A 115,343-nucleotide genomic window follows, 5' to 3' on the forward strand; every position below is an offset into this window, starting at 1 on the left:
GCTTGGTGGAAATACACTCTTCATTATGCCGGGGCAGGAACATGGACCGGGACAAAGCTCTTCAACGACTAAATCATTTTCTCTCAAAGATATGGAAGTCCTCAAAGATTCTATTTTTATGATCAAAGCCATCTCTCCACAGGCAGGTGCGACAGTCACTGCCCTCTATTTGGATCAAAGCTACCAAACAAGTATCAGAGGGATTAACAATGATTACCTGACTATCCAAAACAGAACCCTGGCAAAAGGTGATAAATTTTCAAAAGAGGAACTCAATAGTGGTAAAAATGTTTGTATAGTAGGACAAACGATTGTTGATGAACTCTCATTGGATAGAGATAATCTCATTGGAACCAAAATACGTCTAGAAAAGTTTTCTTGCAAAGTCGTAGGTCTGTTAGAAAAAAAAGGGTCTGATACCTTTGGACAGGATCAGGATGATACGATTTTGGTACCTATAAAAATGCTTCAAAGGCGAATCAGTGGGAACAATGATGTAAATGCAATTCTGATTTCTATTAAAGAGAACTTTTCACTGGAAGATGCAAAAATGCAGATAGAACAATTACTTCGTGAAATACGGCATATTAAGGCTGGAGATGAAGATAATTTTTCAGTACGAAGTATGACATCATTCATTGATACTTTGAAGCAAATTACAAATATGTTAACGATTATGCTAGGTGCTGTGGCGGCTATTTCATTGGTTGTTGGAGGAATAGGTATTATGAATATTATGCTTGTCTCTGTAACAGAAAGAACAAGGGAAATCGGTATACGTATGGCTATTGGGGCAATGGCAAAAGATATTTTGACACAGTTTTTAATTGAATCAACCGTACTTTCTGCAGTGGGAGGTCTCTTAGGTGTTATTTTTGGTCTTCTCATTACTTTTGCTGTATCATTTGTACTTGATATTATTTTAGTAATCAACCCGACTATCATTGCAGTTGCCCTATTATTTTCAATGCTTATTGGAATTATTTTTGGTCTTATCCCAGCACGGAAAGCAGCAAACATGAATCCAATTGATGCATTAAGATATGAGTAAAGTTTAATTTTAGTATTTTAGACCTGATGTTCGTTTCTAAAACCTTATAAATATATCACTTTATGAGGTTTTTCTCTCGTTCCAAACTTAGGTGGAAGCATTTCCTCGTCTCCTAAGCCGGAGCTTGGGGATGAGAGGAACTTAGCACTGAAAACTACTCCGTATCATGTTGTTTTGCAAAAACCCTGCTTACCTTTTTGCCTCGGGAGTCTTCCATCCATACCTTTGACTCTGTTTCGGAAATAGCTCCTTTAACAGTATAGTGTTCTCCTGGCTTTGGCGTAAACTGGAATTCCCCTTCGACTGCCAGATCGTCTCCAAAAAGCAGTTGCGCATCTGTAGGGAAAAATATCATACCCTTAATTGTCAATAGCTGTGGCGTAGCGCGTAGCGGTCGACCAATGATGCTTGGCGTGAACATGGTCCCCTGCCCATAGTTGTTAATTCTCGTTTGTCCCCAACTGGTCTCTATCGGTTTCTGATCGACCCTATCTAGGATAAAATAGTGTGCCTGTGTGGCTTCCTTGTTGCTAAACGAATCCGATACTATTGCTGTCGGACCGGTATAACCTTTTGGTACAGGGTTATACATTGATACACAACCTGTAAAAAAGAGTGAAAGCGCAATAAAAGCTATAGTTCTCATCTGTTAGTCTCCTCTATATTATGTTATTTCAGTCAATTTTCGTTCAAATATGACTACTTTGTTCCGGCACTTTTCAACATAGCCGCAACCGCTTTATTCCCTTTACTTTCTGCCAATGCAAGGGCTGTTTGCCCGGCGTAATTTTTTATATTCAGATTTGCACCGTTATCAATAAGAAACTTAACCCTGTCGGCTTTATCCAATTTTGCGGACCACATCAGTTCTGTAAACCCATTTTTTGTCTGCTGATGGTCAATGTCGGCACCATGTTTGAGAAGTAGTTTCGCAACCTCAAAATGTTCCTCATAGACGGCATACATAAATGCTGTGGTACCCCAACCATAGGTCTGTGCCTTTACATCAGCACCCTTTGCAAGCAATAGTTTGACAATATCCCTATGCCCCAGTATACTCGCTATCATCAATGCTGTTTCCTGTTCAGCATTTTTCACATTGACATCGGCACCTCTTTCAATCAGTTGACGAACAACGGCTATCTCTTCATCTTTGATCGCGTACATTAATGCCGTATTTCCGTTGGAATCTTTTATATTGACATTTGCATTTGGATCATTCACTACTTTGGCCGCATTGATCTGACCGGCACAACCGCTTAATAGCAGCACTGTTAACATGACCGTAAAAAATTTGATTTTTGATTGCATGATATTTCCCCTTTTTATATTTAAATGATATCCGATATACCCCTAATATCCCTCGTACCTACTCTCTGTGAGAAAAGACTTTTTATACTACTTCTCCTCACTAAACCTTACTTGCTGTTGAAATAGATCATTGACATAAAGCGCGTCACTTTCAGGTTTGTAATCATAAAAGAAAGTATAGACTTCACCCTCGATAAACGTTCCCTCACTCCGATAACTGCTCGCCCCCTCAAGTGTGATCTTATCTTCCCAACTATGGATACGCAGCTCCTCTTTCAATGCATCTGTAACTTTGAAAGTAGTTGTATACCCTATCACTTCGGGCTCCTCAGGCACATCAAAGTACTCCAGTATACAATCCTCTTCGCGCTTGATACACACCCCCACTCTCTCAGGATAGTTTTCACCAAACTCGACGGTAAATGTACACAGCCCATCTGTACATCGACTTGAAGTATTATAGCTATTCGGCTTTTTACACCGACTATCCTCTTTTACTGTACCCGGATAAAAAATAGGACAACTCTCAACATTGTGTAGTGTCATACCATAATTTTTTTCGAGTTTTAAGTGTTGCAAAGATGTAGAGCTTTGAGTTAAATGAGGTTCTGTTTCTGAAGCTTCGGCATAAAAATGTGTCAATAGGCGATCAAAATTCAAATCAAATAGCCCACTCACTGTACTGCCATAAGTTTTTAAAACAACAATAGCCAGTATCAGACCCCAAAAATAAATCAGATTTTTTAATAATTTTTCAAACATGATTTCCCCTCTTCCTTTTCCTTAGTCAAGTGTATCGAAAACTCACTTAACTGAATAAAACATCAAATAATTATTCAAACAATACGATATGTCTCCCTGCTTCAAGTCTCAATCCATTTTGATATTTTTTAGGCACGGTGACTTTCACCGTGTTCTGATCGACAAGAGAGACCTTCAGTCCATGCGTTGCACGAAATCCCTTTAAGAGATCATGAGGAGAAGCGGGTACAAAATAGAGAATGAGTGTACTCCCGGGCTCGACATTCAACCGTGTCTTTTTTTCCGTGATGCGGTAAAGTTTATCTCTGAAACTTTTGGTAGTAAACTCCCATGATCTCTGATAAAGCTCTCCGTCTACTACTGCTTCAAACTCTGCTCTGTAGGTCGTTGCATATTCCAAGCGTCTGATAGGCATGAAGACAAACTCTGTTTTTTTTAAGTGATGATGGGGATCGTTTGCATAGCTGAGAACTCTCTTTGGAGATATCTCCTGATTCTCCTCATTAAAGAGGCGGAATGTTTTGAGTTCAATCGTATGAAAGTGCAGATCATTGAACTGCACAGAGACAGGGTAACCGCTCACGTCATAATCAGGCAAAGGGTCAGGCTCTTCGTTGTAAAAGGCCGTTATTACCTCTTTTTGTCCGGGGTAAGGGTGCAGTACGATTTTTGCATTTCTCGATTTGATCTGTTGTTGTTCTTTTTCATAAAGGCTCTGAGGGATCAGCGTATCTCGGTTCTTACATACCTCTTTGAGATAGAGAGTACCGAAGGAAGGGACAAATGCCTTATGACATAATGCATTCAGCTTCGAAGAACCAAGATTATAGACGTATGCATTTTTGATAGACTGTAACCTCCCTGTCGAAGCGCTCCCTATACCTATCTGATCCTTGTCAAAACTCAAAAAAACAAACCGGTGATAGATCGCCGAAAGCAGATCATCTACGGATGCGGTCTCACTTTTCGTATTGACAGCGATATTTTCCATGACATCTTTGGAGAAGTATCCGTGATATACTACACGGTCTGCAGGGGTTCTACCTGTATAATTTTTATGCCCTTGATCTTCAAGGTGTCCCAGTTTCTGGTGTTCTATAAGGTAATGGGCATGCGATGCAGCTGCCTTGTTCAGCGTATTATTCTCTTGTAGCGGTATCAGTCCGCTGTGTTGACGGACTTGATTGAGGTAGTCTAATACCCTACGCTCTTCCCCGGCCTTCAAAAGAACAGAAAGAAGCAGGATCAGGAAGAGTGCATTAGATCGCATCTGCCGCTTGTATAAAATCTTCGGCTATCACCTGTGGGTCTTCCAGACCGATAGAGACCCGTATCAGTCCCTCATGCACTCCCAGAAACTTTCGTGCTTCTTCGTCAAAGTCACTGAAGATGGTACTCGTCATGTGCAGTGCAAGCGTTCTGTTGTCACCGATATTCGCTGTTTGGATCACCATCTTAAGTGCATCCAGCAGTCTGAATGCTCTCTCTTTGGTACCGCAATCCAGGGTCAAAAGCGGTCCGCACCCCTCTGCAAAATCCGACTTGTATCTCTCATGGTCGGGACTGCCGGGAAGTGAAGGGTGGTTCACACTGACACCGTCAGGAAGTCTCTCCTCCAGTATCGCTGCCACCTTCTCCACATTCTGGTTGATCCGTTCGATTCTCAGGGGGAGCGTCTCCAGTCCTATCATGGTCATAAATGATCCAAAGGCATTGGCCGTCATCCCCATATCTCTGATCCCACGTTTTTTAAAGAGAGGCATAAATGCCTTTTTGCCCATCTTTTTAACAAACTTATGGAGATCGGCATACTTCGGATGAAGCAATTTATCATCCGCAGGGTTTACTTCTCTAAACACGGCAACCCCACCGAGTGCAGCAGAGTGGCCCGAGATATTTTTCGTTGAAGAGTGTACCACGATATCTGCACCCATCTCAATCGGTCTCAACAAGATCGGTGTTGCTGTATTGTCAATCAGCAGTATCGTCTCGTATGCATTACAGAGATCGATAATCCTTTGAAGATCAGGAAGTCTGAGACTTGGATTGCCCACACTCTCCATCATCACCATCTTGATACCGCTCTTGAGTTTCGACTCGATATGGTCAAAGTCATCGACTTCACAGAAACTGTTGGTGATACCGAAACGTGCCAGGGTCTCATTGACCAGGGAGTAGGTTCCCCCGAAAAATCCACCGATACAGAGGACCTCATCTCCGCTGTTCAGGATCGCCATACTGACCATTGACATCGCTCCCATGCCTGAAGCGGTCGCAATGGCCCCGATACCGCCTTCCATCTTCGCGACAATAGATTCCAACTTACCATTCGTAGGATTTCCTACACGGGCATAAAGCGGCTTTGCTACACTCCCGTCAAAGATCCCTTCAGCCTCTTCGGCACTCTCATACCCAAAGGCCGCAGAAGGGGCCATCACCGGTGCGATGGGACCTACCCTGTTTCCCACACTGTGGACCATCATTGTATTGTAATGTTCGAAATCTACTGTTTTATCCATGGAGTTTTCCTGGTTATATTGAATAGTTCAGTGCCTGATTCGCTTTAAGCTGATAATTTTTCAGTTCGGAAAGCGGTATATCAAACACTTCGCCTACTTTTTCTGTGATATCTGACCAAAAGAGTTTCAATGTCGGATTATCTGTTCTGCAGACATCAGAAAATGCATCGGACTCCAAGGTCTCCATCACCTCTTTAAGTGTGACATCCTTCAGTGCTTTGGCAAGTTTATATCCCCCGTGTGCACCTTTGATACTGCTTAGTATCCCCTCTTTGCGTAATTCAAGCAGGATCTGTTCCAAAAAATTTTGAGGGATTGAAGCGTTAGCCGCAATCTCTTTGATCTTGAGTACCTTCCCCGCTTCTATTGACCCTAATTCATGTAATGCAGCGACTGCATATACTGTCTTAGTAGAAATCCCTATCATGACTACCTTTCACTTTCACACTACTCTACCCTCATTTCTACTACGTTAGAAGGTAAAATTATTTGTGATAAATGCCTTTGATTAATTGAATGGCGTAGTATAGCTTACATCCGATACAAAAATCAAATACCGTCTCAAGCAACGCAGCAATAAGCAGTAGGACAGCTACTGCCGAGGCAATACTGTAGAAACCCGTCAGATAGAGAACGACAAGTAAAAATGAAGTAAAAAATCCCATACCGAGTGCAAAACGTTTAGGGGATTCATCACACAGTTTCGGTGTGAGTTTACACCTGCTGACCATCTCTTTTGCAACCAGATGAAAAAGACTCAGGTCAGGCCTTCTTGACATCCTTACGGTAAAGTCAAACAGCAGTAACAATGCTAAAAAAGCATTACCGGTAATAACCAGAGCCAATGTAATCAAGGCCACTTGGGAAGAGATGATCCGTACCATATTTGCATCTACTCTTTTGGTAGATATAGGACAACTCGGCGCCATGTTAACTCCTTATAGTTAAGGCATCTCTAAATACCCTAGATTCACACTGTATATCGATCTTTCTTCACTGTTTCAGAATAGGACTGATGGGAGACAACATGATTAGGAAAGATCGCTATACCCTTGTCCACTGTGTTTATCTAGGGTATTTAGAAATGCCTGTTTTCTCTTTATAGAGTGAAGTATAACAAAGATTTTTTTTAATGTCAAGTAAATCTATTGATTTTATTATAAAATGTTTTTATCCATGGCCTAACCCCTCTACACACGCGTTACACACCCCCTACGATATATTTCTAAAAATCTCAATAAGGTTACAAATGGACAAAATGATTTATTTTGGTGAAAAGGTTGAAGGATATGATATCCCTGTACTGAATGAGAGGGAAGCCAGAGCAGGTGCAGGGATACTTTTTTTATTTGCTATGATCTCATTTCTCAATGCATATCTTACTCATCGGTTTGCATTTACTCAAATCTTTGTCACCCTGTTTATGGTTGACTTTTTTATACGCATCTTTATCAACCCAAAGTTTTCCCCTTCACTCATACTTGGGCGGTTATTTATTCAACACCAGCGCCCAGAATATGTCGGTGCTGCGCAAAAACGTTTTGCATGGAGTATCGGATTTATACTCTCTGTGATCATGTTTTTTATTGTTGTGATCTTTGAGTATATGACTCCCGTCAAGATCGCCATCTGTATACTCTGTCTGGCTTTTCTGTTTAGTGAAAGTGCATTTGGTGTCTGTTTAGGGTGTACGCTTTACCACTGGGTATATCATACATCTCCGCACTATTGTCCCGGTGATGTCTGTGAAGTCAGAGCTAAAGAAGAGATACAAAAGGTCTCTAAAGCACAACTCGCGATCGTGACGATTACGCTATTGCTTATGAGTGGAGTGACATATATTTCAATGACTCAGCCCCAAAGTGTTGTACCTTTTGAAATGAAATGCCAGGCCGGGAAATGCGGAAATGAAAAATGTATAGGAGGCTAACTGCTAAAGTATTGCAAAACAGATAGTATCAATAATAAATAAAGGGGAAATTACAGTATGAAGATAAAAAATAATAAAAAGTATTTCAAAAGCCCAAAAGGCTTTTGAAAGAAGCGTGATTACAGTCCAGCGATGTGGTCTGCTACAGCTTGGATATCAGCGTCGCTCAATGCAGCAACTTGACCTTTCATAAGACCACCCATACCGTATTGGTTAAGTGTACCTGCTTTGTAACCGTTAAGTTGTTCAACAGTTTTAGCAGCATCTTGCCCTTGAATTACTGCAGATTTGTTAAGTGCAGATTTTTCACCGTTTGCACCGTGACATCCAACACATTTAGCGTAAATAGCAGCACCGTCTGCCATTAGAGAAGTAGCACCAGCTAGTAACATTGCGATTGCTAGTTTTTTCATATTAATTCCTTTTATAATTTTTATTTTGAAGAGTGAATTATATCACGTCTATTTTTAAAATAGACACCCTCAAAAGAGTGCCTAGTAAAATTGACGCTCTCAGATTAGCAAGATGGAACGTTACCTGAGTCAGATGCATACTCGTATGCGAAGTCATAAATATGAGGAACCCAGCTATCTTTTAGTTTTACACCCGGACAGATATTTGCAGCTTCTTCAGCGAATTTACCTGCACCATTGATCTCTTCCCACTCATCTTGAGTATGTTTTTGAGCAAACTTAGCTCCAGAGAATCCACATGCAGCTTTCATTTTTTTCATATAAAGCTTTTGACCTTTTTTTACATCAGCAGATGCAGTTGTAGAAAGTACCGCTACACCAAGAAGTGCTGCAGTAGCAAGTTTCATTACATTTTTCATTGTTTTTCCTTTTCTATTTAAGATGAATCGATATTATCAGTTAATTGTGAAAAGATTGTGAAGGAAAAGTGCTAAAAAATGAGTGATATAGCAAAACTGTTTCTTCACGTTACACTTGTCTAGCACTTAGGAATGTGACCGTCACTTGCATATTCGTATGAGAAATCATATACATGCTCCCACCAAGACTCTTTGATCTTCTCCAGATCCAATCTAGGGCATATCTTCTTTGCTTCGTCTTTAAATTTTCCCTGATCCCAGATCTCTTCCCATTCACCTTGGGTATGATGTCGGGCAAATTTCACACCGGAAAATCTACATTTTTTACGAAATTTCTTTTTAAAGATCTTCTGTCCCACTTTTGCATCTGCAGAGGCTACTGCAGTTGTACTTACCATTGCAAACATTACAGCAAACAGGATCACCATTACTTTTTTCATTCTTGACCTTCCTCATATTAATATCATAACTAAGTATAGTAACATGAAATACTTAAAACTTATTAGATCTATAGATATTGTTAATTTAGTTTTCCAAATACTTTGTATGTCTCCCAGTAGATATCGATCGCCTCCTGCAACTCTTTATCACTGATATACAACCTCTCTTTGACTCCATACGTGTCTATAAACAGGTCTGACATCACTGAGATGTGTTTGGAGGGATAGCGCATATAGTGGCGCAGTGCTGCTTTCACTGTCTGTTCACCGCTGTATACCAGCAGATAGTTTTTGAACATCCCCTGCAGCGTTGTCGGCAGATCTCTATGACAGGGAATACAGTGGCGTTCATAGGCATTTTGGGCAAACAGCCCGACACTTAAGAGTATATAGAGCAAGAGCTTTTTTACCATGTTAACACCATCCTCGTTCCTTTATCTTTTTCCGATATTACCTCAATCTCTATGCCATATTCATCCAGTATCTTTTTAACAATATTCAGTCCGATACCAAATCCCCCTTCACTCTCGTTAAACCTTCTATAGCGATCAAACATGAGGATCCTCTCCCCATCTGAGATACCGACTCCGGTATCCCATATCTCCAATCTGCCTTCATGCAACACAATCCCTACTGTTCCCTTCCTTTTATTGTATTTGATCGCATTGGAGAGAAGGTTGTCTATCACCCGGGTAAGTTTTCGCCGATCCATCACGATCTCTGCATGGTCTATATCCATTTCACAGATCAGTTCTTTCGATTGTGCCAAGATCATAAAATACTCTGCCCTGTTATAAAGCAGTTCAGCAACATCGATCCGCTCATCTTCATTCTCTCTCTCCTGCTCCAGAGTCAAGTAGGTAAGGTCTTTATAGAGTATGGAGACTGTCTTTGCAGCGATATTGATACGGTTGAGTTTTTTTCTGTTTTTCTCTACCATAACATCGGTATCCATCATCTCGATATTTGCCAGGATCGCTGAAAGCGGTGTATTGAGTTCATGGGTGGTATCTTTGATAAAACGGTCCAGCAGCATCATCGAGTCTCTCATCGGCTTGACAAAAAGCTTTGCAAGAAAGTATCCAAAAAAGATAAAGAGCAGAAATGCCATAAGTCCATACCCCAATATCCTGTTGATCAAATGCTCATGCCATACCCCATCATCATCGATTTCAATGATCAGATACTTTGCCCCCAGATAGAAAATATCCAAACTTTTGACAAAGTGGAATACCCCATCTTCAAAATAGATTTCCTGATTAAAATCTACATTTTTGTTGTTCAGCAATGAAAAGATCTCTTTATACTCGATGTCATAGATCGCAGAGCGGAAGCGGGGATCCCGGGGGTAGTTTGTACGTTCATCAAAGAAGTGATGGAGGACTTTGAGACGCTTCGTCTCAATGTAGGCATACTTTGCCATATCGGCACGGTGTTCCGAGAGGACCAGCTCTTTTTGCGCTTGATAATAGAGTACCGCCAGTGTTGAGATCACCATCATTACCAAAAATACATAAAGTGAAAGAAACCTTCGTAGTGTTTTCTTCTCACTTCTCAGTAATGAACTTGTAGCCCTGCTTTTTAATGCTGACAATTCTATCTTTTCCTATCAATTTACGTAAATTTTTGATGTAGGTACGCAGTGCAGAGTCACTGGGCTCTTCATCATAGCTCCAAAGGTGATCGAAAATACGCTCATGCGCAAGCACCTCACCTTCATTTTTCACAAACAGCTTTAGCAGTGTTGCTTCCTTATGTCCTAACGAGACCGCTTTATCATCGATCATCAGTTCATTGTTGTTAATATCATACTCGATACCTTTTCCAACCGGGATACGCTCTTTCTCCTGATGATAAAAACCGCGCTTCAACAGTGTATCCATGCGTATTTTCAACTCCTTGAGGGCAAAAGGCTTACGGATATAATCATCACAACCGCTTTTGAATCCCTCTTCCAGATCCTCTACACTGTCCATCGAAGTGATGTAGATCGCCGGTGCTGAGACTCCCTGTGCCCTGCTCTCTTTCAGCAGTTCAAGGCCGTCGATCCCTGGTACATTGATATCAAGAAGCAGCAGGTCATACCTGCTTTCATAGAGCTTCTCCTGTGCCTCTTCGCCATTATAGACCGAGACAACCTCGTACCCCTCATCCTCAAGAAACTCAGTCACCGTTTCATTGAGATTTGTATCATCTTCCATTAGCAATATCCTGCTCATTGTTCTCCTAAACTCATCTATCTCAATCCCATACCTTTAGATATGTCATTGTTTCTATGTATAATTCAATCCTCATCCCCTGGGCTTTAGCACCAAAGAACTCAGAAACTATAGAAACTGACTGACCCAGTTTTGCAATCTTCCCGCACTGAGTGCACCACTGACACGGTCAACCTCATTGCCGCCTCTGAAGACGATCAGTGTCGGGATACTCTGAATGCCATACTGTGCCGCAAGCTGCTGGTTCTCTTCTGTATTGACCTTCAAAAACTGTGCCTTAAGCGGCATAGAGAGCGCTGCCTCTTCAAAAGCCGGTGCCATTTGACGGCATGGACCGCACCAGGGTGCCCAAAAGTCTACCACGACAGGGATATCCGAATTGACCACAAAGGTACTGAACTTCGCGGCATCTACCTCCACCGGTTTGCTCTCAAGCAGCGAGTTTTTACAGGCTCCGCAGTTAGCCTTACTATAGCTATCTTTTTTGGGAATACGATTCACTTTGAGACAATGAGGACAAACAACATTTACATTCATAATAAATATCCTTTAAAAAGATTGATTTTAGATTTAGTATGTATTATAGCAGATATAGTAAATATAGATTAAATCAATACATGATATAAGAAATATCTCTCGACAATTGTCGTAGCTTTTACGAGAAATCATTTAGTGATTTCCTTGTATCACGCTTTAACGTTAGAAGTGAGATGAATTGGAACGGAGCTTTGCTCTGTTTCAAGAAGAAAGGATGAAATATGATCAGAGAACTTGTTGTAGGCGGCGGATGTTTTTGGTGTACGGAGGCGGTATTTGAACTTCTTAGAGGTGTACATGATGTGGAGAGCGGTTATGCCAACGGCCATCTCCCCAACCCTACCTACAGAGAGGTATGCACAGGAGATACCGGCTATGCCGAGGTGATCAAGATCACCTATGATGACAGCGTGATCACAGTAGATACGCTTCTGGATGTCTTCTTCGCCACACACAACCCTACGACACTGAACCAGCAGGGGGCAGACCGCGGTACACAGTACCGCTCCACCGTCCTCTACACCGATGAAGAGACCAAAGAGGCTGCGGAAGCTGCGATGGAAGCCGCACAAGAAGAGTGGAACGACCCGATCGTCACCACCATCGAACCGCTGGAGAACTACTACAAAGCCGAAACCTATCACCAGGACTACTACCAGCAAAACCCTATGCAAGGCTACTGCATGGCAGTCATCCCGCCAAAGCTCGCGAAACTCAAAGCGAAATTCGGGAAAGAGGTGAAATGAGAACCGTTAGCGTTTCATTAAAGAACAGGGATAGATAATGATGGAGTTTCTCTCTTTTAAAAGATTTATCAGTACTGAGGTATTGATACTGTTTTATTATATCGGTGCAGTGATCATGCCTCTAGGGATAGTTCTCTTTGGCAAACGGCTACTGTATAAGTTTCATCTGTTTGATACGGCCTATAAAACAGGGAAGGAGATCGTCTGGAATACGTTGTCCGGCAATCAAAAAATAAAAGCTCTCATAGCACTCACAGCCTGTTTCATCTTCATGGAACTCTTTTGGCGTATGATGTTTGAGTTCCTCATAGCCTATATGCAGATACATGATGCCATAGTCCATTCGCAGTGACAGAAGTATAGGAAGTATAGAGTATAGAGAGTATAGGGGTCAGGTGATAATGATAACTTATTTCTTACTCCTCTTTGCCACCCCATATACTGCAGGCTGTGATATACCAAGTACTTTAGCAATCATATGCTGTGAATAGCCTTTCTCTATAGCTATGAGTATCTGCCTGTTCCGTTCTTTTATATCTACAATACCTTCAAAAAGCTCTTGAAGCTTCTCTTCTTTTGGTTTGTTATCAACATTGAGAGCTTCTACAAGTGAGGATGCTCTTTTGAGTTCTTGCAGTTGTCCTGTATCTACTGGGTTGGTTAAAAAGGCTTCTATAGCTTCTTTATCCTCTTTATACTTTTCTACTATCCAGGCATTTTCTAAACATTCAGGTATCTCTTTGTAGTTTAGAAAATAGTGATAAGAGCTATAGCTATAGGGATACTCTTTTAACTCACTAACCATATTGGCTTTCAATGGGTTTTGTTCTATATAGCACATAAGGGTATAGAGGTATGCTTCATCTGTTACATACCAGGATTTAAATCTTCCTTGCCATAGGTGTCCTGAGCGTTTATACTTTTTATTGAAGTAGATGGAGTAGTTCATATTTAGCTGTCACATAAATTTAGAAAGGTTCTCCTGGGTGATCTCTACTAGTAGGTGATAGTGGTTACTCATCAGACAATAGTTATGGATAGTGATACCATAGCTTTTTGCATAAAAGCACATAAGTTCTTCGAAGTACTCATAGTCTTTGGATTCTTTAAAAACAACTCTTTGTTCTACACCTCTGTTGATGATATGATAGTAACCTGCTATCTCTATACGTGGTTTTCTTGGCATAGTTACTCCTTGACATCAGTATAACACGTAAAAAATTAAGTTATCGTTATCACCTGACCCCTTTACTTAAAAAGAGGTGTAGAGACCTTTGATAAACCACCTGTATCTGCTGAGATGGATGGTAGTTGTGGCGTGGTGATGTCTATGGAGTCAAAGAGTATAGCGGTAGCTTGTTTTTGGTTGCTATTGTCAATTGTTGCAAAAGAGAGGTTGTTGTTTTCAGTTGTTGCAGTATTGCTACTATTTCCTCCACTGCAGGCTGTTATTACTGCACTTACTACTAGAGTTGCAACTATCCCCAGTATTCTTTTCGTTTTTTGGTTCATTTTTTCTTTTTCCTTGTTAATTTGGATATTTGTCATCACTGTGAATGACTAATCAAATACATTTTTTTAATCTCTCAGCAGGGTAAGCCTGCTGAATAAAATTATCTATTTTTGCTAAATAGTTATCTATTCTTTTATATGACATAGTCATATCTTCTAAGTCTGGCAAGTCATGTATTTTTATTTCTGATTCTATGATACCCTTCGCTTCTGCATTAAGAAGATTTATTATTTCATCTTCCCATTCATCAATATCCCCATAATTAAAACATTGAGTATACCGATTCAACATCTGCTTTGCTTCTCCTAAAGAAGTACTGTAAAATTCTTTATCTCCTGAATAAGAACCAATTGTAAAGATATCTTTTAATAAATGTGGCAAGTAAGGTTTTGTAGTGTTATAGGTTTTGTTATATATCTTTTCAATATGATCAAAAAACAATTCAAAGGTTATGGGTTCATCTAGTCCGTTGACTTGTTCTTTAAAGCGTAAAACATCTGTTTCTTTAAAATCAGCATATTTTAAACTTTGAGGCATACCTTTATGTTGCTGTAATTTAACATTATATGATAAGGAAATTGTAGAAAAAGGCACTAATAAATTGTGCATAAAAAATGTTGGTAAATATTTTGTTTTATCACTTGTCCTATCTAAACAAATTCCAGTCAACAATCCCCCATTTAACTGGAGCAACCATTGGTCTTTCCATAGAGTTAGATGAGGGAAATACTCATTCCATGCATTTAGTATTTTTAGTTTTTCTTTTTTTGTAGCCATATACTTCTTCCCTTGTTAATCTTTGACTGGGTTAATCTCAATTTGGTCCATGACATCTGGAACATTATTGAGATTTTTACTCTGTTGTGCAGATGATATACCATTCCCCGGTTCTTTTACAAATTTATAATCATACACTATGCCAGCATCTTCGTCAAATACATCAGGTCTTGCACTTCCTTTATCACCATAGAAAGTTGGTTTTTTATCTTTAAAAGACTGTTCTAACTTCAAATTCTCTCTGTTACCAGACATGTTTTGATACCGTTCAGTAAGTTTTTTAGCATAAGTGTGTTTTTTTGTTCCAGCTACACGTCCAGCATCTCCAATCTTTTTTTCAGCTCTCGTCGCAATCTCTGTCAAAAATTCTTTATCAGATAGTTCAGAAATAACTTTAGTAGATTTACTCGTTTTATTTGCTGCCTTGTATGCATCATATGCTTTAGTTGCAACTTTTCCAGCACCACCTGTAGCAACAGTAATCAATGCATCTTTAGCAAGTCCATCGGCAACAGCTTCCCAACCACCTTCTTGATAATTACTATAAGCATCATATGCTGCAATGGCTGCACCGACAGCAAACCAAAAGAATTCGCCATCTGGATCAACCATATTCACTGGGTTATTCGATGTATAAGTATAAAGTGCTAAATTTTGAGGGTTAAATACACCGTGATTGGGATTTCCATCTATGTACTTACTAAGTATCGGATCAGGGCTCTGCCACACAGAGGTGCGAGGGTCATAATACCTAGCCCCATATCATGAAAAAGAACACGCTGAAACCCAGCAGTTTATCGAATTATTAGCACTGGGGATGCATTCCCATCGAGACGATGGAAACGAGTTAAAAGAACACGCTGAAATTCAGCAATTTATTGATCTATTTTATTGTAGGTGGATTTGGATTTGCTTGTCACCTAGCGGTGGATTATGCTTTACTGTTGTTTTAAATTTAGGTATGGATTCCACATTGGAAAATGTGGAACCAGAGAAAAAACTAAAGTGTGACTACTACTTCTGTCATCCTTACAGTTCTTGGGAGAGAGGATTGAATGAAAATATCAATGGATTAATCAGGCAATATATCCCTAAAGGTAGCAGCTTTGAACATCTGACCCAAAAAGAGATCAGAAGAATTGAAAATAGACTCAATCATAGACCTAGAAAATCTCTAGGTTCGAGAACTCCTTATGAGGTATTTCATGAAAATTTGAAAGTTTCATAGGAGGTTTTAGATAGAATTTTTAGAGACGAAATTGCACTATGAATTTAAATGTGGGTGTATTTTCATTTTCTCCCCTTTTATAGTTTATATGTTGTCACCTATAAATTTAGTTTCAAAATTCACTAACAAATTTACTCAGTTTCTTTCTAAAAACTAATAATAAAAATATTTGAATAATGCTTAAAACAAACAAAATCTCATATGTTGGTACATCCTGCAACACTAAACTACCTAAATATATAGTTTTGTTATCAAAATAGTCAGAACTTATTACTGATTCTTTAAAATAATATTCAAGCAGTACTGCAAAAACTAAAGGTAATGTTATAACAAAAATGTGTTTAGCATTTAAAAATAACCAGATGAATATGAAAACTATCATTGGTTCAAGTATTTGATAAGCAATAGAAATCCATATTCCTATAAAATGACAAACTTGAGTTGAGCACTTAAAATAAAATGCTTGAGATACTATGAAAAATAATAAGAAAATATAATATAATATATAAAATATTTTATTTAATTTCATTTGTAATCTCCTTCCAGACGGAACTACTATCCATATTTACATGATCTCCAAATGCTCCATCATACCAGTTTTTATTTGGTACTTCTACTTGCATATTTTTCCCTCCTTCTTGTAATCTAGTACTATACCCAAAAGTATATCTACTTTGTAAGAAGCTTTTTAAACCATGTATACCTCCACCTAGTTGAACCATATCGCTACTATCATATACATTTAAAATATTTGCACCATCTTCAAATTGATCTTTATCAAGAAAATAATCATCTCGTTGCGGTGTTCCCATCATGATAAAATTATCAATTTTCTTTTTGCCTTCATAAAACTGAGTAAAATCTTTTCCAACGTTACCACCATGCGAATGCATCACAATATTGAGCTTTTCTCCATCTTTAAAATCATAATTTTCAACAAATTTTGCAAGTCTAAATGCTGCATTAGTACGTGCATTAGAATTATTTTCAGCCCCTTTGCTTCCTGCCATTCCATTATCACCACCCCAATTAAACTGATATACTTTTTCATTGAAAGTTTTTCCAACTGCTTTAATAAAATCAGGATCAGCATCTTTGGGACTAGAAAAAGTTCCATGAACAAAAATAGTCAGTGCACCATCAGGATCTATCGCATTGATAGGGTTATTATAAGTATAACTATAAAGCTTTAGGTTATTAGAATTAAATACTCCTTTATTTGTTTTTCCAGATATATATTCACCAAGTATAGGATCCGGAGATTGCCACACAGAGGTGCGAGGGTCATAATACCTAGCCCCATATCATGAAAAAGAACACGCTGAAATTCAGCAGTTTATCGAATTATTAGCACTGGGGATGCATTCCCATCGAGACGATGGGAACGAGTTAAAACTAAGGAGAAATAGAATGTATTTTGTAAAATGTTTCATCGTGTTTCTCCTCCTTTTTATTTATGTCACCTATCGGTGGACTATCTTTTTTAGTTATTCGCATTCGTATGGGTTATACCTGAGGGCTTGTGGAACCAGTTAGAACTCAGAAAATTTCTTATTTTATTTCTAGTTTTTTAGTTTCTTTTCCCCCACTTCCAAAGTGTAAAATAGAATCTATTTTATATACTGATTTATACTTTGACAAAAAATCTAAAAGTTTTTCATCTACATACTCGTGCTCTCTATTTACATACGGACTTGGCGCAGAAAAAATTCCAGCCCATGAACTGCCAGTTCCAATATGTACAATTTTATTCTTTCTTCCTATGTCTATACTTTCAAAGGAAGTTACATTGTACGGATCAATAGGTGGTCCATATTTTTTTAAATCATACTTACATGTTATATCAATATTAACATTATCATAAAAATAATAACCATCAATATTCTCACAAGAATAATTAATAGTTTGTGCAAATAAAGTAAAATCTTTTTTGAATGCTTTATACTCGTTTTCTGTCATTTCTTCAATAGTAGTGTGAGTAGAAGAAAAAGCATTCATTATGCAGCCACTCAAACCAAATAATAAACCGAAAGAAACAATTACTTTATATATATGTGTTCGAATTTTCATCATAATTTATTCTACCCCCAATGCTGACTTAACAGAAGACATTTTATGCATTTCAAAAGACCACCCCCCAACATCAATAGGGTTTCTACTCTTAGGTAAAGATGGAGGCACTAAAGGATGTTGTCTGCCTGAAGAGTCTGGCATCAATACACCTAGTCCAGTATAGCTGTTTTGTAAAGTAGTCAATGCTTCACCAACTACATAATAATTATCTATATTACCTATTCCATGTCCGAATATTACTGTCATTGGATGTACTCCAGCTGCATTATATGTTTTTGCTTCTATCCCTGTTGCTTCTGAAGCAGCTGCTGCAAGCCCACCACCCAAAGAGTGTCCGGTAAAAGCCGTATCCATTCCTTTAGTGGCTTTTGCAAATTTACTAGCATTTCTTTTTGCTTGTGCATACTGACTACTTGATGCAGTAATCCCTTCAACTAAATTGGCTTTCATATCTTTTCCATCATTGGTTCCCCTAAATGCCATGGTAACTTCCCCTGTATTAGTATTTTTATAGATACCAGATGCAAAACCAGTTGACTCATTAACTAGATCAGTTTGAGACACCCCATAGCGATTTAATTCTTTTTCATTGGTGACCTGTTGTATATGACCTGGTAACTTGCTTCCCATTTCCCCATAAACATGGTCGGAGATAGCAGCCCCTTCTTCTTTGGTAAGCATTCCATCAGGATCCACCAAATTCACTGGATTATTATAAGTATATGTAAACAGACTTAAGTTCTTAGGATTAAATACACCTGCATTTCCTTGCCCACTCATATACTCACCAAGTATCGGATCCGGTGATTGCCACACAGAGGTGCGAGGGTCATAATACCTAGCACCATAGTAATACAATCCTGTTACTTCATCCAACTCTTTCCCTGTAAACCTGTACGGTGTCACCTGCGTATTGGAATGCTCATGGGCGAATGTTTCCCCATAAGGGAAATACTCAAGGTGTTCATATACCTTACCTCTCTCGTCAGTTACAAAGCTTGAGCTTCCAAGATGGTCAGGATGATAGAAGTACTGCTCTTTTTCATAAATGATCTTTTGCGGTTTATTGCTTCCGCCTTTACCGTGTACGGTCTGAGACTCCTGTTTAGTCAATTTTGTTGCGATTCTCTGGCTTCCTGCAAAGAAGTGTTTGCTTGCCACTTCGCCTTCTCTGATCACAAAGTAAGGATTGACATAGAAGGTCTCTCCCTGTGCCGTACGTTTAAGCGATCTCTCACCACTTGCATCGTAGACATAGTAAGAAGTATGACCGTTATCGCTTCCGCCGTCAGTGACAGTCTTGATACGATTCTCTTCATCCCACTCGATCACTCTTGTGAGACCATTCTTGGTATTGTTCCATCCTGTCTGGTTACCGTTCAGGTCATACGTAAAGACACGGTTACCGATCTTCGTCGGAGCGTGCGGTTGTTTCGCCGTATGCTCATACGTCCAGTCATACGTCGTCGCATGCTGTTCGATCCACTTGTCACCCTCATACGGCAGTCTTTCGTGGTTTTGGTCCTATCTGACTCTATATCTTTTTGTTCTGATCCGATATAGCTTCTTATGGCACATATCGAGTAGCCAAACCGATCATCCATTTTACTTGCTCTGTATTCGGGTAGGGTTTCATCTTCTATCCTTTTTAGGATAGTAAAACACACACAACAATGCGGAGTTTTTGGTTCATTTGATCCATATACTATTTTGTTGCCATTTTGGTAACTTTTTGCTATAATACCTCATGAGAATCATTGCAAGAAAAACGCTCAAAGAGTTTTGGGAACAGCCGGAATATACAGATAGCGAACAGGCTTTAAAGGCATGGTTTGATGAAGCCAGTCAGGCAAAGTGGCAAACTCCCAATGATATCAAGGCACAGTATAAGAATGCCAGTATCTTAAAAGACAGCAGGTTTGTTTTCAATATACACGGAAACAAATACAGGCTGATCGTAAAGATAAATTATGACTTTGGTGTGATTTACATTAGATTTGTAGGAACGCATAAAGAGTATGACAAAATAGATGCAAACGAGGTATAAGATGAGAATAAAAGTATTAAAAACCGAAACTGACTATGAAAACGCGATGGAGAGAATAGAAGCTATTTTTGATGCCAAGCCTGATACTCCCAAAGGAGATGAGCTAGAACTTCTAACGCTGCTTGTAGAGAAATATGAAGAGGAGCACTATCCTATCGAGCTTCCTCATCCTATTGAGGCGATCAAGTTCAGAATGGATCAAATGGGGTTGAAACAAAAAGATATTGTCGATTGTTTTGGGGATAAATCAAAAGTTTCTGATGTATTGAATCTCAAACGAAAGTTAAATCTCAACTATATAAGAAATCTTCACCAAAAACTTCATATTCCTCTCGATGCACTGATTGGTGATTACGAAACCAAAAACACTCTTAGGGCATAAGGTTACCCATCGGGGACGATGGGAACCAGTTAAAGAGCATCATCAGCAATTTGAAATAACCTTATTTGGAGTAGAAATCTTATATACCTTCTGATCGCTTCCAACAAAACAATCTGAACGGGATCCAAAAGATTTATGGGACTGAAGTCTCCACTCTTCTATCATTTTGCTTGAAATAGCGATCCTTTTTCTGTATACTCTTACATACTAGACAGCTCCATTCAATGATAGAACTTATGTGTAAAGATAATACATTCAAAGGGGTTACACATGAACAAAGAAATTCTCATATCTATAGCAAATGCCATTGTCGCAAAACAGAAAGGTGTCCTGGCGGCAGACGAAAGTACACCCACGATCAAAAAACGTTTCGACAGGGTCAATGTCGAGTCCACCGAAGAGAGCCGCCGAAGGTACCGGGAGATACTTTTTACCAGTGAAGGGATCGAACGTTATATCGGCGGTGTCATCCTCTATGATGAAACACTGCGCCAAAGTACAAAAGACGGCACGCCTTTCGCCGAACTCCTGCTCAGCAGGGGTATCATGCCTGGGATCAAGGTGGACAAACGTGCAAAAGATCTGGCACTCTTCCCCGGTGAAAAGGTCACAGAGGGACTGGATGGTCTGCGCGACCGGCTGGTTGAGTATAAAGCGCTGGGGGCGAAGTTCGCAAAGTGGCGGGCAGTGATCGAGATCGACGAGCACGATATCCCTACGGAGTACGCGATAGAAGCCAATGCCCACGCCTTGGCACGTTATGCCGCACTCTGCCAGGAGCTCGATATCGTACCGATCGTGGAACCTGAAGTACTGATGGACGGCAGTCATACCATCGAACGCTGCGAAGAAGTAACCTCCAGGGTACTGGAATCCGTCTTCACAGAGCTGGATGCCCACCGCGTACTCTTTGAGGGGATGCTCCTCAAGCCAAATATGGTCATCCCGGGGTTGAAATGCGGGCGTCAGGAAAGCCCGGAAAGGATTGCCGAGGCAACGATCCGTTGCATGAGCCGCTATGTACCCGCGGCCGTCCCCGGACTCCTGTTTCTTTCCGGTGGGCAGAGTGCGGAGGATGCCACTGCCAACCTGAATGCCATGAACAAGATAGGCCCACATCCGTGGGAAGTCAGTTTTTCCTATGGACGTGCGCTTCAGGCTCCGGTACTAGAAGCATGGAGAGGAGAAGAGAACAATGCGGAAATAGCCCAAAAAACATTACTCAAACGCTCTAGGCTAAACGGTCAAGCCCGCGACGGAAAGTATGATCAAGGGATGGAAACAGCGGATTAAGGCGAGTCGATCTCTCCATCCAATCCTCAAGGTTTCAGAATGATAAACAATACCATACACTATAGGAGAAAGTTTTGAAAACGTTAGAAACAAACATTGAGATATCGGCATCCCCGGAAAAGGTGTGGTCAATATTGTGTGACTTTCAGAAATACCCTGAGTGGAACCCGTTTATCAAAGAGCTCGAAGGGGAAGCCAAGGTTGGCGAAAAACTCAAAGTACGTATCTCTCCGCCTCACAGTAAAGCAATGGTATTTCGGCCTACGGTAAAAAATGTGATTGAGAACAGAGAGTTTAGCTGGCTCGGTCGTTTCCTCTTTCCCGGAATCTTTGATGGTGAACATAGTTTCAACATCGAACCGACTAAATCGGGGGCTCTCTTAACGCAAAAAGAAAACTTCAGCGGTTTGCTTGTTCCACTACTTTGGAGAAGCCTCGACAGAAATACAAGAGAAGGATTCAGGCAAATGAATGAGGCACTGAAAGAAAGAGCGGAAGATACAAGCCTCTCATGAGGAATATACTTGGTATTTGCAACTGTCGTAATCTCTCCTTGCCTATGGACCTAATCACACAACTGTGCTAACTTCTCAACGGTATACCGCATAAGCTCTTCATCTTGTGCAAGCTCTTCACTGTACCAACACCGTGCCTCTGTCTCTGCATCTCTGCCAAAATCTTTTTCAAGTGCCTCAAACGACTTTTGGCACGCTTCTAAAAACTCATCTATTGTTATCATCTTTCCCCCTCTTTTTTTATTCTTTTATTAACGATTATCTTTTTAATGGATTGTCACTCCGTTTTTTTATTTTACGCTGCTGTTCTTCTGAGATATCGGGTTCGGAAAATGTCACCTGGTTGTAGATCACACACCCTTTACATCCGGGATCACACTTGTGAGAAAGCTTGATACACCACTCTTTCTCCTCTCCGTTCGTTCCCATATATTGACATGTCCATCCACTACTCATCTCTACTCCTAATAACGTATCTCAAATCCGTCTGTGTGAAACTCTGCATCATCTATGATCTGATGATCTATCTCTTCGACACTGCTAAAAGGCGACCCCTCCCGCAGTATCTGCACAAAGGTATCAAAGTCTTCATCATAGATCTCGGCCACGACTTCGACCGTCCCGTCATGCAGGTTTCTTATATAGCCCTTGAACTGCTTCTGCATCAATAATTGGGAAACCGACTTCCGATAAAAAACCCCCTGCACTCTTCCGCTGACAATAAAACGATACCATTCCATCACCCCTCCCCCCTTTTTTTTCTTTGATGAAAACTATTTATTGACTCTCTCTTTTCTACCATATTCTTCTTTAAGCATCTGTAAAAACTCTAAAATTCTCTGCTGAAATATAATATCCTCTTCATCTTTCATACAGTTATGCAGCTTTCCAAGACGCTCCAAGTCGATCTTTTCTACGTAACGGTTGACTGCCCTGCTTTCTCTCTCAACATCCTGAACCAGGTGTTCAAAATCCAGCCCGTTGTTTGTAACGATCTTCTCATGATACTCTTTTACCGTATCGATCAACAACTCTGCCCTGTCCGGATCATCCAGATAGATATGATGTGCTATCTCTTTGAGCGCTTGTTCTTCACACGCATCTATCCTTTCATTGGATGAAACCATCAGTGTCAGGATCTTTGCCCTATACTCCAATGAACTATGATGATACACCAAAAGCTCACGGAACATCTTGATAAAATTTCGTTTTAACTTTTTGATCACATGCAATCCTCTACGGTAAATTAATACAATTTTAACAAAATAATACTATAGTTTCGTTATGGAAAATATAGACCTTATCATTATCTTAACCACGGCATTTTTAGGAAGCGTGGGACACTGTATCGGAATGTGCGGAGGGATCGTTGTAGCGTACAGTTCTACCAAGATCGATCCAAAAAGTGCCTGGTGGCAGCAGACCAGTCAGCACCTGACATACAACTTCGGACGTGTTGCCACCTATGCGATCCTCGGTGCCATGTTTGGACTTCTCGGACGGGCCATCGCATTTACCCCGACAACCAAAGGGGTGCTTTTTTTACTCACGGGAGTATTGATGATCCTTGCGGGATTGTCGCTTGTGGGGAATTTCAAATTCCTCAACTCTGCAGAGTTTTCTATCTCAAAAAACGGCTGGTATCAGAACAACTTCCGTAAACTGATCACCTCCAAGAGTTACTCGAGCTTTTTTCTGCTCGGAATGCTCAACGGTATCATCCCGTGCGGTCTTGTCTACTCCTTTGCGATCTTTGCAGCCAGTACTGCCTCGCCGCTTTGGGGTGCTATCGTCATGGCAACCTTCGGACTTGCTACGGTCCCTGCACTCTTTTTTCTTGGAACGGTTACAAAGTTCCTTCAGAAAGGTTCACTGCGTGGTGTGATGATGAAGTTGGCTTCATTTTTAGTGATCATCTACGGAGTATACACGCTCTACAAAGCGTACAACTTTATCGCCCATCCGGTGGAGACACAACAGATGCTTGATGAGATGCAGTCAGGCAGTATCAAGAGTAAACTTGAGGGAAAATGCGGAGGGATGAAGTGTGCTCCTGGGAAATGCGGATAACGCCTCCCTCTCTTAGATCATTTTACTCTAAGCCCCTCTGCCATGCCAAATCGGAACGCCCTTTTTCGTAACCTACCTGGTAAAGGGCTCTCATATATCTTTTATCGAACATCTCTTCAAGCGGTGTGTCAAAACTGCCGGGCACATGGGTGATAGATACCTTGAAGTTATCACGCTTTGCGAGTGACATAATATTTTTTAGATTATCCCTTCCCTGGTACTTGATCAATGTACTGATAGAACGACTGGCAATATCACTGACACCAAGGTCAACAATTTTGTATTCGGGCGTTATTTTCGTATTGCGTATCAGCCAGAGATTCTTTTGGGGTCGGATCCCTAATGCTTTTTCATACCACTTTACGTCAAGGGCATATGGGTATACAAATATCTGTTGCGTCACACCGCCGTCCACATGAAGTTCCTGATATTTTTTCCCCTCTATCGTCACCTCGATCAATACAGGAGGGAAAACCCCCGGAACAGAAGCCGAAGCCAGCATGATCTGCTGAATAAGATACTTGGCATCGGGATGTCCGCTTTTGGCGATCTCACTGACCTCCCATATGACAGGGCGTTGAGCATCCAGATTCGTAGTACCGATCTGGAGGATACGGCCTTTTCTCGCCTCCCTCGCCAGTGCGGCAACAAACGCATCATCGATCTCCTCTTTCAGAATATCTCTAAGCGGTGCCGTATCTGCCACGGCAGAACCGCCAAACAGTGCCGTAAACGGGGTCAGTACAAAGATGTTTTTCTTGGAACTTTCGGTAAAGAGCCTTTTGAGCACAGGGTCATACTCCGCTCCCAAAAAAGCAAAAGGTGCGATCAGTGCACCCGTAGAGATCCCCGTAACCATCGTAAATTCGGGTCGGTCACCACGCTCACTCCATCCTTTTAGAAAACCTGCACCATATGCCCCGTCTTCTGCTCCACCTGAAAGGGCCAGGATATCCACCCTGTTATGCAGCTTCTTGTTTAACTTTAAACGATCCATCGTTGTATCGGCATACTCTGCCCTCCGGTCTCCCCAGTAGCGGATATGCTTGTATCCTGTAATGGCGGCTTTTGTATACTCTGCCTCCTCAGGTGCAGCAAACTGACGGGACTTTAAGGCACAGCCGGAAAGCAGCAGTGCAACCAGCATCATACCTGCAACTCTTGACATGGAAAACGATAAAACAGGTGACACCTATACTCCTTCAACTCTCTATAGCATTATACATTACTCCGTGAAATTTAACGAATCTCTCTTTTTTACAACTGTTACAAGTGATCGATTGGATATAATTTCTTTATGCAAAAAACATACGCCTATACCCACCATCCTATCAACTTTGACTTCAAACAGACAATCGAACGCTTCTTTGTAGAAGAGTTACCCCTTTACAGTTTCAGCGGTTCAGGCAACTTCCTGATCCTCAAGATCAAAAAGACCGATATGAGTACATGGAAACTCATCCATGTCCTCTCCAAGGCTACAGGTTTGGATGAACGTGACATCGGTTATGCCGGCCTCAAAGATAAAAATGCCACAACGATCCAGTACATCTCACTGCCTAAAAAGTATGAAAAAGAGCTGAATAAAAACCTCACGACTGAACGGATAGAGATTTTGGAGAGAACCTATAACAAGGCACCTATCAAGATAGGACATCTCAAGGGAAACAGCTTTTCCATTGTCCTTCACAACATTGCTTCCAAGGATGCGAAGTTCTTCCGTACCACTGCCCTGAAAATGCAAAAAGAGGGTTTCCCGAACTACTACGGCTACCAGAGATTCGGTGAAGACAGCCACTCCTATGAGCAAGGAAAAGAGATCGCACACAGCGGTAAAAAACTCAAAGGAAGTAAGGAAAAACTTCTCGTATCCGCCTACCAGAGCCACCTTTTTAATGAGTGGCTGAGTATGCGTGTCAAACTCTCATCCACTATCACCAAATATCCGGCTGAAAAAGCAGCAAAAAAACTTGACTATCCGTTAGAGCTGGTCAAGGTCCTTGCACAACAACCGCAGTTTTTCAAACTTTTTCTGGGAGACATGCTGCAGTCCTACCCCTACGGGAAGACAATCCCGCTCAAAGAGATGACAAAAAGTGCAGTCATGTTTTCACAAGCAAAACTCTCACCTACAGGTCTGCTCTGCGGAGCCAATGTAGAGCGTGCCAAAAGTGATGCGTATCACCTGGAAGCGCCTTTTGATGACAGAGAGCTCAGTTCGCTTAAGGGAGACAGAAGATATGCCTGGATCTGGCCAAGCGAGGTGGAGACCTGCTATGAGAGTGAAAGAAAAACACTTACGGTAAAGTTCTCTCTCCCAAAAGGGGCGTATGCGACGACATTTTTGGAAGAGATCGGAAAGTTTTCTTTAAAACCATAATCTTGTAGACTACCACGATAATCCAATCAAAGGAGAGAAGAGATGTTGATCTCGACAATCATCGCGATCATCGCCTTCACGCTCTCCATTCTCTTGATCCCATGGATCATTATACATATCCCATCTGACTACTTCACCCATCCCAAAAGACAAAAGTACCCCTGGCAGAACTATCCCCCTTTGATACAGGGGATAGCTATCATTATAAAAAATATTTTTGGAATTGTTTTGATCATTGCAGGTGTTGCCATGCTCTTCTTACCGGGACAGGGGATACTCACTATCATTGCGGGTCTGCTGTTTGTCAATTTCCCACATAAATACAGGATTGAGAAGTGGGTGATCAAACAGCCTATAGTTTTCAAAACACTCAATAAAGTTCGTAAAAAAGCCGGAAGAGCCCCCTTACACCTTAAGAAGTAACGCTTACGGCTTTGTTACTTCCGAGTGATAAAATGCCTGATACTCTTTTGCCTTGATCAAGAGTGCATACCTTCCTTTAAAACCTGTTTTTTCTACAATCAACGCTTGATTCACCCTCTGCATATTTTTTTGCTTGACATAAACCACGATCATCGCTTCAGGATCTTTTTCTACATAGGCATTGATCTCTTTTTCATCGTGGACAACCACCAGGGGATGATGTAGTCTCCCTGCAAACTGGTATTGGTTATGATACTTGCCATAGTGCAATACAGGAGTCTCTTTTTCTTGAAGCTGCGCGATAGAGTGTGCAAATCCGGATATATCCTGTTGCGCGAGGAAATTATGTATCGGCAGATGCGTGACAAACACTACAAGGATACTCCCGAGTGCAACCGAAGCAATCACTCTGTTTTGTGAAGTGAACTTTGTCCGGATAAAATAGATACCGGCAAGCACCATCACTACCCCGGAGATCAAAAATGCAAGGATATCAAGTTCAAACGTTATCTTGGCTTTTGTCACAGGCAGGACAAAAGGCAAAGCTGCCAATGCAATACCATAGAGAAGATAGCTGAACCCTATCAGCTTTGCAGAGAGTGTTTCTGTAGAAGTCGTGCTTCTTAAAACCCTGGTAAAGAGCAGTGAAAATGCAACAATCTCAGGCATGACATAATGCACCTGTTTACCGCTTATCAGAGAGAAGAAGAAGAGTGTAGCGAGTAACCATCCTGTCATTATTTTCAGTGATGAGTCAAATACCACTGCCTTGATAGAGGTATAGAACGGCTTGTAGAGTGACCATGGGAAAAGAAGAAGCGGCAATAACATCAGATACCACCATAACGGACGATAGTGTGCAAATGAGTTTACCATTCTGTTGGCAGTCTGTCCGAAGAAGATCGCATACCGGTATGCTTCTCCTCCAACGATACCTGCAGGTATCGCCCAGGCAAGTGCGATCATAACACCCCCTAAAAATGAGAGAGAAAGCTTGAGATACAACTCTTTAGATCGTCTCTTCTCCATAAAATAGAGGGCAAACACCATAAAGGTAAGAAGATGTACCAGGATCACAGGGCCTTTGGTAAGAACGCCCAATCCAAATGCCACGGCGATCATAATGAAGTGGTAACGTGACGGACTCTGTGTTACCTTGATAATATGATAGACCCCCAGCAATACAAAAAAGCTCAAGATCACATCAAACATGATCAGAGAGTTATAAAAAGCAAAGATCACGATGCCTGAGGCAACCAGGATAGATTGTGCCGCACCCTCCCGGTCATCCTGCCACAACGCCAGATAGAGTTTATAGATCATCGCCAATGTCCCAAGACCGAAAAGCATCGGGATAAGACGGATACTCACGTCATTGACCCCGAATATCAGCCAGTCCAGATGAAAGAGCCAAAAGAGCAGAGGAGGTTTATGGTGATAAGGCTCACCATTGATAAAAGGAACCAGAAAAGAACCCTTGTCCCACATCTCCCAGGCGACGCTTACATAGCGTGTCTCATCGATGATCATAATCGGCCGGAAATAGATACCGATGATGGTTACAAAAAGGATGATCCCAAAAGCGATCAACGCATTTTGTCTTGTAGTCTGATGCTGTTTCATTTAGACTCCTTCTTACTGATCATGATATTTCGTGCATAGATAACAGAACCAAACAGCTGCCCGAGGAAAAGTATCGGATCTTTTCTGATAATCGCATAGGTTAAGATCATCAGTGACCCTGCCAGACTCAGCAACCAAAACCCTATAGGCAGATGGGAACGCTTGATCTTTTCAGAGTAGATCCATTGATAGATAAAACGGAAGGTAAAGACAACCTGTGCAACACTTCCCCACACGATCAGCCACAACGGTATGGACTGATTAAAGAAGAGTCGTTCTATATCAGATTGACCGTTGGAGTAGGAATAGAAGAGGATCAAAACCGGGAAAGCCCATAAAAACAGGCGTAGATAGAGAGAGAGTCTCTGCCAGGTTTTTTGGATCTGCATATTGCGGATATAGATGAAGTAGGTGATCGTCTGTCCCAGCATGATCGCAAAGTCGTCACGCAGCCAACCGTAGAGAAAAAAGAGAAAAGAAGCGGCAAGGCTCAACTGCCAAAAGAGTTCCGGAGTGAGTACTTTTTTTACCTTTTCAGAGAGTATCCACTGTACCAGCAGTCTGGCAGAAAAAAGCAGCTGTGCAACAAGCCCGACGAGATAGATGATCGCATGATCGGAAAACCATTGGTGCATACTAGATATCCGCTTGTTCTATTTCATAACGGATATATCTACTGCGCATCCACCGGTAGGCAAATGCATCCTGAAGCGGTTTGATAGAGCGGTTAAAGATATTGAACTTTGACTCTCCGGCGATACGTTCAAAGTGCTGTACCTCCATCTGTCTGATCTCCCCGCCTTCAAGCTTGAGCAGTGCCGGTATGAAACGGTGCATTCCATCAAAAAATGGAAGCTTTTGCACTTTCTCGGTACGCAATACCTTCAGAGGACACCCCGTATCGATCACACCGTCATCGATCAGCTTTCGGCGAATCGCATTGGCAAAACGGGATTGAAGCTTTTTGCTGAGCGTATCCTTTCTTTTGGCACGGTACCCGATCACTGCATCACAACTGTCGATCTCACCCAGAAGCTTGTCAAAGTCAAAAGGGGTCGTTTGAAGATCGGCATCGATATAGCCGATCAGCTCGGTATCGGTATGATCCATACCGGCTTTGATCGCTGTACTCAATCCCCTGTTTTGTCTGAATTTTATAAAATGAAAATCGGGGTGTTCACATATCCTGATGATCCGGTCAAAGCTGCCGTCTGTAGAACCGTCATCTACAAAGAGTACCTGACTTTTGGTAGGGCTTTGGGCCAAATACTCTAAAAATGTCTTCTCAACACGATCAAGATTATCTATTTCATTATAAATAGGAACAATAATTGTCATTCTGTAACTGTTATTCATCTGCATTCCGAAGTATACACTATTTTCACATCAAATGACTTTACCGCTCTCCCTTTATCCAGCTATAGTCTGGGAGGATATTTTACACTGCACATTCACTGTTAATCTTTTCATATTATGATAGGTACAGTAGCAAAAAGCAATGAAGGTGAGAGGTGATGAAAAATACACTGAAACAGGATGCACTTTTGAAAACCATACGTACTTTGTTATACATACTCATAGGGTTGATCGCACTGCTCTTTTTACTCCCGCGGTTTGAAGCACTTTGGATCTCTATGCATGCAGAGCCCCGTGCAGTCACCGCAAGAGGAGCGCTCTCTGAAACAGAAAAGATGAATATCGAGATCTTCCGTCAGGCCAGCCCGGCAGTGGTTTATATCACGACATTGACAGATACGCTCAACCTCTGGACCCGAGATATCACCCGCATCCCGCGCGGGACGGGTTCAGGATTTATCTGGGATAAGCACGGACATATTATCACCAACTATCACGTGCTTCAAGGGGCTTCCGAGATCCGTATACGGCTGAGTGATCATCGTACCTTCACTGCTGTTTTGGTCGGTGCGAGTCCGGACCATGACATCGCCGTGTTGCGTATGCCTATCGCCTCAGGTATACCTGCACCGCTGCCTATCGGAACCAGCAGGGATCTACAGGTCGGACAGATGATGTATGCCATCGGAAACCCTTTCGGGCTGGACCAGACACTGACAACAGGCGTGGTCTCTGCACTCAACCGCAGTCTCTACAATGAGAATGGATCCCAGATCAAAGGACTGATCCAGACCGATGCAGCGATCAACCCCGGTAACTCCGGTGGTCCCCTGCTCGACAGTGCAGGAAGACTTGTAGGGATCAATACGGCTATCTACAGTCCATCGGGAGCCTATGCGGGTATCGGTTTTGCGGTGCCTGTCGATACCGTCAACCGTATCGTACCCCGGTTGATCGCACAAGGGCACTACCAAAGACCGCAACTCGGTATTACGATCGATGAAGAGATGAACAAAGCAGTCACGGATAAGCTCGGCATCAAAGGGGTAGCGGTCATAGGCGTCAGAGAAAGTTCTCCTGCATACCGTGCCGGACTGCGTGGTATGAAAATGCTGACACAGGACGGAGCAGCCATCGGTGATCTCATCCTGAGTATCGATGGACATAAGGTGAAGGATACCGCTGCACTGCTTGATAGACTGGAGAAGTATGACCGGGGGGACCGTGTAGAGATTAAATACTTAAGAGAGGGTGAAGAGAAGCGTACGATCATCACATTAGAGTAGGCTTCAAAGCACAGCTCACGCTGTATCTCTCTAAAAGAGAGAAGAGAGATCAGCTTCTGCAACTCCCTGCCTCTGAGCACTTCTCCTCTTTTCTCAAATTCAGATCTTCCATGCTGAGTTCGCTTATCTCTCTCTTACCCATCACTGCAAGCAGAGAACTGACCCCATTGAGCAGTGCCCGGTGATAGTTGGCAATATGGTGGGACTTTTCAATCACCAGGTATTTACTCCGCTTGGCTTCATTCATGGTAGCCAGTCCTACAGGACAGTCACGTCCGTTGGCCCCGGAACACTCTCTTGCACGGATACACCCCGCAGAGATCATAAACCCTCTGGCGATATTAACAAAATCTGCCCCATAACAGAGCAGTTCCACCACATCATCGGGTGTGAGTACCTTCTCACTGGCAATGATCTTGATATGCTCTCTGAGTCCATACTCCTCAAGAACCGCATTCACAATGAGCAATGATGCCTGGATCGACATACCGATCCGATTCATCATCTCCAGCGGTGCAGTGGCAGAACCGCCGTCTCCTCCGTCTATCGTGATAAAGTCTACGATCTTTTTCCCCTCATCCAGCCGCTTTTTCAACACTTTGGCATACGCTTCAAATGACGAACGAGAAGAGATCACGATCTTGATCCCTACAGGCTTTTGGGAGATATCCTGCAACTCTTCGACAAAGTCAAAGAGCATCTCCATATCTTTGGCATAGGGGAAACGGTTGGGGCTGAAAAGATCCTGGTGTGCTTTCACCCCGCGATAATAGGCGATATCTTCACTCACCTTGGAAGCAAGCAGTCTGCCCCCTGTCTGCTTGGCACCCTGAGCGATCTTGATCTCTGTCATACGGCAAAAACGCATCACTTTTTCATAACGGTCCGGGTCGAAGTTCCCCTCTTCATCCCGTACCCCATAGAGTCCTGAACCCATCTGAAAGACAATATCGGGTACTCCGGGAGGTATTTCATCCGGGAAATATTTGATCGGCTCTTCCCAATTGATACGAAAAAAGACAAGGTTCAACCGATCAAAGATAAATGATCCCCTGTCTTTTTGACGGACTACCATTTTTCGGTAGATACGGTGTGCGATCTCAGAGTTGGTAAAAAAGTACATGACCCGGTAGACCGTTTTGGCAAAGATCGTTCCCTCTCTTTTTTCCAGAAACTGATTACTGAGCACATCATAGCGCATCAGTGTCAGAAAATTGGAAGTTAACCCACCCTCTCCCGTATTGATAGGGAAATGCTCCCGATACGCACCTCTCGCGAACGCACGTGTCCCTTCCGGAGAGATAGAGCCGTCACTCATCGCTGAACGTCCTATGATACTGTATGACTTAAAGGGGTACCTGTGCTGTTCCCCAAATGTCACGGAGAAATCATGCTGTACCTCACTCACCTCATTGACAAAGTTCGCATGTTTGAAAAGTGTATCCTGCTTTGACTGGGGAAAAGTAGTAGAGAAGGAAAGGTAAGGGCTTTGGTGGCGAGAGACCTTGCTTATCCACTCAAGCTTCTCGAAAGAGTCATAGTAGGTCTCATCCCCGAAGTATTGGCGCATAGGATTACGCAGCAGATAAAAGAGATAACGAAGACGCCCTACCAGAGGATAGTTGATAAGGAGTTGATTTTTACGCTGGATAAAACGGTCATAGATAAAAACCGCGATCATCACTATCATCATCGCTAAAAGCAGTAGTTTGAAAAAAACACTCCAATCTGCTGCGAGGACTGTAAATTTGGCAAAAAAGTTCTCTTGATTATCCATCATCTCTCCTTTCTATGCTGATCTGGAGTAGAACAAAGTTCTACTCCACACATGCTCCTCAGAGGAGAGCCCACAGTGCCGGCACTGCATTGAAAAACCTTCTTTAACTCACTCATTATCCACTCCTTTTTCAAAGAAGAGGCGGTCCAGACTGAATTTCCCTGCCCCGAAACTGATCAGTAGCATAAAGAAGGTAAAGTAGTAGAGCGGTATCTCGACCCCGTTATTGGCAACCGAAAAACCGTTTGGCAGGTGAACAAAAAAGATGGCACCCAGCATTACCATTGAGAGGAAGACCGAAATATAACGGGTAAAAAGCCCTAGGATAAGCAGGATAATACCAAGTGACTCAATCCCTGTTACCAGATAAGTAACAAGTGCAGGGAAAGGGATGGTCAGCTCAGTAAACCAGGTCACTGTCTCATGGATATTATTCATTTTCAAGAGTGCCGGTTGTGTAAACCCATAGGCAAGCATCAAACGTATCAAGAGTAAAATAATATGGCGGGGGTAACTTACAAGTACCCTGAATTCACCGATAAAGTCCTTCATCCCTATTCCTTTTCCAACAATTTTTTCATTCCTATTATACACTATTGAAAGTATGAGTATTTATATATCTTATCTAAGTATATAATAAGTATTCAAGCGAAGACCGATAGTGCGCATCCGACAACAAAACTATAGTATACTTTGCCATGGCAATAGAACAGCATACGATCACATTATCACCGAAACAACGAGGTTTTCATCTCATCACGCATGAGATCGAACAGGCATTAGACTCTTTTAGTGCGATAGAGAATGGCATGCTGCATCTTTTCATCAAACATACCAGTGCTTCACTCAGTATCAATGAAAATGCCGATCCAACGGTACGTGAGGATATGGAGAACTTTTTTAATGATGTTGCAGATGCGAAACCCTACTATCTTCATACCTATGAAGGGGCCGATGATATGCCCGCACATATCAAAGCTTCGCTTCTTGGCAATGCCCTCACCATTCCTGTGACAGATGGCAAGATGAACCTGGGAACCTGGCAGGGGATCTATCTGGGTGAACATCGGGAGTACGGCGGAGGCCGGAAAATCGTAGTAACGCTTTACAGTTAATCAAAAATGATACGCTGACTGCTGATGCGGCTCAATTTTGGGAGCAGATCAAGAGCGAACAGCTATTTCCCCTTAAAAAGTAATTTCACTTTTGGGCTTGGCTCTTTGATGTAATATACTGCATCCCTATTTTGTTTGATGGCTGCCAATTGTACCTGCTCACTTGGGTTTTTGATATACTGTATAGCAAATCCATCTTTTTTGACGGCTTCCAATTGCATTTTCCTACTTGGATCTTTGATATATTGTATGGCACTTCCATAGCTTTTAAACGCTTCTAATGCCACCTCTTGGTCTGGGTTTTTTATAAAATTCACCAGATAACCATCAGTTTTTACCGCTTCCAATTGCATCTGTTTTGTCGGGTTTTTAATAAAATAGATCGCATTTTTATAACTTTCAAATGCTTTCAACGCCACATCCTGGCCTGGTTCCTTCATGTAATTGATCATATACCCGTCTTGCGCTACGGCTTCCAGCTTTACTTTTTGACTCGGCTCTTTGATAAAAAGCATAGCCATAGGATCTTGTTTCACTGCCATATACTGAATATTTTGACCCGGATCTTTGATAAAACGGATAGCCCCGGGATCCTTTTTAACTATAGTCATTTGTAGCTGCTTCCCAAGATGGTCTATCAATCGCAAAGATGCCGCATTTTGCTCTGCTGCTGCCAAGACAACCTTCTCACTCGGCTTTTGTATATATTGAATTGATGTTCCGTTTTGTTTTACTGCTTCCAATTGTATCTCTAGTGCCGGATTTGGTATGTACTGAATTAACCTTCCATCTTTTTTCACTGTTTCACGTTGGACTTCCCGGGTTGGGTTTTTAATATATTTAAATAACTCTTTATCAAGCTTTATTGCCGCTAGTTGTGTTTTTGGTGTTGGATTTTTTATATACTTTATAGCCGCTTTATTATGTCCAATAGCGATCAATTGCAGTTGTTCATTTGGTTCATTGATATATTTGATCGGCCACCAATCTTTTTTTACCGCCTCAAGTTTCACTTTTTGTGTCGGAAGTTTTATATACTGCAATGCTGAGGCATTTTTTCTCACTGCTTCCAGCTGCATCTCTTCACTCGGGTTTTTTATATATTTGATTGCATTACCATCTTTTTTAAACGCTTCGGATATCACTTTTTGCGTTGGATGTTTGATATATATAATGTAATGGGGGTCTTGATGGATCACTTCCAACTGCACTTTTTCAGTCGGGTATCCTATATCGTCTATTGCCATGGCTTTTTTACGGACAGCCGCCAATTGTGCTGCCTCGGTCGGATTTTTTATATATTTTATATCAAACCCATTTTCTTTCATCGCTTCGAGTTGTTCAAATTCGCTCATATTTGCGTACTTCTCCAACTCCTCTTTTTCGGAGAGAATGACTTCACCTCCGATCACTACCGAAGCATTGATGATGCTTGTAAAAAGTAAAAAAACCATCATTATTTGTTTGATCAAATGCATTTGTATTCCTGTTGTAACTATTACTCTTTTACTTTTATTTGAGTGATCAAAGTGGGGAAGTCCCAGGCTCCACCGGCAAAGCCTCTACATTGACCGGTTGAACTTGATGAACTCTCTACAAATTTTTCACCATTCCATACAAATGCCTCCATGCTCCAACAATCCCCTATCCCTCGTCCTTTATGAGCGTGTGAGATAGTGATACCGTCGACAGAGATCTCTAAATCACTGGCAGAAGTCACAAACCGGGGATCAAATGGCGGCTTTCTGTTGATCAGCCAGTAGCCATTGGCAAAATTGTATGCTGCCATCCAACATTGCTGAGAAACTAATGCCGTTTTATCATCAAGTCTATATATTTCCATAGAGGTTTTTGCTTCTTCAAAATCCATCCAGCAAACACCGTTCTCCCCTTCAGAATAGTAGTTGCTTATCAGATATTCCAATAACTTTTTATCCCTGCCTGAGAGAGTTACTTTTGGCAAGCTTTCAGCAGTTGAATAAGATCGGGGGATATAGATCACCGGGACAGGTGCAGGCTGCAGAACCTTGTCTTCATTTTTATGTCCTTTTTTGAACATTGCTCCGACAGTGCCTATGCGCTTTTGATACTCATCCATTTTAAGCATAGCTGCAAAAGAGCCTTTTTGGGAAAACTCCCATTTATAAGCATCTCCATAGGTAAAGTATATTTTTTTATCTTTTACCAAAGCACCTATCATTGCATCTGTGGTTCTTTGTGGAATTTTTTTTGAACGATCTATGATAAAACTGTTTTTACCGATAAACATTTTGAAGGTATGGGTTTTAACTCTGTTTTCATCAACATTTTCCGGATAATCCGCAAAATCTATTTTGCTTTCTATGACAGTTTTTGCACCTGCTTTTCTCTCAAAATACAAAGATATTGGAAAATATGATTGATCTAAAGTATATTCGGTGTAGCCTGCCATCCTGCAAGTATGGGTATTGTCACATACCACTTCCCAATCTTCATGACTGAAGCTTTCACTTGCAATGATCATAGAACAACCGATGATAAGTCCAATGAAAATTTTTTTCATTTTCTCCCCCCACTTTTTTTCCTCACCATATCATACCATGTACGAGTAAAACTTAAGCGTTTGACATAGGATCTTGAAGTATGGAGAAAGCTGTAAAAGTGTGATAGCGGTTGATCTGAACCGATAGTGTATGAAGAGGCGAAAAAGGTTAAAAGATTGTACGAGCCGGTATTGAGAAGAAGGCTCCCTCTCAATACTGAATAGAAGAGATTAACACTCCAGTTTTCTGTTGCGTGCAGCAAGTACGGTAAGTACAAACAAACCTGCTACCGCATAGTAGACCCACATCGGGATCGGCACCGGGTCACCCGCAGCGTACGAGTGTAGCCCTGAGAGGTAGTAGTTGACACCGAAATAGGTCATCAGTACCGTCGAGTATGACCAGAGTGCAGCAACATTATAGATAAATACCGACTTGAGTGCCGGGACGAAGCGCATATGCAGAACAGAGGCATAGATGAGGATGGTTACCGCAGCCCATGTCTCTTTCGGGTCCCAGCCCCAGTAACGACCCCAGCTTTCATTCGCCCAGACACCACCGAGGAAGTTCCCCACTGTCATCAGGATCAGACCGATGATCAATGCCATCTCGGAGAGGTTGGTCAGCTCTTTGATCGAACGGTCGATATCTGCATTCCCTTTTCCTCTGATGATAAAGAGGATCAGTACGAGAAGAGCAAGGATAGAACCAAGTCCAAGGAACCCGTCTCCCGAGATGATCGTAGCAACATGGATCATCAACCAGTAGGACTTAAGTACCGGTACCAGGTTGGTGATCTCGGGGTTGATAAAGCTCATATGTGCCACACCCATTGTGATACCTGCAAGTATCGCCGTACCTGCCAGGGCAAACGGGGATTTTCTTGCAAGAAGCAGACCCGCCAATACGGTAGAGAGTGCGATAAATACGATCGACTCGTACGCATTGGACCATGGCGCATGCCCTGAGATATACCAACGTATCCCAAGCCCGATAATATGTACGATAAAGGCTGCACTCAATATCCCAAGCGCGATACGCATTGGCCATTTCAACGAGAAACTCGGTTTCAGTATATTGACAAAGGCAAGAATCAAAACGATCAAACCAAGAAGGATATAGACCGGTACAAGCTTTCCAAAGAGTCCAAGTTCATTGTACTTGATCTCCATATCGATATGTGTTTTACTTGGTATCACCTCTTTACCGAACGTCTGCTGGAACTTGGCGATCAGAGTTAATCCCTGATCTGCTTTTCCCCAGTTACCGGATGCTGTTGCAGCCTCTACCTGCTGGAAGTAGTTTCCGATCATCAGCTGTACCATCTGCGCATCTTTAGAGGCAAACTGTTTCATCGCCTCCAGAGGAGCGAACCACTTGTTATTCTCATCTTTCGGCTTAGGGAAGATCTGCAGCAGCGAACCTGTAAAGACCATATAGGAGACATTGACACGTTCATCGATCTCGATCAGTTTTTTGTCATACTGGCTCTTCTCCAGCGGTTTTTTCTGTGATGCAACATTGATATCTTCATAGAGTTTATAGTTATTCTCTTTCTGGTCAAAAAAATCCGAGAACTTCGCAAATTTCGTATCCTCAGGGAGTCCCAATTTCACGGCGATCTTCGGGTGACCGATCTTGATTATCGGAAGTTCCTGATAGAGGGCAGGATTGATCGTCATACCAAGCAGCACCTGTGTCGCATCCAGACCGAAGATCGAAGATTTGCCTGAGATCTTTGCCACCACATCATGTGCCATGGTATCCATCGGTTTCATACGCCCCTGAACATCCTGAACAATCAACCGGCCAAACGCTTTTGCGTGTGCTTTATCGATGGCTTCTACTTTGGTCTGTGTTGCCGCATCAACCTTCGGTGCTGCCGCCTCCAGTGTCGGTGAAGTCGTCATGATACCCACTGCCAATAAAAGCGCAGCAGCACTCTGTTGAAGTTTTTTTGTCTTTTTAAGCAACTGCATAAATCTCCCGTTTTTGATAAAGAGCCCCCAGAACATACCTATCGTTAAAAGGATATAACCGATATATGTCGGCAAGGTACCGGGGTCATGGTTTACCGAAAGCACCGTACCTTTCTCGTCCGGGTCATAAGAGGACTGGAAGAAACGATACCCTCTATGGTCAAGCACATGGTTCATATAGATGGCGTAAGGTTGGTTGATCCCCTGCTCTTTATCGATCAGTGTCACATCACTTGCATAAGAAGAGGGTGTCATAGATCCGGGATAACGCTCAAGTTTGAAGTCATCCAGTTTGATAGCAAACGGTAAATTGATGATTTTGGCACCGACTCTCAGCTCTATTTTTACCCCGTTCAGTTCCAGCTGATGCAGTTTCCCCGTTTCATCTTTAAAAGGTGTCGCCGTAATGATCTTGCTTTCATCCCCTACGCTCACTTTAAACTCCATAAATTCAGGTTTACCGGACTTGTTTTTCAGATCATTCGAATCAATCACAAGGCGCGCTTTCGGATGGATCGCCTTAAGTACGACTGCGTTGTCTCCAAAACGGTAGAGCATACGTTGTTGGAACGCATTGACACCTGGTGCCAGCTCGCCTGTACTTCTGTCATTCATATTTAACGTTGTAATGATATACGGGAACTCCACGGTAAAACCACTCGCATCTTCTTTGATCAGGAGTGTCGGTTTCCCCTCTGTAGGTGCAGTCTCATACGCGATATCAAACTGATCGAACTCTTTGAGTTCTCCCTTGGCAATATAGTAGATCTCCCCTTTTCTTCCCGTAGAGATCTTCATCTCCAGGATCTTTTGACCGTTTGTATCCTCAACGATCTTTTCTTTGAAGGTAGGGAAATAACGTAAAAGTTCGATATCCACCTCTTTGTCACCCGCTTTGAGCGATTCATGAAGCGTGTTTTTGGTCATACTGGAAAGGTAGAGCTCTTTTTCCAGGTTCTCCCCCTGCTCCCCCTGGCTCGCAGCCACTTGCAACAGCTTGACATTGGAGACCATCACATTGCTCTGATGGCCCTCACGAATGTGCAGGATCCCTTCGTATCCTACATAGCGTGTGATCAATGCACCCAGTGCGATAATGAGAAAAGAAAAATGGAAGAGAAATACAGGAAATTTGCTTTTATAGGATTTAAACTTAACTATATTGTATGTCAGGATTAGAACAAAATAGACGAGAAATGCTTCAAACCATTTCGCTTTGTAGATCAGTGCCTGAGCAGTCTGTGTTCCGTAATCATTTTCTATAAAGGTTGCCACTCCTGCGGTCACCCCGAAAATAAACAGAACCAAAACGGCCATTTTCATAGATAGTAGTTGTTTTAACATACGATTTCTCTCCATTGACAAGTAATAAAGAGTGATTATATCTGATTATTTTCTAACGGAAGGTTAATGGATAGATAATGAGAAGATAAGAATTTATTATCTTCATTAAAAATAACAGAATTACACACTATCTATATTTAAGTATCTCTTTTGAAACAGCCTCTTAAATTTTTCTATCTTTAAGAGGGCTTCACCTTTGAACAGTAAATCTCTGCTCTTTTTTTATAGGACTCAAGTGTAGCGAATGCCAGATCATCACTTCTCATGTTTTGACGATATACTTCAGCTTTCTCTCTGAAGAGTTTGCATAGTCTTTGATCTTCCTGCTGTTTCATCTCTTCAGCTCTCTTCGTATCAGACTCAAAAAATCCAGCAAACAAGGAAGATACCATAAGTAATGTCGCAATAAAAATTCTCATCTGCTCTCCTTCTAACTGAAAATATTATTTCATTATAATAGAATAAACTTAAGAATTTTTTATATTAAAAATAAATAAAACTTATTTATTTCTTAACTCGAACATTGCTTCCTCTCCCAAAACCGGGTAAAAATAGCCAAAACCGAAATCTTTATCCGTTACGATCCGGCCATGGGCGACCACCTGATCTCCGGCTTTTAACTCCGTGTGAGATGCAGTAAAAACGATATCATCTGTCAGCGCAGCTTCTTCTCCGCTGCCATCTCCCAAGTGTACCCAGTCCCTTTTCATAATGTCCTTCGATACCTTATAGACCTTCGCCTTCAGTGAAACCTGCTTCCCTTCAAGGTATTTTCTGAACCGGTGTAGCTCTTCGACGGTATAAAACGGTTTTTCGATAAAATCCATCTCCAGAAGCGCCGCTTTACTCTCTACCGGTTTTTCTCTCACGGCCTCCTTGAGGCTCACGAACTTCCCCGGCTTCTCTGAGAGGTAGACCTCATTGGCAAAGACGATCTCATCAAATACCCTGTTGAGCTGTTTGCTTTTAAAATCCTTCATGACAGATCCGGTATCATAACCGATCATATCCCCTACTTTTACCGGTGCATTGGTAATCGCAACCCATCTCTCACTCCCCTTCTCATCTACCCTCAGGTAGTCATACCCCATCACATCGATCACCTCCAGAACCTTTGCATACGATATCCCTGTTTTTTTAGGATTGTCACTCTCTGCAATGCCTAGGTTCACGATCAACGCTAAAGTCAACACTATTTTTTTCATTCTTCTCTCTCACCTTACTTAAATTTGTATATATTATATATAATCATTACTAATTACTTATCCATATCATGATAAATAAGTTATATATAATCATATTTATGTAACATTCTTTTATCAATAAACCCTCTGGAGCTTCTATGTTACCTAGAATACTTTTTTACACGCTTCTCCTTCTCAGCCTTTCTTATGCAGAACGCTTTACCGAATACTTTGAGAACAGCATTATAAAATCTGAAATCGAGTACAGAGACGGTACCCGTACCGAAACAGAAGAAGGGGAAAAACATGGTCTGGAAAAGATCTATCATGAGAATGGCAAGACTGCCTACACGGTCAACAATGTCGACGGGAAAAGAGAGGGTGATCTGAACTGGTACGATAAAGAGGGACACCACATTGAAGTAATGCCTTATAAAATGGGTAAACGGCACGGGAACAATAAACTCTTCTATGATAACGGTAGAGTCAAAAGCAGCGTCAACTATATCAATGACAAAAAAGAGGGAACAGAAAAATTTTACTACAGTACGGGTGCTTTAGCCCAGGAGAGTCACTATAAAAATGACAAAAAAGAGGGGGTGGAGAAAGAGTACTATGAAAATGGTGCACTTCAAAGTACCGTTACCTATAAGAACAACTATAAAGAGGGTACAAAAAAGTGGTTTGATCAAAACGGCAAGATAACGAAAACCGAGCTTTACAAGATGGATAGACCTGTCAATGTAATGAAAAAGATACAAACTACCGATACGACTGAAATTATTGACGAATTTAATGCATTGGACTTTAATCCAAAAACCAGAAGACCGGAATAAAACTCATTTGGTCTTTCTGCTCTCATCTTAAGCAATTATCAGCCTTTCTTTTAAATAATATTTATTTTTATTATAAAATAAATATTATTTATCTATCTACATAAATCTTAACTACTATATAACATTAACTGTGATAATATTTTAACCTTAGGGTATATTTAAATAAAGAATATTTTAAATATACCCTTGATGAAATCATAAATCAAAGGGAGATAACATGATTGGGAAAATAGTACGATCCGGTTTGGTTTCTGCGCTGCTTTGCGGCACTGCGTATGCGGCTAAACCTGATTATCCTACGAACCCTCCATTTGCGTTGGACAAACTGGAAAAGGTGAAGATCAACGGGGATGTAGGTTTCCAACCGAAACAAGACTATAGCATGTTCGTAAACTACGAACTTGGTATGCACTGTGTTGGTTTTGAGATGAGTTACTGTTGTGTGATTCCACCATACAACTCGATTCAGTCTCAGGCGATCCAAATAGGGAAAAACGGAAAACTGCCTAAACTTCTTACACCGGATGATAAAGTAAAACTTTACTATAACACGAAAGACAACAGTTATAGTGAAGGTAACAAAATGAAGTACTGGTCTGTACCGAAAGATGTTGACGGGGATGGACACTTTGACAGCCCGGGTGACAACGTGGCAAACTATGTATGGAAACACCTCTTTATCTATAAAGACCTGGAGGGTACGATACCTGCTGGTATGACGGAGAAAGATAGACTGCACATCGGAAAAGAGGTCAAAGTGAAAATCGATGCGGGTCCATCCGGTAAACCGGTATCCGGCGGATATATGGACTATGTAGGGAAGCACGGCGGGAACATCGTGATGACTGATACCCTAGTACCGCCGGTTAAAGATGTCAAACTAGTTTTAACTGCTTCTCACCTTTGGGATGCATTGGGACTTCCGTTGACTGCCTTTAATGACAGTACAAGAAGAGGTACGATCCGTTCTGTTACAGAGAAAGATTTCCAACCGTTCCAGTACTCTCAGGTAGCACTACATGACAGTACAGGTAAGCCGATGATGGATAAAGAGGGTAAACCTTACCAGTACTTCGGTACCAACCCGGTAGATATCCCTAACTGTTATGCGTGTCACTCCAGAAACGGTAAGGCGGCACAGATGGCTAGAGATGAAGGATTGAAACAATCAGATGCTGAATATGACTACTGGAAATCCTACCCGGATGAGAGTGAGTATATGGCAAGACTTTCTGAGGCTTCGATCAACATTCTTTCACTTCATGATGCACACCACGGTACGACATTCCTCAATGACTACAGATCAGATGCACCGGGTAACCGTTTGGGTAAAACAGGTGAAGTAAACTGTGCCGACTGTCACGGGGATAATGTTTCAGGGAACCTGCAAGAGCCTAGACCGGGTGCAACCGGATATAAGACAGTGAAAGCAAAACCGTTGAGTGAAGCGATCCATGGATTCCACCTTGCAATGGTACCGATGCCGGATGCAGCAGGGAGATCACAATCATGTCAATCATGTCACCCTACGCACTTCCAAAACCCGAATATGAACGATGATACCAACCCGTTCCGTGTAACAGACAGATATGGCGAAGGTAGATTTGCAAAAGGTGATATCAGAAAATCGGGCGGGGGATGTTATGTAAGACGTGACGCGCACTCCAACCCGGATGCAAAGCCTCCATTCTTCCTCAATGCTTACGGTAAATGGCAGCTTGAAAACGTTTCGATGAAAGATGAGCACGGCAAACCATCAAAAGAGATGAGAGGTCTCTACTGTACGAACTGTCACTCGAAAGTGGCACACGAGATGTATGCCTATGATGATATTACACACGACAGCATGCAAACAGGTAAAACACTGAGAAACAAATCGCTTAAAGAGATCGTCAAAGAGGTAGCTGGCGGTGATATGAAGAAATTCGCAGCGATTGCGGATCCTAAGTCAACAGGTGACAATGAAGTACTCAAATACTACAGTGAGCACAAATCGGCAACACTGGTTAAAAATGTTGGTAAAGACGGTAAACTTGATCTGAAACCTTGGAACCATCCAAAAGGTGGAGAGGTACCGTACAAAGCAGCTTCAGGCGGTAATGACTGGTGGCTGTCGGCAGGTGAACCGCACTGTGCAGACTGTCACGCAGCACCGTTTGTTGAGCAGAATACCGGAGGAAAATACTTCCCGATCGATCAACCGAACAAGTATTCACTCTTTAGATACTCCAAAGCACACGGCAATATCGCATGTCAATCTTGTCACGAGTCAACACACGGACTCTACTCTACAAGATATGACGGTGAGAGATCAGTGGATATCACAACACATGAACAGGCGCTTCAATACTCACCGGACGGTAAGTATACAGGTCCGGTTACATGTGCAGCATGTCACACAGTCAATAAGAACGGTGTACCGTCACAACTCAAAGGTACAGACTATGAAAATGACTACTGGGCAGCGGTAACACTTGCTCACTTTATGAGAGAAGGTGATCAAAAACTTTCAGTCAAAGAGCTTGTGAAAAAATACCCGTATAAAAACTCTAGCCAAATCGTAAAAGATAGCTGGAAATAACCTTGTATCCCCGGGAAAATCCCGGGGATATCCCTACCGACTTCTTCCATACATATTGAGACTCTCATACAGTTAAACGTATTGATGATCCTGTATCAATCAGGATATAATTAAAAAAAATAATAAAGGAGAAGAAAATGAAATATCTATACCATGCACTTCTGATCTTGCCCTTCTCGCTCGGAGGTACCCTTGCCCAAAGCAGCGAAGTACCCTGCAGCAATCCCGGCAAATATGTCGTAGAAGACAGTGCACAGAAATCAACCTATGAACAGTGTAAGCGTAACGGTATGACCTACTGGTACAATGATAAGGGAGAGGTAAAATCATCCGTCAACTTCAAAGACGGAAAGGAGAACGGTACCTATATCTCCTACCATGACAACGGCAAAAAAAAGCTTGTCGTTGATTTTGTCGATGGGCAGAAACATGGGCTACAGCAGATGTACTATGACAATGGAGAGCTGGGATCCGAGGTCAACTACGTGATGGGAAAACGTGAAGGCGTCATGACAGAGTGGGATCAGGAGGGATACAAATCTTCTGAAGTCTTTTATAAGAACAACTATAAAGTCGGGATCAAAAAGTATTTTGACCAGAAAGGAAATGTGACCAAAACCGAAGAGTATAAGATGGACAGAAATCCTGTGATGCAAAAACTTCTCAAGGATAAACGCAAAGAGATCATGATAGACCTCTCAAAATACGGTCTCATGCCCGAGGATGCGCCTGAAGAGCAACGGGTACGCTAAAGAGCCTGAAGTAGTCCTACTTCAGCTCTCCCCAGCTGTCACCGATTGAAGCAGAGCAGACGAGCGGTACATTCAGTTCCAGTACACTCTCCATCGTATGGACGAAACGCTTCACGATCTCATCGACCTTCTCCTCTCTCACTTCAAAGATCAGTTCATCGTGGATCTGAAGCAGCATAAAGGCATCCATCTCCTCTTCTCTGATCATCGTATCGATCTCAAGCATCGAAAGCTTGATAAGATCGGCCGCACTTCCCTGGAATACGGTATTGACAGATTCACGCAGTATCCCGGCCTTTTGCATCCCGTTCGCATTTTCATAGTCAAAGATACGTCTGCGCTTCAGGATCGTCTCTACATAGCCGTCTATTTTGACACTCTCCTGGATACCTTCTACAAAACTTTTTACCGTAGGGAAGGTAGCAAAGTAGCTTTTGATCACCTCTTTTGCTTCACCCATCGTTACACCGGTATCCTCAGAGAGTTTTTTAGGTCCCATACCGTAGAGCAGACCGAAGTTTACTGCCTTGGCAAGGTGTCTCTTCGCTTTGGCCTCCTCTTCGCCAAAGAGCTTGACTGCCGTTGCCAGGTGGATATCTTCTCCCTGGTTAAAGGCTTCAAGCAGAGCCTTGTCTCCTGAAAAGTGTGCCAAAAGACGAAGCTCTATCTGGGAGTAGTCTATACTGACAAGTTTATACCCCTCTTTCGCAACAAATGCCTCTCTTACAGAACGGCCAAGCTCCGATCTTACAGGAATATTCTGGAGGTTCGGATCTTTGGAACTCAGTCTTCCCGTAGCCGTTCCTGTCTGGATAAACGAGGTATAGATACGGCTGTCAGGATCCTGTTTGGCAAGTTTCAGCAAAGGATCAACATAGGTTGAGAGCATCTTCTGGTTCTCACGATACTCCAGGATCTTACCGATCACTTCATGTTCATCGATCAGGGATTGAAGCACTGCTTCATTGGTGGAGTACCCTGTCTTTGTCTTCTTCCCGCCTTGAAGTCCCAGCTTGACAAAGAGTACCTCTCCAAGCTGTTTGGTTGACTTGATATTGAATTCGCTCTCTGTCAAGGCATAGATCTCTTCCGTCAAGTTTGCAAGTTTACTGCTAAGATCTTTCTGGAGTGTTTTGAGATGTGTCTGATCTGCCTTGATCCCGAGACTCTCCATTGTGATCAATACATTGATAAACGGATACTCGACCTCTTTGGCCTCTTTGAGCAGTGGCGTAAGCGACGCAAGCTCCATTTTCTTTTTGAGTGCAAAGTAGAGCAGTCTGGTCATCCATGCATCTTCCGCTGCATAGAATGTCGCTTCCTCTATCGTCACTGCAGAGAAATCCTCACCTTTTTTAACCACCTCTTTGAATGGTTTCATATCATATTTAAAGTGCTTCTGTGCCAATGCATCCAGCCCTACTTTCGTGCCCGGATCACTCAGCCATGCCATGATCATCGTATCGGCAAAAGGTACCATCTCCTCAAAACCGTACCGATGGTAGAGCAGAGAGAAATCAAATTTGAGATTCTGTCCTACGATCCTGTACTTCATCAGTTTTTTCAATGCCTCTATCGCATCCGCTTCACCTATCTGTGCCTCTACCCCCAGATAGTTATGTGCGACAGGTACATAGTATGCCTTGGTATCCTCATAGGAGAAACTGAACCCGACCATCGTCGCACTCTTGGTATCCAGCCCCGTAGTCTCCGTATCAAATGCCACGATCGTATCCTCATCGATACTATCGATCACCTCAAATAGTTTCTCTTTGGTATCAAGCGTCTCTGCTTCAAAACCCAATACATGCCTGGCCTCTTTGGGAACCTCTTTCACCTCACATGTTGCAGGTTCTCCCACGCGTGCCTTTTTGATCGCCTGGTTCATCTCATATCTATGAAATTCATCGATAAGGCAGCTTAGATAGTTTTTATCCTCAAAGAGAAAATTCTCCAGCTCCAGTGTCTCATAGACATCATCCCTCATCGTGACCAGGTCACGGGAGAGGAATGCACGCTCTTTACTCTCGGTGAGGAGTTTCTGTGTACGTGCCGTACCGCAGTTTTCAAGGTCATTATAGATCGCTTCAAGCGTACCGTATTCATTGATTAGCTTGCTGGCGCCTTTCTGGCCTATCCCTTTGACTCCGGGAACATTGTCTGAGCTGTCCCCCAGGATCGCCTGAAAGTTGATAAAGTCTTTCGGTTTGACACCGAACTTCTCTATGCAGGCCTCTTCATCCACTTCTCGTTTCTTCACCGAGTCATACATCACTACAGTACCGTCATCTATCAGCTGATAGAGATCTTTGTCATGCGAGACGATACGTACCTTCATCCCTTTCTCTTTTGCGATCCTTGTCACGGTAGCGATAATATCATCTGCCTCAAAGCCCTCTTTGGAGAGATTTGCAAACCCCATCTGTTCAACCCACTCAATAGCAATAGGAAGCTGTTTTATCAGGTCTTCAGGTGGTGCTTCACGGTGTGCCTTATACTCTTCATAGACATCATTACGGAAGGTTTTTCCTTTACTGTCCAGGGCAAAGACAAGGTAGTCTGTATTGTGATCTTTATGCAGAGAGTCTACAAAATTGATAAACCCTGTTAAAAGCCCTGTAGGAAATCCCTCAGAGTTACGAAGCGGGGGGAGTGCAAAATAGGAACGGAAAAAAAATCCAAATGTATCTATGATGGTAATAGTTTTCAAAATTCACCTTCAACTTTTTTTGTATTATATCGACAATTACAGTGAAGAAAAAGGAGTTGGCCAGAACTTGGACCATAACATTCAGTCAATCAGAACTATCTATCCGGTTTTAAAGTAAAATCTATCAATTTCCCCGGAACCGGTAAAAAATGTGACATTGAAAGTGTAAAAAGAGTATGCCGGTGAACGGTTTTAAGGAAGAGAATCTTATAATATGAAGGAATTCGTAATGAGGATAAACAATGGGTGGTCTGCTCAATGACAACAATGATAGTATAAAATTCAGACCTCATGAGAAAAAAAAGTTCAAATCAGAAAACAGTTTCGGGAAACAGGAGATAAGATATGAAGATACCCCTCTCTTCTTCCCTCCAGGATTCGAAAAGATATTCCTCTTCATCTACTTTATCTCTTTACCGTATATCGCCGGTCTGCTTTTTTTGTTTATCTATGTAACCCAAAGCGACTATGAAGCTTTTTTACTACTGGTACAGGAGTCTTCTTTCATTGTGACATGGGCAATCGGTTATGAGATTCTTGCCGTCATCGTACTGCTCTATATTATCAAGATGGCGATCTCTTTCAGTGTTCAGAACAAACGCGGCGCGAAAAAAGATTTTAAAAGACCTGTATAGAACGGGAATGTTCCATACGCTCTACCGCTACACTCCCAACTCTTTCTTCAGATATTCGCCTGTGTAGCTTCCTGTTTCTTTATACTCTCTGGCCAACGCTTCAGGCGTTCCCTCTGCAATGATCAGTCCACCTTTATTCCCGCCTTCAGGTCCCATATCGATAATATAGTCAGCATTCTTGATCATATCAAGATTGTGTTCGATGACCACCACAGAATTTCCAAGCTCAACCAGGTGATGCAGTACCCCGGTCAACCTGTCTACATCGGCAAAGTGCAGTCCGGTCGTCGGTTCATCCAGCACATAGAGTGTATTACCGGTATCTTTACGGCTCAGCTCTTTACTCAGCTTGATACGCTGGGCTTCTCCGCCCGAGAGCGTGGTAGCATTCTGTCCCAGTGTGATATAGTCAAGTCCTACATCCTGAAGTGTCTTGAGCTTCACCGCAATCGTAGGTATTGCTTTGAAGAACTCCAATGCTTCGGCGACACTCATTGCAAGTACATCCGCAATAGACTTGCCTTTATAGAGTACTTCAAGGGTTTGTGCATTGTAGCGTGTACCGTTACATGCATCACATTTCACCATCACATCAGGCAGGAAGTGCATCTCGATCTTGATCTGACCATCCCCCTGACACTTTTCACACCGTCCGCCTTTGACATTGAATGAGAAACGCCCTACTTTATAGCCACGAAGTTCTGCCTCTTTGGTCTGTGCAAAGAGTTTCCGTATCTCATCCATCACGCCTGTATAGGTCGCAGGATTGGAACGCGGGGTACGCCCGATAGGGCTCTGGTCAAGATAGATCACTTTATCCAGTGAATCCAGCCCATTGATCTCTACTCCGTCAATCTTATTGACTTTTTTCGCATGATTGAGCAGTTCTCTGGCTACGGGGAGAAGTGTCTGCAGGATCAAGGAACTCTTTCCGCTCCCGCTCACACCCGTAATACAGACAAAATTATGCAGCGGTATTTTGGCACTGAGGTTCTCAATATTGTTCAGTGTCACATTTTTGATCTCGATCCACTTCTCCTGATGTTTGTCATGGGTATAGGAGACATCTTTTCGGCCATACATATAATCAGCAGTCAACGTTTTTGCTTTTTTCAGTGCGCTGGTGCTCCCCGAGAAAACGACCTGACCGCCGAATTCCCCTGCTCCCGGACCGATATCGACGATATGATCCGCTGCTGCGATCGTCTCTTTATCGTGTTCCACCACGATCACACTGTTGCCTTTATCACGCAGGGACTGGAGTGTTCTGATCAGCTTCATCGTATCACGCTCATGAAGTCCGATACTCGGTTCATCAAGGACATACATCACCCCTGTCAATCCCGATCCTATCTGGGAAGCGATACGGATACGCTGTGCCTCTCCTCCAGAGATCGTACGTGCATCACGGCTGAGTGTGATATACCCCAACCCTACATCATAAAGAAAGAAGAGCCTCTCATAGAGCTCTTTCAAGATCGGTTCAGCGATGAGACGCTGTTGCTCGTTCAGGTGAGAAAAACTCTTTTCATCCTCGAAGTAGGCATAAGATTTATCGATCGGCATATCAATGATATCAGCGATGTTCTTCCCTTCGATCTTTACGGCAAGAGAACGAGGGCGCAGCCTGTGACCATTACATTTATCACACACCTTCTCGGTCATGTACTCGCTCATATCTTTTTCGTCTTTGAACATCTCATGCGCGAACTTTACGACCCCCGGCCACTCACGCTTCAGCTTATGGCGTTTCCAGGTGAAGTCTACCACTCCGCCTACCCCATAGAGGATCGCTTTCTGCTCGTGTTCTGCAAGTTCACTGTAAGGCAGAGTGATATCAATACCGTTTTGTTCACAAAAAGCGTTGAGAAATTTGGTATAGTAGCTTTTGTTAAACCCGTACATGATCTTCACCGCACCCTTGTCGATACTCAGGTCCGGATCGATCACTTTTTTGAGGTCGATGGCATAACGTATACCGAGTCCGTCACATGCCGGACATGCCCCTTTGGGCGAGTTGAAGGAGAAACTGACCGGTTCCAAGGGTTCAAAACTGAGCTTACAGTCAAAACAGGCCAAGTGCTCGGAGTAGTGCATATGTTGATGCTCAAACCCTATCTCTTCATGGTTCATAACCTCGACCTCTACTTCACCGAAGCTCTCTTTGAGCGCTTTCTCTACATCCTGCCCGATACGGTCTCGACTCTCCTCTTTGACCACTACCCTGTCGATCACGACCTTGATCGTATGTTTTTTGGTCTTTGAGAGTTCGATCTCATCATCAAGCCGTACCATCACACCGTCGATCATCGCACGTACATACCCTTTATGGCGCAGTGACTCGATCATATCGGCAAAGGTACCCTTTTTCTCTTTGACCAGAGGCGCCATAATGACCAGTTTTGCCCCGTTGGGAAGTTTGAGTACCTCTTCGATGATATCGCTTGCCGACATCGAAGAGATCGGTTTACCACACTCATGACAGTGCTGTTGTCCGACTCTGGCAAAAAGAAGTCTGAGATAATCATAGATCTCTGTGATCGTTCCAACCGTAGAACGCGGGTTTTTAGAGGTGGTCTTCTGGTCGATCGCAATGGCAGGGGTAAGCCCCTCGATCTTATCCACATCGGGTTTTCCTACTCGGCCGAGGAACTGTCTGGCATAGGAGGAGAGAGACTCGATATAGCGGCGCTGCCCCTCTGCATAGAGTGTAGAGAAAGCCAATGTCGACTTTCCTGAACCGGAGATTCCTGTAAAGACTACCAGTTTGTTTTTAGGTATTTCAAGGTCAATATTTTTAAGATTATTCTCTTTTGCCCCAAAAACCTGTATCATATCTTTTTTTATATCAGACATTATTTACCTTCTTAAAACCACATTTTATCGATAAGAATAGCAATCGCTACCACATACATCACCAGCAGTGCAATCTTATGATGTGTGGATTTTACATGGTCTTTAAGCCATATACCGCCCCACACACCGACCATAGAGGCGACAGCAACGATCAAACCGTTTTCAAAATCAATCGTACCTGTCAACAATCGGCTTGACATTCCTGCTACAGAAGAGAAGACAACAAAAAAGAGTCCTGCACTGACCGCCTTTTTGATCGGATAGTGCAACAGTCCTACCAGTATCGGTGTCAATACGATAGAGCCTCCTACCCCCAAAGTGATGGCAAAGATACCGATCACCAGACCTATCGCAAAAAGCACTGCCTTGTTGATCGTTCTCGTCTGACTGTCATCCTCTACATGTTTCGCAGTAAGCAGTCTAAAAAGGGCAAAAAAGAGTAATCCGAGAAATAAAAATTCAAGTATCCTGTCTGCGATGAACTGCGTCACATATCCACCGATAAACCCTCCGACGAAACCGCCAAGGCCTACCAGTATCCCGTCTCCCAGGATAAGAGAACCCTTTTTATGGTTCAGATAGGAGCCGTAAATCGAACTGAATACCATCTGAATAATGGAAATACCGATCGCATCTTTTGTTGAAAATCCTATAGCCAGCAGTATCGGTACCAGCATAGTCCCCCCACCTATGCCAAAAAAACCTGACATAGCACCGACCAGTATACCGACAGGTATGAGTTCCATCATCATCTCTATCCTACTCCATAAATTTTGATTGGATTATAACATGTTTTATTTAGGGGCTATTTAGCGGGGAGAGTATCAGTGAGGTCGGTGAATAAACTCTTGAGAAAAAAATGTTTCAATCACCTCTCTCATCTCTTTTGGGTCTTCAATACGGTTCACGAGATCCCTGAATGCTGATGCCCCTTGAAAGCCGGCTTTTGAGTAGCTATGCAGATTTTTCCGGAACATAATTGCCCCATAGTTCTCATAGTGTTCAATCATCTGATCAAAGTGCTCCAGGACCACCGCTTTGATCAAAGGAGAGGATACTTCCTCCATCCCCTCTTTGATCTGATGAAATATCCACGGCCTGCCTACAGCAGCACGACCGATCATAATACCGTCAGCCCCGGTATGCTCCAATACACGCTTCGCTTTTTCCGGAGAATCGATATCACCGTTTGCGATCACCGGGATAGAAACGGCTTTTTTGATATCACGGATCGCATCATAGTCTACCGGTGCCTTGTAGCGCCCTGCACGTGTACGTCCGTGTACTGCGATAAAGTCAGCACCGTTACCCTCGCAAAGCTTTGCGATCTCTACCGGATTCTTTTCATTAAACCCTATACGGATTTTCACCGAAGTATAGGGCTTGTGGGAGTACTTCTTGATCGTACGTATCGTCTCACCCATTTTCCCAAGATCAGTCAGCAGAGAGGAGCCTTGCAGGTTATTGACCACTTTAGGTGCAGGGCAACCGCAATTGAGGTCGATCACCGAAACATCCTCCAGGGTATTGACATATTCTACAGCCTGACGCATCACTTCCTGGTCTGAACCGGCGAGTTGTATACTGTAAAGATCTTCAAGCGGGGACTTTTCAACCATTTTGTAGGTTTTTTTACTTTTATGTACCAGAGCATTGGAGCTGATCATCTCTGAAACAGTAAGATCCACACCAAATTTCTTGACCACAGAACGGAAAGGCAGGTCGGTAAAACCTGCAAGGGGTGCCAATGCGTAGAGTGTTTTACTAAAATCGATCGTAGCCATAAATCCCTTTTACTACTTTGCTTCCTGGCAAATCGCCTCAATATTGATAATGTCTTCGAGTTGATATCTCTCGTTCGACTTTTTAAGTGTATAGAGTGCTCTAAATCTCATAAACTCGGTATCTTCCTGTTCATCGAGATATCTCCCGATCTCATCCATAAGCTCATACTCAAAGAGGAGATAGAGATAGGCATACTGTGCCTTAGTGTTTTTTGTCTGATAGCTGAAGAAAAGTGCCAGGTTCTCATCCGGTGTAAAAAGTTTTTTGGTGATCTCTGCAATACGCAAAAAGTTACTGCATGTTGGATTGATAGTGTCAATAAAGTCTTTGAGTATCTCCTGAGAGATCCCCATATCTTCCTCTTGATTGACACGTCTTAGCATCACCAGGAAATTATCCATATCAAAGACTTTGGCATACTGTCTTGCTTTAAAGAAGTTCTCTTTCGATGCAAAAATCTCAAGTGCCTTTTGCTGTACGGGCCCGGAGAACGATGAAGAGGACTTCATCACCTCTTCTACGAACTTTGCATCTACTTCAAGACGGTTGATCCTGTTCTGGATCAAGTAAGGGTTCCCTTCATTGAAAACCTTCGCAAGCTTATGCTCTTTCAGATCGATATATTCACCGTTTTGAATCTTTTGTAAAATACCGGTGATCTTTGTAAGTCTGGAGTTCAACTCAGGCATACCATCCTTCATTTGAAGGTTACTGTGGGAAAGCAGAGCAGCCGACTTACTGATATCGTCTATAAGATACTTCTGTTCTTTGGACTCGTTAAGCAGTGCCCAGTAGAGTGCATCATCCAGCGTCTGTGCATCTTTTTTCCATCGGTTAAGGATAAAGTGGTTCTTCAGTCCATATACAAGCATATGAAAAAATGTAAATACAAACAGTATAAACATTGGTAAAACTAGCCACGCAGCCACAGGAAAGTTCAAGTTAACCCCCATGACTTCAACAACATAATGATCTGCATTGACACTGTAGGCCAAAGCCCCCACTATCATCATCAGTACGGTTGTGGCAAATGTATATAAACCAAGTTTCATCTTCTACCCCTCATTCTTATTTTTCGTTTTTTTCGTTTATCTCCCGACATGTGATACAAAAACGTGCAAAGTTTTTCACTTCCAGACGTTTTAACCCTATAGGCTCTTCACACATCTCACAGACTCCGTAAGTACCTTTTTTTATTTTATCCAAAGCAAGTTCAATTTCGGCTAATTCTTTGCGCTGCTGGACCAAAATAGCACTATCTACCGTACTTTCAGCCGATGCTGCAGCAAAATCACCTTCGTCATTCAGTTCCAGATCACGCATTGCATCCAATTCAAGTTCTGTACCTGCCAGGTTTTTCTCGATCTGTTCTTTTCTTGCAGTAAGCTTTTCATCAAAAACCTGCATTTCTTCTTTCGTTAACATCTTCCTCTTCCTATTTATGGTATGGGTGGTTATGATTGATTGCCAGTCCTCTGAAGATCTGTTCAAGCAATACAACCTTCACTAATTTATGTGAAAGCGTAATTTTACCAAATGATATAGCTTTATTACATTTATTTAAAAAAGCGCTCTCAAAGCCGTATGCACCGCCAATATAGAGATTGACTTCACTCTTATCCTTAAGCAGATCAGCAAAATTATGACTATCTACCTCTTTACTTGACGGATCAAGTGCGACATTATAGCCACTGCCGAGATATTTTTCCAATGCTTTGGTGTATGATTTTTGAGCAGCATCGGGTGAAATATCATGTGCCCGGGCAATCTCTTTGTCAAAGACCTCTATCACCTCCACTTTTGCAAATGGTTTGGCGATCTTCTTATAGTGTTCTATCAAAGGGGCATAAAGCGGCTCTTTCCCTTTTTTATCGACAATAATGACATTGATCTTCATCTATCTCTTTTCCTTGCTTACAACGATCTCCAAGAGATCCATCGGGTTCATGCCGTTTCTTGCGGCGATCTCTTTAAACTGTTCATTCTCTTCGGCTTTGATCCCTTGTTTTTCAAGTCTCTGCAACACGTTTTTCAGATCCAATCCCTGGACCTCACAGAGCTGTTTCAGTGTCTTCTGTCCCATACCGCTGCCGCTGTGAAGAGGTACTTCACGCTCTTCCCCACCCTCTTTTATGATACGGTAGAGATGTTGCGGACTGGTATGATATCTATGGGCTATATCAAGCAGAGGTTCATTATCACTAAAGGTCACACCGTTCTTCTCAAGGTTTTTGCTCGCCTGGGAAAGATCAAAGCCAAGCTTTTGACTAAACCGACTCACACTGTCAAGCTCTGCATGGTTATAGGGCGGCGTACCGTAACTCACTTCCCACTCTTCACTCAGATAATCGCTCAGATCTACGATCCACCCGAAAGGCGGCAGCTGTGTCACTGCCCCGATAGAGACGATGGATACGATGAGCAGGGAGATCACCAGCTCTTTGGTCGCATGAAATGCTTTTGTCACTTTCTCTTTCATATAAGAGGTAAAAGGTTTCCAGTTATAGTAGAGGTGCAGCCCCGCTACCAAAAGCATCAAAAGGGTTACGACGATATGCAGTGCACCCCACTCTGTCTTTGTCAATCCGAGAAGTGACCAGTCAGCCCAGTATGCGATACGCCCGGGAGGAGCCGCGAAAAGCATCAGTCCACTGACAGACGAGACTAAAAACATCCAAGCTAAAGTAAGTGAAGTGATCTTTTTCATAAGAGGCTCTCCTTTAGAAATTTCCTGAAAGTATAGCCAAATCTTCACTTTCCCGGTATTAATAGTTCTCCAATGGATTATACTTGACCGTTACAGCTTCCGAAAAGTTGGGAACGTCATCATAGGTGAAGACAGAATAGTATTTCTCTTTCTCCAGAGAGGCGAAGTTGTCATAGGTATAGGTATCTTTGCCTCCATAGAGTTTTACCCCGTCATTGAAGTGTTTTGGAGGGTGGAAACTGTTACGTACGACATAATAGCCTTTGAGTGCCGGATCATCAACCTGGCCCCAACTTAACTTAATCATTTTATTCTCTTTCGTCATCTTAAGATTTTCCACTTTTGCTACTGGGTGACGACGTTTTTGAATGTACTTGACTATCAATTCCACATCCGGACTCCATTCAACAATACGGTTAGTTATACCCGCCGGTGAAGTCGGCTTAATTACAAGCTTAAGCTTTTTACCTTGCAGATGCATCAGATCGAGTATATTTCTTGAGAATGTATCAAAATTGAAATACTGACACTCTTTGGAATTAAGATCGGATTCTGCAACCTCATATCCGATATACTCGATCTTGTCACGGTTTTTTATATCCTCATACTCCCCAACCTCATCAAGTTCGACAAGCTCAACATAATAACGTACATCTGATCTCTTTTTAAACGTATTTTTATTACGTATACGTAATGCACATTTCGTAATGATCGTACTCTCCGGATCAGGCAGTTGTGAAAGGTCAAAGTCCATATACCCATACACTTTTTCCCCTTCTTGATCAAATCCACTCTTAAGTCCCACATCTATACTATTGAGGGAGATCGTACTCATCGTTGTTGCAGGTAGTCTGACCTTTTCAGGTTCAACTGTATATTTGATATCAAGAACCGGTCTATAGTGAATACCCCCACCAAACTTCCCGTATCCGATATCAAATTGCATCATCTGAGAATCTTCTCCCTCAGGAAGTGATTTTGGACCATCGATACGAAATGTCACTTTTCCTCTGGCTATCTCCTCCTGAAGCAATCTACACTCATGCCTGGAGAAAGTCCAATGATTCCAGATCCCTTGAGTAAGGTTACTTGACTGAATCGCACGCCCGATCACCCCTTTGGTCTTGGCATTTTCTATCTGATCAAAATCAGTCACCTCTGAAAAGCTATCCTGATCAAGCAGTGAAAGATTCCACTCTCCATACTTTTCAATCTTCGCAGCGACACGGTTCATCGGATAAAGATAAAAACGAGCTGACTTGATGATCGCATCTTTTGGAAGTGCATCAAAATCAAAACTCACCACTGAATCACAGATCCCTTTGGATTTATTGACCCCGACAAAAAGTGAATTGAGTCCAAAGTGCGAGCGGTTCTGTTCATGGGTAAACTCCCCAACATATCCCGTATCACTCTTGCTTGCAAAGAGTAGTTTAAAGAACTCATCATCCTCAAGCCATGTACGTACCTTCACTACAGGTGCAAAAGGTGACTTCAATCCAGTATGCTTATTGACCGCTCTGATAGTATAGTGGTAGTTTGTAGAACTGGAGAGATCCGTATCTACAAAGCGGTTGTCACCGGCGATACCTACTTTTGTACGTTCATTACAGGCATCTTTGTCTTTGGTACTTCTGTAGATCTCAAAAAAGATATCATCTCTCTTTTCATATTGCCATATAAGTGTAACAGAAGTAGCATCTCTATTCTCGATAGTGAACATATCTACCCTTTTGGGTGCATAGGATGAGTAGTTCATTACTTCGCCAAATGCCATCTTTAATGCAGGAATGTTTTCATGAATGCTGCTACTCATACTTTTCATATAGTCAGGAATGTTTTTCGTACCTACTTCAACCACTGTCGAGATAATACCCTTGGAGTAATAATACTCTCTTCCACTCCCGCTGATCAATGCGGCAGGTGGCTTTCCTCTATGGATACCGTATTTACGTCCGGTCACCTTTGATATCTCATCATTCATATTGGCACACAGTACATTCATATCTGTACCGTCTATCTCTGATTCATGCATAAACTTATGTGCAGGGAAAAAAACATTTCCCTGAGAATGGTAATCAAAGGCTATAGTAATGTTATCATGGGCATCCACAAACGCTTTGATCGCACTGGTCTCCGCTTCGCTGAACGGTTCTTCACCGCCATATACATTTGAGCTGGTATTGCTCTGCTTGACAAAACCTATAGAGAAGTTACGGTTCAAATCAACACCGATGGTCCCGTCATGATTCACACGTCTATTTTTACGCCAAAAAGAAAAATGTTTACGTGAATATTCATACCCGTCAGGATTGAGACACGGTACCATATAGATGGTTGCTTCCTCAAGATTCTTTTCAAGCTCAGGATCTACAAACTGGTTGTGCGCTACATGTTCTATAAACTTGAGCGCCAACTCATTACCGATCCATTCACGGGCATGAATACTTCCTGTATAGAGCATTGCCGGTTTCTCATCAGCTTTTTCTACATTTTGGCTGATCTTTACTAGAACAATATCCCGTCCTTCATAGGTTGTACCTATCTTAATCACATGTAAAAGATTGGGATACTCTTTCTCCATACTGTAAAGATAGTCTAAACTCTCCTGATAAGACATATACTGTCGTTTCATTTACTGCCTTTGATTGTTTTTGAGTTATGTAGGTCATGGGTAGCTTATAGAAGCTACCCACTCAAATAAAAAATGAAGTTTTACACTCTTAGAGCTTATTTTTAAATAAAGTCCATGCCTCTTTGAGTTCTTTAAGCATCCTCTTTTTGAACCATCCGAACTCATTTTTGAGCGTTTTAGGGGCATTTTCTAACATTTCGATGAGCTCAGGTGTATCAAATTTATCTAAAATCTTTTCAGATTTTTTCTTACCTATCCCCTTTACTGATGTCAAGACGTCTACCATATCTTTTTTTTCGATCACCATGACTGATTCTTCAGACTCTTCTGTTTCATCTGAACCCTCTTCATCAAGATATTCTGGATTACTTTTTGTCTCTACCTGCTTGATACTTTTACCGTAGTTGTCCTGGAAATTCCACTTCTCACTTGGCCACTCTTCATTCTTTCTATCTTCAGTAAGCAAGATGGGGTAGAGAGAATCAAGTTCATGTAAGTACATCTCCCCTTCCTCTGTCTGCTTAGTCTTTGTATCAAGGAAAAATGCACCGTCATAACTAGGTGTATAACGACCAAATGTGATATAACGCAGTGTTCTCAGTACAGAACTGTCCATTTTCCCAAGCTCTTCCCAGTTAAAGAGTGGAATGTTCGGCAACGGGAATCTTCCCTCAGAGAACTTCCACATCAGATACTGACCGATCCAGTCTCTGATATAAGGGAAGGCTGCAAATGCAGTAGCACACTCAAGGATACGGTACTTACCATCCTCCCCTACAGCGATATCACATGCCCAATACTCTGCATTCGCTGCTTTTGATACCTTCACTGCCAGATCAAGCAGCTCTTTAGGAACATCCATATAGTCCATTGTACCGCCCTGGCTTGTGTTAGTCAGCCACTCACCCTCAGGCGGTCTTCTCCAGAATGCACATACCGGCTTATGCCCGATAAGCATCACACGCACATCGGCTGCCATCGGAACAAAATCCTGAAAATACTGTGGATAGTATTTCTTCTTGGAAAAAAGCTCTTTTGCCTCATCTGTGCTATCCACTTTATGAACAAAATATCCCCCATAGTTAGAAGGACCGTAACTCTTTTTTATGATCTTAGGATAGTCGGTTTTTTCGATAAAGTTTTCTGCTTTTTCTTTATCATAGAAGATATAGGTCTTAGGTACAGGAATATCATACTTCCATGCAAAACGTGTCACATTCTCCTTCGATTTATTGGCAAACTGTGTATCAAGAGAAGGAATGAACTCTACATCAGGCAACGCTCTGGCAATCTCTCTGAATGTCTCATACGCTGTTGCAGGAACATTACCGATCAATACATCGATCTTTTTACGCTTTACCTCTTTGATGAAACGCTCTTTATCGTTTTTCCAGTGATACACCACAGTCTCTATCTTATCCGGCCATCCTCTAAAGTTTGAGTGATCAAAAAATCTCAATACATGATCAAGATAGAGAAATCCCAGTTTTGGTAATTTTTTTTGTTTCGTTTGCTTTTTCGCCATTTAATCCCTTTATAGTGTTTATTTCTTGTTTGCTGTTTTTCTATCGATTAGATCTACAATCAGATCGATCTTTTTCTCATTGAAGTCCAGTCCCATCTTTTCCTGTTCAGGTGTTGCAAAAGCAGGGATACCGTTCACTTCAAGGACGACATACTCTTCTTTTTCCTGATCATAGATGATATCCACACCTGCAATATCCGTACCGCATATCTTAGCAGCTTTAATTGCCAGTTCAACTACCTTATCATTTGGTTCACGTAAAAATACTGATCCGCCGCTGGTCACATTCGTTCGCCAGTCTCTCTTGCTTGCTTTACGTCCGTAACATCCCACAAATTGACCATCTACGATATCCACACGGAAGTCAGTATTATCATATTTGACAAACTTCTCTACATAGAAAAATCTTAAATCCATTTGATTCAAGAACGGAAGCAATGTATCCAAGGTTGCTTCATTTTCTATTTTAGTAAGTCCTACTCCTCCCCATCCATCAGTCGGTTTATAGACCATTTTATCCCATTTTTTAATGATTTTTTTAAGATGATAGCTGTCATCCCTGTGACAAAGTTTGAAACTCGGTGTAGAAATACCATGCTGTCTAAGCATAAAATTAGTTTGAAATTTATCCTCGGTCAATGCAAATGCCTCATAGGTATTAATCATAGGTATAATGCGATTGAGTGCTTGATAGAGATACACCTGATACTGTGTTTGCTCTCCGGCATTGTATGAAAAAAACAGATCAAGTTGATCCAACTTCAGACCATCATGAAGTACATGACCGTTCTTTGCAATTGCATGCCTCAGATTAATATCTGTGATTGTTTTGATATCCCTCTCTTTGAGCTTTTTGACAATCTTTTTTTGAATAACGTCTCCACCGCTATTACTATAAAGCCACAAACCTATTTTACGTCCCATTTTAACCTCCTCACTTAATGTTAAATTGTACAATGATTTACTAAAATAACTTATAACTTAGTGTGATTAAATTGTAATCATTTTATAGATACGGAGACAACAATGAAAGTAGAAAATTTTAAAGAACTGAAAAAGTTAATTGAACGCAATTCATGGACAAAAAACAAAGAAGGTGTCGATGAAAATGGTAAAATTTTTACATCATGGATGGAGGAGATCGGATATTCACTTACTCGGTACACTAGAGAGGATATAGGTGATCATCTACATTTCACAGCACCTATCAAAGAGGGAAAGAGACTTCTGCTTTTAGGTCATCTCGATACCGTTTTTCCCCCTAATACCTTTGAAACATTTGATGAGGATGATGAGTGGATCTATGGACCCGGCGTATGCGATATGAAAGGTGGCAACTATGTCGCACTACAAGCACTCCGTAACGTCTATAAAAAATTTGGAGAGATCCATAATATCGACTTTTTACTGGTCAGTGATGAAGAGACCGGAAGTGATGACAGCAAACATCTTTCTGCAAAACTGGCAACTGACTATGATTACTGTATGGTTTTTGAGGCTGCGGGCGCCAATGATGAAGTAGTAACCGGACGTAAAGGCGTAGGTACTTTTTTCATCGATATTGAAGGGATCGCTGCCCATGCAGGAAACCACTACAGTGATGGTGCCGATGCGAACTTGGAAGCAGCACATAAATTAAGTAAACTTGTAGCCTTAACCGATCTTGAAAAACAAACTACGGTTAATGTAGGAAAAATAGAAGGGGGGATAGGAGCCAATACGATCTCACCACATGCCAAACTAACCTTCGAGCTACGCTACACCACTGCAGCAGAGAGGGACAGAGTCCTTGCTGATATCAACCATATCGTCATGGAGTCCACCGTCACGGGTACTACCGCGACACTTTCAGGAGGTATCCAAAGGGATGTGATGCAGCCTTCACCTGAGCAGGAGTGCTGGATAGAACAGATCAACAGCCTCTGCCGGGTAGAACTGCCCACGGAAAAACGCGGAGGGGTAAGCGATGCCAATATCATCTCTTCTCAAGGAGTAGCTACGATTGATGGATGGGGACCCTTCGGTGATGGAGATCATACGGTGAGAGAACGTGCCTCAAAAAAGAGTTTTGCCGAACGCATTGCACTGGTTACAGAGATATTTGAACACTTCCTGCAAGGAAAAATTCAGTAAGAAGGATTACAATTCACTCTAAAAAGGCACGCGATGCAGAGTGATACAAAAATTCTCTTTGTCTGTTTAGGCAATATCTGCAGGTCCCCCCTGGCGGAAGGGGTGGCACAAAAACATATCGATACAGAGAATCTGCCATATTATGTAGAGTCGGCGGGTACAAGCAACTGGCATGAGGGGGAAGCCCCCTGTCACAACTCTATCAAAGTGGCGCAAAACAACGGTATCGATATCTCACAGCAGCGTTCTCGTCCTATCTCCAGGCTGGATATCGCTTCATTTGACTATGTCTTCGCGATGGATACCCAAAACCAGGCAGACCTCGAATCCTTTGGTTTTGAAAAAGTCTACAGGCTTGGAGAGTTTGGAAACTACCAAGGTGCCGATGTCCCTGACCCCTACTTCTTCAAAGGCTTTGAGGGGTTCGAGAAGGTCTATGAGATGGTAGCCTGCTGCGTAGAAGATATCTTGACACAGATAGAAAACAGAAACATATAAAGGAGCATAGATGTTAATCGATTTTAAGGAGAAGAGACCGGTTGAGAGATACTTTCTGCTGGCAGAGACTGTCGTTCCCCGTCCTATCGCATGGATCGCCACTCAGGGAGAAGTACTGAACCTGGCACCCTTCTCCTTCTTTACCCCGCTCTCTTCGGAACCGCCGACCATGATCGTCTCTATCGGCCACCGCAGTGACGGTACACCGAAAGATACGCTGAGAAACCTCCGGGAGACAAAAAAATGTATGATTGCCCTCATCGATGAAACACATTTTGAAGCAATGCACTTCAGCTCCAAGGAGCTGGGGCCTGCTGAGAGTGAAGCGGAACTATTTGAGATTCCTACCCAAGAGGTGATCGAGGGGTATCCCCCTATGCCACAAGGGATCAAAGTAGCTTTCTTCTGCAACTACCTGCAGGAGGTCGACCTCCAGGGCTCCAATACCATCCCGGTGATCGTGGAGATCAAACACCTCTACTTGGATGAGCAGATCATCACGGACAGAGAGAAGATCAAAGTAGAGTTTGAAGCGATCGCTAGGGTCGGAAGAGGATATGCTACGCTTGATCAGACTTTGAAGGTACCTGTTATCCCTTAAACCACCAGGTATCCCATTGATACACCGTCTCTGCCAGGAGCTGATAGCCTTTGGCAAGCGGATGCACACCGTCATTACCTGAGACCTCTTTCCCCCAGATCTCATTGGCTGCCAAGGTATCGAAGAGAGAGAAGTAAGCCACATAGTGCTCTTCACAAAACGACTTGTAGACCTCATCATACCTTTTGATACGTTCGTTCTGTTCCCGGTCATCCACAGGCGGCGGCCCCACCATGATCACCGGATAGTTTTTCTTTGCTTCCAGCACTATCTTCTCCAGGTTGGCAAGACTCTCATTAAGTCCGATACGTACGCCGCCCTCTTCCCACACCGTATCATTGACCCCGAAAGAGAAGACCAGATAGATATCTTCACTCCCGACAAGCCGACAGGAGACCTCCTGTTCCCATCGCTCCAAAATATCTGCACTTGTTTCTCTTCTGACACCCAGGTTGTAATGCGTGATTTGGCGTTCTTTGCTCTCACTCATTGCCGAAAGCCTTCCGCTCCAACCAAGTTTTTCAGGGTCGCCTGTACCGTTAACCAAGGAGTCCCCTACATAACATATCCGTATATCTTTCATCGCTTTATCCCTGTCATTATTTTATCGATGTAAGCGGTCTGGTCAACAGATAGCCGCCTACGAGTACCGGAATGATACCAAAGAGTTGACGAAGCTGCGGTACTTCCCCCAAATAAAGATAGGCAAAGATAAGCGTCATTACCGGCATCAGTCCCAACATTGCACTCACTTTGGTAATGGAAGTGCGGTGCAGCGCCTCTATCCAGAGTATCTTGGAACCTACATACACAAGCGTCCCTATAAGGAAGATATAGGGCAGTGCCTTTTTCAGCATCTCCATGGAGACAGCAGGTTCCAGAAACCATGCCATGATGGCCACAACAGGTAAACCGACCACTGTTCTAAATGCCAGGACCGTTTCGGAAGAGCAGTGGTTCCGGGCACGTTTCTGATAGAGGTTGGCAAGCGGGGAGATCGCTGCAGCGGCCAGGATCAGAAGGTCACCCCTATTGAAGGAGATATCCTCCGGGATCAATATCACTATTGCCCCTATCCCCATGATCAATGCACCCCAAAGGTGCACCCTGTACATCTCCTCTTTGCCGAATACATTAAAATAGAGGTAAGAGAAAAAGAGCTGCAGAAAGATGATCACCGCCATATTGCCTGCCGTGGTATACCGCATCCCGATAAAAACCAGGACAAAAAGTGCCGTGATCCAAAATGTCGTCCAGAGCAGGTCGGGGTATGCCTGTGTGTTACGTAACTCACCAAACCTTTCTCTTCGGTACATGATCAACAAAAAGAAGAACAATGCAACGACCAGAGAGTATGCATAGGTATGCAGTGCTCCCACATAGGCCATCGCTGAGATAGAAAATATGGGGAACCAGCTCTCAAAGAGTGCTGATCCTACCATGAACCATTCACCCTCACGCTCTTTAGTCACGCTTATCCTTTACTTCTTAGAGGTCTATCGCATACTTTTTAAGGATCTCAAGATCCACCAGCTCCAACATACGTTCATGGGTGGCATGGATAAAAATCTTCGGTGCCATACCATCGCGCAGTGCCTGTATAAAACGCGGTCCGGAAAGACACCAGCTCTGCCCGGGTTTCACACCCGGGAAATTGTACTCCGGTATCGGTGTAGAGAGATCGTTACCCGCTTTTTTTGAGTACTCCAGAAACGCTTCAGTCGCATAGATACAGACGGCATGATACCCGGGGTTGTTTTCATCCGAAAAACAGCTGCCGTCCCTGTAAAATCCGGTCAGTGGTTTGAGACTGCATGGTTCAAGGGGTTCTCCAAGGACATTCAATGCGTTACTCATGATAGACTCCTTATCGCTTAATTAAATGTGTTATACCCTCTTAGAGCTTAACTCTTAATAGATTTTGAGATAAAATATTTTCATGAATAGACTACGCACTTCATGGGAATACCTGGCACCGAAAGAACAACTCAGTTACCTTCTTGCCATCCTCTTCATCGGCTATCAACTGGTTGTTGGTCTGTATGCTCTGTTATCTCTGCATGAAGTGACATTTGCACTGCTGCATTGGATGTTTATGGCAGCACTGATCTACTTTACTTTACACTATACAAAACACAGAGCACTGAACTACAGTGCTTATGGCGTGCTTAGCACCAGTTCCATATACTTTATCATCCTGCTCTATCTCAATGATTTTGCACTCAGCAGCTACTTCTTTCCTATCCTTCTTCCTATCGGCAGTTACCTGATCCTCTCTTTTAGAGAATCCACGCTCTTTATTCTGCTGCATTACGCAGCTGTGACACTTGTTTCACTCTACGGCTACCTGGTTTTGGGAGTTGACTCTGCTGCTTTTGCCTTTATCCCGTTGAAGGTCTATCTCTTTATCGTCGTTTTTATTATCCTATTTGGGATGGTTTACCACCTTACGATTTCTGAAAACTATCAAATGCTTTTTGATGCCAATCAAAAAAAAGAGGTGGCACTCAGTGAGATACACCATCGTATTAAAAATAATCTGCATGTTGTCTCTTCGATGTTGAGTATCAATAAGTTCGGAGCCGATCAACAGGAGCTGAACAGTGTGATGCTCGGGAGCACGGCACGTATCGAAGCGATCTCTCTGATCCATGAACTTCTTTACAAGCAAAAAGATTTTGCTTCAATAGACTTCGAGAGTTATGTAGATGAGTTAAGCAGCTATATCTTTAACTATAGCGATCAGGCTATTATCCTTGAAAAAGAGATCGACCCTATCCAGTTTTCTATCAAAACCATGCAGCACTTTGGCATCATCCTGGGTGAGCTTTTAACCAACTCTGTCAAATATGCTTTCAGCCAAACCGCTGCTCCCAGGATCACTATCTCTCTTAAAGAAGAAGGCGGTATGCTGCATTTTGTGTACCGGGATAACGGCAGAGGATGTGATATCACAAAGCTCAACCACAAAAATGCACTGGGACTCTCTTTTATCAAAGCTTCAACAGAGTACCTTAAGGGAGAGCTGTATATTACGTCTGCAGATGGGCTCCGCTATGAGATACTCCTTGATCCCCTATTGAAGACACGGAGGTCCTAACTTGTTTACGGTCGTCAAATATTTCAAATCGCTTCCCCTCAAAGAGCTTCTGGCACATCTTCTCTTCAGTTTTGCCGTGGTACTCAATGCGATCAGTGCCCTCTTTGACTTGACGTATGAGCGATACAGCTTTGCTATTGTTCAGAGTAGTGCCGTAGTGATCAACAGCCTTCTCCTGGTACACTATCTCAAGTATCGAAATCTCCGTTTCGCTACCTTCGGACTCTCTATCGTATACTCCGTAGAGATGCAGTTGATCATGTACTTTGAGGAGTTTGCACTCTATAGCTACTTTTTCCCGCTTTTTTTACCCCTCATCGCCTACCTGACACTTTCCCTGAAAGAGTCAACCATCATGACACTGCTGCACTACACCTCAGTGATCATACTCTCTCTGTACGCCTACTTTGTCTGGCAAGTGGAATCGGAGATGTTTCAGGCAAGTGTCGTCTACGGCTATATGCTCAGTGCATGTTTTATCATCCTCTTTGGACTCTTTTATCATCTGACGATCGTAGATGCATACTATAAGCTTTTTGAGAACAATCTGAAACATGAGTTGGCACTCGGTGAGATCCACCACCGCCTGCGCAACAATCTCTCCCTCATCAGCAGTATGTTCGGCATGCAGATGCACCGACATGATAAAGAAGATATCCAATCACTCATAGACAAGAACCGCACCCGTATAGAGACGATTGCCTCTATACAGGATACCCTCTATAGAGAAGGCCAGAAAGAAGAGATCACTTTTGAGCGTTATATCGATGAACTGATCGACCACCTCCTCTCTCTGAGCGAACTGCCGATCAAGGTGAAGATGAAGATCGATAAACTCTACTTTAATGCACAGGTGATGCAGCAGCTGGGCAGCATCATCCATGAACTTGTAACCAACTCACTCAAATACGCATTTGATCCCAAAAACAACAATATGATTGAACTCACTTTCCATCTCAAAGAGGACAAACTCTACTTTACCTACCGTGATAACGGCAAAGGATGCGAGAGAGAAAAACTTGACCAAAGCCATTCTCTCGGTTCAGAGCTTATCAAACTGACAGTCAAAGAGCTTGGCGGAGAGATCAGCTTTGAGAATAATGGAGGGTTTATCTGTCATATCACGCTTCCCTCTTCCCATCTTCTGGGAAGTTAATCCCATACTAAGTGGCTTCTTTGTATATTTGCACCTATGAGAATATTACGAAGCATCAAAACCAACTGGGCCAGAACATGCAGCTGCAACGTCAGCCAGGTACGCTATCCAACAAGTGAAGAGGAGATCATTGCTTTGGTCAAAGAGGCCAATGATCAGGGAAAAAAACTCAAAGTCGTAGGTGGCGGTGACTCCTACAATGATATCTTCTGTCCCGGTGAAAATGGCATCCTGCTTTCCCTAAAGTCGATGGATAAAGTCCTGGAAGTGGATAAAGAACGCAACCGGGTCACTTTTGAAGCGGGTATCATGATGCCCGACCTGATCAAACATCTGAAAAAAGAGGGACTTTCCCTCTCCAATCTCGGTACCAATATCTTCGATAACCTTGCAGGGGCCTGTTCGACAGGATACCATGGAAGCGGGATAAACTACTCCATCTTCAGCTCCTTTGTCACAGCCTTTGAGATCATCACACCTACCGGGGAGAAAAAACGTATAAACAAGAGTGATGAAGCGTTTGGGATCTATGCAGTGGGGCTTGGGGTGCTCGGTATCATCACCAAGATCACACTGCAGTGTGAGCCCTACTTCAAGCTGGAAGTGGTAGAGAAAAAGATGCCTTTTGAGCAGATCGAAGCGGAGTTTGATCAGTTGTTGGCCGAAAACGACCACTTCAAGTTCATCTGGATCCCCCACACCAGAGACTTTATGGTCTGGCTGGGGAACCGTACCGACAAACCGCGTTCAAGCGGCTATAAAAAGTTTATGACCTACTTTACAACGGGGCTGCTGATCAACAACCTCTTTCATGAGTTTCTGCTCTTCTTTGCCTCGTTCAGGCGTTCGCTGGTCCCGAAGATCAACCGTCTCATGAGCCGTATCCTGCTTCCGGAACATAACGAGAGTGTCTACGATGCACACTGGGCCTTTTTCCTTCCCCACCTGCTTAAACAGGATGTCGTCGAGTATGCGTTTGATATCAAGGATACCTTCAAGGTCTTCAAAGAGGTGATCGCAATGATCGAAGAGAAAGGTATCTATGTCGATACACCTGTTGAAGTACGTTTTGTCAAAGGTGACAACTACTGGATGAGCCCCTCTTACGGTATGGACACCTGTTGGATCGGTACCAAGATACACTTCCCGTACTACAGGCATCCTGAGTATCAACGTTACTTTACAGAGATTGACACGATCCTGCTCAGATACCGGGGTCGTCCGCACTGGGGTAAACAGTTCCGTATCACCACAGATGACTTCAAGCGTGCCTATCCGAAGTGGGATGCATTCTGGAGCTATGTGGATCAGGAGGACCCGAATGGTATACTACAAAACGGTTTTGTCAAAAGACTGAGAGGACGGGAAGCATAATAACTTCTCCCCCCCTCTCACGCATTTATAACCTTTCTCTGTTCTTATCTTCATAAATTGACTATAATTGTTTTATGAAAAGAGAGAAAACCTTATTGACCCAAGCCCTCAAAAGTGCATTCCGTACACTCTATACCATTGCTCCTATGCTGCTCGCAGTGATCGGTCTGCTAGGACTGTTTCAAACCTATATCACGCCTGAAATGATCCAGTCGTTCTTTACCGGATCCACGCTTTATGACACACTCATAGGGACGATCACCGGCGCGCTCTCCATCGGACAGCCTTTTATCAGCTATATTATCGGCGGAGAGTTGGCAAATCAGGGGATATCACTCTATGCGGTCACGGCATTTATCCTCTCTTTTGTCACGCTTGGAGTGGTACAACTCCCGTTGGAGTATTCCCTCTTTGGGATGAGATTCACACTGGTAAGGAACCTCCTGAGCTTTTTCTTCTCGATCGTTGTCTCTTTGATGACAGTCTTTACCCTGGAGTCTATCTTATGAGAGCAACAAGAGAAGGGAAAATGATGGGCAAAGGGATGCTCTTAGTTGTTGTCTCTTTGTATCTGTTGGCAGCACTCTTTGATCCAATCTCAGCCCTTGACGCACTTCAGATCAGTATAGGGGTTCTCAAGACTATTTTACCCATTTTGTTGGTCGTACTCTTTTTAATGACCGTGATCAACTCCTATATCCAACCCAAACATCTCTCTCACTACCTCGGTAAAAACAGCGGTCTGAAAGGGTGGCTCATCGCGCTCATCAGCGGCGTGTTCTTTCATGGACCGAGTTATATCTGGTATCCGATGTTAAGCGAGCTGCGTGCAAACGGCGTCAAAGAGAGTTTCATCATCGCATTTTTCTATGCCCGGTCGATCAAAGTTCCCTGGCTGCCGATGATGGCCGGCTATTTTGGCATTGCGTTTACGGTGATACTCATGGTGTACATTCTGGCAGCTGCAGTGATACAGGGGAAGCTGGCAGAAAAGATCCTCTCTCCCAAATAACTCTTGAACCCGTTTTAATCGTATTGTTCTAAAGATATGATGAAAATTAATAGATATTGAGTTTGAAGCCAGAGGCAAAAAAGAAGTTTTACATAAGGAGAAAAACATCAACTTCAAACTCATGAAGGATTATAGTTAAAAATACTGATAGTATGTTTATTTATTACATAGTATATGTAAAATAAATACATTTATTATGTAAATATTTTACATTTTAGTAAAATTAAAAATCTCTTCGGATAAGACCGATAACATCATCCAGGAACAAGCTACAATCAGATCATCTCTATATCTGAAACATCTTTACCGGAAAGAGATTCAAGCTTTGTCTCGACTTTAGTTAAAAACTCATTTCTATTGGCTTCGTCCATATTGCTATGCAGCATCTCCAGTATATACTTAATACCATTGGCATTGATCTTTCTTACACTTGCCAGATAGTGCACAAAAGCGATCAGTTTTACATCATTGATCGAATAGAGTTTTTTACTCCCCTCTACTTCTTTGGGCGGAAGCAAACATTTCTCCTCATACATTTTCAGCGTACGGACTTTCGCGCTTAAAAGCTCAGCAATACTGCTGAGGGGCAACACATCTTTATCATTATCGAGTAGTGCCAAAGATATTCCTTTATATCTATGATTTTAACTGCTATTATACCATACTTCCAAAGCTTAAGTTAACTTAAATATGTTATAAATAGACAGTATATATGTAATTTTTTTACATAATATATGTATGTTTTTTACAATCAAAGGAGATACTGAATGAACACTATCTATAGTAAAAATCATTTGAATCTCCCAAATGAGAAAAAAGAGAAGTTTTTTACCTGTATAAAAACAGAAAAGACATTACCCGTAACAGAATACTCAGAAGGTGGGCATAGCGTCATCGAAACCACAGGATCAACGCAAAGAAGGAGGAAACGATGAGTTTGCCGGACCATATCATTCAAGAGGTCAAAGAAGTTGCCTACAATTGGCAAAAAGAGATACAAGTCTCACGTAAGGGTAAAGAGCAGGAGTTTCACACGATGATGCTGAAGATGCTTAAAAACCCTCTAAACAAGATCTTTCTTATCGAACTGCTGGATCAAAGCTTCCGATCAAAAGACCCGCACAGAGTTGCAGATCAGATTGATCACATCTTTGAAAAATACCAAAATACCGACTTTTTTTCCGAGTTTGAACAGATACTGATCTGGCTCTTTCGTGATGTCGGGATCTATGTAAGTTCGATCTCTATCCCTCTTTTCATCAAATATCTTAGAAATGATATCAGCGCGATCGTGATACAGGGAGAAGACCCGGTACTCTCAAAACATATACAAAAGCGGAGAGAAGAAGGAACCCGGGTCAATATCAATGTGATCGGGGAAGTCGTACATAGTGAAGCAGAGGCGAACCGGAGGGTTGAAAAGTATATCGCTTTGCTTGAAAACCCGGATATCGACTACCTTTCACTGAAGATATCCAATATGTTCTCTCAGATCATCCCGCATGCCCATGCGCACAACGTTGAAAAAATTTCAACTCAACTCACAAGAGTCTATCGTGCAGCCAAAGAGAACACCTATATCGGTGCCGATGGTCAAGCACACTACAAGTTTGTCAACCTGGATATGGAGGAGTACCGGGATATCGCCATCACCATCGACACCTTTAAAAACGTACTCTCGCAAGAGGAGTTCAAAGATCTTCATGCAGGTATTGTGATCCAGGCCTACCTTCCCGATGCGATACACTATATCAAAGAGCTTGCCGCGTGGGCAAAAGAGAGAGTCAAGCGTGGCGGTGCACCGATCAAGATCCGTATTGTGAAAGGTGCCAACCAGGAGATGGAGCTCACCGAAGCTTCACTGCGCGGATGGCCCAATGTCACCTATGCACAGAAAGCAGAGTCTGATGCCAACTACAAAATAGCGATGGACTATCTGATTGACCCGGATGTTGCTCCCTATGTCCATACCGGTATTGCCTCACACAATCTTTTTGATCATGCTCTGGGAATGCTTCTGGCAAAAGAGCGCGGTGTTGAAGCGTATGTGAGTGCAGAGATGCTCGAGGGGATGAGTGAGGCTGCCTATCATATCCTCAAAAAGGAGGGACTCAATGTCATACTCTATGCACCTACGGCCACCAAAGAGACCTTTACCAATGCTATCGCCTATCTTGTAAGAAGGTTCGATGAAAATACTGCCGAGCAGAACTTCCTGCGACACAGCTTTGGTCTGGAAGTGGATACACCCGAGTGGGAAAGACTCGTACAAACCTATGATGATGCCATTGCATGCATTCCAACGCTCGATCAGGAACCCTACCGTACACAAGATAGAAACCGAAAAGTGATTCAAGAAGAGATAGACCCGGCTACTTACCATTTCAAAAATGAACCAGATACCGATTTTGTGTTGCCTGCCAATAGAAAATGGGCAGAAAAGATCCGAGACAAGTGGCAGAATATCGGTGAGGTCGGAGGGTTCAATGCCTATCCGGTAATCGGTGGCAAGATCATCCAAAAAGAGAGACATACCGATGTAATCGACAAATCACAGTATCATCAAAATAAACTGGCCGGACACTATGTCGAGGCCGGCCAGGAAGAGATGAAAGTAGCGATCGCAACGGCAAAAGCCGATCCTGACGGTTGGAGAAAACTCTCCCCTCACGAGAGACAGAAAATCATGATGGATGTGGCCCATGAGATCAGAGCCGCAAGGGCAGACCTGATCGGAGTCGCAGCAGCAGAAGTCGGCAAGGTATTTACAGAAACCGATGTAGAGGTCAGTGAAGCGATCGACTTTGTCAACTTCTATCCCTACAGTGTTGCAAAACTCTCCGGATTGACCGGCATAGAAGCCGCAGGGAAAGGGGTCGGTCTGGTCATCAGCCCGTGGAATTTCCCCATAGCGATCCCTGCAGGAGGTGTCGCTGCCTCACTTGCTGCAGGCAATACCGTGATTCTCAAACCTGCTGAAGATGCGATACTCTGCGGATACCGGCTCTGTCAATGTTTCTGGGATGCAGGCGTAAGCAGAAACACGCTTCAGTTTGTTCCGGGCCGCGGTTCGGTGGTAGGTGAATATATGATACCGAGTCAGGATATCGACTTTACGATCTTTACAGGGGGAGAAGAGACTGCATACAGGATCATCAACTCCCGTCCGGATATTCACCTCAGTGCAGAGACCGGAGGAAAAGATGCGACGATCGTCACAGCAATGGCAGACCGGGATCAGGCACTCGGACACGTCATAGCATCTGCTTTCCACAACTCCGGTCAGAAGTGTTCAGCAACCTCCCTGCTCGTACTGGAGAAAGAGCTCTATGAGGATGAGAGCTACCAAAAGCAGATCAAGGAAGCTGCAGAGTCGATGCAGACCGGTTCAGTATGGGATTTTGGCAACAAGATAGGCACCCTCTCCAATCTTCCGGCCGGTAAACTCGAAGAGTCACTCAGTTATCTGGATGAAGGAGAAGAGTGGCTGGTGAAACCGGACTTTGCTGACGAAAACAACCCCTATATGCTCAAACCTTCCGTCAGATGGGGAACAAAACAGGGAGACTTCTGTCACATGAATGAACTCTTTGGACCGATGCTGAGTGTCATGAGGGCAGAGAATCTTGATCATGCTATTGAGATAGTCAATGCTACAGGTTATGGTCTGACTTCAGGCTTGGAATCTCTAGACAAGAGAGAACAGGAGAGATGGAAAGAAGAGATCCTTGCAGGAAATCTCTATATCAACCGGGGAACGACAGGTGCCATCGTACTGCGTCAACCCTTTGGAGGTATGAGAAAATCTGCGATAGGAAGCGGGAAAAAAGCAGGAGGGTTCAACTATGTAAGCCAATTTATGGATATCAGCTACCATGAGACCAATCTCTATGAATCCTGTTCTACGCCTTTTATCGACCAGATGCGTATACTGCTCACCAGAGATACCGTCTTTCATGAGGAGTGTGAAGCAGCACTGCGTCACATCTGCCACTTTGCCCATTGGCATGAGGTGGAGTTCCTGAAAGAACACGACTATGCACATATCAGGGGTGAATCCAATATCATCCGCTACCTGCCTGTCAAAAGTGTCCTTTTAAGACTTGAAGAGGGAGATAACCTGGATGAGATATTGACCACGGTCATGGCGATCAAAATGATCGGTGCAACGATCCATATCTCCCTGCCGGAGCACTCAAAACAGGCTGAGTTCCTCTGGCTTGAGTCCAAACAGGCAAGCATTATCGGTAAAGAGGATGCGATCACACGGGACAGTCAGGAGAGTTTGATCAAACTGATACCAAACTATCAGCGGGTTCGATTTTTACATCCGGAAAATGTCTCACAGGAGATCTTTGAGCGTATCGCCGGTCAGGCGATCTACATTGCCAGAGAGCCGTTCGTCTCTCATGGACGCATCGAACTGATGCACTACTTTATCGAACAGAGTGTCTCCAACAGTTACCATAGATATGGGAATTTGGGGATACAAGGTTTACATTTGAAAGAAATTTAATAGTTAGATTAAAAATCTATCTTGATATAATATAAAAATAAAAGTTAAAGGGAACGAGAAAAGATGAGAAGAATTGTCATTAAAGTAGGTACTGCTGTAGTGACCGAGAAAAACGAGATTGCAAAAGAGAGAATGATGAATCTCGTATACCTTATTGCAAAGCTCAGGTCAAAGTATGAAGTGGTACTTGTTTCATCAGGTGCTGTAGGTGCAGGATATTCAGCACTCAAACTGGATAAAACCAAACAGATAGGTAAAAAAGCGATCGCTGCTGCAGGGCAGCCGATATTGATGTCATCCTATAAACGGATGTTTGATGTTTTTGATATCGATACGGCACAGATACTTCTCACAGAAGATGACTTTGACTCAAGAAAACGGACAAAAATGTTTCAGGAGATCATCAATGCACACCTTGCAAATGATATCCTGCCTATTGTCAATGAGAATGATATCAGCTCTACACCCGAACAGCTTTTTGGTGACAATGACCAGCTCTCCGCGCATGTCGCACACGCTGTCAATGCGGATATGCTGATCATACTGAGTGATATCTACGGCTACTTTGACAAAGATCCGTCCAAGTACCAGGATGCCCAACTCTTCAAAGTCCTGGATGAGCTGCCTGAAGGTGCACTGGAAGAGAAAGCCACGCCAAATGATCCATTTGCAACCGGCGGGATCGTTACCAAACTCAAAGCAGCGGACTTTATCATGAAAAAAGGCAGAAAGATGTTCCTTGCGAACGGATTTGACCTCAGTGCGACTGAATCCTATCTGATGGACGGAAATCATACACTGGGCACACTCTTTATCCCTAAAGAGAGTGCAAAAAAAGAAAATAACAACAAAGGTGGTGCATGAAACTAACATTTATCGGCAATGGAAATATGGCAAAAGCCCTGATAGAGGGTATGGTAGGAGAGTATGAGATAGAAGTACTGGGCAGAAATGAAGTGACCCTGGCTGCACTGCAAAAGCAACTGCCTCAGATCACTACAAAAGTCATGGGAGAGACGGAAGATATGACAGGAAAGAACGTTATTCTCGCTGTCAAACCCTACTCTCTTCCCGACCTTGCCCCTAAACTAAGCGGAGAAGCTGAAGCAGTATTCTCTGTCTTGGCAGGTACATCCATTGAGAGCCTCAGGTCACAGCTGAATGCAAAAATGTTTATCAGGACTATGCCAAATCTTGGTGCCAGCCACCTCAAGTCTATGACGACAGTAACCGGCGATTTAGCGCTGAAAGAAACGGCACTGGAGATCTTCAACAATATCGGTAGAACCCTTTGGCTTGCTACGGAAAACGAGTTGGATATCGCTACCGGGGTTGCCGGAAGCGGTCCTGCATTTTTGGCGCTTGTTGCAGAAGCGTTGGCTGATGGAGCAGTAAACCAGGGTCTCAAGCGTGCAGATTCCCAAGAACTGGTAGCCGGACTCTTTGAAGGGTTTGCTGCACTGGTCGCCAATGAAAACCCGGCATTGATCAAAGACGGGGTGATGAGCCCGGGCGGGACGACAGCGGCAGGCTATGCAGCACTGGAGAGATGTAATGTGCGCCATGGGATGATGGAAGCGATCGCCGATGCCTATGAAAAAGCCAAAGAACTAAAAGAAAAAAACTAAAACAAGGAAACACAATGACAAAACTAGAAAATATCTCAATGATCAAAGAAGCAAATATCTATTTCGATGGGAAAGTAACAAGCAGAGCGATCACTTTGGCAGACGGTACAAGACAAACACTGGGTGTGATGCTACCGGGAGAATACACATTCAATACGCAAGAGGCGGAGATCATGGAGATGATGAGCGGTGAGCTGGAGATAAAACTTCCGGGTGAAGAGTGGAAAACACTTCATACACCTGAGACTTTCAACGTACCGGCAAATTCATCATTTGATCTCAAGATCAAAACTGTGACTGATTACTGTTGTAGCTACATTGAAGCATAAAGGAGCATTATGGAGGCATTTTTAAAAGAATCAAAAAACGCCAGCCGTGTATTGATGACGATCAGCGGTGCCGAGAAGAAGAGAATACTCTTAGCGATGGCACAGGGGCTTAGAGACAATACACAAGCACTGATCAATGCCAATGCGCTGGATATGAAAGCCGGAGAGGAAAACAGCCTCTCCTCAGCCTTGATGGATAGACTGCTTCTTGATGAAAGCAGGATTGAGGGTATGGCAGTGGCGATCGAGGAGATCGCTGCACTCAAAGACCCTGTAGGGCGTATCCTGGACGGATGGGTGACTGAAGATGGTCTGCATATGCAGAAGGTCACGATACCTATCGGTGTGATCGGTATCATCTACGAGAGCCGCCCTAACGTCACTTCAGATACTGCAGCACTCTGTTTCAAAAGCTCCAACGTCTGTGTACTCAAAGGTGGGAAAGAAGCACAAAACTCCAATGAGAGTATCGCCAAGATCCTTCAGGATGTTTTGGAGGCCAATGACCTGCCTCGTGCACTGATCTCTCTCATCCCTGATGCATCAAGAGAAGGCGTGGATAAACTGATCAAGATGGACAAGTATGTAGACCTGATCATTCCTAGAGGCGGAGCAGGACTCATCAAGCATGTCAGTGAAAATGCAACGGTCAGTGTTGTCAAACATGACAAAGGGCAGTGCCATACCTATATCGACAAAGATGCCAACAGAGAGAATGCGATCAAGATCGCTATCAATGCCAAGGTACAAAGACCGGGTGTATGTAATGCGATGGAGACACTGCTGGTAGACAGCGCTATCGCCGAAGAGATGCTTCCAAGACTCAAAGAGGCATTTGATGCAGCCCATACAGAGCTCAAGGGTGACAGCAGAACACAGGCGATCATCGATGTAGAAGATGCGACGGATGAGGATTATGATACAGAGTACCTGGCAAACATCCTCAACATCAAAGTCGTTGACGGTGTGGAAGGTGCGGTAGAACATATCGTACGGTTTGGTTCAGGACACTCGGAAGCGATCATCACGGAAAACATCACGACTGCCGAGGAGTTCATGAATGCTGTCGATGCTGCTGCAGTCTACGTCAATGCCTCTACAAGGTTCACTGACGGCGGTGCATTCGGGTTTGGTGCAGAAGTAGGTATCAGTACCAACAAACTCCATGCCAGAGGTCCTATGGGGATCGAAGGGCTTACCACCTATAAGTTCAAGATCTACGGAAGCGGACAGACCAGAGGATAGCCTACTCTCGCTGCATAAAGCTTTAATGCATCAATCTATCTCAATAGTGTAGGTCGGGGTGCCCTCACCCCGACATGATTGATCATTTCTCCATAAGCATAGGGTCATCTCAAAAGACGTTTGGCAGTGCCAAACCTACGACTAAAGTCTCCACTTCCTCATTCCCATCGTCCCGAGATTGTAAAAGAACATAAAAGATAGGTGTTTGTCATTCTGAACTTGCTAAAATAGCAGTTCTTTCACAGCCTCTCCCCAATGGGAACGAGATTAAATGTCTTAGTCACTGAGCAGACTCAAAGGTATGGAGCACTTGTTTGATTATAACACTGGGTAGATTTTACAAGCGACAGCTCTTTGTGTTTTCTTTTTTTTGGTTCGTTTCTTTTTCTTTGTCACATCAACAAAGAAAAAAAATGAACATTCAATCAAAAATGAATGCTTTATTCCTCTCACTTCTAAACTGAGAGATTGTGAAAGAACTTGTATTGATTTGAAAGTAGAAACTTTATCGTAGTGTATCCTGTGGGTAGCCCACCTACAAGTAGAATATTTTGAAGTTTTTGTTAAAAAAATAGTTGTGGGACTAAAGTCTCCACTTCCTCGTTCCCATCGTTGTCCCCCGATGGGAACGAGTTAAAACCTATCAATTAGAGTTGAGTCGGTTTTACAAGAAGTCTAGTATAATGCCATCATGAAAACCCTACCCATTCACCAAGTCATTCCTGATGTCAAAGAGAAACTTTCAGTACACACCAGACTCGTACTGCAGGCATCTCCGGGGGCAGGTAAGAGTACCGTACTTCCTTTGGCACTTCTGGATGAGCCCTGGCTGGAAGGAAAAAAGATCATCATGCTTGAGCCCCGTCGTCTGGCTGTGCGTGCCACAGCAGCACGAATGGCTGAACTGCTGGCAAAAAAGGACGGAAAGAGTGAAACGCTAGGCAAACGTATCGGGTACCAGATCAAGATGGAGTCAGTACAGAGCGAAGAGACACAGATACTCGTCGTCACAGAGGGTATCCTGACACGCAAGCTGCAGCATGACCCCGCTTTGGAAGATGTGGCACTGATCATCTTTGATGAGTTTCATGAACGCTCCCTGCATGCCGATCTCTCTTTGGCTCTGGCACTGGAGTCTCAGAGCATTTTACGCGAAGAGTTGAAGATACTCGTGATGTCTGCCACCCTCAACACTTCTGCCATCTCAGCGCTTTTGGGTGACGCACCTCTCATCCGGAATGAGGGACGTGCCTATCCTGTAGAGCGTCTCTATCTTCCAAAGGATACACCACAGCCCTCTCCCAAAGAGTTGCCCGTTTATATCCATAGGCTGCTTCAACAGATCCTCAAGACTGATGAGGGGAGCATACTGGTATTTCTCCCCGGTGTCAGAGAGATCAAAGCAGTTGAAAAACTCCTGAGATCAACTACCCTCAATGATGTGTATATCTCAACACTCTACGGAAACCTGAGCAGAACAGAGCAGGACAGAGCCATCAAGGCACCGCCTGAAGGGAGCAGAAAGATCGTCCTGAGCACCAACATCGCCCAAACCTCCCTGACGATAGAAGGTATCAAGATCGTCATAGACTCAGGACTGCACAATGTCTCAGTATTTAGTCCATTCTCAGGGATGAACAGGCTTGAAAAGCACTTCATCTCCCAAGACTCAGCGACACAAAGGGCAGGACGTGCAGGACGTCTGAGTGCCGGAAAAGCGTATCACCTCTGGCACAAGTCCAAGATACTGTTGAAACACGATACCCCCGAGATACTCACTGCCGATCTGACCCAGATGATGCTGGAACTTGCTCTCTGGGGCACAGATGATATCACGACACTCTCATGGATAGACCTGCCGCCTGCTACTGCGATCAACCATGCCAAAAGACTGCTGATTGAGCTCGGTGCACTGAATGAATACGGCAGCATCACCCCTCACGGCAAAGCGATGAGCCGCTACCCTATGCACCCGAGACTGTCACATATGATGCTCAAGGCAAAAGGGCTTGACCTTACCTATGAGGCTTCGCTTCTGGCCGTACTCATCTCCCAAAAAGATATCTACCGTAACGCTTTTGGCTCATCTGACCTGCGCGAACGTGTCAGCATCCTGCACGATCTGCAACAGCAAAAGGTGCTTGATCCACAGACTCTCAACCTCACTCAGTGCCGCTACCTGCTCAAAAGTGCCAAGCATATAGAGCCGAATCAAAAACCGGATATCAACCTGGAGATGCTGGGAGTCCTCCTCGCCTTTGCCTACCCTGACCGCATCGCCAAACTGCGAGACCACAAGAGCAGTACCTACCTACTAAGCAACGGCAAAGGTGCCCACCTCCACCCGCAAGATGAGCTCTACCGCACAGGCTTCCTTGTCATTGCAGACCTTGATGCCAAAAACAGCAATGCGACCATCTACAAGGCCATCGCCATCACCCATGCACAGATAGAGACCTATCTGAGTGATCAGATACGTACCTACGAGGAAGTTACGTGGAATGAAGTGCAGCAACGCGTAGAAGCAAGGGAGGTTTCAAGGGTAGGTGCGATAGTGCTCAAAGATCTGCCGACAAGCGATCCTTCACCCCAAGAGGTCACCGAAGTACTGATCGAAGCGCTCGAAGCGCTGGGGCTCGAAGCACTGAACTGGAGCAAAGAGGCTCTGGCACTCAGGCAGAGAGTGAACTTCCTCAATCTACACGGCATGGCGTTCCCGGACTTTTCAGATGACTACCTTCTGGAGCATATGGAGAAGTGGCTGGCTCCTTACCTTGCAGGTATCACTACGCTGAAGGCTTGTCAAGGCTTAGACCTCCACACTATACTTCTGGGACGTCTATCTTTTGAACAGACCCGGCAGCTCAACACCCTTGCCCCACCTAAACTCAAAGTGGCTAGCGGCTCAAACATCACTATAAACTACAGCGACCCCGCACAGCCCGTACTCTCCGTAAGACTTCAGGAGATGTTCGGAACCAAAAGCACCCCTACCGTGCTAAATGGAAAGGTCAAACTCATGATACACCTGCTCTCCCCCGCCTCACGTCCCATGCAGGTCACACAAGACCTGGAGAGCTTCTGGACAAACACCTATGAGGAGGTAAAAAAGGAGCTCAGAGGCAAGTACAAAAAACACTACTGGCCTGATGATCCATTGAGTGCTGTAGCGACTAATAAGACGAAGAAGCGTATGTAGAGTGATATCCATGCACCAAAAGACAAATTCTATCAAAGGTGCGTGGCTACGCGAATCTACAGTAAAAAAATCCGTAGTTTGGTACCAAAAACGTCGATAAACCCATAAGTTCAAAATCGCTACAATAACTGATCCAAAGAAGTAGATAGACTGACTTTTCTCTTCTCTAAAGATACATGTTATAATGGTCCAATCTCAAAAAAAAGGGGCAGTGATGAACTCTTCAGTGGCGATGATAGACGGGAATGAAGCGGTTGCAAGGGTGGCCTACAAACTCAATGAGATCATAGCGATCTACCCTATCACCCCGGCCTCTCCGATGGGTGAGCTGAGTGATCTCTATGCCATGCAGGGAGAAAAAAACATCCTGGGTACGGTACCCGATGTCATAGAGATGCAGAGTGAAGGGGGTGCCAGCGGTGCGGTGCACGGTACCCTTCAGAGCGGTGCACTGACAACCACCTTTACCGCCTCACAGGGGTTGCTCCTGATGATCCCCAATATGAACAAGATCGCCGGTGAACTGACATCGACTGTCTTTCACATCGCAGCCCGGTCACTGGCGGCCCAGGCGCTCTCGATCTTCGGGGACCATACCGATGTGATGTCCGTGCGCCAGACCGGATTTGCCATGCTGGCTTCAAACTCCGTACAGGAAGCCCATGACTTTGCACTGATCTCCCAGGCTGCCACACTCAGATCACGTATCCCGTTTCTCCATTTTTTTGACGGTTTTCGTACCTCCCACGAGATCAACAAAGTCACCCTGATCGATGAGACAACGATGCGTGCCATGATCGATGATAAGCTGGTCAAGGCACACCGAAAGCGTGCACTCACTCCTGACAATCCATTCATACGCGGTACCTCTCAAAACCCTGATGTCTATTTCCAGGGGCGTGAAAGTGTCAACAGTTACTATCAGCAGACTCCGGATATCCTGCAGGAGGCGATGGATCAATTTGCAGCGTTGACAGGACGGAGCTATCACCTCTTTGACTATGTAGGCGCTGCGGATGCCGAGTCGGTCATCGTGATCATGGGTTCAGGGGCGGAAGCCGCAGAGGAGTGTGTAGAGTACCTCAACACCCAGGGTGAAAAAACAGGTCTGATCAAGGTCAGGCTCTACCGTCCATTCTCGATCAAACACTTCATTGAGCGCCTGCCTAAAACTACCAAGCGGGTCGCCGTACTCGACCGTACCAAAGAACCCGGAGCTCTGGGAGAACCGCTCTATCTTGATATCGTAGGAGCGATCAATGAAGCACTGGAAGAAGAGACCATTGGCTTTGAAAGACCGCATATCATAGGCGGACGGTACGGACTCTCCTCCAAGGAGTTCACGCCTGCCATGGTCAAAGCGGTCTTTGATGCGCTCAAAAAACCGCATCCGAAGAACCACTTCACCATAGGGATCCATGATGACCTGACCCATACCTCGCTGGAGTGGGACCACACCTTTACGATACCTGATGAGAAGACCTACGAAGCGATCTTCTTCGGACTGGGATCAGACGGTACCGTCGGTGCGAACAAAAACAGCATCAAGATCATCGGAACGCATACCGATCTTTTTGCACAGGGCTACTTTGTCTATGACTCCAAAAAAGCAGGCTCGATGACCACCTCCCATCTCCGTTTCGGTCCCTCTCCGATACACTCAACCTACCTGATCGAGAAAGCCGACTTTGTTGCCTGCCACCAGAGTGTCTTTATGGAGAAGTTCGACATCCTGCAGCATGCAAAAAAGGGTGCGGTATTCCTGCTCAATTCCCCATTTTCTCCTGAAGAGGTGTGGAGAAGGATGCCACGTGTGATCCAGGAAGAGATCATCCAAAAAGAGATCAGGTTTTATCTTATCGATGCCTACAGGGTAGCCAAAGAGTGCGGGCTTGGCCGGCGCATCAACACGATCATGCAGACCTGCTTTTTTGACATCTCCAAGATACTTCCGCTGGATGAGGCCATCCAGGAGATCAAAGCTTCCATCCAAAAAAGTTATGGGAAAAAAGGCGATGCCATCGTCCAAAGCAACCTGGATGCGATCGACAGCACACTGGAGCACCTTTATGAGGTCACTATCCCTGAGAGTGCCGAAAGCACCCTGCCCTTGGAACGTGCCGTGAAGGGAAAAGTGAGTGAATTCGTGGCCAATGTCACTGCCCATCTGATAGAGGGCAAAGGGGATGAGCTTCCCGTGAGCAGGATCCCTGCTGACGGTACATGGCCAAGCGGCACCACACAGTACGAAAAGCGCAATATCGCCCAGGAGGTACCTGTCTGGGACCCTGACTCCTGTATCCAGTGCAACAAATGTGTCTTTGTCTGTCCCCATGCGGTGATCCGCTCCAAGGTCGTGGATAACGCCGCTCTGAGAGAAGCACCCGAACCTTTCAAAAGCATCAAAGCCAAAGGAAAAACCTTCAGCGCTGATGAGTCTTTTACGATACAGGTAGCCGTGGAGGACTGTACGGGATGTTCGCTCTGTGTGGAGGTGTGCCCGGGGCAAAACAAAACCGATCCAGACCTCAAAGCGATCAATATGCGCCCGCAGCACCCTATCAAAGAGAAAGGGATAGCAAACTGGGACTACTTCCTCTCTCTGCCCAACTACGACCGTGACAAACTTGACCACAGCAAAGTCAAAGAGAGCCAGTTTTTGGAACCGCTCTTCGAGTTCTCCGGAGCCTGCCCCGGATGCGGGGAGACCCCCTACATCAAGCTGGCGACACAGCTCTTCGGTGACCGTATGATCGTTGCCAATGCCACGGGGTGTTCTTCAATCTACGGAGGGAACCTCCCCACCACCCCTTGGAGCAAAAACAGTGAAGGGCGTGGGCCTGCCTGGTCGAATTCGCTCTTTGAGGACAATGCTGAGTTTGGACTGGGATTCAGGCTGACGATAGACAAACATGAGATACAGGCCAAAGAACTTCTGCAGCAGCTTTCAGACCAACTGGAGAGCAGACTTGTTGAAGAAATACTACATGCTGACCAGGGCACTGAAACAGAGATCGATGCGCAGCGTGAACGTATAGGGAGGCTGAAAAAAGCACTGGAGAAGCTGGAAGAGGAGAGAACCAAAGATCTTCTGAGCCTTGCTGACTATCTGGTCAAAAAATCCGTCTGGATCATCGGTGGAGACGGCTGGGCGTATGATATCGGGTACGGCGGCCTGGACCATGTACTCGCAAGCGGTAAAAATGTCAATATCCTGGTACTTGATACCCAGGTCTACTCCAATACAGGCGGCCAGCAATCCAAAGCCACCCCGACAGGTGCCGTCGCGAAATTTGCCGCAGGCGGGAAACCACAACTGCCAAAAGACCTGGCGATGATGGCGATCTCTTACGGGAATGTCTACGTCGCACGTGTCGCAATGGGGGCAAGCGAACCGCAGACGCTCAAAGCTTTCATGGAAGCTGAAGCCTATGATGGCCCCTCCATCATCATCGCCTACTCCCACTGTATCGCCCATGGGTATGATCTCAAACACGGGATGGATCAGCAAAAGCTGGCTGTGGCGTGTGGACTATGGCCGACATTCAGGTACAACCCGGCACTTGGAGCCTTGGGGGAAAATCCTATGAAGCTTGACTACAAAGGGCCTAAGATCCCGGTCAAGGAGTATATGTACAACGAAGCACGTTTCAAGATGGTGGAGGGGATGAATGCTGAAGCAGCAGAAAGCTTTTTGGAGACTGCGGAGTTCCATGCCAAGGAGATCTATAAACGCTATGAGAACCTTACGAAGATCGATTATAAAGAGAGTGTGGAAGAAGCGTAGAGATACGCTCCTGATTCAGAGCGTTTCTTCGCAGTTTTTTAAAGATATATCACTTTGCCTTTATCCTGACTCTTGTAAATTGTATTTCTCTATCTATTCTCATATAAAAAGGGATAATAAATTTAATTTAATGAGATTTGACTTTTGGCTATTTTGACCTTATAATACATACCTACATATAAGGGGAAGAATATGAAATTAAACAAATCTATAATTATGTGCAGTGTAGCAGCTATCTTTTTACTTCTAGGCTGTGGTGGAGGTGGTGGAAGCACTACTCTCTCTACAAACACAGAAGATGACACAAACACCACCACACCTCCACCAAGCAAAACGACAAGTATACAAGGTATTGCACAACTTGGCATAGTGAAACAGGCAAATGTCGAGATCTTCAAAGTCACGGATTATATCAATGCAAGGTTTGAAAAACTTTATACTGAAACGACTAGTGATGGAGATATGAATAGTGCCGGACGGTTCAATACCCACAGTGCGGAGCTAGAGGATGACAGGTTCTATGTGTACCAGGTAAGCGGAGGTATCGACATCGATACTAACGACGATGGAGTTGAAGATGAAGTCCAGGTATCGAACAAAGGGGTATTTAGAGCATTAGTCAAAGGTTCATGGCTCAAAGAGATGACGGATGACACCTTCCGGGTCACGGCGGTTTCCGAGTACCTATACCAAAAATGCTATAACGAAATCGCTTATACCGAATTTGATAGAGGTGTAGGTATTCAGTACTGGGCTGACTGGGAATCGCAAAAAATCCTGGAAACGGATCTCAACGGCGATGGCATTATTAATCCTCAGGACATACTTGTTTTTAATCCTATTAATGACCGGGAAAGTTTATCACAACTGGTTAATGACAAATATACTTTGATGGTAGATGATATCCATAACCAGAATGACTCCTATGCCGTCAACTTACGAAATGTATATTCAACAATTTCCCCTCTTCAAAAGGTCGACTACCTGAACAGTATGCCCGAATCGTATGCGACAAAAATATCGCCTGATGATCAAACTCTTTACAAGGTCGGGGATGACTATTTTTCTATCATTGATGTGACAGATCCGAAAGCGATAAGATATATCGGTGTGGTTGCCGATGATGGGGCCAGAGATTTGGCGATATCGCATAATGGAAATACAGCCTATACAGTCAGCTACAGGGGTCTGTCGGTTATCGATATCTCCAATGCCTCCGACCCGCAGGTCATCACCACCTATCCTATTGATCTTGCGGGTGAGATTGTCATTTCCGACAACGATCAGACGCTTTATATCGATGATGACCGTTACGGCCTGAAGATTTTTGATGTCAGTGATCGAACAACACCCCAATTAATCAGCAGCTATGCGTTTGACGAACCTGCCAATAATGCGAGGGTGACGTCTCTGGCACTATCTTCGGATAATCGTGTTCTCTATGTGACAAATACGACAAAAGGTTTGAAAGCTTTAGATGTTTCAGATCCTGCAAACCCTAATGAAATTGCCGGAATAGCTATGACATACCCTGAAAAAGTCGTGCTTTCACCGGATGACAGTGTCGCTTATGTTTCAGATGGTACTACTGGGATCAAAGCTGTAGATGTCTCTGATCTCAATCAGATGACAATGCTTTCCATGTTTGCCGACGGTCCTGATGAGTATGCGAGAAGCATCACCATCTCAGAAGACGGTGAAAAGCTTTTTGTTGCCGGTACCGGTACAAGAGTGAGAGCCTATGACATCAAGAACCCTGCACGCCCGGTATTGTTGGATGATGATACCTATATGGAAGATTTAAGCCCTACCCCTATTCATATTACTGCTTCGCACGATGGGACAATGCTATATCTATCAAATGGAATCAGTAGTCATATGTCAATCTATTTCTTAGGTATGCATAACGAAGCTATACAATAGATATGAGTGATTATATTCCCAGAGAGACTGACGTACCGCTCTCTCTGGAGGAGATGAATTTTCTCACATAAATATCACTTTTCCCTCATCCAGGCTTTTACGACCTGCTTCCAGTATCTTCGTGACATTCAAAGTATTCTCTATCGTAGGCAGCGTTTGATTGAAGGCTGCAAGCTTTTCAGGCTCTGTAGCCAACGTATCTGCTGAACGTACAAAAGTCTCTATGCTTCGGTACCCATACCCCTGTTGTCCTGCGAACTTACCCTCTCTTGGGGTATATTTCATAAAGAGCGGGTTGGCACTCTTGTATCCGTTCTCGTCGGTAGAGATCCCGTATCCCCTGTGGGCCTGGTCAATGGTCACCTCACCTTGATGTCCCATATAGAAAAACCGCTGCTGGGAGTGTACATCCGAAGGCGGAGCGATCCATGAAGCGGTATGGACACTGGTACCCAGTGCACCGCTTTGGAGGTTTTTCCACTGTACCGTCAGCGTGATCGTATCTTCCACCTCTCGCCCCAGTTTTTTGTCCGCCACACCTGTAGAAGCCGTAGCCACCACAGAGACCGGCTCGGCAACACCCTGAACAGCCCAGCAGAGCAGGTCAATGTGATGGGCATTGAGGTAGTAACTGATATCCGAACTGATCCCTGCCCAGCTTGCAAAAGTATCCAGCTGCGTCTTCGGCTGGCTCATATAGCTGTGCATCAAAGAAAAGTCCCCGAAGGTACGTATCTGGTCCACGGCATCCGCATAGATTGGATCAAAACGCTTGTGTACCTCAAGCATCAGCAGAAGCCCTTTCTCTTTGGCAAGTTCTTGAAGCTCCAGATGCTCCGCTGTCGTTTTAACAAGCGGCTTGGCCACAAGCACATGCATCCCTGCCTCCAGTGCATCTTTGGCGATCTTAAAATGGGTATCATCAGGGGTGAAGAGCATCACGCATGAGCCTTTTGGCAGCTCTTCTAAAGCCTCTTTGTAGGCCTCATCACTGAATCCCTCTTTTGGATGCGCTTCAAATGAGGTATCAAGTGAAGGATAGGCAGCTTTCAAATTGGTATCAAAATGCTCTCGTATCAGATCAAAACGTTTGGCGTCTCTTCCGGCCAGGCGTATCTCTCCGACGACCCCCCGCTCTCTCATATCAAAAAGGCTGAGTGCGATCACCCCAAAACTTTTATCCGATTGTGCGACACCCTCACCCGAGAGTCCCGTCACATATTCACCGATACCCACAACCAGTACATCAATCATTACTATCCTTTACAAACATGACATCACCCGCATCTATCCCGAGTACTGCCAGCTGTATCTTTGCGCGCTCATCTTTGGAGGCCATTTTCATCTCATGATAGGCCTGCCGCTCCTCTGAACTCCACTCTGTATCCCACTCCACGGAATCCAGGTGTATCACCTTGGCATTCATACTGTAGGGTTTGAGACGCTGCAGGAGAGAGATCGTCACCACCTCCTCTACACCGCCGGGTACATCTTCATAGTTACCGCTTGAGATACTCAGAAAACCTGTCAGCGCAAGCTTGTTTAGATTCCAGATCGCCAGGGTATTCCATGGTGTTGTCCAGCCATCCAGCTTGCAGCTCTCCCCCTCATCACCATGCCCTTCACAGAGTTTTGCGCCTACCACCAGTGTATTGCCATCGAGATGTTTCTCCAAGCGCTCCATATCTTCCAGAGAGATCGTCACCTCGATACTTTGAAAAAGCAGCTCTTTGGCCCCCATCGAAAGTGCTTTTTCCACCATCATATTGAGCGGCTGTGTATAGCTGATCCAGGGATCGATATGAAACAGCTTGATCTTCTCCCCAAACCCGTAGAGTATATCCTTGGTCGCTTCAAAATAGTGCCTGTCAACCACCACGATCAGCAGGTCACAATAGTTCAGTACATGCTCACACCATGCTCTTACATGATTGACATTGATCTTGACATTGTCATTGGTGGTATGCAGCCTTGTTGCAACCATTCTCATCTTTTACCCTTTGTGATACCCAACACTATCCTGCCCTCTATTATATCCTGATAGCTCTGCTCGTCCAAAGGATGATACCCATCCTCAAGCAGGAGATAGTGCTGCATCGCTTTAAATTGCTCTATCCCCTCTTTTGCCAACTGTGCTTTCTGTATCTTCAGTGTCGAAGTGGTACGGTGTTTTTCTCTCTGCACCCTCAGGATATAGGGAAGCGCATAGGAGGCAACCTTCTCTTTCAACTCTTCATAAAGCCTGTTCGCTTCCTGCAGACCGAATGGCTCACTGCTTACCAGTGAAGCCATTCCTATCTTCCCGTCGATAGGTGGCAGAGCGATACCGTAGACCACCACCTCCTCAAAGTCTCCTGCACTGCGTATCGCTTCTTCTACGTCCACACAGGCCACATTCTCTCCTTTGAAGCGGTAGGTATCTCCCATCCGTTCGATGAAAGTAAAGAACCCCTCTTCATTACGCTCCAGCAAGTCACCTGAACGCCACCAGAGATCCCCCGCTTTGAAGAGGTTTCGTACCAGTTTCTTCTCATCCAGACTCTCATCCATATAACCGCGATACTTCCCGCTGGGCACGACAAAGAGTGCTTCACCCCTGTGGGTATTTGGCTTCATCTCCTCATCCACCAATACCATCTCCTGTGCCTTGGGATCATCAGGCGGCAGGTAACCGCAGTAGCCGGGGATATCAAACCAGTTGGTCAGTGCCCCCGCAGGCATCTCTGTCGCACCGAAATGTTCGACCACATGTTCGATACCGTAACGTTTGACGACCTCTTCCCAGAGACTTTTGTTCAAACCGTTTCCAAAGATCACTTTAAGCGTTCTATTGGGATTTGTACCGCCTTTCTCGGCACTGGTCAGATAGCGCCATAGCTCTCCGATATGGACCATATGGCTGCATTCGTAGCGGTTGATATCTTCCCAGAAATGCGTCACCGAAAACTTCGGACGCACTACGGCTGTAGCGCCGCTGAAGATGACTGCGGAGAAGGCAACAGCCAAGCCATTGCCGTGATAGAGCGGCAGAGCGATATAACAGCTGTCACTCTTCTCCATCCCCGTGCGCAGTCCCCATGCCACCCCCGCACCGATCATACGGCGGTGTGAGAAGAGTGCCGGCTTGCTTGGGCCGCTGGTACCGCTGGTGAAGATCACAAAAGCAGGATCTTCCAGTGTCGTGGCATGTATCCCGTACGTTGGAGCATACTCCTGTTCACTCTGTATGATCTTCCCAATCCTGTAGTGTTCCAGATCCCCTACCGGCTCCCCTAGTACGGTCTTGACCGATGTCGTCTCTGCCAGTTTAACCAGCCGCTCCTGGGGTTCACGGTTATTGAAAAGTATCGCGATACGCCCGGCCTTGTTGATACCGATCAGAGCAGCCATAAAAGCAAAGCTGTTGTGGTAGTGCAGTCCGATATGATGATCATCCGTAGTAGCCAGAATGAATGTTTTGATCTTTTCGGAAGCCTCTTCAAGCGCACTGTAGCTGTATGATGCCTCTGTGTCCACTTCCCTGATCACGATATGAGTCTCTGCTTGTGCAGCGGTTTGGCTAAAGCGTGTTGCCCAGTTGGTGATCCCCTGAGACTCGATCTCCTCCCATATTTGGGACTCTCTCTCGGCTAACGCATAAAAGAGTCTCTCTCTTCCTTCAGTCGCATGATGATGGCTTCGTATCTTTTCTAGTAGTTCACTGTTCATTGGGTGGAGTATAGCAAAAAGAGCTAAATTATTTATATAAATTTAAGTTACTTGATCTATAATAAAAATAGTTGTATAAGCACAACTTAATTTTTTTCATAAAAGGGGTAAGAGAATGGTAAGACAATTTATGCAATTATCGCTGATAGCGGCTTCTCTATTGGTATTTACTGGGTGTGACGATGATAATGATCCTGTATATGGTGTTGAAGTAGCTATTGCAGATCTGGCAAGTACCGGATCAGATGGATATAAAGTCACTGCAACGGCGGATGGAACAGATAATCTTGATTTCTATTTCTGTACAAATCATGATGGTAGCGGTAATATAGCGTATGATGGTTATGATTATATCATGTACGATGCTGGTACATACACTACACCTTATACTGATACGGCTGCTGACTATGGAGATGTAGATTATGAAGGTACGCTGCTTGGACTCTATAGTGAGACAGAAGGGCAATGGACTGATGTAGAAACGGATGGGCCTACCCCTGGATATCTGCAGGAAGGTCATACCTACGACTATCAGATGGGTATAGAATCCGGAACGATAAAAATACATACAATCACTGACTTTGACTGTAGTGGTGGGGCACTACCAGTTTAACTTCCTTATCATAAAGACTCTACTTTTAAATAGAGTCTTTATGCATACTTTATCTAAAACATCACCTCAATGATCGATTCCCTCAACAGTGTGGGAACCAAACCACCTATTTCACTCTTACAACGTTAAATCCTCTTTTTTCAAGCAGTTCGATCACACTTCCCCTGTCCAGAAAGTGCATCGTTCCAAAGGCAAAGAGATAGATCTTCTCTGGATTTCCGGTCACCTTTTCTATGATACGTTGCGTCATACGTCTATTTCTCTCATAAAGTATCAGCTCCATAAAACGCGCTTCGAGTGCCCGGTACTTCTCCTCCTGGAACATCATCGAGGTCAGGTACTCCATCAGCGCTTTCTCATCACCGTTGAGATAGAGCGTCTGCATGGTCTTCACATAGTCCCTGTTCTGCTCCAGGTAGTCCAGTGTGGCTTCATGCATCAGGAGCTGCTCCTGATCGTTCAACGCCTCCATCGCCGCCAGCTGCTCTTCGACCGTCTCTATTCCGCCGACCTCTTTACCGTTCGTTTTTGCGTTTTGATAGATCACTCTATCGATCGCGGGGAGTGCAGGATGTTTCAGCTGTGCTTCCAGAAACTGAAGCATCGCTGAAAAAGCCCAGAGCTTCATATGCTCAAAAGGCTCTATCTGCAGTGAGGGGTTGATGGACTTTAGATACTCCCGGCTTCGCTGATACAAGGAAGAGGGAAGCGTACTTTGCAGTGTCTTTCCATCATTTCTCAGCATCAGCCTTGTCGCTTTGAGCTGATCTGCAGGCTCCATAGAGACTTCGGTATAGACGGCATCTGACCGTTCAACTGCCTTTTCCACTTTTGCAGGCAATACCAGCAGTGAAGGATCAGCCAGGTGCATCGTACCAAAAAGATAGAACTCAACCTTGCCTTTATTCACATGCCACAAGAAAGGCGCTTTGATCGCACTGGACGAGGCAGCAACCATCACCGTTCCCAGTAGCAAGAACACCAACATGCTTAAAAATCTCATCTCCACTCCTTTAAACCCGTAGAGTAAATAGTTCGGGTTAAACACTATCATAGTACAATATCGCCACTAAAAAATAAAAGGTAGAAGAACAATGACACATGAAGAGATTATTGAGAGTATCAAAGAGCAATACAACCGAGACCTGCGTAAGCAGCTGGTAAAAAGCCTCCTCATACACGAAAAGAACAGGGACCAGGAAGCGCTCCGCTCCGCTTACCAGATCATGAACCAGATCTTCTCTTATGTTCTGAACAAACTGGGATGGACGATTACAGACAATGCAAGCAAATGGGACAGCTCACCGCTTGATATCCTCTGTGAAGCGTTTCCAAAAATTGAGACCACACAGTGGTTCGCACAACAGCAGCTCAACGTTCAGAAAAGCATCGAGGTCAAAATGGCAGAAGAGGCGAAACAATAAGTAGAGCAGGTAGAAGATGAGGAGCGTATAAAGATCGTGAACAGTTTCACGATCTTAGCGACGGAACCGGAACGGTCGTAGCGAAGCGAAGCCGTGTAGGCATAGATAGTAGCAAAAATTTCATGGTCGGGCTTTGCCCAACCTTAATTGATAAAAGCTTTTCAGAGAAAAGCCTACCCTACCTGCTCCCTACTACTTACTACCTACTCCCTATTCCCTATTCTGTATCTCAGAGAGATGTTTCTCTTCGTCAAATGCAGCCCCCAGGTACTCACACAGTGCCAGTGCATCCTGGTAGGCGATGGAGAGTGAACTTGATGCCCCCGGACTTGGTGTCATATTGAAGATGACGCCTGTATCTACGATCTTTGCCTCACCCAACAGCAGTTCATGCTTCTCTTTATCAATGATCTGCGGTCTCATACCGCCATACCCTTCGGCAAACCTGATATCATCGGCTGAAAGTGTGGGGATGATCTTCTGTGCATCTTTCACAAATACGTCTTTCCCCAGCCAGGGTAGCTCCTCCACTACATTTCTCAGGATATAGCGTCTGATCGTTTTATCTTTGAGCAGGTCCATATAGACCGAAGTCACATCTCTGTCGATATTGAGTGCAGAAAAAAAGTCCTTGATATGCAGGCTGTGGTATCGCTCAAGTTTAGGCAAGGCAAAAGCTGTCGGTCCAAAACGTGTATACCACCCCTGTGTACAGTCAGGATCACCATGGACCGCAGCAAACGGAAGCTTCGGATTCTGCATCGTATAGACCTTGCTCCTGAGCAGTTTCTCTTTGGTGAAGAAGAAGCTCCCGCCGATCGGCAGGGTTGCATAGTGCAAGCCGTATCCCATCGATTGGGCAAAGAGCAATGAGTAGGAACCGGCATTGACAACCACACTTTTGGCAGTGAAACGTGTCGTATCCGTCGTGATCTCATAGGTACCGTCCTCCAGACGTTTGATCCTGGTCACCTCTTCATTGTAACGCATCTGGATATTTTTATCCGTGTCGATCGCCTCTTGTACAAAACGTTCGCTGAGCTTCTTGAAATCCACTGTCGTGATCTCTCCTGTCGCACCCATCGCCAGGACCGGTTCCTTACGCCCTTCCATCAGTTTTGGCTCGATCTCTTTGAGTCTCTCTTCATCCCAGAGTTCAAGATAGGGATAGAGTGCTTTAAATACCTGATAACGCTCCTTGAGCCTCGTTATCTCCTCTTCCCCCACGGCAAGCACCATTTTGTCTCGGACAAAACCGATCTCTCCAACGCCACCGAAATGATGGATAAAGTTGCTGACCATCGATGAAGCCTTTTTCACCTTCTGCGCTTTCTCATAGGTATAGTTGGTTTCGATATCTCCCACATGCAACGTCTGGGAGTTTGCTTTGGGATTGGAGTTGAGGAGACTGACCTCCTCGTATTTTTCAAAAAGGATGATATCTTTGATATCGGTATATCTTGCCAGGGTAAAAAGCAGCGAAGTCCCCGCTACTCCGCCCCCGATAATGGCTGTTTCAAAAAGTTTGTTTACCAGCACTTGCTTTCCTCTATTCCATCTTCTCGTTTTTTATAGTAACATACTCTGGTTAAAGCTTATTGATAATATTTTCAAATCTCATCATCGCTTTAAAATCTTTTGATAAAATTTTCCCTATCAAACCAAAAGGCCTTTTCATGAAGTTTCTTATTTCTACTCTATTACTTCTCTCTACACTCCTCCATGCAGAATCCTTCTTTATACTCAACCATATCAAGAAGGTATACCCGGTCATTGAGATCCAAACAGACAAGATCGATAAAAACTATAAATCCGATATCCGCACTACGATGCAGGATACACTCAAAGAACTGGGTATCGATAGCTCAGGTTATGACCCGCGTGCCCTCGCCCTGGTCATCTATCACGACTATATAGGGGAAACCCTTGTCATCCATACAGAGCTTGTGATGGGAGAAGAGGTGAGAAGACTCGATGACGGGCAGAAAACATTTGGACTTACCTATCAGGATAAGGAGGATTTTGTTGTAGCGGATGTCAACGATACAGATGGGATCCAGGAGGGAGTTGAAGACAGCATTGACAGTATACTCTCCAGGTTTGCAGATCAATACAGGGATGACAACAAGCTCAAACCAAAAAAAAGCCACAGCAGTGATGAGAATTTTGCGGAGATGATGGGATATGAGACCGACTATCAGGCAGCCCTGAAAAAAGCAAAAAAAGAACACAAAAACCTCATGCTGGTTCTGACAACCAGCTACTGTCCATGGTGTCGCAAGTTCGAGACCAATGTACTGCAAAAAGAGGAGGTGAACAAGGCTGTACATGAAAAATATGTGCCGTTGACACTCAACCGGGATGAGAAACAGTTCCCCGCAAAGTTCACCAGCAGCTTTACGCCGGTGATCTACTTTATCGATGCTTCCAATGAAAAGATCCTCCATAAAGTCACAGGATACTCTCAGAGAGAGGAGTTCCTCTATCTGTTGAAATAACATTGGGAAAAGGTGCTGTGCAGCGCATCACTCCAATGAGAGCACGGTACTTCCCCAGTTGCCGTGAACTTCCCGGCCTTCACTCCTCCATCCGTTTCGTTTCAACTCTTTACGGATCAGCCAGTTCATCACGCCGTGTCCCATGAGGACGATATGGTCATGTTTGGCGGAGAGCTCTGAGAGTCTCCGCGCTGCTTTTTGTGCATCCATTTCATTCTCTCTCAGTGTGCTTGCCCATCTTCCCACTCCCGTCAGAGAAAGCAGACGGAAGAGTATCAGCCAATATGTGGGCTTGAGCTTAAGGAATCTACCATTGAGTAGCGGGATAGCTGCTTCATTGAAGAGCTGACTTTTTTCATCGATCTCTACCTCCAAAAGCTCCAGTGAATCAATAGCACGCCTGAGCCTGCTGCTTACCACATAGTCTGCCCCCTTAAGAGACTCTATAAGTGTATCCCCGGGTCGAACATCCGTAACGATAGGCGCACTGTTGTAGGCTTCCTCCCAGAAGCATAGCTCCTTGGCACAGATAGGCTGGGAGGAGTCCATATCCACTTTGGCATGTCTGATAAAGGTGATCTGCTTCACTTTTCTCTCCTTATACTCTAGCTCTCATATCGCCGCATTATAATCCCGCATCATTTCATCCCCTGTCATACCGCGAAAACCGAAGTGGTATGCAGGCTGTTCTATGATACATATCTCTATATCGGAAGCTGAGAGCTTCACCTCTTTTCGTATCCGTTCAAAAAGCAGTCGGATCAGCCTCTTTTTGGATTCGGGTTTTCTTCCCTCCATCATGATGATCTCTATGATAGTATAATCATCTGTACGACCCGCCGGGCGATACAGATCTTCTGCTGCCATCGGGATGAACCTGTGGAAACGTTTGTTTTCCGGAAACTCCAAAGCCTCTACGATACAATGGTGAATCGTATTTGACAGTTCTTTTTTTATGAGATTCAGTCGTTGCTCTATCCCATAGATTTTTACTTGTGCCATGCGCTATCCTTACTTACATAACAATAGGTGGAGGACTCTAAGTATCCACCGCAATCTATACTTCTTGAGAAGTAAACAAATAGTTAAACAGTGATAGTATTATCGATAAAAAGGGTTGTAATAGGCTAACGCCAAGAGAAGAGGAGCGTTCTGGTAGTTTGAATCGTAAGTGTCTTTTTCATGGTTCTGCTCCTTTTTGTATGTAGAATGACAGTGTAAATCGTTTTGACTTAAAGCGGGCTTTCCTCTCTGATCTTCGAAACTACCGAAATAAGCGAAAAATTCGTTACAATAATAGAGAAGAGAAACCAATACAAAAGCAGTGAAAGCGAGTACGCTTTTAAGAGTAGTTTACATCATAGCGTAAAAGGGGTAGAAATATGTTCGAAAAAGAGTTGAACGAATTTATCAATAAGTCAAAAGAGTCATTGGAAAAGGTCGAAAAGCATGTTGAATCCTATCGTGCATCGATGAATGAAGATATCAGTGGATTCTGGGGCAATCTGAAAAATGAATTTGGACAGATCAATACAAAGCTCTCAGATGCAAGCCGAAAGCTGCAGGATGAAGCAAAACTCCAGGGAAAACTGGGAGTTATGGAGGCCAGAGAGCATTTGGAAACGATCAAAGGTACCTCAGAGGAGTTCATACAAAAAGTAAGCACCAATACTACACAGGAGCTGGATATCGCCAAACTGCAGGCACATCTGGGTAGGATGGAGGCTTCAGATCTCTGGAAAGAAAAAGAGAAACAGATGACATCACTCTACAGTGAATCCAAAGAGGAGTTTGAAAACGTTGCGAAAAAAGCGGGTGAAGAGATCAATGCTATCCTTCTGAAACTCACCGATATCCGCTAAAAATCGGTGAGCTTGTCTAGCATCAACGCAGTGGTATAGACCACTTCTTCTGGTAAGCCACGATCCTGAGCACCACACCCGCCACAAACAAAAGGGAAGTGGTATAGAGGTTGACCCACCCGAGCTGCTCCATCCCGTAGAGTACGATCGCCACTAAGAGTGCGATAGTACCGTAAAACCCCGTTTTGAAAACAAAGGGGACTTCATTGATGATCACATCCCTGGTGATCCCTCCGCCTACCGCCGTGACAAAAGCCAGTGCAAGTACGCCTGTAAGATTGAGCCCGTTTTCCATCGCTACCAGTGCACCGGTGATACTGAAGGAGATCAGCCCGATAGAGTCACTGAGGATAAAGAGCAGTCTGTTCTCTATACTTTCACGTCTGTGAAACTGCAACACGATCATCAGAGCCATCATTCCCAGTACCATAAATCCGGGGGCCGCATGGATAAAGGTATAGGGTGTTCTATCTACGATGATATCACGTATGATCCCTCCGCCGAATGCGGTAAGAAATACGGAAACCAACACACCCAGAAGATCGAGTCTGCTGCGCACTGCCACAAAAAACCCACTCATGGTAAAGGCGATGATCCCGATATACTCTGCTGCTTCAAACATATCAGTCTATAAACTCCACAACCTCTTCAAAAGGCCGGCGTATCTGTTCTGACTGAGAGTTGACACGGTAACCGAAAGGTGCAAGCACCGCCACCTGGTATCTGCCGGTGTCGAGTCCGAGTATCTCCTCCACCTTCTCTTTCTCAAAGCCCTCTATCGGGCAGGAGTCTACCCCTTCGAAGGCTGCTGCGGTCATCATGTTTGCCAGAGCGATATAACACTGTCTTGCACCCCAGGCATAGGTTTTTTCATCGCTGCTGAAGGTATCTGCCAGGAAGTTTCCATAAAGGTCAATATAGGCCTCTATCCTCTCAGGAGGCAGAGGCCGTCTGCCGAAACGTTTGGCAGGGATACCGCTGCCCGGTCTGAGCTCCTCTATAGATGAGAGTATCACTACCAGGTGTGAACAGGAAGTGATCTGTGCCTGGTTCCAACACGCAGGTCTGAGTTTTGCCTTGAGTGCTTCATTGGTAATGACCAGGAACTTCCATCCCTCCTGACCGAATGAGCTGGGAGATTTTCTCCCCACCTCCAGGATATATCTCATCGTCTCCTCAGGGATCTTCTTAGTCTCATCGAACAGTTTGCACGCATGTCTGAAATCCATCGCTTTCATAAACGCATTTTCTATCATTCTCTCTTCTCCTTACTTTAGTCTCATATCGCGCAGGGTGTACGTATACAACAAAGTATACTTTCCTTCCTCTTTTCATGTTATATCGCGTAGGGTGCGTAGCCACGCACCGATATTACAGATAAAATATCAATATAGCTCTGGAATAACACGCTTTTAGTGGTGCGTGACTACGCACCCTACGCCAATATAAATCTTTTAGTCTACCAAATTTACATTGACAGTCTATCATACACTTTACTCAAAAATGATTGGTCATCGCAGGCTTACTCTATATACCGCTCCTTCACATACGCCAGCGCCTCTGCTTTGCTAGCAAGCGTGTCAGCCAGCTGCAGTTCATAGACCTCATCGAGTATCTCGCTGAATTGTGCCGAGGGCGTCAGTCCCAGAGCGATCAGGTCTCTCCCCATCAGCAGGTTATCCATAGGCTTGCACGCTACCTTCAGCTCCTCTGCCTTTTTAAGCAGCCACTCTCCTGCCCTGTACTCTCCGCGCAGTGCCTCCGGTGTGGTCCGTCCCAGGAAGTCTGCCCGGGCGACGACCACCAGCTCCCCGATCGTCACTTTGGTAGCGAGTTTGCGTATCGCCTTGTTTCCGGCATTGGCTCTGTAGAATTGGGAGGGCTTGAGGTGATGGGCAACAAGCGGCAGGAGGCTCTCGATAAAATCATGCGCATTGGTCAACCGGTACATCAACGACCTGGTCAGTTCCACACCGGCCTCTTCATGCCCTATAGACCGGATACGCCCGTCATCATCAAACGTCGTAGTGGTCGCCTTGCCAAGGTCGTGACAGAGTATCGCAAAGAGATATTTGAGTTTCTGACTCTCCTCCATCTCTGCTCCCTGCTGCCTACGCTCTGCTATCTCTTCTGCCATCACATCCAGGCACATCATCGTATGGACCCAGACATCTCCTTCAGGGTGCCATTTGGGATCCTGAGCAACCCCGATCAATGCCTCAAGCTCGGGGAAATATCGCAGCGCATCCAACTCTTTCATCATCTCAAAACCGATGGAGGGTTTGCGGGATTTTAGCAACAGCTTGACCCACTCCACATAGATGCGCTCTTTGGGCAGAGACTCAAGCATCCCCGAATCCACCATCTGCTGACACAACGCCTTGGTACTCTCAGCCAGTCTATACCCGAACCTTCCGGCAAACTGTACCGCTCTGTAGACACGCAGAGGGTCTTCCACAAAGGTTTTCTCATCGATATGGCGGATCACCCCTTGATCCATATCCTCCCGACCCCCGAAAGGATCCAAAAAGCGACCTGCTTTGACCTCATATCCTATGGCGTTGATCGTAAAGTCCCTCCGGCGTGAGGCCTCTTCAAAGCTCATAGATCCATCTACCGTCACATCAAAACCGCGGTGCCCCTCTCCGACTTTCTGCTCTCTTCGCGGCAGGGAGAAGTCATACTCCTCCCCGTCATGAGAGAACTTCAACACCCCGAAGCTCTTGCCCACATGGTTCACTGAACCGAAAGCGGAGAGTATCTTTTCAAGTGATTCCATAGAGTCAAGACCGTAGACCTCGATATCATAGTCCTTGATCGGCAAATCCAAAAAATGGTCACGTACCGAACCGCCTACGATGATGGCTCTGGCATGATGTTTGGTCAGGGTTTGAGAGATGGTTTGGAGGATAACTGGCAACTTCATAGGGGTATTATAGCCTAAACTCCGCCTTATATTGGTCTCAATCTATTATGGTAAAATTCGACAATTTTTACTCAAGGGATACTATTTTGTTCAATCTTCAAAACTACTCCACGCAGAACATCAAAAACGATCTGCTCTCAGGGGCACTCGTTGCCGTTGCACTCGTACCTGAAGCGATCGCTTTTTCATTTATCGCGGGTGTCTCTCCCATCGTAGGACTCTACGGGGCCTTTATCATCGGCTTGATCACTGCACTGATCGGCGGTAAGCCGGGGATGATCTCGGGGGCTACAGGTTCGGTTGCCGTGGTCTTTGTCAGCCTGGGGATCGCCGTATCCAACCTCTACCCCGAGCTGGATCGGGAAGGACTCTCCATGATGGTGCTTCACTATATCCTGCTCACTTCTATCATTGCCGGAGTGATACAGATCGCCATCGGCCTCTTTAAAATGGGGAAATTCATCCGTCTGGTACCCCAGCCTGCACTCTTCGGTTTTGTGAACGGTCTTGCGATCGTGATCGCCATGGCACAGCTGCCGTTCCTCGCACCTGCGGAGATGGCACAGTACGGGAACAATTGGATAGATATCCTCTCGGCTAGTTTTTCAGAACACTATATCATGTACATCATTGTTGTCGCTACGATGCTTACGATGCACTTCCTTCCAAAGGTAAGCAAGGCTGTACCTGCAGGGCTCGTAGCGATCATCGTGATCACGCTGATCACCTACTTTATGCATATCGATACCAAAGTAGTGGGTGACCTTGCAGACCTCTCCAATGTTTCGATGCCTGGTTTTGTGATGCCGGATATGTCGCTCTTTACATGGGAGTCTATGAAGATCATCCTGCCGACTGCTGTGATCGTAGCGCTTGTCGGTCTTATCGAGTCGCTTCTTACGCTCTCAGTCCTTGATGAGATGGGCGGGAAACGCGGTTCGGGGAACCAGGAGTGTATCGCTTTGGGTACGGGGAATGCCACTTCAGGACTCTTCGGAGGGATGGCAGGATGTGCGATGATCGGACAGTCAGTGATCAACTTCACCTCCGGCGGTCTGGGACGCCTCTCCTCATTTACCGCTGCTGTACTGCTGATCATCCTTGTGGTCAACTTCTCGCATATCATTGCGGTGATCCCTGTAGCCGTACTGGTGGGGATCATGTTCATGGTAAGTATCGGGACCTTTGAGTTCTCATCGCTCAGCCGTATCAGGCATATGCCTCGTGCCGATGCCTTCGTACTTGTTGCCGTCACGGTCATCACGGTACTTGAAGACCTTGCCGTAGCAGTGATCGCAGGGATCATTATCTCTGCACTTGTCTTTGCCTGGAAGCATGCAAAGATCCTCTCCAGAAGTTTTACTACGCCGGAAGGTAAAAAGATCTACGAACTCGACGGGCCTCTCTTCTTCGCCTCGGTGACCTCATTTAACGAGCAGTTCGATGTGGCAAATGACCCCGAAGAGGTAGTGATCGACTTTAGAAAAGCAAGAGTGATGGACAGCTCCGGTACCGAAGCGATCGATGCACTCACGGAGAAGTATCAAAATGCCGGTAAAAAGCTGACACTCAGACACCTCTCAGAGGATTGTAAAAAGGTTCTCAGAACCGCAGGACCTTTCTGTACCTACGAAGAGGATGACCCGACCTACAAAGTCGCGACGAACATCTAAGCTTCTTCCTCCACTGTCATTTACAAGAACAAATGTAAATGACACCTCCACTTTTCCCTCATCTCCTACCTATAATGGGAGATGAGAAGCGCTACTTGTAATCACAGTAGACTCTCCCGACTCCTATGACTTTTTATCTTTTTTCTGTATCATAATTCTAGTGCAAAAGGGGAATATCACTATGTCACACTATCATGAGATTTCAGACACCCATAGACATTCCCATCGGGGACGATGGGAACGAGGAGAAAAACGTTCTTCAACAATGCCAGTAGAAGGAAAAAATAATTTTGGTGTTGCAACTTATGCGGATATAGATAAAAGAAGCTTTTGGGAAGAAGGTGGTTGGTTATCTGAAAGAGCTAACAAAATTCCTGGTATGAATGCTATTGCTGGATTGCATGATGTTTTTCAAATAGATCTTGATAGGATTCAAGGAGCTGAAGATGGCTGGATGAGATCAGTATTCAATGCTCCGGCAATGATACCGGCTGCCGCAATAACTACATCGGCATTAATGACAGACTATACAACATACTTAATACAGTATGAATCAAGTGACAAAAGGAACAATAGATGAGACAATTTAATATAATTTTTTTACTTTTCTTACTGATTCTTCAAGGATGTATGATGAATGGTACCTATACATTGAAAGAATCCGCTAATAGAGCTGTAGAAGCAGCTCATTACGAAAATTTAATTGAAGCAGAGTCCTATAAGTCTGGAAATAAGTGTGTAGAAGAATGGCGACTAAAAAAAATAAAAAGAGAATACATTTTACCCAATGGAAACTTTGTTCATGTGTCTCCAGAGAAATGTGGATGTTTGGTTCATTGGGAAATAGATAAAAAAACCCATAAAGTAGTTGGTTATAAATTTGAAGGGGATACTTGCCCTAAATGAGTAAAGTATTATTGAATATAGTAATTAAGTGAGAACAAGGAGATGTTCTAAAACTTTGAAAGACCTCATAGTTATCTTGGCTACCCGAATTTAAATCCAAAGTGCAATTTTTTGTAATTTTGAGATTTGAAGAGGTTAGATGCTAAAATCAAACTTCCAAATCCGACCAAAGATAAAGGAAGTAAAATGTCGTACAAACATCTCCCCTCGTTCCATATCTCCTGATGCGGAGTGTACCGGAGAGGATATCGTAGGTCGGGTGCCTCATCCCGACAGAGGCAGGAGACGGTATCCCGTGATCAACATTATATTCATCTTGTGGCCTGTTACGAGCAGTAGTGATGGCTACCATTAAGGTTTATGGATTATAATTTCGTTCTCATTTAACAAACCACAAAACAAGCGGTCGTGGTGAAATTGGTAGACACGCTAGATTCAGGTTCTAGTGGCAGTAATGTCGTGGAGGTTCGAGTCCTCTCGACCGCACCATCTTTTCTCCCCTTTGTAATCCATCTTTTTCTAAAACTCTCTGATAATCTTTTATGATAAACGAGTTTCATCGTTACCACATTATGCTCGGTAATGCATATCATGCTATGATAACTTTTACAACCTACCTATCTCTGTAGTGCTACATCTTTGCAAATCTAATCTACCGTTATTGATTCACACTCTCTCACCGCTCCCCTCGCTCCGTATCTCTTGATGCGGAGTGTATCGTAGGTCGGGATGCCTCATCCCGACACAAGCATAAGACAGCATCCAATGATCATGTCGGGGTAAGGATACCCCGACCTACGTATTCGGTGAGAGAAAGAACATAATCCTCTTAAAGCACGGAATAGATGATCTGAAGTCCTTCTATGACCTTTTCCTTGCTGCTGTTCGTGAAGTTGAACCGTATCTCGTTATCGATGCTCCCGTCAAGATAAAATTCTCTTCCCGGAACGAATACGACGTTTTTTTGCAAACACTTCTGAACCAGATCTGAAGTGCTTATACCGTCCAAAGCACCGTAGATGAACATCCCTCCTTTGGGTTTGTTATAGTGAAACATCGGTAAAAACTCATCCAACGCTTTGGCAAAGAACTCCATCTTTTCACTGTAGGAGGAACGTATCGTCTCCAGATGCCTCTGAAACTTTTCGCTATCACTGAGATAGTCGTCTATGATGCGCTGCGCAATGCTGTTGGTATGCAGGTCCATCGCTTCTTTGTAGGGGATAAGCGGCTGTAACAGTGCTTCACTCGCACGTATCCACCCTATACGCAGTGCCGGTGCCAATATCTTGGAGAATGATCCAAGGTGAAAACTCTGCTCCGGGACCATCGAACTGATAGCGGGGTACCTGCGCTCAAAAAAGAGTTCGCTATAGGGACTGTCCTCGATCAGGATACCCCCTGCGTTTTCTATCACTTCCGCAACTGCGCTTCGTTTCTCTTCTGAGTAAGTAAGGCCGGTCGGATTTTGGAAATCCGGTATCAGATAGGCCAGTTTGCTCTGTTGAAAACTCAGTGCAAATCCCTCGATATCGATACCGTCAGCTTCCAACTTGACTGCTGATTGTTCAAGTCTGTTCAGATTGAATACATTCATGGCACCCAGGTACGAAGGAGCCTCTATGGTGATCTCACGGCTATGATAATAGCGGGTGATGATATCGAGTGCCTGTTGTGAACCAGATGTGATCAGGATCTCCCCGCTTTTGGTAGGGAAGCCCTGCTGCGTATACGCTGCAGCGATCTTTTCTCTAAGCGGCTGATATCCCTGTGAAGTGGTGTACTGCAACGACGCAGGCTCACTCAGTGCCCTGTATCCTGATTCGCGCAGTGCCTCATAGGGAAAGAGTGACTCATTGGGTAATCCCCCTGCAAAGGAGATCGTCTGACTCGTCGTATGTTCAAGTATTTCTCGTATAAATGAGCGTTTCATTGCTATGCCTTAAAGATTTTAGACATTGTATCCCTTCATCGCGATAAATTCTTCACCAAAAATATCAATATATATATCTATTTTTGTTACTAAAGTTATCTAAAATTGCTATAATAGAGGTATGAAAAAGAGTACGATGCAGTCACATTCACATATCGCCAACAAGATCATGTCCTATATCTACTGGCATATCGAAACGGATATCAATATCGATGAACTGGCAGCCATGCACAGTGTCAGCAAGTTCCACCTTCATCGTATCTTCAAAGAACAGATGGGTATGAATATCTATGAGACCATCAAATCCATACGGCTTCAAAAAGCGGCAAACCTTCTCATCACCAACCCGCACTCCACCATCACAGAGATTGCCAACCAGTGCGGCTACTCCTCCCAGACCTCTTTTATCCGTGCTTTCAAGGAACGCTTTTCGGTCTCCCCAAAAGTATGGCGGAACGGAGGGTACAAAAACTACTCGGACAAGATAGTCGCCACCTCCTCAACCGCCTCTATATCAGAGGCAGACTTCTCCCATCTGGAGCCTGAGATCATAAAAACCCAACCGCAGGAAGCCTACTATATCCGCCACAAAGGGTATAACTATGACATCAAAAAAAGCTGGCAGAAACTCATGGCCTGGGTCTACAGCAACAATATCACGGAGTATAAACAGATCGGTATCTATCATGACAACCCCATTGTCACCCCCTTAAAAGAGTGTTACTACATCGCTGCAGTGGTCCCCCGGACAGAGACAGAACTCAAAGAGAGCCTGCTCCCTTCATTTATCATCCCCTCAGGGCTCTATGCGACATTTGAAGCGGAGGGGAAATACGGGGATATCCTCAAGCTGATCCAGTGGGCATACCATGAGTGGCTGCCTCAAAGCGGATTTGAGACAACCACACAGCCCTCCTATACAGAGTTCTATACGAACCATTTTCTCTCAAAGGACGGCAGGTTCAAAGTGAAGTATTTCTTGCCGATCCAGTTGATATGACCTGCACTGCATTCAAGCGCTTCAAAAGTAGGATACGAGAGTATCGGTTCTGCACTCCGTAGAGAACAGGCTGATATCCCTCTTTACACACATTTCCACATTTGTTGCGTTATACTAAATAAACGTATCAGTATGAGCGTATATGAAAATAATATAAAGAGTAAAGATGGATAGAGCGCTATTGGAAATCAATGACCTTCATGTCTCGGTAGCAGATAAAGAGATCATCAAAGGGATGGATCTTGAAGTAAAACAGGGGGAGGTACATGTGATCTTCGGGCCCAACGGCTCAGGCAAATCCACACTGCTCAATGCTATTATGCATCTTCCCGGCTATACTATCGACCGGGGAGTGATCAGGGTCAAGTCTCAAGATATAGCAGAGATGTCTACGGATGAGATCGCAAACCTGGGCATCGGTATCTCTTTCCAGCATCCGCCCAAGATCAAAGGGGTCACCCTGCGAAACTTCCTGGATGCGATCAACCGTTCCGAAGATCTTGATGATGCGGTCAAGGCACTGCGTATGGATACCTTCCTGGAGAGAGAGCTTAATGTCGGTTTCTCAGGCGGTGAGCTGAAACGCGCCGAAATCCTGAAACTCTATGCGCAAAACCCCGACCTGCTCCTGATCGATGAACCCGAATCCGGTGTGGACTTCGAGAATATCGCGATCATCTCCAAAGCGATCAACAAGATCCTCCAGAAAGAGAGACCGATGAGACTGCGTGAACGCTCCGCGATCATCATCACCCATACAGGCCATATCCTCAACTATGTTCAGGCCGATATCGGCCATGTCTTTATGGATGGGAAGATCGTTTGTACGGGGAACCCTCAATCTATCATGGAGGATATCAAAAGAGCCGGTTTTAGCGGATGCAGCGCATGCATCGAGCAGCAAAAGGATCAGAGATGAGAGCACTTGATGATACGACCAAAGAGACCCTGAAAAAAGTTGCCTATGATGAGACTCAGGAGCGTTCAGCCACTTTTCTTGCGACTGACTGGGAGGTGATCGATACCCATTCTGCCACGCAGGCCCTGGAGATCCTTCCCATACAGAGCGCACTTGAAAAGTATGCATGGCTGGAAGCACTGATGTTTACCCTTGTACCGAAGGATAAAGACGAGTATGTCGAACAGGTGGCTTCAAGCGATCAGCTTCTGGGATACTTTATACGCGTCAAAGCCGGAGAGAAGGTGGCACTCCCCGTCTACACCTGCTATATGATCAACAGCGACCGGTTCACCCAATGCACCCATAACATCATCATCGCCGAAGAGGGATCAGAAGTGCATCTTATCAGCGGATGTGCGGCCAATGCCCACGTCCTCTCAGGACAGCACCTCGGTGTGACCGAATACTTCATCAAAGAGAATGCAACAGTGACCAGCACCATGATACACAGCTGGGGAAAAGAGGTAGAGGTCTACCCCAGAAGTGCGGCAAAGGTAGGCAAAGAGGCGAAATTTGTCTCGAACTATGTGACACTTGGGAGTGTAAAAATGCTTCAGATGGATCCAATGGCCCATATCGAAGAGGGCGGGCTTGGAGAGTTTTACTCCGTCGTTTATGCCCCCGAAGACTCCAGGTTTGATATCGGCTCTACGGTGATCCTGGAAGGCGATAAGGCCTCTGCAGAAATTATCAGCCGTGTGGTTTCAAACGGCGGTAAAGTGATCACCAGAGGGAAGATCGTCGGGAAACACCCCAACGGCAGAGGTGCGATGGCCTGCAACGGACTGCTGCTAAACAGCAAAGGATATATCCATGCCATCCCCGAACTCCTCGGTGAAGACCCCCGTCTTGAACTCTCCCATGAAGCAAGTGTCGGGATGATCTCCAGAGATGAGCTCGCCTACCTCATGGCATCGGGTATCGAAGAGGAGAAGGCAAAATCTCTGATCATCGAAGGGTTTCTTGACCTCAAGATACCCTCCCTCCCCGACTACCTCCAACGGCAGATCAATGCGATCATCAGAGAGACCAAGGATTTTGAAACACTGTAAGGGGATTGGGATATTTCTCATTTTACCTTCCTGATCATACATGCTATAATAGCCTTATCAGAGAACAAAAGGGTATAACATGCAACATATATCCAAAGAGGATGCCCAGAAGAGAGTCGATCAGATCGCACATTTCAAAGCGGAGCTGGAACAGCTGGAGCAAAATGATGTGCTGACGCTCAGTGAAGTGCAGAAAAGACGTGTCAGCAACTATCATACGACACTCATCAATTCGCTCGCCCTTGCCTATGATATCGACGCCACTGTCGAAGAGAAACAGTTGAGCCTGGGGATGAAGATCGCTTCATTTCTCGGTGCATTGGCTTTGGCTGCAAGTATATTTTTTCTCTTCTATCAGTTCTGGGGCAAATTTTCTACGCTCTCGCAGGTCATTATACTTGTCCTCGCCCCGATGATCGGCCTGGTAGTCACTCTATTTGCCTACTATAGAGAGAAGACCGGCTACTTTGCCAAGCTGACAGGACTGGTGACACTTGCCAGCTTCGTGCTCAATATCTCCATGTTCGGTCAGATCTTCAATCTCACCCCCACTGTCAATGCCTCTCTGGTCTGGGCACTCTTTGCCTTTTTGCTCGCCTATGCTTCTGATACGCGCCTGCTTCTGGCCTTCGGTATCATTCTTTTTGGAGGGTTTTTATCTGCGAAGGTGGGAACGTGGAGCGGGATCTACTGGGTACATTTTGGAGAAAGACCGGAGAATTTTCTCCCTGTTGCCTTTCTCCTGTTTTTTATCTCCCTACTCCAACATCACAGGTTTTCAGGCTTTCAGCCGATCTACCGTGTCTTTGGGATGCTCTTCTTTTTTATCCCGGTTCTGATACTTTCAAACTGGGGGTATATCAGCTATATCTATGCCCATCATGGCACGATCGAAGTCTTCTATCAGATCATCGGCTTTGCCTTCAGTGCCGGTGCGATCTGGCTGGGTATCAGAAAACACTGGGGTGAAGTGGTCAATACGGGGAATGTATTTTTTGTGATCTTCCTCTATACGAAATTCTATGACTGGTGGTGGGAGTGGATGCCAAAGTATCTCTTTTTCCTCATTATCGCACTCAGCTCGATACTGATACTGCTGGTCTTTAAAAGACTCAGAACGGCCACGGTAGCATCCTCACAAAAGGTATCTGTATGAAAAACCACTCTGCGAAAAAACTCTTTTTGACCGCTTTTTTGCTTCTTGCCGTGACGAACCTCATCGTACTTTGGGGCGTCTATACCAACAGAAGCGGAGACCCCGAAGCAAAACTTCTTCTCACCGAACGTGAGCTGCAGCCGCCCTACCGGATCAGTGATGAGAACAGCGGACTCTCTCTGACTCTCATCTGGCGTTCCCTCGGAAAAAAAGATGATATATACCGTTCTATCAGCCGGAATTCTCCTGTGTGGCTGGATGCTGAAAAGCTAAGATCATTGGGCTTTGATATCGATGCCTATAGAGAAAAAACCGATGAGAAGAGCTATGGCTACGCCACAACCAAAGAGTGTTTCCTTGTACTGGAATTTCACGGGGAGAGATACAACAGAGAGTTGAAAGAGGCTCGTCAGGAACGCACCGCGCAAGAAACAGTACTCCGGTCCGATCCGGACAATGCGTCTGCTCAACGGAACTATAAAAGAGCACAGGAGAGAGCAGAAGCGATAGAAAAATATGAGACACGGCTTTATGCTGTCGATGCGGGGACAAACCCACAACGCCTCAAAGAGAAATACCCTGATGGATCAACATATATCATCACCAGAGCAGAGATACGTCTCTCCAAGGATTTTCAAAGCAAAGAGGTATACGGAGTCATCTCCGGTCTGAGTATCCCCAGAGTGCATGTGCCAGCCAAGTTTCGTCAGGTAATTGACTCGGTCATCCCCTACACGAAACGGGCCGGGGCAAGTTTTAAAAGTCATGAGACAACATCCCCTCATCCCCCGCGCTATCAAGTAACAATAGCCTATGGAAAACGGCATGAACCGTGGATCATTTCGATAGAACCCTACAAAGAGAGTCGCAAGTAACATCTACTTCACAAGTTCGGCCTCTTTGAATATCTGATAGATCTTCTCTGCAGCCATCAGCAGATCTTCTTCTGTATGTTCGGCTGTGATCGATGCTCTCAGTATCGCCTGTCCCGGCGGTACTACCGGTGGGAATACCGCATGGATATAGAGTCCACTCTCCTGGCATTTTCTTGCCAATATTGCCGCAAGGTTGGCATCCCCCACAATGATAGGGACGATCGAAGTAACACTCTTTTGGCCTATCGGGATACCATGGGCCGAAAGTGCCTGACTGAAAAGTTTTGTATTTGTATGCAGCTTTCCGACAAGCTCCTCTCTGTGCGATTCAAAGATATCGAGTGCTTCCAGAGCTACGGAGGTCATAATAGTGGAGAGTGCAATGGAGTAGATAAATCCCCTTGATTCATGTTTGAGATAGTCGATGATCTCTCTGCTGGCCGTGATATAACCGCCGCTTGCCGGTATCGCTTTGCTCAGTGTAGACATAATAATATCGATCTCATCGGGATCGATACCGAAATACTCCACAATACCGCCCCCTTTTTCACCGAGGACGAACATCGAGTGGCACTCATCTACCATCAGAAGTGCCCCGTATTTCTTGCAGAGTCTGATAATCCCGGGCAGGTCGACCACCTCACCGCTCATACTGAAGACACTGTCGGTAATGACCAGTTTTTTAGATGTTTGGGGAGCACTTTTCAGTGCAGCCTCCAGGCTTCCCGGGTCATTGTGTTTATATCTTACAAGTTTGGCCTGTGAGTAGATCGCCCCGTCAACGATACTGGCATGATTCAGCCTGTCTGAGAGGATATAGTCATTTTTTCCTACGAGTGCAGCGATCGTCGAGACATTGGTCAGATATCCGCTGGTAAGCAGCATGGCATCCTCTTTCCCGTGCAGGGATGCGATCTTCTTCTCCAGCTTCGTATGGAGTTCTGTCGTGCCTGCCAGAAAACGCGATCCGCTCATACCGGTACCGAACCTACCGATCGCATCGACCGCTGCCTGATTGATCTGCGGGTTTCGGTTCAGTCCCAGATAGGAGTAGCCTCCAAGCATAAACATCTTTTTCCCTTTGACTACCACCCAGCCGTCTTCAAGTTCTCTCTCTATCTCCTGAAACCATGTATAGATATCATTCTCTCTCAGATACTCTATATCCCAGTGGGTCTTCCACGAAAAATTCCGATCTTTAATCTGCTTACTCATTTTCCCTCCCTTTTAAGGTATAATTCAACTAAATCACCTAATCAATAAGACAATTGTCTCATTATAGGACTATTGTACTTAAATAACTTTTAACGCAAAGGCAATCGATGAATGCTAGAGATTTTCTGAATGCGATCAAACAGGAGCTTAACCTACAGACCGATGAAGAGCTTTCGCAGTGGCTGGGAGCCTCAAAAGCCTCTCTGAACAAGTGGATACAACGCGACAAAGTGCCTGATAAATGGAGATTTCTCATCAAAGAGAAAGTGGAGAAAGGATCGAAACATCATAATCAGGTAAAGATCGTAGGGGACAACAACCAAAGCCATATTCTCAACGGGGACATACATATCAATATCTCACAGTTCGATCATAAAGAGGATATCGAAGAGATCATCAGACTCTTGCCCTATGCACCGAGCAAATTTCTGGAAAAGCTCAAAACAAAACTGAAGGCGTTTGAAGAACTTTCAGATATATAAAGATCCAAAATGCACAAGAGACAACAGATGCAACCATGCAGAGTGCATCTTAACTTATCTGTGATAAAAAGTGCTGAAGTACAGTGAGAAATCCATGGGGTTTTTCAAGCATACTCATGTGACCACTCTCCTCCAGAGAGACAAATGTACTATCTTCTATCCTGACTGCCATCTCTTTCATCACATCCGGGGGAATCACCCTATCTTGCTCTCCGGTGATAAGTAAGACAGGGATATCGATAGAGTGAAGCGTGTGTGTGGTGTCGGTTCTGCTCACCATCGCCAGCAGCCCTCCTTTCATACCGATAGGACTAAAACGTAGAATTTTACTTTTCACTGCTGCCAGTTTTTGTGATTCTTGCGCTCTGTACGCTTCACTGAAGGCAACAGAAAAAAACTTCTCCACAAAAGGTGCTACCCCCTCTTCATCGATACTCGATATTGCTGCTGCACGTTTCAGTTTTGCTTCATCGTTATCACTCTGAGTTTTAGTATTTGCCAGGATCAATGCTTTGAATTCTATTTTCAGTTTTTCATTTGCTCTTAGCGCGATATATCCTCCCATAGAAAATCCGCAGACGATCGGATCGTCTACTTTAAGCGATGTGAGGATATGATCCAGGTCATCCACATAGCGCTCCATCGTATACTGTCCATGTCCCACCGAGGAAGTACCAAATCCCCTGATATCATATGCGATGCAGTAGTACCTCTCTTCGAGTTTTGCTATCACCTCATCCCATAAGGTATGATCAAACGGAAAACCGTGTATAAAAACAACAGCCTGGTTACTTCTCTCACCGCCAATATAAACTGACAGACCATCAATCACTCTATGCATTTCAACTCCTTTTCTCTCACTCTACCAACAGATTTGCCATCATGGAGTGATCTTCATGCTCCAGGATATGACAGTGATAGAGAAACACACCCGGCATCGTAAAGTGAACGATGATACGCACCGTTTCAAAAGGCATCACGATCACCGTATCTTTCCACCCTTTATCTGTCGGAAAGCTGATCTTCCCATCCCGGTCAAGTACCTGAAACCTGACCCCGTGCATATGGAAAGGGTGAGCCATGTGTACACTGTTCTTAAGCTCCCATATCTCCGTAGTCCCCAGCTTCACCCTTTGATCTACACGGTGCAGCGAAAAAGGCTTCTTATCCAGCGTCCAGATCCCTCCGGCAATGATCTCCATCGTGATCGTCCTGGTTCTGACCGCATCAGATACTTTCATTCTGGGGATATCGATAAGTTTTTCAGGCACTATATGCGTATCCCCGAAGTTTTCCGTCACATGAAACTGCATGATATCCATCTGGGCACTAAAAGGTGGATAATCCGGATGGAGTGTCAGATTGCTTGCCTCTTTGAAACCGAGTGTCCTGAGCGTCACCCTGTCACCGATCTTTTGATCTTTAAAGTCTACGATGATATCTACGCGCTCTGCAACGCTGATAATGATACTCTTCACCTCCTCTGGTTCTTCCAACAGACCTGCGTCCGTACCGATCAGTGTAAAGGTTTCAATCGTGTCAAATGCCAGTCTATAGGTTCTCACACTCGATCCGTTCAAGATCCTCAGTCGATACTTGCCTGTTTTCACCTCATGGTAGGGAAGCGGTGTGGCATTGACCAGTATCACATCTCCCATCACGCCGTTGTTATCCTGTGGAACATCCGGATCTTTATAAAAGAGTTGACGCTTCTCATCAAACCTTCTATCCTGGATCACCAGCGGCAGTTCAAACTCTCCGTTGGGAAGCCCCAGTTGCCTCTCCGTTTCATCCTCGATGATATAGAATCCCGATAGACCGTGATAGATCTCTTTTCCCGTCCTTCCATGCGGATGGGTATGGTACCAGAAGGTACCCGCACTTTGGTTCACCCTATAGTGGTAATGTTTGGTCTCCCCTGTAGCGATGGCATCTTTCGGATGTCCATCCATCTTTTCAGGGACAATGAGCCCATGCCAATGGATGATCGTCTTCTCGGAAAGCTTATTGGTGAAGCCCAGATCAAACAGCTCCCCTTTTTTGACTCTAATCGTTGGATTGGGTAGATCCCCCTGAAACGTCAAGACTTCTGTCGGAGCATCCGGAAAAATATTGACTTGACCCTTTTGCGCGCTGAATGCGGCTTTTTTCACCTGGCTGAAGTCTATTTCATTCGGTACCTTCAGTTTCCGGGTAAAAGGCATGATTTTTTCAGTCATCGCTTCGGCTATGGAAGCGTTCGGTATCGGTGAAGAGGAAGAAGATGGTAGCGGCCGGTTCTTATCTCTCCCACTGCGTTCTTCACACCCTGAAAACAGATAGGCAGCCGTAACAGCCGAGTAATGCAAAAAGTATCTTCTGTTCATACTCAAACTCCTTTGAATGAGATCCGGGATCGTCTCTTCATCCCCTCTCTTCACGCACATTGCTGATCGTTGATAAAAGCGTCTCATTTCAGTTCCGATCATAAAAAAAATGTGTGTAAATCATGTGTATTGTTTATCCGTAAACTACACAGACAATACACATTGATTCACTACTATAAAAATAAAAAGGAGATGTGATGGAACATACACTTATGGATCTGCCCTTTGATAAGCATGCATTAGAACCGGAAATATCTGCAGAAACACTCGAATATCATCACGGTAAACACCATCAGGGCTATGTCAACAATCTGAATAACCTCATCAAAGGAACAGCGTTTGAAGAGATGCACCTGGAAGATATCATCACACATGCTGACGGGGGTATCTTCAACAACGCCGCACAGGTCTTCAACCATGACTTCTACTTTAACGGTATAAGCGGCAAGGAGACAGCGCCTTCTCATGATCTCCTAGAGTTGATCAACAGAGACTTCGGCTCTCTTGAAACACTCAAGAAGAGCTTTTTGGAAACTGCGGCAAAACTCTTCGGTTCGGGATGGGTGTGGCTCTCCTTGAACGATGGAGAGGTACTGGAGATAGAGGCACACTCCAATGCAGGCAATCCGCTTCTCAACGGGCATACGCCGTTGATGACCTGTGATGTCTGGGAGCATGCCTACTATATAGACTATAGAAATGCAAGAGCCAACTATCTTGAGAAGTGGTGGGAGTTGATCAACTGGGACTTCGTTTCTCAAAATCTGACAAAATTTGAAGAGAAAAGAAGTGACCATATCAACACCTGCAATGATAACAGTGAGCTCAGTGAATATATCGATGAGCTTGAGAAGACAGAACATACCAATACATAATATCCATTCTCTTACGGAGGTTTCCGCCTCTGAAAGAGGAGAAAGCAGCATTTAATTATGGAGATGCATCACCATACAGATTCCCGGAATCATTCCCCTCATACACATACACAACATGATCACGCATTAGGGCATACACATCATATGGATGCTTTTAAGCAACGATTTATCGTCTCTTTGATCGTTACCATCCCTATTTTGCTTCTCTCCTCAACGATCCAGGAGTGGTTTGGATTTGTACTCATTCTCCACAACCAAAACATTATTGTGCTCCTCTTGTCATCGTTTATCTATCTCTATGGCGGTTGGCCGTTTTTAACCATGATGAGGGAGGAGATCAGGTCACTCAAGCCCGGGATGATGACATTGATCTCTATGGCGATCACCGTGGCTTACGTCTACTCTGCTTCAACACTCTTTTTTGGTCAAGGCAAAGCTTTTTTCTGGGAATTGGCCACACTGGTTGATATCATGTTGCTCGGTCACTATATCGAGGCAAAAAGTCTGCTCTCTGCCAGCAGTGCACTGAGCGGACTGGTCAAACTGATGCCTCAACAGGCAGTGAGGATCACCCCGGATGGAGAGCAGGAGGAAGTATCTATAGAGGTATTACAAGTGGATGATCTGATACTGATACGTCCGGGAGAGAAGATACCTGCAGACGGCGTCGTCACTGAGGGTGAAAGTATGACTGACGAGGCCTTTTTAACAGGGGAATCAAAGCCTGTCTATAAAAAGAGAGGGAACAGTGTCTATATGGGGAGTACCAACCTTGACGGTGCGCTCAAAGTCAAGATAAGTAAAAACGGAAAAGAGAGTTATCTTTCGCAAATGCTCTCTTTGGTACAGGAAGCAGCCAAGAGCAAATCCCATACCCAGGATCTTGCCAACAGAGCAGCCGGATGGCTCTTTTATCTCTCGGTCAGTGTGGCAGCAGTAACGTTTGCAGTATGGTCCATGCTCACCTCAACTTCAGACTCCATCCAAAAGTCGATCACGGTACTGATCATTGCCTGTCCACATGCCCTTGGATTGGCTGTACCCCTGGTCACTGCCATTTC

Annotated in this window: 113 protein-coding genes, 1 tRNA gene and 5 pseudogenes (2 of these 119 running past the window's edge); 52 read left to right on the forward strand and 67 right to left on the reverse strand. The window is 44.3% G+C overall.

The annotated features are described in order from the left end of the window. Both AC4JOV_RS08265 and AC4JOV_RS08270 read left to right on the forward strand, forming a co-directional pair. Positions 1-556: pseudogene (locus AC4JOV_RS08265) on the forward strand (ABC transporter permease) (its annotated part extends 110 nt beyond the left edge of the window); the annotation flags it as partial. 135 nt (positions 557-691) lie between these two features. Further along, positions 692-1,051 (forward strand): annotated as a pseudogene (locus tag AC4JOV_RS08270) (FtsX-like permease family protein); the annotation flags it as partial. A 154-nt stretch (positions 1,052-1,205) separates the two neighbouring features. Here the strand turns inward: AC4JOV_RS08270 and AC4JOV_RS08275 are convergent. The 7 genes from AC4JOV_RS08275 to AC4JOV_RS08305 form a co-directional block, all read right to left on the reverse strand. Then, positions 1,206-1,697, reverse strand: a complete 492-nt coding sequence (locus tag AC4JOV_RS08275) for a hypothetical protein (RefSeq protein WP_229938052.1) — start codon at positions 1,695-1,697, stop codon at positions 1,206-1,208. Positions 1,698-1,750: 53 nt separating this feature from the next. Beyond that, positions 1,751-2,362: an ankyrin repeat domain-containing protein gene (locus AC4JOV_RS08280; RefSeq protein ID WP_229938051.1), complete on the reverse strand. Its 612-nt coding sequence runs from the start codon at positions 2,360-2,362 to the stop codon at positions 1,751-1,753. Between the two features lie 87 nt (positions 2,363-2,449). Then, positions 2,450-2,908, reverse strand: coding sequence for a hypothetical protein (locus AC4JOV_RS08285; RefSeq protein ID WP_229938050.1), 459 nt, complete (start codon positions 2,906-2,908; stop codon positions 2,450-2,452). A 286-nt stretch (positions 2,909-3,194) separates the two neighbouring features. Beyond that, positions 3,195-4,394 (reverse strand): CAP domain-containing protein, encoded by a 1,200-nt coding sequence (locus AC4JOV_RS08290; RefSeq protein ID WP_229938049.1) that lies wholly within the window; start codon positions 4,392-4,394, stop codon positions 3,195-3,197. Further along, positions 4,384-5,643 carry an aminotransferase class I/II-fold pyridoxal phosphate-dependent enzyme gene (locus tag AC4JOV_RS08295; RefSeq protein ID WP_229938048.1) on the reverse strand — a complete coding sequence of 420 codons (1,260 nt, stop codon included), beginning with the start codon at positions 5,641-5,643 and terminating at the stop codon, positions 4,384-4,386. Before AC4JOV_RS08295 ends, AC4JOV_RS08290 begins: the two co-directional genes overlap by 11 nt. Positions 5,644-5,656: 13 nt before the next feature. After that, entirely contained in the window at positions 5,657-6,070 is a 414-nt protein-coding gene (locus tag AC4JOV_RS08300; protein WP_229938047.1) for an RrF2 family transcriptional regulator, read from the reverse strand. A gap of 58 nt (positions 6,071-6,128) precedes the next feature. Beyond that, positions 6,129-6,572 (reverse strand): DUF4395 domain-containing protein, encoded by a 444-nt coding sequence (locus tag AC4JOV_RS08305; protein ID WP_229938046.1) that lies wholly within the window; start codon positions 6,570-6,572, stop codon positions 6,129-6,131. A gap of 320 nt (positions 6,573-6,892) precedes the next feature. Between AC4JOV_RS08305 and AC4JOV_RS08310 the strand changes: the two genes are divergently transcribed. Continuing rightward, positions 6,893-7,573 carry a DUF4395 domain-containing protein gene (locus AC4JOV_RS08310; protein WP_229938045.1) on the forward strand — a complete coding sequence of 227 codons (681 nt, stop codon included), beginning with the start codon at positions 6,893-6,895 and terminating at the stop codon, positions 7,571-7,573. A gap of 119 nt (positions 7,574-7,692) precedes the next feature. Here AC4JOV_RS08310 and AC4JOV_RS08315 read toward each other — a convergent pair whose 3' ends face one another. The 7 genes from AC4JOV_RS08315 to trxC all read right to left on the reverse strand — a co-directional run bounded on the left by AC4JOV_RS08315 (position 7,693) and on the right by trxC (position 11,601). Further along, on the reverse strand, positions 7,693-7,986 hold the full coding sequence (locus AC4JOV_RS08315; RefSeq protein WP_229938044.1) for a c-type cytochrome: 294 nt from the start codon (positions 7,984-7,986) through the stop codon (positions 7,693-7,695). A 104-nt stretch (positions 7,987-8,090) separates the two neighbouring features. Continuing rightward, entirely contained in the window at positions 8,091-8,405 is a 315-nt protein-coding gene (locus AC4JOV_RS08320; protein WP_229938043.1) for a cytochrome C, read from the reverse strand. A gap of 119 nt (positions 8,406-8,524) precedes the next feature. Next, a complete protein-coding gene (locus AC4JOV_RS08325; RefSeq protein ID WP_229938042.1) occupies positions 8,525-8,845 on the reverse strand; it encodes a hypothetical protein in 321 nt (106 codons plus the stop codon). Positions 8,846-8,925: 80 nt separating this feature from the next. Continuing rightward, positions 8,926-9,258 carry a hypothetical protein gene (locus tag AC4JOV_RS08330; protein ID WP_229938041.1) on the reverse strand — a complete coding sequence of 111 codons (333 nt, stop codon included), beginning with the start codon at positions 9,256-9,258 and terminating at the stop codon, positions 8,926-8,928. Further along, a complete protein-coding gene (locus AC4JOV_RS08335) occupies positions 9,252-10,439 on the reverse strand; it encodes a sensor histidine kinase (protein WP_229938040.1) in 1,188 nt (395 codons plus the stop codon). The genes AC4JOV_RS08330 and AC4JOV_RS08335 overlap by 7 nt, the downstream gene beginning before the upstream one ends. Next, a complete protein-coding gene (locus AC4JOV_RS08340) occupies positions 10,393-11,064 on the reverse strand; it encodes a response regulator transcription factor (protein ID WP_229938039.1) in 672 nt (223 codons plus the stop codon). The genes AC4JOV_RS08335 and AC4JOV_RS08340 overlap by 47 nt, the downstream gene beginning before the upstream one ends. 108 nt (positions 11,065-11,172) lie before the next feature. After that, entirely contained in the window at positions 11,173-11,601 is a 429-nt protein-coding gene (gene trxC / locus AC4JOV_RS08345; RefSeq protein WP_229938038.1) for a thioredoxin TrxC, read from the reverse strand. A gap of 224 nt (positions 11,602-11,825) precedes the next feature. Between trxC and msrA the strand changes: the two genes are divergently transcribed. Continuing rightward, a complete protein-coding gene (gene msrA / locus AC4JOV_RS08350; RefSeq protein ID WP_229938369.1) occupies positions 11,826-12,347 on the forward strand; it encodes a peptide-methionine (S)-S-oxide reductase MsrA in 522 nt (173 codons plus the stop codon). 37 nt (positions 12,348-12,384) lie between these two features. Further along, the gene (locus AC4JOV_RS08355) at positions 12,385-12,699 is read left to right on the forward strand and encodes a DUF4282 domain-containing protein (RefSeq protein ID WP_229938037.1); all 315 of its coding nucleotides are present in this window, start codon (positions 12,385-12,387) and stop codon (positions 12,697-12,699) included. A 57-nt stretch (positions 12,700-12,756) separates the two neighbouring features. Here the strand turns inward: AC4JOV_RS08355 and AC4JOV_RS08360 are convergent, their stop codons facing one another. The 5 genes and pseudogenes from AC4JOV_RS08360 to AC4JOV_RS08380 form a co-directional block, all read right to left on the reverse strand. Beyond that, on the reverse strand, positions 12,757-13,296 hold the full coding sequence (locus AC4JOV_RS08360; protein WP_229938036.1) for a hypothetical protein: 540 nt from the start codon (positions 13,294-13,296) through the stop codon (positions 12,757-12,759). A 9-nt stretch (positions 13,297-13,305) separates the two neighbouring features. Then, positions 13,306-13,533, reverse strand: coding sequence for a transposase (locus AC4JOV_RS08365; RefSeq protein WP_229938035.1), 228 nt, complete (start codon positions 13,531-13,533; stop codon positions 13,306-13,308). 62 nt (positions 13,534-13,595) lie between these two features. Next, positions 13,596-13,859: a hypothetical protein gene (locus AC4JOV_RS08370; RefSeq protein ID WP_229938034.1), complete on the reverse strand. Its 264-nt coding sequence runs from the start codon at positions 13,857-13,859 to the stop codon at positions 13,596-13,598. Positions 13,860-13,911: 52 nt separating this feature from the next. Then, complete coding sequence (locus tag AC4JOV_RS08375) at positions 13,912-14,637, reverse strand: hypothetical protein (protein WP_229938033.1); 726 nt, start codon at positions 14,635-14,637, stop codon at positions 13,912-13,914. Between the two features lie 15 nt (positions 14,638-14,652). Continuing rightward, positions 14,653-15,387: pseudogene (locus tag AC4JOV_RS08380) on the reverse strand (RHS repeat-associated core domain-containing protein); the annotation flags it as partial. Between the two features lie 235 nt (positions 15,388-15,622). Here AC4JOV_RS08380 and AC4JOV_RS08385 point away from each other — a divergent pair. Further along, positions 15,623-15,865 (forward strand): annotated as a pseudogene (locus AC4JOV_RS08385) (IS30 family transposase); the annotation flags it as partial. Positions 15,866-15,977: 112 nt separating this feature from the next. Here the strand turns inward: AC4JOV_RS08385 and AC4JOV_RS08390 are convergent. The 4 genes and pseudogenes from AC4JOV_RS08390 to AC4JOV_RS08405 all read right to left on the reverse strand — a co-directional run bounded on the left by AC4JOV_RS08390 (position 15,978) and on the right by AC4JOV_RS08405 (position 19,270). Further along, positions 15,978-16,394 (reverse strand): hypothetical protein, encoded by a 417-nt coding sequence (locus AC4JOV_RS08390; RefSeq protein WP_229938031.1) that lies wholly within the window; start codon positions 16,392-16,394, stop codon positions 15,978-15,980. Further along, positions 16,381-17,157: pseudogene (locus tag AC4JOV_RS08395) on the reverse strand (hypothetical protein); the annotation flags it as partial. The pseudogene AC4JOV_RS08395 and the gene AC4JOV_RS08390, both read right to left, overlap by 14 nt. A 259-nt stretch (positions 17,158-17,416) precedes the next feature. Further along, positions 17,417-17,938, reverse strand: a complete 522-nt coding sequence (locus AC4JOV_RS08400) for a hypothetical protein (protein ID WP_229938029.1) — start codon at positions 17,936-17,938, stop codon at positions 17,417-17,419. A 3-nt stretch (positions 17,939-17,941) separates the two neighbouring features. Then, entirely contained in the window at positions 17,942-19,270 is a 1,329-nt protein-coding gene (locus AC4JOV_RS08405) for an RHS repeat-associated core domain-containing protein (protein ID WP_229938028.1), read from the reverse strand. Positions 19,271-19,685: 415 nt separating this feature from the next. Here AC4JOV_RS08405 and AC4JOV_RS08410 point away from each other — a divergent pair, with 415 nt between their 5' ends. The 4 genes from AC4JOV_RS08410 (at position 19,686) to AC4JOV_RS08425 (ending at position 22,175) form a co-directional block, all read left to right on the forward strand. Next, a complete protein-coding gene (locus tag AC4JOV_RS08410) occupies positions 19,686-19,985 on the forward strand; it encodes a type II toxin-antitoxin system HigB family toxin (RefSeq protein ID WP_229938027.1) in 300 nt (99 codons plus the stop codon). 1 nt (position 19,986) lies between these two features. Next, the gene (locus tag AC4JOV_RS08415) at positions 19,987-20,367 is read left to right on the forward strand and encodes a helix-turn-helix domain-containing protein (protein WP_229938026.1); all 381 of its coding nucleotides are present in this window, start codon (positions 19,987-19,989) and stop codon (positions 20,365-20,367) included. A 270-nt stretch (positions 20,368-20,637) separates the two neighbouring features. Then, the gene (locus AC4JOV_RS08420) at positions 20,638-21,660 is read left to right on the forward strand and encodes a class I fructose-bisphosphate aldolase (RefSeq protein ID WP_229938025.1); all 1,023 of its coding nucleotides are present in this window, start codon (positions 20,638-20,640) and stop codon (positions 21,658-21,660) included. A 74-nt stretch (positions 21,661-21,734) separates the two neighbouring features. Next, positions 21,735-22,175 (forward strand): SRPBCC domain-containing protein, encoded by a 441-nt coding sequence (locus AC4JOV_RS08425; protein WP_229938024.1) that lies wholly within the window; start codon positions 21,735-21,737, stop codon positions 22,173-22,175. A gap of 50 nt (positions 22,176-22,225) precedes the next feature. Here the strand turns inward: AC4JOV_RS08425 and AC4JOV_RS08430 are convergent, their stop codons facing one another. Genes AC4JOV_RS08430 through AC4JOV_RS08445 form a run of 4 tightly spaced genes read right to left on the reverse strand, consistent with a single transcriptional unit; the run spans position 22,226 to position 23,401 of the window. Then, positions 22,226-22,399 carry a hypothetical protein gene (locus AC4JOV_RS08430; RefSeq protein ID WP_229938023.1) on the reverse strand — a complete coding sequence of 58 codons (174 nt, stop codon included), beginning with the start codon at positions 22,397-22,399 and terminating at the stop codon, positions 22,226-22,228. 34 nt (positions 22,400-22,433) lie between these two features. Then, positions 22,434-22,631: a hypothetical protein gene (locus AC4JOV_RS08435; protein WP_229938022.1), complete on the reverse strand. Its 198-nt coding sequence runs from the start codon at positions 22,629-22,631 to the stop codon at positions 22,434-22,436. 8 nt (positions 22,632-22,639) lie between these two features. Beyond that, positions 22,640-22,915, reverse strand: coding sequence for an acylphosphatase (locus AC4JOV_RS08440; protein ID WP_229938021.1), 276 nt, complete (start codon positions 22,913-22,915; stop codon positions 22,640-22,642). A 33-nt stretch (positions 22,916-22,948) separates the two neighbouring features. Beyond that, positions 22,949-23,401, reverse strand: coding sequence for a hypothetical protein (locus AC4JOV_RS08445; protein WP_229938020.1), 453 nt, complete (start codon positions 23,399-23,401; stop codon positions 22,949-22,951). A 58-nt stretch (positions 23,402-23,459) separates the two neighbouring features. Here AC4JOV_RS08445 and AC4JOV_RS08450 point away from each other — a divergent pair, with 58 nt between their 5' ends. Then, positions 23,460-24,245, forward strand: a complete 786-nt coding sequence (locus tag AC4JOV_RS08450) for a sulfite exporter TauE/SafE family protein (protein WP_229938019.1) — start codon at positions 23,460-23,462, stop codon at positions 24,243-24,245. 22 nt (positions 24,246-24,267) lie between these two features. Here the strand turns inward: AC4JOV_RS08450 and AC4JOV_RS08455 are convergent, their stop codons facing one another. Further along, entirely contained in the window at positions 24,268-25,437 is a 1,170-nt protein-coding gene (locus tag AC4JOV_RS08455; protein ID WP_229938018.1) for a patatin-like phospholipase family protein, read from the reverse strand. 105 nt (positions 25,438-25,542) lie between these two features. Here AC4JOV_RS08455 and truD point away from each other — a divergent pair, with 105 nt between their 5' ends. Together truD and AC4JOV_RS08465 are read left to right on the forward strand one after the other, a co-directional pair. Next, positions 25,543-26,625: a tRNA pseudouridine(13) synthase TruD gene (gene truD, locus AC4JOV_RS08460; protein WP_229938017.1), complete on the forward strand. Its 1,083-nt coding sequence runs from the start codon at positions 25,543-25,545 to the stop codon at positions 26,623-26,625. Between the two features lie 42 nt (positions 26,626-26,667). Beyond that, the gene (locus AC4JOV_RS08465) at positions 26,668-27,048 is read left to right on the forward strand and encodes a PGPGW domain-containing protein (protein ID WP_229938016.1); all 381 of its coding nucleotides are present in this window, start codon (positions 26,668-26,670) and stop codon (positions 27,046-27,048) included. A 3-nt stretch (positions 27,049-27,051) separates the two neighbouring features. Here AC4JOV_RS08465 and AC4JOV_RS08470 read toward each other — a convergent pair whose 3' ends face one another. Genes AC4JOV_RS08470 through AC4JOV_RS08480 form a run of 3 tightly spaced genes read right to left on the reverse strand, consistent with a single transcriptional unit; the run spans position 27,052 to position 30,033 of the window. Next, a complete protein-coding gene (locus tag AC4JOV_RS08470; protein ID WP_229938015.1) occupies positions 27,052-28,671 on the reverse strand; it encodes an ArnT family glycosyltransferase in 1,620 nt (539 codons plus the stop codon). Then, the gene (locus AC4JOV_RS08475; RefSeq protein WP_229938014.1) at positions 28,668-29,306 is read right to left on the reverse strand and encodes a lipid-A-disaccharide synthase N-terminal domain-containing protein; all 639 of its coding nucleotides are present in this window, start codon (positions 29,304-29,306) and stop codon (positions 28,668-28,670) included. The genes AC4JOV_RS08470 and AC4JOV_RS08475 overlap by 4 nt, the downstream gene beginning before the upstream one ends. 1 nt (position 29,307) lies before the next feature. After that, entirely contained in the window at positions 29,308-30,033 is a 726-nt protein-coding gene (locus tag AC4JOV_RS08480; RefSeq protein ID WP_491522133.1) for a glycosyltransferase family 2 protein, read from the reverse strand. Positions 30,034-30,185: 152 nt separating this feature from the next. Here AC4JOV_RS08480 and AC4JOV_RS08485 point away from each other — a divergent pair, with 152 nt between their 5' ends. Further along, on the forward strand, positions 30,186-31,313 hold the full coding sequence (locus AC4JOV_RS08485; protein WP_229938012.1) for a S1C family serine protease: 1,128 nt from the start codon (positions 30,186-30,188) through the stop codon (positions 31,311-31,313). 49 nt (positions 31,314-31,362) lie between these two features. Here AC4JOV_RS08485 and AC4JOV_RS08490 read toward each other — a convergent pair whose 3' ends face one another. Then, a complete protein-coding gene (locus AC4JOV_RS08490) occupies positions 31,363-33,090 on the reverse strand; it encodes an FMN-binding glutamate synthase family protein (RefSeq protein ID WP_229938011.1) in 1,728 nt (575 codons plus the stop codon). Positions 33,091-33,198: 108 nt separating this feature from the next. Further along, the gene (locus AC4JOV_RS08495; RefSeq protein ID WP_229938010.1) at positions 33,199-33,642 is read right to left on the reverse strand and encodes a DoxX family protein; all 444 of its coding nucleotides are present in this window, start codon (positions 33,640-33,642) and stop codon (positions 33,199-33,201) included. Positions 33,643-33,788: 146 nt separating this feature from the next. Between AC4JOV_RS08495 and AC4JOV_RS08500 the strand changes: the two genes are divergently transcribed. Then, on the forward strand, positions 33,789-34,205 hold the full coding sequence (locus tag AC4JOV_RS08500; protein ID WP_229938009.1) for a secondary thiamine-phosphate synthase enzyme YjbQ: 417 nt from the start codon (positions 33,789-33,791) through the stop codon (positions 34,203-34,205). A gap of 62 nt (positions 34,206-34,267) precedes the next feature. On the opposite strand, the gene AC4JOV_RS08505 is transcribed toward AC4JOV_RS08500, so the two are convergent. The 5 genes from AC4JOV_RS08505 to AC4JOV_RS08525 all read right to left on the reverse strand — a co-directional run bounded on the left by AC4JOV_RS08505 (position 34,268) and on the right by AC4JOV_RS08525 (position 41,255). After that, on the reverse strand, positions 34,268-35,683 hold the full coding sequence (locus AC4JOV_RS08505; protein WP_229938008.1) for a DUF4116 domain-containing protein: 1,416 nt from the start codon (positions 35,681-35,683) through the stop codon (positions 34,268-34,270). A gap of 20 nt (positions 35,684-35,703) precedes the next feature. After that, a complete protein-coding gene (locus tag AC4JOV_RS08510) occupies positions 35,704-36,747 on the reverse strand; it encodes a DUF1176 domain-containing protein (protein WP_229938007.1) in 1,044 nt (347 codons plus the stop codon). 210 nt (positions 36,748-36,957) lie between these two features. After that, entirely contained in the window at positions 36,958-40,050 is a 3,093-nt protein-coding gene (locus AC4JOV_RS08515) for a cytochrome c biogenesis protein CcsA (RefSeq protein ID WP_229938006.1), read from the reverse strand. 179 nt (positions 40,051-40,229) lie between these two features. Next, positions 40,230-40,469, reverse strand: a complete 240-nt coding sequence (locus tag AC4JOV_RS08520) for a hypothetical protein (RefSeq protein ID WP_229938005.1) — start codon at positions 40,467-40,469, stop codon at positions 40,230-40,232. Positions 40,470-40,550: 81 nt separating this feature from the next. Then, complete coding sequence (locus AC4JOV_RS08525; RefSeq protein WP_229938004.1) at positions 40,551-41,255, reverse strand: hypothetical protein; 705 nt, start codon at positions 41,253-41,255, stop codon at positions 40,551-40,553. 137 nt (positions 41,256-41,392) lie between these two features. Between AC4JOV_RS08525 and AC4JOV_RS08530 the strand changes: the two genes are divergently transcribed. The 3 genes from AC4JOV_RS08530 (at position 41,393) to AC4JOV_RS08540 (ending at position 45,403) form a co-directional block, all read left to right on the forward strand. Continuing rightward, a complete protein-coding gene (locus AC4JOV_RS08530) occupies positions 41,393-42,070 on the forward strand; it encodes a toxin-antitoxin system YwqK family antitoxin (RefSeq protein WP_229938003.1) in 678 nt (225 codons plus the stop codon). Positions 42,071-42,287: 217 nt separating this feature from the next. Next, positions 42,288-44,651, forward strand: a complete 2,364-nt coding sequence (locus AC4JOV_RS08535; protein WP_229938002.1) for a hypothetical protein — start codon at positions 42,288-42,290, stop codon at positions 44,649-44,651. Positions 44,652-44,788: 137 nt separating this feature from the next. Further along, a complete protein-coding gene (locus AC4JOV_RS08540) occupies positions 44,789-45,403 on the forward strand; it encodes a hypothetical protein (RefSeq protein ID WP_229938001.1) in 615 nt (204 codons plus the stop codon). A 16-nt stretch (positions 45,404-45,419) separates the two neighbouring features. On the opposite strand, the gene polA is transcribed toward AC4JOV_RS08540, so the two are convergent. Continuing rightward, the gene (gene polA / locus AC4JOV_RS08545; protein ID WP_229938000.1) at positions 45,420-48,113 is read right to left on the reverse strand and encodes a DNA polymerase I; all 2,694 of its coding nucleotides are present in this window, start codon (positions 48,111-48,113) and stop codon (positions 45,420-45,422) included. A gap of 242 nt (positions 48,114-48,355) precedes the next feature. On the opposite strand from polA, the gene AC4JOV_RS08550 reads away from it, so the two are divergent. Continuing rightward, positions 48,356-48,748 carry a hypothetical protein gene (locus tag AC4JOV_RS08550; protein ID WP_229937999.1) on the forward strand — a complete coding sequence of 131 codons (393 nt, stop codon included), beginning with the start codon at positions 48,356-48,358 and terminating at the stop codon, positions 48,746-48,748. A 27-nt stretch (positions 48,749-48,775) separates the two neighbouring features. Here the strand turns inward: AC4JOV_RS08550 and uvrA are convergent, their stop codons facing one another. From uvrA to AC4JOV_RS08600, 10 genes are all read right to left on the reverse strand, one after another. Next, positions 48,776-51,604, reverse strand: coding sequence for an excinuclease ABC subunit UvrA (uvrA, locus tag AC4JOV_RS08555; protein ID WP_229937998.1), 2,829 nt, complete (start codon positions 51,602-51,604; stop codon positions 48,776-48,778). A gap of 11 nt (positions 51,605-51,615) precedes the next feature. Continuing rightward, positions 51,616-52,356 (reverse strand): sulfite exporter TauE/SafE family protein, encoded by a 741-nt coding sequence (locus AC4JOV_RS08560; protein WP_229937997.1) that lies wholly within the window; start codon positions 52,354-52,356, stop codon positions 51,616-51,618. Positions 52,357-52,428: 72 nt separating this feature from the next. Next, a complete protein-coding gene (locus tag AC4JOV_RS08565) occupies positions 52,429-53,388 on the reverse strand; it encodes a tRNA dihydrouridine synthase (RefSeq protein ID WP_229937996.1) in 960 nt (319 codons plus the stop codon). Positions 53,389-53,400: 12 nt separating this feature from the next. Beyond that, positions 53,401-54,441: a hypothetical protein gene (locus tag AC4JOV_RS08570; protein ID WP_229937995.1), complete on the reverse strand. Its 1,041-nt coding sequence runs from the start codon at positions 54,439-54,441 to the stop codon at positions 53,401-53,403. 16 nt (positions 54,442-54,457) lie between these two features. Then, positions 54,458-54,814 (reverse strand): RNA polymerase-binding protein DksA, encoded by a 357-nt coding sequence (gene dksA, locus AC4JOV_RS08575; RefSeq protein ID WP_229937994.1) that lies wholly within the window; start codon positions 54,812-54,814, stop codon positions 54,458-54,460. Positions 54,815-54,824: 10 nt separating this feature from the next. Continuing rightward, positions 54,825-55,286, reverse strand: coding sequence for a 23S rRNA (pseudouridine(1915)-N(3))-methyltransferase RlmH (locus AC4JOV_RS08580; RefSeq protein ID WP_229937993.1), 462 nt, complete (start codon positions 55,284-55,286; stop codon positions 54,825-54,827). After that, positions 55,287-56,096 carry a DUF4405 domain-containing protein gene (locus AC4JOV_RS08585; protein ID WP_229937992.1) on the reverse strand — a complete coding sequence of 270 codons (810 nt, stop codon included), beginning with the start codon at positions 56,094-56,096 and terminating at the stop codon, positions 55,287-55,289. A 58-nt stretch (positions 56,097-56,154) separates the two neighbouring features. Continuing rightward, the gene (locus AC4JOV_RS08590; protein WP_229937991.1) at positions 56,155-58,731 is read right to left on the reverse strand and encodes a M14 family zinc carboxypeptidase; all 2,577 of its coding nucleotides are present in this window, start codon (positions 58,729-58,731) and stop codon (positions 56,155-56,157) included. An 88-nt stretch (positions 58,732-58,819) separates the two neighbouring features. Continuing rightward, entirely contained in the window at positions 58,820-60,256 is a 1,437-nt protein-coding gene (locus tag AC4JOV_RS08595; RefSeq protein WP_229937990.1) for an ATP-grasp domain-containing protein, read from the reverse strand. A gap of 18 nt (positions 60,257-60,274) precedes the next feature. Continuing rightward, complete coding sequence (locus tag AC4JOV_RS08600) at positions 60,275-61,180, reverse strand: ATP-grasp domain-containing protein (protein WP_229937989.1); 906 nt, start codon at positions 61,178-61,180, stop codon at positions 60,275-60,277. A 102-nt stretch (positions 61,181-61,282) separates the two neighbouring features. Between AC4JOV_RS08600 and AC4JOV_RS08605 the strand changes: the two genes are divergently transcribed. The 3 genes from AC4JOV_RS08605 to AC4JOV_RS08615 are packed head-to-tail and all read left to right on the forward strand — an operon-like array spanning position 61,283 to position 63,488. Further along, positions 61,283-62,389, forward strand: a complete 1,107-nt coding sequence (locus AC4JOV_RS08605; RefSeq protein WP_229937988.1) for a M20 family metallopeptidase — start codon at positions 61,283-61,285, stop codon at positions 62,387-62,389. Between the two features lie 33 nt (positions 62,390-62,422). After that, positions 62,423-62,887, forward strand: coding sequence for a low molecular weight protein-tyrosine-phosphatase (locus AC4JOV_RS08610; RefSeq protein WP_229937987.1), 465 nt, complete (start codon positions 62,423-62,425; stop codon positions 62,885-62,887). A 10-nt stretch (positions 62,888-62,897) separates the two neighbouring features. Beyond that, complete coding sequence (locus tag AC4JOV_RS08615) at positions 62,898-63,488, forward strand: flavin reductase family protein (protein ID WP_229937986.1); 591 nt, start codon at positions 62,898-62,900, stop codon at positions 63,486-63,488. Here the strand turns inward: AC4JOV_RS08615 and AC4JOV_RS08620 are convergent. Genes AC4JOV_RS08620 through AC4JOV_RS08630 form a run of 3 tightly spaced genes read right to left on the reverse strand, consistent with a single transcriptional unit; the run spans position 63,478 to position 65,345 of the window. After that, entirely contained in the window at positions 63,478-64,071 is a 594-nt protein-coding gene (locus AC4JOV_RS08620) for a DUF459 domain-containing protein (RefSeq protein ID WP_229937985.1), read from the reverse strand. The two genes, AC4JOV_RS08615 and AC4JOV_RS08620, sit on opposite strands and share 11 nt — an antisense overlap. 16 nt (positions 64,072-64,087) lie before the next feature. Then, entirely contained in the window at positions 64,088-64,960 is an 873-nt protein-coding gene (locus tag AC4JOV_RS08625) for a DMT family transporter (protein ID WP_229937984.1), read from the reverse strand. A gap of 16 nt (positions 64,961-64,976) precedes the next feature. Then, positions 64,977-65,345 (reverse strand): DUF2237 family protein, encoded by a 369-nt coding sequence (locus tag AC4JOV_RS08630; RefSeq protein WP_229937983.1) that lies wholly within the window; start codon positions 65,343-65,345, stop codon positions 64,977-64,979. 82 nt (positions 65,346-65,427) lie between these two features. Between AC4JOV_RS08630 and AC4JOV_RS08635 the strand changes: the two genes are divergently transcribed. The 5 genes from AC4JOV_RS08635 to AC4JOV_RS08655 all read left to right on the forward strand — a co-directional run bounded on the left by AC4JOV_RS08635 (position 65,428) and on the right by AC4JOV_RS08655 (position 70,130). Continuing rightward, a complete protein-coding gene (locus tag AC4JOV_RS08635) occupies positions 65,428-66,588 on the forward strand; it encodes a sensor histidine kinase (RefSeq protein WP_229937982.1) in 1,161 nt (386 codons plus the stop codon). 1 nt (position 66,589) lies between these two features. Next, a complete protein-coding gene (locus AC4JOV_RS08640) occupies positions 66,590-67,744 on the forward strand; it encodes a sensor histidine kinase (RefSeq protein WP_229937981.1) in 1,155 nt (384 codons plus the stop codon). 36 nt (positions 67,745-67,780) lie between these two features. After that, positions 67,781-69,118 (forward strand): D-arabinono-1,4-lactone oxidase, encoded by a 1,338-nt coding sequence (locus AC4JOV_RS08645; protein ID WP_229937980.1) that lies wholly within the window; start codon positions 67,781-67,783, stop codon positions 69,116-69,118. Positions 69,119-69,192: 74 nt separating this feature from the next. Beyond that, entirely contained in the window at positions 69,193-69,627 is a 435-nt protein-coding gene (locus AC4JOV_RS08650) for a permease (RefSeq protein WP_229937979.1), read from the forward strand. Then, a complete protein-coding gene (locus AC4JOV_RS08655) occupies positions 69,624-70,130 on the forward strand; it encodes a permease (RefSeq protein WP_229937978.1) in 507 nt (168 codons plus the stop codon). The genes AC4JOV_RS08650 and AC4JOV_RS08655 overlap by 4 nt, the downstream gene beginning before the upstream one ends. Positions 70,131-70,405: 275 nt before the next feature. Here AC4JOV_RS08655 and AC4JOV_RS08660 read toward each other — a convergent pair whose 3' ends face one another. Next, positions 70,406-70,750 (reverse strand): MerR family transcriptional regulator, encoded by a 345-nt coding sequence (locus AC4JOV_RS08660; RefSeq protein WP_229937977.1) that lies wholly within the window; start codon positions 70,748-70,750, stop codon positions 70,406-70,408. Positions 70,751-70,897: 147 nt separating this feature from the next. Between AC4JOV_RS08660 and AC4JOV_RS08665 the strand changes: the two genes are divergently transcribed. The 9 genes from AC4JOV_RS08665 (at position 70,898) to AC4JOV_RS08705 (ending at position 86,757) form a co-directional block, all read left to right on the forward strand. Next, a complete protein-coding gene (locus AC4JOV_RS08665) occupies positions 70,898-71,065 on the forward strand; it encodes a hypothetical protein (protein WP_229937976.1) in 168 nt (55 codons plus the stop codon). Further along, positions 71,062-74,646, forward strand: a complete 3,585-nt coding sequence (locus tag AC4JOV_RS08670; RefSeq protein ID WP_229937975.1) for a proline dehydrogenase family protein — start codon at positions 71,062-71,064, stop codon at positions 74,644-74,646. Before AC4JOV_RS08665 ends, AC4JOV_RS08670 begins: the two co-directional genes overlap by 4 nt. Before the next feature lie 63 nt (positions 74,647-74,709). Further along, complete coding sequence (gene proB, locus AC4JOV_RS08675) at positions 74,710-75,510, forward strand: glutamate 5-kinase (protein WP_229937974.1); 801 nt, start codon at positions 74,710-74,712, stop codon at positions 75,508-75,510. Then, complete coding sequence (locus AC4JOV_RS08680; RefSeq protein WP_229937973.1) at positions 75,507-76,274, forward strand: pyrroline-5-carboxylate reductase; 768 nt, start codon at positions 75,507-75,509, stop codon at positions 76,272-76,274. Before proB ends, AC4JOV_RS08680 begins: the two co-directional genes overlap by 4 nt. 14 nt (positions 76,275-76,288) lie before the next feature. Further along, the gene (ppnP, locus tag AC4JOV_RS08685) at positions 76,289-76,603 is read left to right on the forward strand and encodes a pyrimidine/purine nucleoside phosphorylase (protein WP_229937972.1); all 315 of its coding nucleotides are present in this window, start codon (positions 76,289-76,291) and stop codon (positions 76,601-76,603) included. A 9-nt stretch (positions 76,604-76,612) separates the two neighbouring features. Beyond that, complete coding sequence (locus tag AC4JOV_RS08690) at positions 76,613-77,848, forward strand: glutamate-5-semialdehyde dehydrogenase (protein WP_229937971.1); 1,236 nt, start codon at positions 76,613-76,615, stop codon at positions 77,846-77,848. A 691-nt stretch (positions 77,849-78,539) separates the two neighbouring features. Beyond that, complete coding sequence (hrpB, locus tag AC4JOV_RS08695) at positions 78,540-81,047, forward strand: ATP-dependent helicase HrpB (RefSeq protein ID WP_229937970.1); 2,508 nt, start codon at positions 78,540-78,542, stop codon at positions 81,045-81,047. 214 nt (positions 81,048-81,261) lie between these two features. Then, positions 81,262-84,834 carry a pyruvate:ferredoxin (flavodoxin) oxidoreductase gene (gene nifJ, locus AC4JOV_RS08700; RefSeq protein WP_229937969.1) on the forward strand — a complete coding sequence of 1,191 codons (3,573 nt, stop codon included), beginning with the start codon at positions 81,262-81,264 and terminating at the stop codon, positions 84,832-84,834. Between the two features lie 192 nt (positions 84,835-85,026). Beyond that, on the forward strand, positions 85,027-86,757 hold the full coding sequence (locus tag AC4JOV_RS08705) for an LVIVD repeat-containing protein (protein WP_229937968.1): 1,731 nt from the start codon (positions 85,027-85,029) through the stop codon (positions 86,755-86,757). Between the two features lie 63 nt (positions 86,758-86,820). On the opposite strand, the gene AC4JOV_RS08710 is transcribed toward AC4JOV_RS08705, so the two are convergent. The 3 genes from AC4JOV_RS08710 to AC4JOV_RS08720 are packed head-to-tail and all read right to left on the reverse strand — an operon-like array spanning position 86,821 to position 90,465. Next, entirely contained in the window at positions 86,821-88,011 is a 1,191-nt protein-coding gene (locus AC4JOV_RS08710; protein WP_229937967.1) for a Gfo/Idh/MocA family protein, read from the reverse strand. Continuing rightward, complete coding sequence (locus tag AC4JOV_RS08715; protein ID WP_229937966.1) at positions 88,004-88,747, reverse strand: hypothetical protein; 744 nt, start codon at positions 88,745-88,747, stop codon at positions 88,004-88,006. Before AC4JOV_RS08715 ends, AC4JOV_RS08710 begins: the two co-directional genes overlap by 8 nt. Continuing rightward, complete coding sequence (locus AC4JOV_RS08720; RefSeq protein ID WP_229937965.1) at positions 88,744-90,465, reverse strand: AMP-binding protein; 1,722 nt, start codon at positions 90,463-90,465, stop codon at positions 88,744-88,746. Before AC4JOV_RS08720 ends, AC4JOV_RS08715 begins: the two co-directional genes overlap by 4 nt. A gap of 115 nt (positions 90,466-90,580) precedes the next feature. Here AC4JOV_RS08720 and AC4JOV_RS08725 point away from each other — a divergent pair, with 115 nt between their 5' ends. Further along, positions 90,581-91,078 carry a hypothetical protein gene (locus AC4JOV_RS08725; protein ID WP_229937964.1) on the forward strand — a complete coding sequence of 166 codons (498 nt, stop codon included), beginning with the start codon at positions 90,581-90,583 and terminating at the stop codon, positions 91,076-91,078. A 106-nt stretch (positions 91,079-91,184) separates the two neighbouring features. Here the strand turns inward: AC4JOV_RS08725 and AC4JOV_RS08730 are convergent, their stop codons facing one another. After that, a complete protein-coding gene (locus AC4JOV_RS08730; protein ID WP_229937963.1) occupies positions 91,185-92,081 on the reverse strand; it encodes a TraB/GumN family protein in 897 nt (298 codons plus the stop codon). A 91-nt stretch (positions 92,082-92,172) separates the two neighbouring features. Between AC4JOV_RS08730 and AC4JOV_RS08735 the strand changes: the two genes are divergently transcribed. Beyond that, entirely contained in the window at positions 92,173-92,502 is a 330-nt protein-coding gene (locus AC4JOV_RS08735; protein ID WP_229937962.1) for a hypothetical protein, read from the forward strand. Positions 92,503-92,712: 210 nt separating this feature from the next. Here AC4JOV_RS08735 and AC4JOV_RS08740 read toward each other — a convergent pair whose 3' ends face one another. Beyond that, positions 92,713-94,041 (reverse strand): FAD-dependent oxidoreductase, encoded by a 1,329-nt coding sequence (locus tag AC4JOV_RS08740; RefSeq protein WP_229937961.1) that lies wholly within the window; start codon positions 94,039-94,041, stop codon positions 92,713-92,715. 137 nt (positions 94,042-94,178) lie between these two features. Here AC4JOV_RS08740 and AC4JOV_RS08745 point away from each other — a divergent pair, with 137 nt between their 5' ends. Beyond that, positions 94,179-95,000, forward strand: coding sequence for a thioredoxin family protein (locus tag AC4JOV_RS08745; RefSeq protein WP_229937960.1), 822 nt, complete (start codon positions 94,179-94,181; stop codon positions 94,998-95,000). 27 nt (positions 95,001-95,027) lie between these two features. Here AC4JOV_RS08745 and AC4JOV_RS08750 read toward each other — a convergent pair whose 3' ends face one another. Together AC4JOV_RS08750 and AC4JOV_RS08755 are read right to left on the reverse strand one after the other, a co-directional pair. Continuing rightward, on the reverse strand, positions 95,028-95,588 hold the full coding sequence (locus tag AC4JOV_RS08750; RefSeq protein WP_229937959.1) for a hypothetical protein: 561 nt from the start codon (positions 95,586-95,588) through the stop codon (positions 95,028-95,030). Positions 95,589-95,612: 24 nt separating this feature from the next. Further along, complete coding sequence (locus AC4JOV_RS08755) at positions 95,613-96,002, reverse strand: tautomerase family protein (protein ID WP_229937958.1); 390 nt, start codon at positions 96,000-96,002, stop codon at positions 95,613-95,615. A gap of 380 nt (positions 96,003-96,382) precedes the next feature. On the opposite strand from AC4JOV_RS08755, the gene AC4JOV_RS08760 reads away from it, so the two are divergent. Next, on the forward strand, positions 96,383-96,862 hold the full coding sequence (locus AC4JOV_RS08760; protein ID WP_229937957.1) for a hypothetical protein: 480 nt from the start codon (positions 96,383-96,385) through the stop codon (positions 96,860-96,862). A gap of 22 nt (positions 96,863-96,884) precedes the next feature. Here AC4JOV_RS08760 and AC4JOV_RS08765 read toward each other — a convergent pair whose 3' ends face one another. From AC4JOV_RS08765 to AC4JOV_RS08775, 3 genes are all read right to left on the reverse strand, one after another. Then, positions 96,885-97,484 (reverse strand): trimeric intracellular cation channel family protein, encoded by a 600-nt coding sequence (locus AC4JOV_RS08765; RefSeq protein ID WP_229937956.1) that lies wholly within the window; start codon positions 97,482-97,484, stop codon positions 96,885-96,887. 1 nt (position 97,485) lies between these two features. Continuing rightward, positions 97,486-98,115 carry an NAD(P)H-dependent oxidoreductase gene (locus AC4JOV_RS08770; protein WP_229938368.1) on the reverse strand — a complete coding sequence of 210 codons (630 nt, stop codon included), beginning with the start codon at positions 98,113-98,115 and terminating at the stop codon, positions 97,486-97,488. A gap of 269 nt (positions 98,116-98,384) precedes the next feature. Next, the gene (locus tag AC4JOV_RS08775; RefSeq protein ID WP_229937955.1) at positions 98,385-99,788 is read right to left on the reverse strand and encodes a CCA tRNA nucleotidyltransferase; all 1,404 of its coding nucleotides are present in this window, start codon (positions 99,786-99,788) and stop codon (positions 98,385-98,387) included. A gap of 86 nt (positions 99,789-99,874) precedes the next feature. Here AC4JOV_RS08775 and AC4JOV_RS08780 point away from each other — a divergent pair, with 86 nt between their 5' ends. From AC4JOV_RS08780 to AC4JOV_RS08795, 4 genes are all read left to right on the forward strand, one after another. Then, positions 99,875-101,461, forward strand: a complete 1,587-nt coding sequence (locus AC4JOV_RS08780; RefSeq protein WP_229937954.1) for a SulP family inorganic anion transporter — start codon at positions 99,875-99,877, stop codon at positions 101,459-101,461. 181 nt (positions 101,462-101,642) lie between these two features. After that, positions 101,643-102,041, forward strand: coding sequence for a hypothetical protein (locus AC4JOV_RS08785; RefSeq protein ID WP_229937953.1), 399 nt, complete (start codon positions 101,643-101,645; stop codon positions 102,039-102,041). Further along, positions 102,038-102,367, forward strand: coding sequence for a hypothetical protein (locus tag AC4JOV_RS08790; RefSeq protein WP_229937952.1), 330 nt, complete (start codon positions 102,038-102,040; stop codon positions 102,365-102,367). Before AC4JOV_RS08785 ends, AC4JOV_RS08790 begins: the two co-directional genes overlap by 4 nt. A 402-nt stretch (positions 102,368-102,769) precedes the next feature. Then, positions 102,770-102,856: transfer RNA gene (locus AC4JOV_RS08795), tRNA-Leu, on the forward strand. A gap of 340 nt (positions 102,857-103,196) precedes the next feature. On the opposite strand, the gene AC4JOV_RS08800 is transcribed toward AC4JOV_RS08795, so the two are convergent. Beyond that, complete coding sequence (locus AC4JOV_RS08800) at positions 103,197-104,300, reverse strand: aminotransferase-like domain-containing protein (RefSeq protein ID WP_229937951.1); 1,104 nt, start codon at positions 104,298-104,300, stop codon at positions 103,197-103,199. Positions 104,301-104,421: 121 nt separating this feature from the next. Here AC4JOV_RS08800 and AC4JOV_RS08805 point away from each other — a divergent pair, with 121 nt between their 5' ends. The 5 genes from AC4JOV_RS08805 (at position 104,422) to AC4JOV_RS08825 (ending at position 109,344) form a co-directional block, all read left to right on the forward strand. Next, a complete protein-coding gene (locus tag AC4JOV_RS08805; RefSeq protein WP_404820160.1) occupies positions 104,422-105,300 on the forward strand; it encodes an AraC family transcriptional regulator in 879 nt (292 codons plus the stop codon). 166 nt (positions 105,301-105,466) lie between these two features. Then, positions 105,467-106,219, forward strand: coding sequence for a Fe-S cluster assembly ATPase SufC (gene sufC / locus AC4JOV_RS08810; protein ID WP_229937949.1), 753 nt, complete (start codon positions 105,467-105,469; stop codon positions 106,217-106,219). Further along, positions 106,216-107,313: a SufD family Fe-S cluster assembly protein gene (locus tag AC4JOV_RS08815; protein WP_229937948.1), complete on the forward strand. Its 1,098-nt coding sequence runs from the start codon at positions 106,216-106,218 to the stop codon at positions 107,311-107,313. Before sufC ends, AC4JOV_RS08815 begins: the two co-directional genes overlap by 4 nt. Positions 107,314-107,392: 79 nt before the next feature. Continuing rightward, a complete protein-coding gene (locus AC4JOV_RS08820) occupies positions 107,393-108,469 on the forward strand; it encodes a DUF2157 domain-containing protein (RefSeq protein ID WP_229937947.1) in 1,077 nt (358 codons plus the stop codon). Beyond that, entirely contained in the window at positions 108,466-109,344 is an 879-nt protein-coding gene (locus tag AC4JOV_RS08825) for a DUF4824 family protein (RefSeq protein WP_229937946.1), read from the forward strand. The genes AC4JOV_RS08820 and AC4JOV_RS08825 overlap by 4 nt, the downstream gene beginning before the upstream one ends. A gap of 3 nt (positions 109,345-109,347) precedes the next feature. Here the strand turns inward: AC4JOV_RS08825 and AC4JOV_RS08830 are convergent, their stop codons facing one another. Continuing rightward, complete coding sequence (locus tag AC4JOV_RS08830) at positions 109,348-110,559, reverse strand: aminotransferase class I/II-fold pyridoxal phosphate-dependent enzyme (RefSeq protein ID WP_229937945.1); 1,212 nt, start codon at positions 110,557-110,559, stop codon at positions 109,348-109,350. A gap of 107 nt (positions 110,560-110,666) precedes the next feature. On the opposite strand from AC4JOV_RS08830, the gene AC4JOV_RS08835 reads away from it, so the two are divergent. Beyond that, entirely contained in the window at positions 110,667-111,041 is a 375-nt protein-coding gene (locus AC4JOV_RS08835; protein ID WP_229937944.1) for a helix-turn-helix domain-containing protein, read from the forward strand. 49 nt (positions 111,042-111,090) lie between these two features. On the opposite strand, the gene AC4JOV_RS08840 is transcribed toward AC4JOV_RS08835, so the two are convergent. Beyond that, positions 111,091-111,882: an alpha/beta fold hydrolase gene (locus tag AC4JOV_RS08840; protein ID WP_229937943.1), complete on the reverse strand. Its 792-nt coding sequence runs from the start codon at positions 111,880-111,882 to the stop codon at positions 111,091-111,093. Positions 111,883-111,898: 16 nt separating this feature from the next. Next, a complete protein-coding gene (locus AC4JOV_RS08845; RefSeq protein WP_229937942.1) occupies positions 111,899-113,407 on the reverse strand; it encodes a multicopper oxidase family protein in 1,509 nt (502 codons plus the stop codon). 197 nt (positions 113,408-113,604) lie between these two features. On the opposite strand from AC4JOV_RS08845, the gene AC4JOV_RS08850 reads away from it, so the two are divergent. Next, positions 113,605-114,282: a superoxide dismutase gene (locus AC4JOV_RS08850; protein ID WP_305799970.1), complete on the forward strand. Its 678-nt coding sequence runs from the start codon at positions 113,605-113,607 to the stop codon at positions 114,280-114,282. 144 nt (positions 114,283-114,426) lie between these two features. Continuing rightward, positions 114,427-115,343: the 5' portion of a heavy metal translocating P-type ATPase gene (locus tag AC4JOV_RS08855; protein WP_229937941.1), read on the forward strand. 1,000 nt of this gene lie beyond the right edge of the window; only the first 917 of its 1,917 coding nucleotides appear in the window; the start codon lies at positions 114,427-114,429; its stop codon lies beyond the right edge, outside the window.

It is taken from the genome of Sulfurovum sp. MH2-6 (genome assembly GCF_058374785.1).

Coding starts and splice junctions, on each gene's coding strand:
- AC4JOV_RS08600 (WP_229937989.1), bottom strand. CDS start 61,180: ATGGGACGTAAAATAGGTTTGTGGCTTTATAGTAATAGCGGTGGAGAC.
- AC4JOV_RS08500 (WP_229938009.1), top strand. CDS start 33,789: ATGGCAATAGAACAGCATACGATCACATTATCACCGAAACAACGAGGT.
- AC4JOV_RS08525 (WP_229938004.1), bottom strand. CDS start 41,255: ATGAAAAAAATAGTGTTGACTTTAGCGTTGATCGTGAACCTAGGCATT.
- AC4JOV_RS08430 (WP_229938023.1), bottom strand. CDS start 22,399: ATGATAACAATAGATGAGTTTTTAGAAGCGTGCCAAAAGTCGTTTGAG.
- AC4JOV_RS08475 (WP_229938014.1), bottom strand. CDS start 29,306: ATGCACCAATGGTTTTCCGATCATGCGATCATCTATCTCGTCGGGCTT.
- AC4JOV_RS08775 (WP_229937955.1), bottom strand. CDS start 99,788: ATGAAGTTGCCAGTTATCCTCCAAACCATCTCTCAAACCCTGACCAAA.
- AC4JOV_RS08550 (WP_229937999.1), top strand. CDS start 48,356: ATGGGTGGTCTGCTCAATGACAACAATGATAGTATAAAATTCAGACCT.
- AC4JOV_RS08645 (WP_229937980.1), top strand. CDS start 67,781: ATGAGAATATTACGAAGCATCAAAACCAACTGGGCCAGAACATGCAGC.
- AC4JOV_RS08470 (WP_229938015.1), bottom strand. CDS start 28,671: ATGAAACAGCATCAGACTACAAGACAAAATGCGTTGATCGCTTTTGGG.
- sufC (WP_229937949.1), top strand. CDS start 105,467: ATGGATAGAGCGCTATTGGAAATCAATGACCTTCATGTCTCGGTAGCA.
- AC4JOV_RS08360 (WP_229938036.1), bottom strand. CDS start 13,296: ATGAACTACTCCATCTACTTCAATAAAAAGTATAAACGCTCAGGACAC.
- AC4JOV_RS08565 (WP_229937996.1), bottom strand. CDS start 53,388: ATGGCTACGATCGATTTTAGTAAAACACTCTACGCATTGGCACCCCTT.
- AC4JOV_RS08825 (WP_229937946.1), top strand. CDS start 108,466: ATGAAAAACCACTCTGCGAAAAAACTCTTTTTGACCGCTTTTTTGCTT.
- AC4JOV_RS08580 (WP_229937993.1), bottom strand. CDS start 55,286: ATGAAGATCAATGTCATTATTGTCGATAAAAAAGGGAAAGAGCCGCTT.
- AC4JOV_RS08365 (WP_229938035.1), bottom strand. CDS start 13,533: ATGCCAAGAAAACCACGTATAGAGATAGCAGGTTACTATCATATCATC.
- AC4JOV_RS08650 (WP_229937979.1), top strand. CDS start 69,193: ATGAAAAGAGAGAAAACCTTATTGACCCAAGCCCTCAAAAGTGCATTC.
- AC4JOV_RS08390 (WP_229938031.1), bottom strand. CDS start 16,394: ATGAAATTAAATAAAATATTTTATATATTATATTATATTTTCTTATTA.
- AC4JOV_RS08285 (WP_229938050.1), bottom strand. CDS start 2,908: ATGACACTACACAATGTTGAGAGTTGTCCTATTTTTTATCCGGGTACA.
- dksA (WP_229937994.1), bottom strand. CDS start 54,814: ATGTTAACGAAAGAAGAAATGCAGGTTTTTGATGAAAAGCTTACTGCA.
- AC4JOV_RS08320 (WP_229938043.1), bottom strand. CDS start 8,405: ATGAAAAATGTAATGAAACTTGCTACTGCAGCACTTCTTGGTGTAGCG.
- AC4JOV_RS08305 (WP_229938046.1), bottom strand. CDS start 6,572: ATGGCGCCGAGTTGTCCTATATCTACCAAAAGAGTAGATGCAAATATG.
- nifJ (WP_229937969.1), top strand. CDS start 81,262: ATGAACTCTTCAGTGGCGATGATAGACGGGAATGAAGCGGTTGCAAGG.
- AC4JOV_RS08725 (WP_229937964.1), top strand. CDS start 90,581: ATGGTAAGACAATTTATGCAATTATCGCTGATAGCGGCTTCTCTATTG.
- hrpB (WP_229937970.1), top strand. CDS start 78,540: ATGAAAACCCTACCCATTCACCAAGTCATTCCTGATGTCAAAGAGAAA.
- AC4JOV_RS08420 (WP_229938025.1), top strand. CDS start 20,638: ATGAACAAAGAAATTCTCATATCTATAGCAAATGCCATTGTCGCAAAA.
- truD (WP_229938017.1), top strand. CDS start 25,543: ATGCAAAAAACATACGCCTATACCCACCATCCTATCAACTTTGACTTC.
- AC4JOV_RS08560 (WP_229937997.1), bottom strand. CDS start 52,356: ATGATGATGGAACTCATACCTGTCGGTATACTGGTCGGTGCTATGTCA.
- AC4JOV_RS08800 (WP_229937951.1), bottom strand. CDS start 104,300: ATGAAACGCTCATTTATACGAGAAATACTTGAACATACGACGAGTCAG.
- AC4JOV_RS08370 (WP_229938034.1), bottom strand. CDS start 13,859: ATGAACCAAAAAACGAAAAGAATACTGGGGATAGTTGCAACTCTAGTA.
- AC4JOV_RS08310 (WP_229938045.1), top strand. CDS start 6,893: ATGGACAAAATGATTTATTTTGGTGAAAAGGTTGAAGGATATGATATC.
- AC4JOV_RS08595 (WP_229937990.1), bottom strand. CDS start 60,256: ATGGCGAAAAAGCAAACGAAACAAAAAAAATTACCAAAACTGGGATTT.
- AC4JOV_RS08480 (WP_491522133.1), bottom strand. CDS start 30,033: ATGCAGATGAATAACAGTTACAGAATGACAATTATTGTTCCTATTTAT.
- trxC (WP_229938038.1), bottom strand. CDS start 11,601: ATGAATGTAAATGTTGTTTGTCCTCATTGTCTCAAAGTGAATCGTATT.
- ppnP (WP_229937972.1), top strand. CDS start 76,289: ATGACAAAACTAGAAAATATCTCAATGATCAAAGAAGCAAATATCTAT.
- AC4JOV_RS08275 (WP_229938052.1), bottom strand. CDS start 1,697: ATGAGAACTATAGCTTTTATTGCGCTTTCACTCTTTTTTACAGGTTGT.
- AC4JOV_RS08400 (WP_229938029.1), bottom strand. CDS start 17,938: ATGATGAAAATTCGAACACATATATATAAAGTAATTGTTTCTTTCGGT.
- AC4JOV_RS08610 (WP_229937987.1), top strand. CDS start 62,423: ATGCAGAGTGATACAAAAATTCTCTTTGTCTGTTTAGGCAATATCTGC.
- AC4JOV_RS08570 (WP_229937995.1), bottom strand. CDS start 54,441: ATGAAACTTGGTTTATATACATTTGCCACAACCGTACTGATGATGATA.
- AC4JOV_RS08620 (WP_229937985.1), bottom strand. CDS start 64,071: ATGAAAGATATACGGATATGTTATGTAGGGGACTCCTTGGTTAACGGT.
- AC4JOV_RS08710 (WP_229937967.1), bottom strand. CDS start 88,011: ATGATTGATGTACTGGTTGTGGGTATCGGTGAATATGTGACGGGACTC.
- AC4JOV_RS08840 (WP_229937943.1), bottom strand. CDS start 111,882: ATGCATAGAGTGATTGATGGTCTGTCAGTTTATATTGGCGGTGAGAGA.
- AC4JOV_RS08535 (WP_229938002.1), top strand. CDS start 42,288: ATGATTGGGAAAATAGTACGATCCGGTTTGGTTTCTGCGCTGCTTTGC.
- AC4JOV_RS08605 (WP_229937988.1), top strand. CDS start 61,283: ATGAAAGTAGAAAATTTTAAAGAACTGAAAAAGTTAATTGAACGCAAT.
- AC4JOV_RS08590 (WP_229937991.1), bottom strand. CDS start 58,731: ATGAAACGACAGTATATGTCTTATCAGGAGAGTTTAGACTATCTTTAC.
- AC4JOV_RS08715 (WP_229937966.1), bottom strand. CDS start 88,747: ATGAGAATGGTTGCAACAAGGCTGCATACCACCAATGACAATGTCAAG.
- AC4JOV_RS08330 (WP_229938041.1), bottom strand. CDS start 9,258: ATGGTAAAAAAGCTCTTGCTCTATATACTCTTAAGTGTCGGGCTGTTT.
- AC4JOV_RS08435 (WP_229938022.1), bottom strand. CDS start 22,631: ATGAGTAGTGGATGGACATGTCAATATATGGGAACGAACGGAGAGGAG.
- AC4JOV_RS08295 (WP_229938048.1), bottom strand. CDS start 5,643: ATGGATAAAACAGTAGATTTCGAACATTACAATACAATGATGGTCCAC.
- AC4JOV_RS08845 (WP_229937942.1), bottom strand. CDS start 113,407: ATGAACAGAAGATACTTTTTGCATTACTCGGCTGTTACGGCTGCCTAT.
- AC4JOV_RS08280 (WP_229938051.1), bottom strand. CDS start 2,362: ATGCAATCAAAAATCAAATTTTTTACGGTCATGTTAACAGTGCTGCTA.
- proB (WP_229937974.1), top strand. CDS start 74,710: ATGAGAAGAATTGTCATTAAAGTAGGTACTGCTGTAGTGACCGAGAAA.
- AC4JOV_RS08790 (WP_229937952.1), top strand. CDS start 102,038: ATGAGACAATTTAATATAATTTTTTTACTTTTCTTACTGATTCTTCAA.
- AC4JOV_RS08510 (WP_229938007.1), bottom strand. CDS start 36,747: ATGAAAAAAATTTTCATTGGACTTATCATCGGTTGTTCTATGATCATT.
- AC4JOV_RS08450 (WP_229938019.1), top strand. CDS start 23,460: ATGGAAAATATAGACCTTATCATTATCTTAACCACGGCATTTTTAGGA.
- AC4JOV_RS08830 (WP_229937945.1), bottom strand. CDS start 110,559: ATGAGTAAGCAGATTAAAGATCGGAATTTTTCGTGGAAGACCCACTGG.
- AC4JOV_RS08730 (WP_229937963.1), bottom strand. CDS start 92,081: ATGAGATTTTTAAGCATGTTGGTGTTCTTGCTACTGGGAACGGTGATG.
- AC4JOV_RS08850 (WP_305799970.1), top strand. CDS start 113,605: ATGGAACATACACTTATGGATCTGCCCTTTGATAAGCATGCATTAGAA.
- AC4JOV_RS08585 (WP_229937992.1), bottom strand. CDS start 56,096: ATGAAAAAGATCACTTCACTTACTTTAGCTTGGATGTTTTTAGTCTCG.
- AC4JOV_RS08635 (WP_229937982.1), top strand. CDS start 65,428: ATGAATAGACTACGCACTTCATGGGAATACCTGGCACCGAAAGAACAA.
- AC4JOV_RS08745 (WP_229937960.1), top strand. CDS start 94,179: ATGAAGTTTCTTATTTCTACTCTATTACTTCTCTCTACACTCCTCCAT.
- AC4JOV_RS08815 (WP_229937948.1), top strand. CDS start 106,216: ATGAGAGCACTTGATGATACGACCAAAGAGACCCTGAAAAAAGTTGCC.
- AC4JOV_RS08530 (WP_229938003.1), top strand. CDS start 41,393: ATGTTACCTAGAATACTTTTTTACACGCTTCTCCTTCTCAGCCTTTCT.
- AC4JOV_RS08820 (WP_229937947.1), top strand. CDS start 107,393: ATGCAACATATATCCAAAGAGGATGCCCAGAAGAGAGTCGATCAGATC.
- AC4JOV_RS08540 (WP_229938001.1), top strand. CDS start 44,789: ATGAAATATCTATACCATGCACTTCTGATCTTGCCCTTCTCGCTCGGA.
- AC4JOV_RS08490 (WP_229938011.1), bottom strand. CDS start 33,090: ATGGATAATCAAGAGAACTTTTTTGCCAAATTTACAGTCCTCGCAGCA.
- AC4JOV_RS08680 (WP_229937973.1), top strand. CDS start 75,507: ATGAAACTAACATTTATCGGCAATGGAAATATGGCAAAAGCCCTGATA.
- AC4JOV_RS08630 (WP_229937983.1), bottom strand. CDS start 65,345: ATGAGTAACGCATTGAATGTCCTTGGAGAACCCCTTGAACCATGCAGT.
- AC4JOV_RS08735 (WP_229937962.1), top strand. CDS start 92,173: ATGACACATGAAGAGATTATTGAGAGTATCAAAGAGCAATACAACCGA.
- AC4JOV_RS08835 (WP_229937944.1), top strand. CDS start 110,667: ATGAATGCTAGAGATTTTCTGAATGCGATCAAACAGGAGCTTAACCTA.
- AC4JOV_RS08760 (WP_229937957.1), top strand. CDS start 96,383: ATGTTCGAAAAAGAGTTGAACGAATTTATCAATAAGTCAAAAGAGTCA.
- AC4JOV_RS08290 (WP_229938049.1), bottom strand. CDS start 4,394: ATGCGATCTAATGCACTCTTCCTGATCCTGCTTCTTTCTGTTCTTTTG.
- AC4JOV_RS08375 (WP_229938033.1), bottom strand. CDS start 14,637: ATGGCTACAAAAAAAGAAAAACTAAAAATACTAAATGCATGGAATGAG.
- AC4JOV_RS08765 (WP_229937956.1), bottom strand. CDS start 97,484: ATGTTTGAAGCAGCAGAGTATATCGGGATCATCGCCTTTACCATGAGT.
- AC4JOV_RS08410 (WP_229938027.1), top strand. CDS start 19,686: ATGAGAATCATTGCAAGAAAAACGCTCAAAGAGTTTTGGGAACAGCCG.
- AC4JOV_RS08615 (WP_229937986.1), top strand. CDS start 62,898: ATGTTAATCGATTTTAAGGAGAAGAGACCGGTTGAGAGATACTTTCTG.
- uvrA (WP_229937998.1), bottom strand. CDS start 51,604: ATGTCTGATATAAAAAAAGATATGATACAGGTTTTTGGGGCAAAAGAG.
- AC4JOV_RS08655 (WP_229937978.1), top strand. CDS start 69,624: ATGAGAGCAACAAGAGAAGGGAAAATGATGGGCAAAGGGATGCTCTTA.
- AC4JOV_RS08755 (WP_229937958.1), bottom strand. CDS start 96,002: ATGGCACAAGTAAAAATCTATGGGATAGAGCAACGACTGAATCTCATA.
- AC4JOV_RS08495 (WP_229938010.1), bottom strand. CDS start 33,642: ATGAAGGACTTTATCGGTGAATTCAGGGTACTTGTAAGTTACCCCCGC.
- AC4JOV_RS08325 (WP_229938042.1), bottom strand. CDS start 8,845: ATGAAAAAAGTAATGGTGATCCTGTTTGCTGTAATGTTTGCAATGGTA.
- AC4JOV_RS08465 (WP_229938016.1), top strand. CDS start 26,668: ATGTTGATCTCGACAATCATCGCGATCATCGCCTTCACGCTCTCCATT.
- AC4JOV_RS08505 (WP_229938008.1), bottom strand. CDS start 35,683: ATGCATTTGATCAAACAAATAATGATGGTTTTTTTACTTTTTACAAGC.
- AC4JOV_RS08515 (WP_229938006.1), bottom strand. CDS start 40,050: ATGTTAAAACAACTACTATCTATGAAAATGGCCGTTTTGGTTCTGTTT.
- AC4JOV_RS08805 (WP_404820160.1), top strand. CDS start 104,422: ATGAAAAAGAGTACGATGCAGTCACATTCACATATCGCCAACAAGATC.
- AC4JOV_RS08785 (WP_229937953.1), top strand. CDS start 101,643: ATGTCACACTATCATGAGATTTCAGACACCCATAGACATTCCCATCGG.
- AC4JOV_RS08315 (WP_229938044.1), bottom strand. CDS start 7,986: ATGAAAAAACTAGCAATCGCAATGTTACTAGCTGGTGCTACTTCTCTA.
- AC4JOV_RS08670 (WP_229937975.1), top strand. CDS start 71,062: ATGAGTTTGCCGGACCATATCATTCAAGAGGTCAAAGAAGTTGCCTAC.
- AC4JOV_RS08440 (WP_229938021.1), bottom strand. CDS start 22,915: ATGGAATGGTATCGTTTTATTGTCAGCGGAAGAGTGCAGGGGGTTTTT.
- AC4JOV_RS08340 (WP_229938039.1), bottom strand. CDS start 11,064: ATGAGCAGGATATTGCTAATGGAAGATGATACAAATCTCAATGAAACG.
- AC4JOV_RS08415 (WP_229938026.1), top strand. CDS start 19,987: ATGAGAATAAAAGTATTAAAAACCGAAACTGACTATGAAAACGCGATG.
- AC4JOV_RS08690 (WP_229937971.1), top strand. CDS start 76,613: ATGGAGGCATTTTTAAAAGAATCAAAAAACGCCAGCCGTGTATTGATG.
- AC4JOV_RS08355 (WP_229938037.1), top strand. CDS start 12,385: ATGATGGAGTTTCTCTCTTTTAAAAGATTTATCAGTACTGAGGTATTG.
- AC4JOV_RS08665 (WP_229937976.1), top strand. CDS start 70,898: ATGAACACTATCTATAGTAAAAATCATTTGAATCTCCCAAATGAGAAA.
- AC4JOV_RS08705 (WP_229937968.1), top strand. CDS start 85,027: ATGAAATTAAACAAATCTATAATTATGTGCAGTGTAGCAGCTATCTTT.
- AC4JOV_RS08300 (WP_229938047.1), bottom strand. CDS start 6,070: ATGATAGGGATTTCTACTAAGACAGTATATGCAGTCGCTGCATTACAT.
- AC4JOV_RS08720 (WP_229937965.1), bottom strand. CDS start 90,465: ATGAACAGTGAACTACTAGAAAAGATACGAAGCCATCATCATGCGACT.
- AC4JOV_RS08520 (WP_229938005.1), bottom strand. CDS start 40,469: ATGAGAATTTTTATTGCGACATTACTTATGGTATCTTCCTTGTTTGCT.
- AC4JOV_RS08485 (WP_229938012.1), top strand. CDS start 30,186: ATGAAAAATACACTGAAACAGGATGCACTTTTGAAAACCATACGTACT.